We start from the raw sequence: 112,921 nt of genomic DNA on the forward strand, positions 1-112,921 counted from the left end.
TTTCGGAATCCCCCAAAACGAGCTTTATCGATTCAGCAATTTATCGACGTGTCCTTAGTTAGCCGGCACGGAAGGGCGAAGCGCGACGAACACCTGAACTTCGTCGGTCGCGCCCTACGGCGATGGGGACCCGTCCGCTACCCAACCATCTCCAGCCGCCTCGGCAGCCGGTTCATCGGCCTTGGCCCATCGGCCGTGATCAGGAACTGGTCTTCCAGGTTGAAGCTGGCGAGGCCGTCTATGTAGAGCGGGATTTCGAAGGCCAGCACCATTTCGGGCTCGATGGCGACATCGCTGTCGGCCGCGATAAACGGCCATTGCTCGGAAAACACGGACTGGCCGACGCTGTGGCCGAAATGGCCGCGACGGAAGCTGCGCAGGCCTTGCCGCGCCAGGCTCTCGGTGGTGACGCGGTGGACATGAGCGAGCGTATTTCCGGGGATCAGCGCCGCCAGCCCCTCCTCGAAGGCGCGCTCGGCGATCGCATGCAGCTCGGCCTGGTCCGGGGAAGGCGGCCCGAAGGTGAAATTGCGCGACATGTCGGAAGCGTAACCACCGACCGTGCAGACCATGTCGCATTTCAAGGGATCGCCGGTCACGGCCCTGGCGTCGGCACCCTTGGCGCGGGCGCCCAGCGTCACATATTCCGCCGTCACGACCGGATGCGACAGCCCGGCGGCCGCGTCGGCGACGCCTTTGCGGTAGAGCGCGACGAGATCGGCCTGGCGCATGCCGGTCATCGCGTCCACCTGCAGCCGCTCCAGCCCGGCTTCCGAGAGGAAAATGCCTTGCTGGAGCAGGTCGATCTCGCGCTGCGATTTGACGGTCCGCAGCCTGTCCAGCACGGGGGAGCCGTCGACCATCGGGCAATGCGGCAGCAGCGCCTGGATGGCCGCGAAATCGGCTGCCGGGACGAAGTCGAGGTCGATGCCGAGCGTCGCGTGCTCCAGTCCGAATTCCTTGAGCAAGGCCTGCAGCTGGCGCACCGAGCCGGCAAGATCGAAAGTGGCGGGACGGGAGAAATCCGGCGCCCGGCCAAGCGAGGCAAGGCCGGCCTCGATGCGTTCGGCCAGGGCAAGCCCGTGCGCTGCCTCGACCGGCGCGGATTCGATCCAGATCGGGTGCGACCGCACAGTCGCTTCGGGCGCGGCGAGCCGCAGCTGCGCGGCGTTGAAGTCGGCGACGACGACGCCGATCGGCAAATCATGCCGGGCCGGGATGACGACGAAGCCGCCGCCGCCGCGCCGGAACAGTCCCGCCGGGCCGATCCACGCGCCGGTCGCATAATGGAAGGCCTCGGGTGCGCAGAGCACCAGCGCGGCGATGCCGGCGCGTTCCATCAGTTGCGCGGCGCGCTGGCGGTCGACAAAGCCTGTCATGGGGTTCTCCGGATGACCGAAGCGACAACGGAGCATTGCGGGCGCGGACAATCAAGTCGGCTGCTTGCTATGTTGATGCACGGCATTCTCGAAGAGCAGCGGAGACGCCCCACGACTTCGTCATCCACGGGCGGAGCAAGGAGCGCAGCGACGCAGCGCAGACTCCTGGAGCTGCTTCGCCCGTGGATGACGAAGTGATAGGCCGTCGGCCAATGGTTGCCGGCGAACCCTACTTGATCGATTCCAGCTTGGCCACCGCGGCGCCGAAGCCTTTGAGGGAAACCGGGATGGTCACCGGCTTGCGCGTCACCGATTCCATGCCGATGTTCATCGACGTCCCCGACTTCATCGCCTTGGCCAGTTCCGGCGCCACCGGCACCGCGGCATAGGCGCCGTTCTGGTCGCTGGTCTGGATGGCGACGGTGACTTTCTTGCCGCTGTCGACCTGATAGCTGACGCCCGACGGCAGGAACAGGCCGTGCGGCAAAGCGAGCAGCATGGCCAGACTGCCATTGGCGTTGTCGCGGCGCACGGTGACAGTCAGCACGCGCTGCCCGGTCTTGGCCTCGGTGAGGTTCTGCGACACCTGGCACTGAAGCTCGCCGGCCGCCGAGTCGCTGGAGCAGTTCACCGCCCATGCATTGGCGTCGGACGGCTTGGGTTCGGCCTCCTTGGGTTGAGACTGTTTGGTCTGGGGCTCTTTGGCGGCGTCCTCGGCAAGCGCCGGGCCGACACAAGCCGCCAGCAGCCAAAGGGCAGCCGACACCGCTATGCCACTTAGATTAGTCTTGGCTAAAGTACTTGCCATATTCTTGACCCCCCGCAATTTTCCTTGCCCCGGCAGGTATTCTCCTGGCAAAGGCTTGATACAACAATGGGGACTGCTCCGAAAGCCGAGTCCCCCGTGAAGCAAGCCGGCAAATCTACTGTGGCAATATCGTCACAGGACAGAACTTTGAGGTCCAACAACAACACTCACAACGTTGCGGACTCGCTATACAATAGAATTCGCGTAAGAATTAACACGCGGGACGTGTAGTCCCAGAAGGACTCGCCAGGGATGGGAACTACCGAGACGTCTCGGCAGGTTGGTGGGATGGTGGCGCGTGGGGAGGCTTTCCGCGTGCGCGCCGTCTATCGCCGTTCGCGTATTGTAAGCCATCTTTGGAAGACGACGGCGCTGACGACGCTGGCGCTCGGCCTTTCGGGCGTGGTTGCCCATGCCGACCCCGACGGGCTCTGGCAGCCGCAGATCCGCGCCATCGTCGGCGCCGACAACAATGGCGGCAATGCCGCGCTCGAAGGCTTCATCCCGATCAAGCAGACGGCGGAGTCGGTGCTGTTCCTGGATGTCCGGGCCAAGCACGATTTCAAGGATGCTTCCGGCCAGGACATCGGCCTCGGCATCCGCCGCATCGTCAATCCCGACCTGATGCTCGGCGGCTACGCCTATATCAACCTCGAGAACTACAACAGCACGCAGTTCACCGCGGCCACGCTGGGTGTCGAGGCGATCACGCCGAACTTCGACGCGCATGTGAACGTCTTCGTGCCGATCAAGGGCGACTCGACCGATCATTCGACCGGCTCGACCCTGTCGATGGTCGGCAACCAGCTGATCGAACAGATATCGGTGCTCGACCATCGCGACTACGCGGCCTGGGGCATCGAAGGCGAGATCGGCGCAAAGGTTCCGGTCAACCTGCCCGACAAGCATTCGTTGCGGCTCGACATTGGCGGCTACCATTTCGAGGACCCGCACGGCGACGACGGCAGCGTCACCGGCGCCAAGGCCGGCTTCGAATACACGATCGGCGATGTCTTCGGCAGCGGCACCGAACTGGTCTTCGCCGGCGAGGTCCGCAACGACAATCGCGACGACACCCAGTTCGCCGGCAGCGTGCGGCTGAACATCCCGTTCAACCCCGGCCATAACTCGGACAAGACCGCCGCCATCGGTACGGACCCGGTCTATCCGGTCAGCGAAGGCCTGCGCAAGCGCGTCAACGAGCGCGTGCGCGGCGATATCGGCGTCAGGGTCCAGTCGCAGGAGACTGACGGCGGCTCGACGACGCGCGTCGCCATCAACGCCGCCACCAATGCGGCGTTCGGCAAGTTCTACTATGCCGATGGCGGGCTTGCGGGCGCCGGCACGCAGGCCGACCCGACGACGCTGGACGACGCGGTCACCAAGGCCGGCAGCGGTGGTTTTGTCGTTGCGCTGGGCGGCAACGGCAATCTGACGACTGCCGGCGTCACACTTGCCAATGGCCAGACCGTGATCGGCGGCGGCGAAAGCGTTACCGCGAAACTGTCCGGCGGCGGCACCGCCACCTTCAACCTCGGCGGGAGCGACGGCACGATCCAGGGCACCAATGTCGCCAACAACGTCATCGCGCTCGGCACAGGCAACACGCTGAACGGCATCACCATCACCGGCGGCGCCAACGGCATCTTCGGCAACGGTGTTGCCGGCACGACGCTGACCAATTTCACGGTGACGGGCACCGGCGCCAATGGCATCCTCGGCAACAATCTCACGAACACGACGCTGACCAATGTCACCGTGACCAGCGCCGGCGGCAACGGCGCCGAATTCACCGGCAGTTCGACCAATGTCAAGGCGTCCAATTTCACCGCGACCGGCAATGGCCTCGACGGCCTGCATATAGAAGACAACGGCACCTATAATTTCACCGGCACGACGCTGCTGCAGGGTAACCACGACGACGGTCTGGATATCACAGGCCAGGGCACCTACACCTTCGCCACCGTCAACGCGCTTGATAACACCGATCGCGGTATAACCGTGCAGGGTACGTCGAGCGGCGGCAGCTTCACCACCACCGGCGGCACCGTGTCGGGCAATGGGGGCGTGGCCGTCTTCATCGACCCGATCACCGCGCATGTGGTGCTGGATTCGATCAGCCAGACCGGCGGCACGTCGGGTGTGGTGCTCGACCACGTTTCGGGCAGCTTCATCGTCAACGGCGCGGCGACGATTTCCAACACGACGGGACCGGCGATCGCCATTTCCGCTTCGCCGGCGACGATCCGGTTCGGCGACATCAACATCACCAATCCCGGCGCCGGCGGCATGTCTTTCAGCGGCGTCAACGCCGCCGTGGTGGCCGGCAACATCGTCATTTCCGGGCTGGGCGTCGGCTCTGGTCTCGATTTCTCCGGCAGCCAGACCAATTTCGCCGCGCAGTCGCTCAACATCACCGGGCCGGGCGCCGCTGGCACCATCGGCATCGATCTCGCCGACACCACTGGCGGAACGATCGTCGTCACCAATGGTGGCTCGATCTCGGGTGTCGACACCGGCGTGCGCCTCGGCATCTCCGGGTCGCTGGCCCATTCGGCCAATGCCGAATTTACGTTCGGCGGCGGTTCGATTGCCGGCAACACCGCTTCGCTCGACGCGCGCGGCCTCAACCAGACGCTCGGCCACTACGCGTTCGGCTCGACCACCTTCAGCGGCTTGCAGCTGTTCGACCAGCAGAACGTGATCTTCGTCGGCTCGACGGCGACGGGCCTAGCGGACGGATCCTCGCTGTCGGACCTCGCCTCGTTTACCACGGCCAACGCCATCACCGACAGCGACGCGATCTTCGTGCTGGTCAACGATGGTACGCCCATCAATGCTTCGGGTGGTTTCTCGCTCAGCGACGGACAGACGCTGGCGTCCTTCGGCAATGGCCGAAGCTTCTCGCTCGGCGGTATCCCGGTCAACGTCACCGGCGACAACATCCAGCACGACCAGATCGTTTCGGATCCCGGCGGCGGCGCGGCGACGCTGACCAATTCCGGTGCCGGCGATGTCGTGACGGCCGCCAATGGCAATTCGCTGCTCGACTTCAACATTTCGGGCGGCAGCGCCGCGGGGATCAACGCCTCCGCGATCGACGGCCTGACGATCCAGGGCGTGACCGTCAGCAATGTTGCGGTGGGTCTTGTCCTCGACGGCGTGACCGGCACTATCACGGTCGCCGATCTCAATGTCCAGAACACGAGCCAAACCGGCATCGCGCTTGTTCATTCGAGCGCGACCGTCAATTTCACCGGCAACACGACGATCGGCAATGCCACCAATGTCGGGCTGTTCGCCAACAATTTCGACGGCACTGCCACTTTCGACGACCTCGATATTACCGGCGGCGGCATAGGCGTCGGTATCGTTGCCGGCTCGAGCGGAACCCTGACCTTCGGGGCCGGAAGCTCCATCGCCGGCACGAGCAGCAACGCCTTTTCGATCACCAACTCCACGCCCAACGTCACCTACAACGGCACCATCAGCCAGACGAGCGCCGCAAGTGCGGTGAAGATCTCCAACATGACCGGCGGCACCGCCACCTTCGGCGGCAAGATCACCGCCAGCACGGGCGCGGCCAATGCGATCGACCTGACCGGCAATGCGGGCGGCAAGATCAATTTCACCGGCGGTCTCGATCTGACCGCCGATGGCGGCTTCGCCTTCAGCGCCGTCGGTGGCGGCACGCTGACGGTGACCGGCTCGGGCAATACCGTGGCGACCGGTCTCGGGCCGGATGAAAAGGGCATCCAGATCGCCGGCATGACGATCGGCGCGGCCGGGGTGAACTTCTCCAGCGTCACCGTGGACGGCTCGGGCGGCGGCGTTTCGACCGGCATCGCCATTTCCAACACCAGCGGCGGCAACGTCACCTTTGGTGGCGTCGACCTGTATCGCATCAGCGGCATCGCCATCAGCCTCAACAATGTCACCAGCGGCACCTACAGTTTCAGCGGCACGACCAAGGTCGACACCGTGGTGGGCGGAGTGCCCGGCTTGCTGGTTCAGAACAGCGCAGCGACAGTCAATGTCGGCAACCTCGTCAGCACGAATATTGCCGGCGCCGATGTCAGCCTGGCCAACAACACCGGCACGATCGGCATTGGCGGCACCATCACCAATTCCGGCACCGGTGACGGCGTCGTCGTCTCGGGCGGCAGCGCGGCGATCACGGTTTCGGCCGCCATATCCAGTTCGGCAGGCGCGCCGGGCACGGCGGTCAAGGTCGACGGCATCACCGGCGGTTCGGTGGCCTTCAGCGGTCCGATCAATTCGACCGGCACCGGGACGGGCGTATCGGTTTCGAACACCGCCGCCGGCAGCAGCGTCGGCTTCGGTGCGGTGACCGTGTCGGGCGCCAGCGGCAACGGCATCGACATATCAGGCAATGCCGGCTCGGTCACGTTTACGGGCACGAGCAATATCACGCTGGGCTCGGCGGCCAACGCGGCCGGCATCAATTTCAGCGGCACCAATGCCAATGTGCTGTTCGGCACAACCAACGTGACCATGGGCGCCGGCGCCAACCAGACCGGCATCGATTTCAGCGGTTCGGCCACAACGGCCGATTTCGGCGTGACTTCCATCACCGGTACCGGCGACCTCACCTCGCGCGGCATCGACCTGTCGTCGACGACAGGCAACAAGACCATCACCTTCCTGCGCGGCTCCAGCATCACCAATCTGGGCATCGGCGTCGACCTGTCGTCGGGCGGCACCACCGCGACCTCGGCCAACGCCAACTTCACCTTCGGCGACGGCATTTCGGCCGACGGGCTGCAGTCCTCCATCAGCGCCACGGCCGTTGGCGCCTACACCGTCAACACGATCGGGCTCGATCCGACGCTCGGCAACTACAATTTCAACGACGTGTTCTTCACCGGCAGCGCGCATCTGGCCAGTGCCGTCGGGGGCGTCACCATGGTGTCGCAGAACGGCGGCGTCATCGCCGCCGGCACGGACGGGCTCAGCGCCGCGGTGACGACCATCTCGCTCGCGCAGGCCGATGCCATGCTCGGCACGCAGACCTTCGCCTTTGTCGGGACCGTCGATCTCGGCGGCACGCCGTTCACGCTCGATTCGGGCCAGTCGATCACCGGCTTCGGCAACAACACCTCCATCACCGTCTCCGGCACGATCCAGCCGGTCAATGTCCAGGGCAATCTCGGCGCCACCGGCGGCAACGTCACCGGCAATGAAGGCGTGGTCACCGGCACGGGCGACTTCCTGCATCTGCTCGGCAGCAACCAGGTGCGCAACACCGCCTTCGACTTCAGCGGCGCCAGCGGTTCGGTCTTCACCGTCGACCAGAGCGCGGGCGGCTTCAACAATGCCGGCGGCATCGTCATCGAAGGCGTTACGGTCAGCAATGTCGCCGCCGGCAGCACGGCGTTCAAGGTCGCCGGCCTCGACAGCAATCTGTCGATCACCAACAACAACATCAATGTTGCCGGCACGCTGCTCGACGTCAATGGCGGCACCGGCAACATCACGGTCACGCGCGGCACCTTGCCCAACAGCGGGCCGGCAGGCACGCTGACGGGCGGCGGCATCTCGATCGCCAACCGCACCGGCGGCCTGGTCAACTTTACCGACAAGGTGACCGTCGGCGGCAATGGCGTCTCGCTCACCGGCAATACGGGCTCTACGGTCACCTTCGCCGATCTGGACATCACCACCAACGGCGTGACGGCGTTCGCCGCCACCGGCGGCGGCACGGTCAATGTCGTGACCGGCACGATCAACGCCACGTCAGCGCAAGCGGTGGCGCTCGACGGCATCACGGCCGGTACCACGCCCGGTGTCGATGGGATCCACTTCGCCTCGACAAGCGCGACGTTCAGCTCCGGCAACGGCATCGACCTGCAGAACCTGAGCGGGACGGCGAGCTTCGGCACGGGCACGCTGACCAACACCGGTCCGGGCACGGCCTTCAATGTCGGCTCGGCGACCAACGCCAGCGGCGGCAATGCCATCATCTCCTATGGCGGCACGATCGCCAGCAATGGCACCGGCGCCGCGGTTTCGATCCAGGAGCTGACCGGCGGCTCGGTGACGCTTTCGGGCAATCTGACGGACGGCCTTGCGGACGCCGGCGGCAACATCGTCGTCACCGGCATCGACAACGGCACGGCGGCGACGGTCACCTTCTCCGGCTCGACCAAGCAGATCGACTCGGGCGCGACCGACGGCGTGAGCCTCGGCATCGCGGGCAATTACCCCCTTGGCGCGCCGGCACCCAATACGAATGGCACGGTCAACTTCAGCAATGGCGGCCTCGCCATAAAGACGACGACCGGGACAGGTTTTGTCGCGGCGTATGGCGGCACCGTCAGCGTGTCAGGCACTGGCCCGGTTACCGGAAACACGATCGATTCCGGCAGCAATGGGTTGGTCATAATCTTCGCCGATGTCGGCAGCGCCGGCGTCACCTTCGACAGCGTCAAGGCGGACTCCGCGATTCCTGCCTTTGTCGGCGATCCCGGCGGCGCCGGCGTGACGTTGTCGGGCTCCAATCTCGCGGGCGATGTCAACATCGGTGGCCTGAGGGACACCGGATACACCGGCGCCTCGCTGTCGGCCCTGAGCGGCACCGGGGTGGTTAACTTCACCGGCACGATCGATCTCGACGTCAGCTACGCCGGCTTCAACATCGGCGGCCCCCAGGTCGGCACCGTCAACATAGCCAATGTCGCCGGATCCACGCTGACCATCGATGGTGGCCAGTACGGCATCATACAGACCTCGCAGGGCGGGACCGTCAACGTCGGCGTCAACGGCAGCGCCAGCATCACAAACACCACCCTTGCGGCCTTCAGCCTCGGCGGCGGCAATGACCTGGCCTTCACCACGCTGACCTATAAAGGTTCGGTCACGATCGGCGCGGGCTCGGTGATAAGCGCCAGTGGCGACGGAACCCGCCTGAACATGAGCGGTTCGGTCAATTCCACGACGTCGTCGACTGCCTTCGACTTCTTTGGCCACGCCGACGGCATATACAATATTTCGAGCAGCATCGATCACAGCGGCGGCAAAGGTGTCGCTATCGGCGGCTCGGCCAACGGCACCGTTACCTTCTCTGGTACGTCGAAGAAATTCAACACCGGCGCCAACGATGCCATCGTCAAGGCACCCGCGTACGTGCCGGATCCGCAGACCAAGGGCACGCTCAACTTCACCAATGGCGGCCTCGTCATCACCACCACCAGTGGCGCCGGCTTCACCGCCAGCACCTTCGGTCCGGGCACGATCAGCGTCACCGGCGCCGGCAACACCATCACCACCGGCACGGGCACGGCGCTGAAGCTTGGCGACGCGACAGCGGTCCTGGCGGGGGCGACAGGCGCGACAATCGGTGTCGATGGCATCAAGTTCGATACGATTTCGACCAATGGCGCGACGACCGGCATCTCGCTCAATGATGTCAGCGGCGGCGCCCTCGATCTCGGCGCGGTCAACCTGTTGGGCATCACTGGCGCCAACGCGCGCGGCGTCGACATTTCCGGCACGCTCGGCTCGACGGTGAGCTTCGACAGCCTGAACATGGTGATCGCGGCCGGCGCCACCAATGCTGTCAGCCTTGACCTCAACGGTGCTTCGCTTGGCGCCAGCAATATTACCGCAGGCGATTTTGACGTTGACGGCGGCGGCGCTGTCGGTTCGATCGGCATCGACATGGCCGGCACGACCGGCACCGGCACGATCCAGCTCGGCGACACCGTCAACAACAACCTGACCGGCCAAACCTCGACCATCGCCAATGTCGGCTATGGCGTGCAGTTCTCCAGCGCCACCAACGCCAAGCTGGTGTTCGGCGACGGTCAGGGTCCTGCCGAATCGTCGATCAAAACCACCGGCGGCCAGGTCATCCACGCCACCGACACGCTGCCGACATCGGGCGACTACAATTTCAACGACGTCAATTTCACCGGCGACACCGCCAACCTGTCGTCGATCAGCGTCTACTATGTCACATCAGGCGGCACCGGCGACGGCAGCCTCGCCAATCCAGGCAGCTATGTCGGAGCGCAGGCGTCCACCGCCAATGTCGTGGTGCTGATCGACAAGAATATCGACGGCAGCCAGGAGACGATCGACCTAAGCGGGACTTCATACCAGCTCCATGACGGGCAAGTGCTGCTTGCCTTCAAGAGCGGCGACGCGGCCGTCGATGTTTCGCAGCTTGGCGTCGATGCCAGCGGCGGCGCATCCGCGGCTTTCCACTTCACCACGATCCAGAACAGCCCGATCGTCTCGGCACCGGCCGGTATCGACACGCTGCGGCCCGTGCTGCAGAGCAACAACGCGACCTCGGTGATCAACTTCGCGACATCAGGCACCAGCATCTTCACCGGCGGCCTCGAGAATTTGATCGTCACCAATGTCGGCAGCGGCGCCGGCGTTGCCGTCGATGCGACGGGCGCCTCCAGTTTCTTCCTCAGGAACAACACCATCACCGCCGGGGGCAATGCACTCGACTTCTCCACGACCGGTGCGCCGGCCGATACGCTTCTGCTTTCCATCGACGGCAATACGCTCAGGTCGACCGCGTCCGGGCTGGCGGCGTCCTTCTCTGGCCAGAACATCAGCACGACGGACAACTCGATCGCGATCAGGTCGTTTGCCGGCAATAAGGTGACCGGCGGCGCCGGCAGCGGCGGCATCGTGTTCAACAATGTGCGCTTCGATTCCGATGGCGCCGGCGGCACCGTCAGTGCCGGCACGCTCGGCATGGGCACTCCCGGCACGCGGGTCCAGAGCAATGGCCTGAGCTTCATCAACACCAGCGGCACCCTTGATCTGGGCACGCTCAGCCTCGCCAACAATGGCGGCACGGGCGTCCTGGTCAACACCAAGGGCGCCGGCACGATCTTCACGCTGAACAACAGCGCCGGCGTGGTCACCACCCTCAACGGCGCGGCCTTCGATCTCGATCCGCTGACCGTCAACATGACGTTCTCCAGCGTCAGCGCCGTCGGCGGCGCCAGCGGCATCATCTTCGACGGCGTTGCCGGCACCTTCACCGTCACCGGTACGACGTCCATCAGCAACACGACGGGCTTTGGCATCGATGCCATCAACACCAACACCGGCACCTTCAACTTCAACACGGTGACGGTGAACAATGTCACCGTCCCCAACACGGGCGGCGGCATCCATGTCGCGACGGGCACGCTCAACGTCACCGGCCTCGCCAATATCGACACGACGAGCGGCACGGGCCTCTCGCAGGGCGGCGGCACGACCAGCTTCACCGGCGGCCTGACCATCGACACCACCACCGGTACCGGCATCGCCGGCACCGGCGGCACGATGGGCATCACCGACACTGGCGGCGCCGAGACGGTCAATTCAGCCGGTGGTACAGCGATCAAGCTCTCCGGCGTTGCCGCCACCATCGCGCTGGACTCGACCTCGTCGGGCGGCGGCACCAACAATATCAGCCTGACCAGCGTCACCGGCACCATCGGCCTCGGCACCGGCACAATGACCGGCGCGACGGGCACATCTTTCGAAGTCGTCGGCGGAACGGCCACCGTCATTTATGCCGGCAACATCACCCAGGCGAACAACGCTGCCCTGGTCGGCGTTTCCAGCGGCAACGCCGGCACGCTGACCTTCAACACCGGCACGCTGTCGGCGACCAATGGCACCGGCCTGCAGTTCGACAATGCCGACGGCAACTACAATTTCAACGGCATCACGACGCTGAATGGCGGCGATGCCGGCATCGACATCCTCAACGGGTCGGGCGGCACGTTCAGCTTCGGCATCGGCACCTCGATCACCAGCCCGAGCGGCACGGCGTTCAATGTGGTTGGCGGTACCGCCGCTGTCACCTACAGCGGCAGCATCACGCAGGCCAACAACGCCGCGCTGGTCGCCATCACCGGCCACACAAGCGGCACGATCACCTTCCAGACCGGCACGCTGTCGGCGACGAACGGTACCGGCCTGCAGTTCAACAATGCCGACGGCACCTACAATTTCATCGGCACGACGACGCTGAATGGCGGTGACGCCGGCGTCGATATCATTAACGGGTCGGGCGGCACGTTCAGCTTCGGCACCGGCACTTCGATCACAAACCCGAGCGGGATAGGCTTCAATGTGGTTGGCGGCACCGCCAACGTCGCGTACGCCGGCACCATCAACAAGACCGTTGCCGGCAAGATCGTCGACATCTCCGGCGTCGCCGCCGGCTCGATCACGCTGTCCGGCAATCTTAGCGCCACTGGCGGCGTCGATAACGGTATCTTTGTCCACGGCAACACCGGCGGAACCTTCATTTTTGGCGGCGCAACGGAGACGCTGACCACCGGCACCTTTACGGCTGTCGACCTGGTGGCCAACACCAATGCCACGATCACCTTCGGCGCCGGCAGCCTGGCGATCAACACCAGCACCGGCATTGGCTTCAATGCCACGGGCGGCGGCACCGTCAACGTGACGGGCAGTGGCAATACAGTTCAGACGGCGGGCGGCCAGATCCTGAACTGGAACGGCATGACCGTCGGCGGCAGCGGCGCCACCTTCGCCTCGCTGCAATCGACGGGTTCGATCACGGGCCTCGACGCGATCAACCTGACCGGGGTCAGCGGCGGCACCTTCAACGGCGGCGCGGTGAGCGTTGCCGGCACCACGACCAGCGGCGACGGGATAGAGATCAACGGCTCGAGTGCGGCATTCAACTTCACCTCGGCGACCATCGCGGCGACAGCCGACAACGGCATCTTCCTCAGTGGCGCCAACGGCGCGGTCACCTTCTCGACGGTGGCGATCAACAACACAGGCCAGGCCGGCATCAGGATCGACAACAACACCAATGCGGTCGCCGTGAATGGCGGCTCGATCGGCGCGACCAACGACCCGACCGGCAACGGTGTCGACATCAATGGCGGCACGGGCAACGTAACCATCGCGGCGTCGGTGACGAAGACCAGCGCCGGCAACATCGTCAACGTCAGCGGCCGCACCGCCGGAACCGTCGCATTCAGCGGCAGCCTCAGTGCGACCGGCAGCTTCGCCAACGGCATCGACGTCAGCGGCAATTCCGGCACGGCGGTGATCAACTTCTCGAATGCCACCAAGACGCTGACCACGGGCGCCAACACGGCGGTCAACTTGACCAGCAACACCGGAGCGACCATCAACTTCACCGGCGGCGGCCTGGCCATCAACACCACCAGCGGCACCGGCTTCAACGCCACCGGCGGCGGCACGGTGACGGTGCAGGGCACCGGCAACGCGATCGTGTCCACCTCCGGCAGCACCGCGCTCAACATCTCCAACACGTTGATCGGCTCGGGCAACGCAACGTTCCAGAGCATCACATCGAATGGCGGCAGCGCCAACGGCATCATCCTGGTCAATACCGGCACTGGGGCTGGAAATGGCGGATTGCATGTCACGGGTACAGGCTCAGCCGGCACTGGTGGCACCATCGCCAACAAGACCGGCGCCGACGGGTCGACCACACAAGGCACCGGCATCTTCCTCAACGGCACCAAGGATGTGCAGCTCGCCTGGATGCAGCTGAACGATTTCAGCAATTTCGCGATCCGCGGCAACAACGTCACCGGCTTCACACTAGACCACAGCGTCATCAGCGGCGACAGCGGCACCAGCAACAGCCTGTCCGACGGACTAGCGGCCTTCGCCAATGTCGGCGAGGATGCCATCCGGCTAACCAATCTGCTGGGTAGCGGTTCGATCACCAATTCGAACATCAGCGGCGGCTACACCAACACGGTCAATGTCGAGAACAACACCGGCACGTTGAACCGGCTGACAATCGACAGCTCCACCATTGGCGGCAGGAGCGACAACGGCACCGGGATGAACGACGGCATCCACTTCCAGGCGGATGCAGGCAGCACGGCGATGAACCTGACTGTCAGCAACAGCGTTTTGACGACTGCACGCGCCAACCTCGTTGCCGCGACGGGCGGGGTCGGGACCAACATGGATGTTCAGCTCACCGGCAATACCGTGACCAACAACCATCCGCTGACCGTCAGCGGCGGCACCGCCTTCGACATCGCCAGCCTCGGCAATGTCACCTTCAATATCTCCAACAACACGTTCGACATGCATGCCGCCAATGGTGGAACCGGCATCAAGTCGCACGTCATCGAAGTGAACAAGGCCACCGGCAGCGGCAATTCGACATTCGACGGCACGATTTCGGGCAACACGATCGGCGTTGCAGCCACCGCCCATTCGGGCAGCGGCATCGGCTCCAACGACATCGATATCAACAGCCAGGACAACGGCACCTTCACCATTGCCATCCTGAACAACATTCTCACGCACTACGACACGGCCGGCATACAGATCTCGCAGATTTCCGGCAGCAGCACGATCAATGCCACGGTGCAGGGCAATACGACCAGCAATGGCGATTCCAATGCCTTCACCGGCCTCTACGTCGTCGCTGGCTCGGGGCTGGCTGGAGACAATGGCGTCATCAACCTGCTGGTCGGCGGTTCCGGGACTCAGCGCAATGACTTCTCCAATGGCGATCCGGCGAACGGCAGTGACGTCTTCCTGGCGGTATCCGGCGGAGCCAGTACCTCGACGATCAACCTTTCGCGGGGCGTTTCCGCGGCGGGAACGGCCAGCCAGGTTGTTCTGGACAACAACCTCAATCCGGGCGCGACAGCCGTTGCTACGTCTGGAACGATCAATCTTGTCAATACGGTGCCGCCGCTGCCCTGATCAAGTTCAGCATTAGTTTTAGCAGTCGCTAATACGAGAGATTCATGTCGACATTTCTATCTGATCTGTCATGTTAGCGGCATCGGATAGAAGCTGGAGGGGCCCCATATGGCAGAGCCATATCTATCGGAAATAAAACTCGTATCGTTCAACTTCCCCCCCAAAGGCTGGGCGTTCTGCAATGGTCAGTTGCTGCCGATAAACCAGAACCAGGCGTTGTTTTCTCTTTTGGGAACGACTTACGGTGGCAATGGGCAAACTAATTTTGCGCTGCCAAATCTGCAGGGCCGGGTGCCGACGCATATGGGCGGCGAGGGCTTTTTCCTTGGTCAACAAGGCGGCGAGCCGTCGCATACGCTCAGCATCCAGGAATTGCCATCCCATGTGCATGGCGCCAGCGCCTCGACGGTGGACGGTGATCAGGTGATTGCCACCAACAATTATCTGGGCCCGGCCAATCAGCTCTACGGTGCACCGGCGAATCTGACGACCATGATCCCAACCGAAGTCAGCAGTGTCGGCGGCAGCCAGCCGCACGAAAACATGCAGCCATACCTGACCTTGAATTTCTGCATCGCCCTGCAGGGCATCTTTCCCTCGCGAAATTGAAGGAGTTCCAACGATGGCAGCCTATGTGGGCGAGATTCGCATGTTCGCCGGCAATTTCAATCCGAACGGCTGGATGTTCTGCCAAGGCCAGACATTGCCTATCTCGGAGTATGAGACGCTGTTCCAACTTATAGGCACCACCTATGGCGGTGATGGGCAAGAGACGTTCAATCTGCCGAATCTGTCGGGCCGGCTGCCGCTGCATCAAGGGAGCGGGTACCTGATCGGGCAGATGGCGGGGGTCGAAGAGGTTACGCTTACAACGCAACAGATCGCCTCGCACTCGCACCCGTTCATGGCGACAACCAATATCGGCGGCGCTAGCGCCCCGGGCAACAACGTGCTTGCCCAGTCGTCCACGATCAAAGTCTATTCCGCGATCGCACCCACTGCGGCGCTGGGGCCGTCGTCGATGACGCCCACGGGCGGCAGTCAGCCGCACAGCAATTTGCAGCCCTATCTTTGCATCAATTTCATCATTTCACTGTTCGGCGTTTTCCCGAGCCAAACATAGGACAGGACCATGTCGGACCAATTCGTCGCGGAAATCCGAATTTTCCCGTTCAACTTCGCCCCCACGGGCTGGGCGACCTGCGACGGTCAGCTCATGCCGATCTCGCAAAACACGGCCTTGTTCTCGCTGTTGGGCACAACCTATGGCGGCGATGGCAAATCGACCTTTGCTTTGCCGGACATGCAGGGCAATGCGCCGATGCAGCCCGGCCAGGCCGCCGGCGGATCGGATCACTTCTTGGGTGAAACCGGGGGATCGACGACGGTAGCGCTTCTACAGACCGAGATGCCGCAACATGTGCATTCGCTGATGGCCGCCGTTCCTCCGGCGCTGCTGTTCGCGCCATCGGCCTCCACCGGACTGGCGCGGTCGGCGGGCGGACCGGTCTACCAGACCAGCAACGCCAATTTGACGCCGCTGAACAGCAATGCGGTGCAGCCAACGGGCGGCGACCTGCCGCACAACAACATGATGCCGTACCTGACACTCAACTTCTGTATAGCGTTGCAAGGCATTTTCCCGGCCCGCCCCTGATCTGTCGATGTCCGGTCTGCAGGTGTTTGAAGCGGCATCAATCGGCTGGATGCGGGCGGTTGGCGCCGGGCTGTCGTTTCGCCCAGCCACGGATGCAGATCTGCCGTTCCTGTCACGGCTCTATGCGTCGACCCGCGCCGAGGAACTTGCGGTGACGTCCTGGACCGACGAGCAGAAGGCGGCCTTCCTCGACATGCAGTTCCGGGCGCAACACGCGCATTACATCAAACACTATCCCGCGGCCGACTGGCTGGTGATCATGCGTGACGGAGACGATATCGGTCGCCTCTATATCGAGCGCTGGCCGACCCAGCATCGCATCATCGATATCGCGCTTCTGCCGACACATCGCCGCAGAGGGCTCGGCGCGGCACTGCTCGGCGACCTTGTCGACGAGGCATGGTTAGCCGGCAAATCAGCGTCAATTCATGTCGAGAAGAACAATCCGGCCAGACAGCTCTATGCCAGGCTCGGTTTCGCCGTCGCCGAGGACAAGGGCGTTTACGACCTGATGGTGTGTCCTCCTCGATAAAGCGCCCGTGCTCTCACGCGCCGCGATACCACGACACTATGGTGAAACGTTCATTGCGCGTGACCGGCGTGACTTCGTGCGTCGTTTCCGAACGGAAGGCAACGAGTGAGCCCGGCAACGCCGGCATGGTGACGCGCAGGTTCGGACCGCTGTACGGCCCGTGCAGGGTCAGCGAGCCGCCGGAATAGCCTTCGGGCGAAGGATCGTCCGATTGACGGTTGAGAAAAATCACCGCCGAGATCTTTCTGAATCGCGACTCGTCGTGAATCAGCGGCGTGTTGCCATCCTGATGCGGTACGAAGAAATCACCTTTCCGATAATGAAGAAACTGAGGCTCCTCGCAAATGCCGAGCGCCAAGGCGAAATGCCGTTGCAGAGCCGCCTTCTGCTCAGCCAACAAGGCACTTATAAGATCTTTCGTAGCTTGGGAGACCTCGGCGCGCCTAGTTCTGCGAACCTCCGGCCATGCCGCCTTCTGGTCGGCACGACCCATCAGGCCGGCCGCACGGCCGCCGGACGCCCGAATTTCTGCGCACAGCGCTCTACAGCGAGCACCGTCAAGTATGTCCGCGATCTCGATATAGTCGATCATGTCGAGCCGCCGTCCTCCCGAATCGCCCTTGCCGACAGGCGGCCAAAAGTTCAGTTGAAGACGGCCTCATAAAGCCGCCCAGACGCATCAACCGAAATCGGCACGATGAATATGTCATCGGCGATGGTATCGCCTGCAAGGTGGTAAATGGCCTGCGGCAGCGCGATGTCGCGTGGCCCTTCGAACGTCAGCGTGAAGCCGCCACCAGGGCGTAGGCTGTTGGCGATTTGCTGAACGGCGGTCAGTTTGAGGAAAACCGCCGTATCGCCGTAGGCTGCTCTAAAAGCCGACCCAACCGCCTGCCTAAAATCCGATATCGACGCCATGCCATCCGCCTCAATCCGCTAGCTTCTTTGTTTCTCGCAATTCCCAAGGGAAAGCGCTTGGCGTTTTTCCCGGGAAAACCGCCAAGCATCTTTTTCCTGGAATTGTCTTGCGGGGCGCAATTTCGCCGCTTCGCGGCGGGCTGTCCATAGGGCCGGCAGCAGCCCAAGCGCCGGCGAGACAAATTCGCCGGGGCAAACCGCAAAATACCGCGGCGGCCGTGCTTTTATGCGCGCCACGGACACTATAGTACTTTGTCCCTGCGCCGGAGTCTTGGTCCAACCAAGATCAGCGCAACAAGAGCAGATGCCAGTCTTGGGGTCTGATGCGGAAAGCGGGCCTGATCGGCCGGCGGGAGAAAGGGACGGACCATGGCTGATATCGGGGCAAAGACGGAAGCGGCGCCGGCGGATGCCATGCCGCTGTTCTATTCCAGGCCCGAAGCGCTCAACCCGGCGCGGCATGGCTCGCTCGGTTTGACCCAGCGCAGCGACTTTGCCTTCGCGCGCACCGCGCATGCCATCCCGGTCGTGGCGTCGGAAATGCCGGCGGCGATGCGTTCCTACCCGATCGTGTTCATCGGCCCGGCAAAATCCCCCGTCATCATCACCGGCGTGCGCCAGGGCGAGAACCTGTTCGTCGATGCCGACGGCCGCTGGACCGCGCCGCACTACGTCCCCGCCTATGTCCGCCGCTATCCCTTCATCCTTGCCGAGGACCCGACCACGGCAGGCCGGCTGACGCTGTGCGTCGACAGGGCAAGCGAGCGGGTGATCGACCAACTCATGGCGCCGTTTCGCGAAGACAAGATCGCGCCGTTCTTCAGCGGCGCCGAGCCGACCGAGGCGACGAAACAGGCGCTCGCCTTCTGCAACGAGTTCCAGATCGACTTCAGGGCCACGCGCGAGATGATCGACAGGATCGACGCGCATGGCCTGTTTTCGCCGCGCCAGAGCAAGGTGACGCTGGAAGGCGGCGAAGTGCTCAACCTCACCGATTTCCAGGTGATCGACGAGCCGGCCTTCAACAAATTGAGCGACGAGGCCTTCCTCGACCTCAGAAAGTCCGGCGCGCTCGGCCTGCTCTACTGCCACCTCGCCTCGACCAACAGCTGGACATCGCTGGTGCACCAGGCGTCGCTGCGCAAGGTGGATGGGGTGAAGGGCGGCTAAGAACGAAACAATCGCGGGCCAGGCTGCGGCCTTCCGTCCGTGCCGGCCTTCCCTGATTTCCTCGGTTCGCCTGCCGCAAGCCGCTGCCCTGCAGCCTTTATCCTCGAGGCGTAGCAACCAAGTCGTCAAGTTGTTAACAATTCGTGCAGCGTGGCGCGGATAGTGTTGATCCGCAGCAACTTGAGAAGTGGGCCGTTCCATTGCGCAATATTCCTACGCAGGCAATCGATTTGCAGCTTGTCATTTACAATGACGACCAGACACCGTGGGAGTTTGTCGTCGATCTCATTCGCTCGGTCTTCGACCGATCGGAAGCGGAGGCGGAAGCTTTTGTCGCAACAGTGACGCAGCAGGGAAAGGCCGTATGCGGCAGCTATCCGATCGCGATCGCCAAGGCGATGCTGGATACGGCGCAGCAGCGCATCAAGGCCGCCGGTCACCCGCTTCGCATAACCGCCGTTCCTGGCGGAACCGAAGGCGCCAGCGACCCTCCGGCACAGGCTTCGCGCAACAAGAAGTTCAAATATGCCCATGAAGCGATCGCCTGGCATTTCGCGGGACTGGCGCATGACGAGGTCATCGCAACGTCGCGCCAGTTTCCGGGCCATATGCGCGCCGACGTGCAGGTGGCGCTCAACAAACTGTTCTCAGCCTCGCCTGTTCGCTTCTTCGGTCTCTACGAGCAATATCGCTACGAGACGCTGACCTATGCCGCGTTGACAAAAGAAGGACAGCACGCCGTCACCATCTCGGCCGCGCAATACCAAGATGTCGACATCGGCGAGAGCGCGCCGATAAAGTGTCTCGGCAACGGCTTGTGGCTCGACCGGGACGGTGATCTGCACTACGCGGTCGTGCTGTCCTTTCACCGCGAATACGGTCGCGAGTCCGGAACCTGCGTCGAGATTGCCGTGCCGGCCGGCGAGGATGGCGTGGCCCTGGTGGATCGCTGTTTCTCGCAGCTGGAGGCTGCCATCAATGCCGCGCGATCCTACCGCGGCAAGGTTCTTTCGCTCGAAACGGAAGGGGATTATCAGGGCCGCTCCAAAGGCGTCATGGTTCATAGCCTGCCGCACGTACGGCGCGAGGCGATCATCCTGCCGGAACAGACGCTGAAGCTTCTCGACCGCAACGTGATCCGGTTCATCGAGAGCCGGGAAGCGCTGAGACGGCTTGGGCAATCGACGCGCAAGGGCATCTTGCTCTACGGCCCGCCGGGCACCGGCAAGACGCACACCATTCGCTACCTTGCCGCGAATCTCCCTGGCCATACGACACTCATCATAACGGCGGGCCAGATGGGCCTTCTGCCGCAATATATGACCCTCGCGCGCCTGTTGCAGCCGGCGACGGTGGTGATCGAGGACGTGGACCTCATTGCCCGCGACCGCGAGACCATGGGGGGCCCGTGCGAGGAATCCCTCCTCAACACCTTGCTCAACGAGATGGACGGCTTGAAGGACAATGCCGACATCCTGTTCATCCTGACAACCAACCGGCCCGAACAACTTGAAGCTGCGCTTACGGGGCGGCCAGGGCGTATCGACCAGGCCATCGAGGTGCCGCTGCCGGATGACGATTGCCGGGAAAAGCTGGTGCGCCTCTATGGCGGCGGGTTAAAACTTTCCGACAAGGTCGTGGGGGAGGCCGTGGCGCGCACGAGGGGCGTCAGCGCGGCGTTCATCAAGGAACTTATGCGCCGTACCGCCCAAACGAGCATCATGCGGGGTGGCGAAGAGACTGTGACCTCCCAGGATCTCGCCGAAGCCCTGGACGACATGCTGTTCACGGGCGGCCGGCTCAATATCAGGCTGCTTGGCGGGGCAATCGACGGTCATCAGGCTGCCGAGCCGAACTCATGATCCCGGATTCGCAGTCTGCCGTTACGCCTGATCTCGCCGGCACGGAGCGTCGTGGCTTGAAACGCCTCCGTCTATCGCCCATCGCGATTTAACCGCCCAGAACGCGAAAAAGCCGCGGCGGACCGCGGCTTTTCGATGCTTGATTCCCCTTGAGGAAATTGGAGCGGGTGAAGCGATTCGAACGCTCGACCCCAACCTTGGCAAGGTTGTGCTCTACCCCTGAGCTACACCCGCTCACACGGCGTCTTGGCCGCAAGCCGGGCCTATATGGCTTAAGAGCGCGGCGATTGCAACAGGGAAATCGCAGGCTTTTTTCAACACGCCAAACGATGCCGGCAAACCGCCCGCAACGCGCGGATTTCATCAGCCTGTCGTGCGATGGCCTTGTGTCGGCCACCGCATTGGCCGTAAACGGCAAGGCGGAAAAAACCACGAAGAAGACAATCGATGCCGAAGACCGAAGCCGAACTTTTTGCCTTTCTCGCCGAACTCGGCATTGCCGTTTCGACGAAACGCCACCCGCCGCTCTATACGGTCGCCGATTCGCAGGCGCTGCGCGGTGAGATCGCCGGCGGGCACACCAAAAACCTGTTCCTGAAGGACAAGAAGGACAATTTTTTCCTGGTCACCGTCGGCGAGGACGCGGTCGTCGATCTCAAGCAGATCCACCAGCTGATCGGCGCCGCCAGCCGTGTTTCCTTCGGCAAGCCGGAGATGCTGATGGAGCTTCTGGGCGTCTCGCCGGGCGCCGTCACCGTCTTCGGCGTCATCAACGACACGGCCAACCGCGTCAAGCTGGTGCTCGACGAGGATTTGATGGCGCATGCCGTCATCAACGCCCATCCGCTGACCAATGAGGCGACGACATCGATCGCCGCGGCCGATCTCGTCAGATTCGTCGAGGCAACCGGGCACGATGCTGCTATCTTGAAAGTCTCGGCTTGATCGCCACATGCATGGCGAAACCGACTTCCAATGACATGGCGCCGGCCCGCTGGCCGGCGGCGCGACCGAAAGGGTGACGAGATGAGCGACAACAAGCCGTTTGGCGGGTCATTCGGCAGCAGTGGCGGCCAGTATGCCACCACCGTTCAGTATGGCGGAACGGCAGCCGCGCCGGCGAAGGTCTCGCTTGGCGATGCCGCTGTCACTGCCGATGTCATCAAGGACACCACGACCGCCGCCTTCGCCGCCGACGTCATCCAGGAATCGCGCCGCCAGCCGGTGCTCGTCGATTTCTGGGCGCCGTGGTGCGGCCCCTGCAAGCAGCTCACGCCGCAGCTGGAAAAGGCGGTTCGGGCCGCCGGCGGCAAGGTCAAGCTGGTCAAGATGAACATCGACGATCACCCCTCGATCGCCGGCCAGCTCGGCATCCAGTCGATTCCGGCGGTCATCGCCTTCAAGGACGGCCAGCCGGTCGACGGCTTCATGGGCGCCATCCCGGAGAGCCAGATCGCCGAATTCATCACCAAGGTCGGCGGCAAGGGCAATGGCGCTCCGGCCGTGGCCGAGGCGCTGCAGGCTGCGACCGAGGCGCGCGAGGCCGGCGACATGCAGACCGCCGCCGACATTTTTGACGCCATCCTGGCGCAAGCGCCGGAAACGATCGAGGCGATCGCCGGGCTGGGCGAGCTGCTGTTCGAGGCTGGCGACACGCAAGGCGCCGAGGCGTTGCTGGCAACGGCACCCGAGGCCAAGAAGGACGCGCCTGCTCTCGCCGCCTTGCGCGCCAAGATGGCGCTGGCCGCGCAAGCGGCGGAACTGGGCAATCCGGCCGAGTTCGAGCGCCGCCTGGCCGAAAACCCCAAGGACCATCAGGCGCGTTTCGACCTGGCCATGATCCAGAACGCCAGGGGCGAGCGCACGGCGGCGGCCGACAACCTGCTGGCCATCATCAAGGCCGATCGCGGCTGGAACGAGGATGGCGCCAGGACGCAGCTGCTGCAGTTCTTCGAAGCCTGGGGCATGACGGACGAGGCGACGCTGGCCGCGCGGCGCAAATTGTCGGCGCTGCTGTTTTCCTGAGCCGGCGGCTGTTTCGTCGCACGGACTTGTGGTCGGCGGCGGCCGCGCCAGATTAGGAAGCTGACTTCGGCCAAGCCGACGATCCCGGCGGCGGACGGCGCAAGAAGTCGATCGGAGGAATGTGGTGCAAGCGGGAAACGCGCATTATCGGCTGGCCAAGGATCTGCCGTCGACGATCCCGATCTTTCCGCTCGAGGGCGCGCTTTTGCTGCCGGGCGGCCGCATGCCGCTCAACATCTTCGAGCCGCGCTATCTGCAGATGGTGGACGAAGCGGTCGGCGGCTCGCGGCTGATCGGCATCATCCAGCCCCGTCTCGACGGCGCGCTGCGCGAGGACGGCGAGCCGGAACTGTGCAATGTCGGCTGCGCCGGCCGCATCATCGCCTTCTCCGAAACCGGCGACGGCCGTTACCTGATTTCGCTGCAGGGCGTGTTCCGCTTCCGCATCGCCCATGAACTGACGGTCAAGACGCCGTTTCGCCAGGCAAAGCCGGCGCCCTTCCTCGCCGATCTCGATGACGATCCGGCGGCCAACGAGATCGACAGGCCGGCGCTGCTCAAGGCGTTTCGCGCCTATCTGCAGGCCAATGATCTCGAAGCCGACTGGGAAAGCGTCAGCCGCGCCGAAAATGCCATGCTGGTCAACGCGCTGTCGATGATGGCGCCCTACGGTCCGGCCGAGAAACAGGCGCTGCTCGAAGCCGCCGACCTGAAGACGCGGGCCGAAACGCTGATCGCCATCACCGAAATGGCGCTGGCGCGCGAGAATGAGGACTTTGGTTCGAGCCTGCAGTAAGATATGCGGATATTCAAGTGATGCCGGCCTGCAAATGGCGGCTTCCGGTGCTCACGTACGAAAGTACGCTCCGCTCCGGTTCTCGGAAGCCACCATTTTCGACTCGGCCTACCTGGATCTCAGCACATCTTCGATAGTTGGTAGGAGGCAACATAGTGGCGGCGGATGGGCGTGACGGGAAGAGGATCGATGTCGATCCCAAGCTGCTGGAGCTTTTGGCCTGCCCGCTGACCAAGGGGCCGCTGGCCTGGGATCCGGAGCGCGGTGAACTGATCTCGCGGGTCGCCAAGCTCGCTTATCCGGTGCGCGACGGCATCCCGATCATGCTGCCCTCCGAGGCGCGGACGCTGTCGGCGGAGGATGTGCTGGCGCCGCCGAGGCTGAGTGGGCCGGCGTAAGAGGCGGTGTCATTCATCGCGTCGTCATCCCAGGGCGGAGCAGCCGCGCAGCGGCGTCGTGGAGACCCTGGGATCCATGCCGCGACGTATGTGACGCGCGAAAACGGGCCAGAACCAGGTGCATTTCTTCCCACGGTAGAGACGCAATTCTGGACCGTGGCACTCTTCGGTTGATGTCGCGGCATGGATTCTCGGGTCTGCGCGACGGAGCTTCGCTCCTGCTCCACCCGTGGATGACGAAGCCGCGTGTGGCGCTGCCTACTGAAAATTACGGCCCTTGGGCATGACCTGTTCCGCTTCTTCCGACAGCATTGCAATATCCTGCCCGATCGGCGCGTTGCGTGGCGTGGGTCGGCTGTCGCGATCCGTGGCTGGATGGGAGGCACCCGGCATTCCTGCCCCGCTGACCTTCTCCAGCAGCACGGTCAGCCAGGGCGTCAGATCCTCGATCTTTTCGGCGACGATATGGATGACGCCGGATTCCGACTGCAATTTCCCGGTCACCTTGACGAAGCGCGCGCCCATGACGATGGGCCGGAAGCGGGTAAAAGTCCGCTCCCAGAAGATGACGTTGGCGACCGCCTTGTCGTCTTCCAGCGTCAGGAAGATCGCATTGCCCTTGCCGGGGCGTTGGCGCACCAGCACGAGGCCGGCGACGGAAACGCGCCTGCCGTCGCGCTGGGATGGCAGGTTGGCATTGGGCGTGACGCCGGCGCGGTCGAGCCGCTCGCGCAGGAAGGCGACGGGATGGGCCTTCAGCGACAGGCCGAGCGAGCGATAGTCGTGGATGACATGCTCGCCGAGCGGCATTTTCGGCAGCTTCGTCTCCGGCTCCAGCTCGCGCAGGCGCAGCGCCGGCTGGTCGAACAGCGGCAGCTTTTCGGCCGCACTCCTGGCGCCCAGCGCGCGCACTTCCCAAAGCGCGGCACGGCGGTCGAGGCCGATCGAACGAAAGGCATCGGCCTGCGCCAGCCTCTCGATCTCGTCGACATCGAGGCCGGAGCGCAGCCAGACGTCACGGACGGTTTCGTAGCCTGAACCGCGTCGCGAGACGAATTGCTCCATGCGTTCCTTGGAAAGTCCCTTGATCTGCCGAAAGCCGAGCCGCACGGCATGGTTTGTCTCGATGACACCACGCATATCGGCATGGCGCGGCAGGATGCGGGCCGGATCGAACGGCGTTTTTTCCAGGGTGCAGTCCCAGACGGAGAAGTTGACGTCGACCTCGCGGATGTCGACGCCATGGTCGCGCGCGTCGCGCACCAGTTGCGCCGGCTGGTAGAACCCCATCGGCTGCGAATTCAGGATCGCGGCGCAGAATACGTCGGGATAGAAGGTCTTGAACCAGCAGGAGGCATAGACGAGCAAGGCGAAGGAGGCGGCGTGGCTTTCGGGAAAGCCATATTCGCCAAAACCCTCGATCTGCTTGAAGCAGCGCTCGGCGAAGTCCTTGGTGTAGCCCTTGCCGACCATGCCATTGATCATTCGGTCGCGGTAATTGCCGATGGTGCCGGTGCGCTTGAAGGTGGCCATGGCGCGGCGCAGTTCGTCGGCCTCGCCCGGCCTGAAGCCGCCGGCGACGATGGCGATCTTCATCGCCTGTTCCTGGAACAGCGGCACGCCGAGCGTCTTGCTGAGAATCGCCTCGAGCTCCGGCTTCTGATATTCGGGTTTTTCCTTGCCTTGCCGGCGGCGCAGATAGGGATGCACCATATCGCCCTGGATCGGGCCTGGCCGCACGATCGCCACTTCGATGACAAGGTCATAGAAATCCTTTGGCTTGAGCCTTGGCAGCATCGACATCTGGGCGCGCGATTCGATCTGGAAGACGCCGAGCGTGTCGGCGCGGCCGATCATGTCGTAGACGCGCTTGTCTTCCGGCGGCAAGGTGGCGAGCACATAGGGTTGGCCATAGGGATCCCGGGCTTCTGGATAGTGGTCCGTAAGCAAGGTGAAGGCGCGCTGCAGGCAGGTCAGCATGCCGAGCGCCAGCACATCGACTTTCAGGATCTTCACCGCGTCGAGATCGTCCTTGTCCCATTCGACCATCTTGCGCTCGTCCATCGCCGTCTTGACGATGGGGACGATCTCGTCGAGCCGGTCCCTGGTGATGACGAAGCCGCCGACATGCTGGGAGAGGTGGCGGGGAAAGCCCATGATCTCATTGGCCCGTTCCATCACATGGCGCGATGTCGGGTCGCTCCGGTCGAGGCCGCCGGCGCGGGCTTCCTTCTCGCCGAGTTCGGAGGTCGACCAGCCCCAGATCGAGCCGGACAGGGATGCCCGGACATCCTCCGACAGGCCCATCGCCTTCGACACTTCGCGCAGCGCCGAGCGGCCGCGATAGCTGATGACGGCGGCGGCGAGCGCGGTGCGCTTGGAGCTGTATTTCTCGTAGATGTACTGGATGACGGTCTCGCGCTTCTCATGCTCGAAATCGACATCGATGTCGGGCGGCTCGTTCCTCTCCTCGGAAATGAAGCGCTCGAACAGCGTGTCGATCCGGTCCGGCCCGACTTCGGTGATGCCGATGCAGAAGCAGACGATCGAATTGGCGGCCGAGCCACGCCCCTGGCAGAGAATGTCCTGGCTGCGGGCGTATTTGACGATGTCGTAAACCGTCAGGAAATAGCGGGCGTAGTTGAGGCGTTCGATCAGGGCGAGCTCTTCCTCGATGCGCTTGATCACCGAGTGAGGCACGCCCGAGGGATAGCGCCTGGCCGCCCCCTCCCGCGCCAGCCTTTCCAGCTCTGCCTGCGGCCCGAGGCCGGATTCCGTCGGCTCGTCGGGGTAATTGTACTGGAGGTCGCTGAGCGAGAAACTCAGTTCCTCGGCGAAGCGCAGGGTCTCGGCCAGCGCCTGCGGATGCCTGCGGAACAGGCGGGCCATCTCCAGTGGCGGCTTCAAATGGCGCTCGGCATTGGCGCTGAGTTCCAGCCCGACCTCGGCGACGGGCGTGTTGAGGCGGATCGCGGTCAGCACGTCCTGCAGCGGGCGGCGTTCGGCGGTGTGGTAGAGGACATCGTTGGTCGCCATCAGCGGGATGCCGGTAACCTGGGCCAACGCGGCCGCCTGCTCGATGCGGAAACGGTCATTGCCCGCATAACAGGGCGAGACACCAAGCCGCAGGGCCTTGCCGAAGCGGTCCTTGAGCTGGCCAAGCAGTGCAATATCGTCTTCAGCGCCCGCCGCCAGATCGGGCAGGACCGCCAGCGACATCAGATCCCCCCATTCGAGCAGATCGCCGCGCCGGAGAAGGGTGGCGCCCTTCTCGGTCTCGTCGCGCAGATTGGCCTGCGTGAGCATGCGGCACAGATGCCCCCAGCCCGCGCGGTTCCTGGGATAGGCGAGAGTGTCCGGCGTGCCGTCGCCAAAAACCAGCCGGCAGCCGGGATGATAGGCAAGCTTTTCGACCTTCGCCTGCTGCCAGGCGCGCACCACGCCGGCCACCGTGTTGCGGTCGGCAAGGCCGATCGCCGAGAAGCCGAGCTGCTTGGCCGCGACCACCAGCTCTTCCGGCTTGGAAGCACCGCGCAGGAAGGAGAAATTCGACTGGATGCCGAACTCTGCATAGGGAATGACGGTCAGCGCGTTCATGCGAAGACCCCGTGCATGAACCAGCGCGGCGCGGCTTGCGAGCCGCCGTAAAGCCCTTGCCGGTAGAGCCAGTAGCGGCGGCCTTCGGCATCCTCGATGCGGAAATAGTCGCGTGTCGATGCCGCCGCGTCGTCGGGTGCCTCGCGCCACCATTCGGCGGCGATGCGTTCGGGACCCTCGGCGCGGGTGACACGGTAGAGCGCGCGTCGCCAACGGAAATTGAGCGGCGGTCCCTCCGGCATTTCGGTGGCCGGCACGTCGATGGGCTCGGGGGCGCGGAACAGCCGGATCGGCCGTTCCGGCGGAAAGATGGTTTTGGGCGCCTGCATCTTTTCCGGTCTTTTCGGCGGCGTGGTCCGGCGCGGCGCCTCGCTGAAGGGGACGATGGCGACGGCGCGCTCCGGCAGATGGCTTTCCACCGCGACCGGCTGCAGCACGGCGCCCTCGCCGAGCCGGGCGCGGATGCGGTCGGCGAACAGCGCGATGTCGGCGCCGTCATCGGTCACCTCGCCCGTCAGATCGGCCTGCGCCATGTCGAAGGCGGCCGCCGCCAGCACCGAAAGCCGCACCAGGTCGAAGCCGTAACCGGCATCGATGTCCTGATCGAGGGCGGCCAGCCTTTCATGGAACAGCTTCTGGATCAGCTGGGGATCGCGCATCGGCCGCGAGGTGCCGAGCGCGATGCGGCTGACGGCGCCGTCGACACGAAAGAGCAGCAGCGCCAGCGTCCGGGCGCCCTCGCCGCGGCGTTCGAGATCGCTCTTCAAGGTCGTTGCCAGCAGGCCGACCAGGCGTTCGATGTCCTCGGTCAGGGTGACGGGTTCGGCGAGATGGCGTTCGACCGAAAGCGGCGCCACGGGAAGGCGCGGCGAGACCGCCTCGTCGAGACGGCCAAGCGCCTGGTCGAGGCGCAGCAGCAAGGTTGCGCCGAAGCGGCGGGCAAGCGGCGCGCGCGGCGCCGCCATGACGGCGCCCGCCGTGCGCAGGCCGACACTTTCCAGGCTGGCGCGGGTTTCCGGCGCTATGCGCAGTGCGGCGAGCGGCAGAGGCGCGAGCAGCGCTTCCTCCTCGCCTGAAACAACGATGCGGTCGCCGCAAAAGCGGGCCGCCGCCCAGGCCGCGCCCGGCGTCGGGGCAAGGCCGGCGCGGACATCGAACCCTTGCTGCAGGAAGCGCCACAGGATGTCGTCCAGCATGGCGCGTTCGCCGCCGAACAGATGGGTGCAGCCGGTGACGTCGAGAAACAGGCCGTCCGCCCCGTCCAGCGCCACCAGCGGGGTGTAGCGGTCGCACCAGTCGGCAAGGCCTTCGAGCAGGCGCCGGTCCGCCTCCGGATCGGCCTCGACAATGTCGATCGAGGGATGCATGGCGCGCGCGTCGGCAATGCCCATGTCGCGCTTCAGGTGCAGCGCCTCAGCCCGCTCGTCGAGGGCTGAGATGCGCTGGGCGTTGCCCTGGCGGTGGCTGATCACCAGTGGCGGATGAGATGGCGTCGGATGATCTTGGGGCCGGGAACGCCAGGACCGCCCCAGACGCTGCCGCAGGATCCTTTCGGCCGCCAGATAGGGAAACCACAGGGACAGGATTCTTTGCCCGTCTCTCTTCGCCCCTTCTTTCGTCGAATACGCGTTCATCGGGGTTCCACTCCAGTGTGAATTGTCCAGGCAGGGCCGTGCGGCTCTTGCCGATGCTGATGGTGAAGGTCGGGCGGCCGATCGATCCGGCGAGCGGTCCGGCGACGGTTTCGCGCGGCACGGCCGGCGCCGGCGAGACGATGAGGCGGACAGGCGCCGCCGTCGGTTCGGGTTCGGCCGCCTGCCGCAGCAGGAATACGGGGCGGCCCGCACTTTGCGCCCGCGCATGCAGCCGTCGCGTCGCGGTCAGGTCGAGCCGTTGCGGATTGCCGCGGATTTCGAGGATGACGGCGGCGAGCGCCGTCATCCGCGCGGCTTCCTCGGCGACCCACAGCGCATCGACGAGCTTCGGCGCCTCGGAAAACAGCAATTGTCTCGGTTCGATGCCGAAGGAGACCTGCAGTCCCCTGGCATAGGGAAAGCCCGCCTCGCGGAAGATTTCCGTGGTGCCGATCCACAACACCGGCAGCCCTTGCGCCTGCTTGAGGATCAGGCTGGTGAGCGACAAGGCAAAGCCGGCGACGGCTCCGGCATCGCGGGTTTCCAGGCCATGGATTTCGCTGAGCGCCGCTTTCGGCAGCCCACCGCTCAGGGCGGCATCGAGGGGTTCGACGCCGATCGGCAGGAAGGCGTCCGGCAAGGCCGCGGCAAGACCGCGCCGCACGATCGTGAGATCGGCATCGGCGTCGGCATCAAGCGGCGCCCCAACCGGCGCCTGCAGGCGCTCGGGCAGCGTTCCCTCGATCTTCGCGATCTGGCGGCGCAGGGCAAAAACAGTCTCCCGCGCCACGGCTGATATCGCCATGACGGTCAGTGTCCACTCACAATTGTTCCTGTTATGTTCTCTAGGATTCCAGAGCCGACCCGAAGAGTCAAGGAGAGTCATAAGGAATTTATTCCTGCAAACCCTGTGCGGTGTGGGCGTATCGGCCGCATCGTTTGCCTCGACCGGTGCGAAAGCCTATATGCCGGGATCAAAGGACAAAGCATGGCCCGCATCTACAAGACCCGCACCTGGCATGGCGAACTCGCGCCCTCGATGGAGGAGATGGAGTTCCTGGCGCTGGAGGCGTATGCCCATCTGCCGGAGGATTTTCGCAAGCTGACCGGCGAGATCGTCATCCAGATCGCCGAGTTCCCGACCGACGAGATCATGGACGATCTGTCGCTGGAGACGCCGTTCGACCTGCTCGGCCTGTTCGAGGGCCGCGGCATCGCCGAACGCTGGAACCCGCAGACCGGCGAAGGTCCGAACCGCATCACGCTCTACCGCCGTGCCATGCTCGACTACTGGGCCGAAAACGAGGAAACGCTGGGCGACATCGTCACCCATGTGCTGATCCACGAGATCGGCCATCATTTCGGCCTGTCGGATGATGACATGGAGAAGATCGAGGAAGCGGCTGAGTAGGCTCAGAGACGCCGCCATTCCTCAGAGTTGATGACGAAGAGAGAAGGCAGCCGGCTCCTACCAGTCGCTGAGCTTGGTGTCCGGCCCATATTCCTGGCCGTCGACATCCTTCACCACCGCCTGGCCGCAACGCATGGTCTTGGCCTTCTTGTCGTAGGCGTAGGTCGGCGAGCCGAACAGGTGCCAGCCCTTGTTCAGCGCCGCCGTCACCTTGTGGCAAAAGCTGGCGTCGTCCGGGCCGGTCAGAAAGCGGTAGAGTTTCATGTCTCAAGTCCTGTCGTAATTGCCATAGCCCGCGAGCATGGGGCTATATCATGCGCCGATGGCGGCCGCCTTCGCCAGCAGTTTTTCGGCCTGCGCCAGATGCAGTCGTTCGACCATCTTGCCGTTCAGCGCGATCACGCCCTTGCCAGTATTCTCGGCACGGGAAAAGGCGTCCCTTATCAGGCGTGCCTCGGCAATCGCCTCCGGCGGGGGCGCGAAGGCGCGGTTCGCCGCGTCGATCTGGGCCGGATGGATCAGCGTCTTGCCGTCGAACCCCATGGCGGCGCCTTCCGCGCACTCACGGGCAAAGGCGTCGAGGTCGCGAAAATCATTGGCAACGCCATCGAGCATGTCGAGGCCGCCGGCGCGCGCGGCCAGCACCATCTGCATCAGCCATGGCACGAGGTAGCGCCGGTCCGGCGTCGCCAGCACGCCGGTGTCCTTGGCCAGGTCATTCGTTCCGGCAACGAAACAATCGAGCCGTGAGGCCGGATCGCGGCCCAGTTCGGCAATGGCGCCGATGTTGAGCAGCGCCTTGGGCGTCTCGATCATTGCCCAGAGTTTCACGCTGTCGGGAGCAAAATTGTCGTCGAGCACGTCGCCGACTTCGAGGATATCGCGCGGCGTGGCGACCTTGGACAACAGAATGCCGTCGGGCTCGACTTTCGCCACGGCCAACAGATCGTCGGCGCCCCATTCGCTGGCCAGCGCATTGACGCGCACCACCATCTCGCAGCGGTGGCCGAGATTGTTGGCAGCCGGGCGGTTGGCGAAGATCGCGGGCAGCTTTTCGCGGGCGGCAATCTTGTCGGCCGGCGCGACGGCGTCCTCGAGGTCGATGATGACTGCATCGCAGGACAGAAGCGCGATCTTGGCCAGCGCCTTGTCGTTGGAGGCCGGGACGTAGAGGACGGAGCGGCGCGGGCGGTAGGATTCCATTGGTGATCTATGCCGCCTGTGGGTGATCGAGGCAAGCCGGGGCAGGATGTACGCCCACCCTCCCCCTTGTGGGGGGGTCGCTGCGAAGCAGCGGGGTGGGGGTCGGCGCCAGCACCCCCACCCGGACCTTCGGTCCGACCTCCCCATAAGGGGGAGGTAGAAGCGCGGCGCCCAGCCTCTGCACGAAAACTGCACGGGCCTGCGGAAAAGCTCCTCGGATCCGCCCCGACGTCTCCCTGCCGGCCTGCCAAACAGGCGGCATGCACAAGCGAGCAAAACCCCGTTGGTCCGTGCCACAGCGCCTGCGCAGCGAAGGCTGGTGGCTGGTCGATCCGCCGCGCGCCAATCCCCAGGCGATCCTCATTCCCTTTGTCCGCAAGAGGCCGCCATGGCGACCGGACGCGATCAGGCCAGATGCCATCAGGAAGGTCAGCCCATGACATCGTTTTTCACAGCGGCGCCAAGCTATTGCAGCCGCTTCGGTGTTGCCGTGCTGCTGGTCGTGCTGGCGGATTTCCTGTTCTACGGCCAGCCCGCCGGCGTCACGGTGTTCCTGTTCGCCATCCTGATCGCCGCGGCGGTCGTGGCCGTGCATCCCACGGCCTTCAGCGACATCAGGGTCTGGCTCAAGCCGGCCGCCCTGCTTGTCGCGCTGCTGCCGCTCGCCGAAAATGTCAGCCCTCTGTCCGTCTCGATCGCGCTCGCGGCGCTTGTCGTCTTCGCGCTTTCACTGAGCGGCCGGCTGCGGCACGGCCTGGCGCGCATTGCCGGCCAGATCGCGTTGTTCGGGCTCGCGGCGCCATTCCGCTTCATCAGCGATTTCATCCGCTGGCGCAAGACGGCGCGCCGCTTCGGCGGGCGACGCCTGCGGCTGGCGGCGATCGCCGTCTGGGTGATGCCGCTGACGCTGGGCGCCGTCTTCCTGTCGCTGTTCGGCGCCGCCAACCCGGTCATTGAATACTGGCTGTCGCTGATCGATCTTCTAAAACTGCTCGATCTGATCCAGCTGGCGCGGATTACCTTCTGGCTGTTCGTGCTCGCCGGCGTCTGGGCCTTCCTGCGGCCGCGCCTGCCGCGCTTTTCGCGGCGCGGCCCCCCGCCAAACCATCACCTTGCCGCTGCTCAACCGGCGATCAATCGGCAAAGCCACGTCGTCGAGGACATCGTGTTCGGCAAGGCAGCCATCCTGCGCGCGCTGATCGTCTTCAACGTACTGTTCGCGCTGCAGACCGGGCTCGACGCCACCTATCTCTGGGGTGGTGTCGCCCTTCCCGACGGCTTGAGCTACGCCGCCTATGCGCATCGCGGCGCCTATCCCCTTATTGTCACCGCACTGCTTGCCGCGGGCTTCGTGCTGGCGGCGCTCAGGCCGGGGAGCGAGACCTCGGACGATCCCGTCATCCGCCGGCTGGTCTATGCCTGGGTGGCGCAGAACATCATGCTGGTCATCTCGTCGATCCTGCGGCTCGACCTCTATGTCGGCATCTATGCGCTGACCTACTGGCGCATCGCCGCTTTCGTCTGGATGGGGCTGGTGGCGGCAGGCCTTGCGCTGATCATCGCCCGCATCGCGCTGCGAAAATCCAATGAATGGCTCTCCTCCGCCAATCTTCTGACGTTATCCCTGACGCTTTATGCCTGCTGTTTCATCAATTTCGCCGCGACGATCGCCAACTACAATGTCGACCACTCCCTCGAAATGACCGGCCAGGGCATTCCCCTCGACGCCTGGTATCTGCGCTCGCTCGGCCCGGGCGCGTTCCCGGCGCTCGACCGCTTTTTCGATCATCAGGGCAAGACGGCTGACGCGGGCGCTGTCCGCGAACTTGCGAGACTGCGTGGCGTCGACGAAGGTTGGTACCGAACCGTCCAGGCAAACTGGCGGGCCTGGAGCTTTCGCGACTGGCGCCTGCTTGCCTATCTCGACAGCAAGGGGTCGCTCGTGCTTCCTCAGCCTTCGCAACCTTCCTTGCCGGGCCGCTGACCGATGCCGCATCACATCCTCGTCGCCGACGATGACCCGCACATCCGCGAGGTGATCTGCTTCGCGCTGGAAAAGGCCGGCATGAAGACGCTTGGCGTGGCCGACGGCGCGGCCGCCTTGCAGGAGATCGGGCGCCGGGCGCCGGATCTGGTCGTGCTCGACATCGGCATGCCGGAGATGGACGGGCTGGAGGTCTGCCGGCGTCTGCGCCACACATCCGATGTGCCGGTGCTGTTCCTGTCCGCGCGCGATGAAGAAATCGATCGTATCCTCGGGCTCGAAATGGGCGGCGACGACTATGTGACGAAGCCGTTCAGCCCGCGCGAGCTGGTCGCGCGCGTCAACGTCATCCTGCGCCGTGCCCGCCCGGCGGCGCCCGAAGCGGCCGACGACCGGCAGTTTTCGCATGGCAAGCTCACTCTGGCGCCGGCCAGCCACGCCGCCGTCTTCGATGGCAAGCCGTTTGCCCTGACGGGGATAGAGTTCTCGATCCTGAAAGGGTTCCTGGCGCGGCCCATGCATGTGCTCGACCGTGACGCGGTGATGGCAAACGCCTATGCCGGCAAGGTCCATGTCGCCGACCGCACCGTCGACAGCCATATCCGCAACATCCGCGCGAAGCTGTCGGCGGTGGGCTGCCTGGATGCCATCGAGACCGTGCATGGCGTCGGCTTCCGGCTCGGCCGATGCGGCTGACGACTTCAAGCAAGTGGATCGGCCGCAAATGGCGGCCAAGGCTTGCCACGGTCGTTGTCGCCATCCTGATCATGGTGATGGCGCTGCCGCTGGTCGGCCTGTTCTTCTTCCGCCTCTACGAAAACCAGCTGATCCGCCAGACCGAGGCGGAACTGATCGCGCAAGGGGCGGCCATCGCCGCCATCTATGCGCAGGATGTGCGCGATGCCGGCATTCCCCCGGACAAACTCGGCGCGCCGATGCCGCAGGCCATTGGCAGCGCCAGCCGAGCCGCCAACCCCGACGGGCCGTACCGGCCGATCGAGCCGCGCCTCGATCTCGCTTCGGACTATGTGCTGCCAATCCGGCCGGCCGCCACGCCCGCAACCGCCGATCCGGCCTTCGCCACGCTCGGCGCGCGCCTGTCCGGCATTCTCGACGCCACGCAGAAAACCACGCTGGCCGGCTTCCGGCTGCTCGATCCCCGGGGCGTCGTCATTGCCGGCCGCAACGAGGTCGGGAAGTCGCTTGGCGAGGTCGATGAGGTGCGCACGGCGCTTGGCGGCCACTATGCCAGCGCGCTCAGGCTGCGCATCCCCGACCAGCCGACGCCACCGCTCTATTCGGTCAGCCGCGGCACCAAGGTGCGCGTCTTCGTCGCCCTGCCGGTGGCCGTCGACGGCCAGGTCGCCGGCGTGGTCTACGTCTCGCGGACACCCAACAACATCATCAAGCATCTCTACGGCGAACGCGGCAAGGTAACCCTGGCGGCGATCGCCATCCTTGGCGGGACGCTGCTCATCGGCCTGGTTTTCCTGCGCACCGTCAGCCGGCCGATCTATGCGCTGATCGACCGCACCCAGCGCATCGCCGCCGGTGAGCGTGACGCGATGCGGCCGCTCGATCACCATGGCACCTATGAAATGGCGGAGCTGTCCGCCGCCTTCCTCGACATGGCTGAAAAACTGCAGGCGCGCTCGGATAGCATCCAGACCTTCGCCACCCATGTCTCGCACGAGCTCAAATCGCCGCTGACGGCGATCCAGGGCGCGGCCGAATTGCTGCGCGATTCCGGCAGCACGATGGATGATGAGGAGCGGCGGCGCTTCTCCAACAATATCGTCACCGATGCCGGGCGGCTCAATCTGCTGGTGCGGCGGCTGCTCGATCTGGCGAAAGCCGAAAACCTTGCACCCAGCGGCGAAAGCACCTCGATCGGTGCCGCGCTGGCGCTGCTGCCCGCCGACACCAGGCTGGCGGTCCGCGTCGAGGCGGGCGGAGATCTTGCCTTGCGCATCTCGGCCGAGAACGCGGCGATCGTGTTTGCCAATCTCATCGACAATTCCGCCAGGCACGGCGCGACGCTGGTTTCGATCGCGGCGGCAAGCGCCGGCGGCAAGGCGACGGTGCTGGTCGGCGATGACGGCGCCGGCATTTCGCCGAGCAACCGGGCACGCATCTTCGAGCCGTTCTTCACCACGCGGCGCTCGACCGGCGGCACCGGCATGGGCCTCGGCATCGTGCTGGCCCTCCTGAAAGCGCACGATGGCATGATCCGGCTGGTTGACAGCGAGCGCGGCACGCGCTTCGAGATCACTTTGCCTTTATCAAGCTGAGCATGATCTTATCCGAAAACCGGTACCCACTTTTCGGGATCATGTTCTGGAAGCCGGAGCCGGAAAAATGCGCTACGACATCGTCATCATCGGCGGGGCCATCGTCGGGTCCTCCATTGCCTACTATCTGCGCGAGGAAGGGTTTTCGGGCTCCATCGCGCTGATCGAGCGCGATCCGCAATTCGCCCATGCGGCGACGACGCTGTCCATGGCCTCGATCCGCCAGCAATTCTCCATCCCGGAAAACATCCGTCTGTCGCAATTCACGCTGAAACTGTTCCGGCGGCTGAAGGAAGAATTTGGCACCGATGCCGATATCGGGTTCCGCGAGGGCGGCTATCTCATCCTGGCCGGTGAGAACGGCCTGCCGGTGCTCAAGGCAAACCATGATGCGCAGGTCGCCGAAGGCGCCGACATCGTGCTCGAGGATGCCGAGCAGCTGACGCGGCGCTTTGCCTGGCTGTCGACCGAGGGCATTTCGGCCGGCGCCTACGGCCGGACCGGTGAAGGCTGGTTCGACGCGCATGCGATGCTGACGCTGTTCCGCAAGGCGCTGCGCGACAAGAAGATCGATTTCATCGCCGCCTCTGTCACCGGCATTGCGCGCGACGGCAACCGCGTCACCGGCGTCTCCCTCGACAATGGCGAGATCTTGGAGGCCGGCATCGTCGTCAACGCCGCCGGGCCGAATGCCGGCAAGGTCGCGGCCCTTGCCGGGCTGGCGCTGCCGGTCGAGCCGCGCAAGCGCAACGTCTTCGTCTTCGAAGCGCGCGAGAAATATGCCGACATGCCGCTGCTGGTCGATCCCTCCGGCATCTATGTGCGCCCGGAAGGCTCGGTCTACCTCACCGGCGGCGCCGAGCCGGAAGAGGGCGACGGCCCGGCCGACCCCACCGATTTCGAGGTCGACTGGCCGCTGTTCGAAGAGGTGATCTGGCCTGTGCTGGCGACCCGTATTCCCGCCTTCGAGGCAATCAAGGCGACGCGCGCCTGGGCCGGGCACTATGACTACAACACGCTCGACCAGAACGCGGTGATCGGGCCGCATCCGGAGGTCGGCAATTTCATCTTCGCCAACGGTTTTTCCGGCCACGGCCTGCAGCAGGCGCCGGCAGTCGGCAAGGCGCTGGCCGAGTTCCTGGTGCATGGCCGGTACCGGACGATCGACTGCTCGGCGTTTGGCTATGAGCGTGTGGCGGAAGGAAGGGCTTTCCGGGAATTGAACGTGATTTGAGCAAGGCGGGCTACGACCCTCGGTATTTGCCAAGGCGTCCCAATTTCTCGTCATTCCAGGGTCTGCGCCGCGTCGCTTCGCTCCTTGCTCCGCCCTAGAATGACGAAGTTCCGGGTATCACCGCATCAACGCTGAGAGCATTGCCAAGCGCATGGCCTGACGCCGTGTTGTCGAAAATCCCCCAGGCCTCCGAACCGGAAGCAACCGCTGCTTGCACTTGCCGGGCGATCCGGCCGAGCGCTTCGGCGTCGTAGTCCGAATAATAGACGCGCGGCATGCCGTGCCAGCGGAAATAGGCGAGGCCGGCCCAACCGCCCGGCACCGCCGCGGCAGGCACCGGAGCGGGGTCGGCGGCAACACGCGCGATCCTGCGGCTTGCCAGAAGCGCTTCCGCCTCCACTTCAAACCAGCTCGGATGGCGCGGCTCGCATGCCAGTCTGACGTTTGTTCGCATGCTCAGCATATCGAAGAACCCGTCCGCGACATCGGGTTCGAACGGCAGGCTCGGCGGCAGCTGCACCAGAAGCACGCTCAGCTTTTTGCCCAGGCCTGCGACCTGTTGGAGAAATGCATCGGCAAAAGCCTCGCAGCCCACGAGGCGATTTTCATGGGTCATTGCCCTGGGGGCCTTGGCGGCGAAGCGGAAGTGCTCCGGCACGGAACGTGCCCAGCGTTCATAGGTCTCGCGACGATGCGGCTTGTAGAAGGACGTGTCGATCTCGACGATCGGAAAGCGCCTGGAGTAGCGCTCGAGGTGCGAGCCGGGGTGCGGGAAGTCTTGCTTGTATCGGGTTGGAATGCCCCAGCCGGCCGTGCCTATGAAACATCCCTGCTTCTCCATGCATGGGATGTGGACCAGACAAGGGTTAGGTCAAGGCGGGAGGTGCGACCGTCGCTCAGGCCGCCGCCAGTCTCTCGGCTTCGAGATAAGCCTGCAGCCAGGCCAACACCCGTCCCCAACCCTCGGCATGTTCGGTCGCCGCATCGCCCAGGCCGGCAAAGCCGCCATGGCAGATGGTGAGGCGCGTGCCCCTGGCGGTCGGCGCAAGCAGCCACGCGACCGTGGTTTGCCGCCGGCCAAGCGTCGGATGGTCCCAGCCATAGGCCCGCGTCTGCACGATCCGGCGCGGCGATTCGATCTCGAGGAATTCGCCGCCGGCCGGCAGGTCCCTGCCGTCGGCCATGCGGACGACGACCGTCCAGCGACCGCCGATGCGAAGGTCGGCCGACCAGTCGGCCATGCGGTAGGTGTCGGCGGACCCCCACCATTGCTCGATTTCTCTCTTAACCAGCGCACTGAAGATGCGCTCCACAGGCGCTTCGATCTCGGCCGACGCCATGATCGTCTCGCCATTGGTCATGCTCTGTACCCCGAGGAGGTGCATCATCGGTGCCTCCGCATTCGTTTTGTTTCGGTATCGAAACGAGCCTTTCACCCTTTTGTTGGCGGGCGCTCGAAACCCTTGCCGGTCTCGAGCAGGCTCTTGAGGCTCGCCAGAACCAGCGGCCAGCCCTTGCTGACATTCGGGATCAGCCGGTGCGGGCCGTCCGCCTCGTGGGTGACGGCAAGCTTCATCAGCTCGCCATCCTGTTCGATGGCGAAGGTGCAGCGCGTGTAGCCGTCCTCCTTGATCTCCGGCATCCATTCATTGCGCCATTTGATGACCAGGCGTCGCGGCGGGTCGATCTCGAGGATCTCGCCCGAGTCGGCGACGCGGCCGTCGGGGAAGATCAGTTTCCAGCTGGAGCCGACCTTCCACTCGCTCTCCTGATAGGAGCAGAGGAAGAACTGCCGGTTGAACTCCGGGTCGGTCAGCGCCTCCCAGAGTTTTTCCGGCGTGGTGCGGATGTAGGTCACGTAAACGAAGCTGTTGCTCATCAGTCCTCCCTTTCGAGGCGTTTCTTCAGATCACTCAATGCATCCAGCCGATGGCGCTCGAACTTGCCGATCCAGCGCTCGGCGATCTCGTTGATCGGAACCGGGTTGAGGTAGTGCTGCTTCTCGCGCCCCTTGCGGAGCGTGGTGACGAGGTTGGCTTCCTCCAGGATCGCCAAATGCTTGGTCACCGCCTGGCGTGTCATGTCCATCTCCGCGCACAGCGCGTTCAGCGTCTGCCCGTTCCGGGCATGGAGGTTGTCCAGCAATTGCCGGCGTGTCGGGTCGGCCAGGGCGCGAAAGACTGCATCCATGCTCATGGCCTTAATATGCAACCATTTGGTTGCATGTCAAGCGGCAAGATCGCACGTCCTCGGCGACGGGCGCGGCCACGGTAGAAAAAGTCAGCTCTTGCGGGAGAACCAGAAGGCGTCGGCCATGCGTTTCATGCCGATGCGTTCGTAGAAGCCGACGGCGTCGGGCATGGAAATCAGGCTGATGGCGACCGACGGCCCGAGCTGCCGTCGCGCCTCGTCCATCAGGCCCTTGCCGATGCCGAGCCCCTGCGCCGATCGGGAGACGGCGAGCTCGGAGATGTAACAGACCCAGGAGAAGTCGGTCATGGCCCTGATGACGCCGATCAGCGGTTTGCCCTCGATGTCGAGGCGCGCGGTCAGCAGAAGATCGGCGCAGGTCAGCATCGCCCGCAGCCTGGCGGGATCATCGACGGGCCGTGTCTCGCCGAGGCCGGATTCCACCAGCACGCGGCGGAATTCGCCAATGTCGAGAGCGGGCTCGCTTGCGTAGAGGACATGGGAGTTTTGAGCCATGCCGGCAAGACTGCACCATCGCCTCGCGAATTCGAAGCCGTTTGTGGCACCCCTTGTGCCAGCGCGCACGAACAGTTGCCTTTTATTTGCCCTCGGCTTTGTGTAAACGGGGCTTCAGCAAATCCCCCGCAACGAAAACACGGGCCAAAGCCATGGAAAAATTCACCAAGCTCACAGGCGTCGCCGCTCCGATGCCGATCGTCAATGTCGACACCGACATGATCATCCCGAAGGATTATCTCAAGACGATCAAGCGCACCGGGCTCGGCACCGGCCTGTTCGCCGAGATGCGCTACAATGACGACGGTTCGGAAAATCCGGATTTCGTGCTCAACAAGCCGGCCTACCGCAAGGCGCAGATCCTCGTCGCCGGCGACAATTTCGGCTGTGGCTCGTCGCGCGAGCACGCGCCGTGGGCACTGCTCGATTTCGGCATACGCTGCGTCATCTCGACCTCGTTCGCCGACATCTTCTACAACAACTGCTTCAAGAACGGCGTGCTGCCGATCACCGTCAGCCCCGAGGATCTCGAGAAGCTGATGGACGACGCCTCGCGTGGCTCCAACGCCACTTTGTCGATCGACCTCGAAGCCAAGGAAATCCGCGGCCCCGATGGCGGCGTGGTCAAGTTCGATCTCGACGACTTCAAGCGGCACTGCATGCTCAACGGGCTCGACGATATCGGCCTGACCATGGAGAAGGCCGGCGCCATCGCCTCGTTCGAGAAGCGCAACGCCGAACAGCGCCCCTGGGCCTGAGGGGCACCATCCGACGATAGGCCCGGCCGCTTTCCGGCCGGGTTCGGTGGCGACTGAAGGGAGGGACAGTCATGGCACGTTCGCTTCTTGCCGGCGTTTGCGGCCTGGCCTTGTTGCTTGTGCCCGGCGTGGGTGCTTTTGCGCAGACACAGACGCCAGCCGCGCAGCAGACGCCAGCGGCAGCCCAGAAGCCGGCCGACCAGCCGGCCACCGACCAGGGATCGTCGAGCACCAGCGATGCGGCGCCCACCGACGACGACAAGCAGGCGCCGATAGCGTTCGAGGGCGGCCAGCTGACCATCACGCAGCCGGAGCAGGACGGCGAGAAGGTGCTCGCCTATGACGGCAAGCAGCTGGCCAGCAACTACGATGTCTTCTTCGACAGGATCGTGAAGATCGGCGACGTCAACGTGGCGCTGGTCGATGTCGGCGACGGCGGCAATCAATGCGGCCCGGCCAAGGTCATCGTCTGGAAGCCGAAGGACGGCGAGATCAAGACCACGACGGTCGAGCAGGACGAATGCGGCGCGCCGCCGGCGGCTGTCTCCGACAGCGCCATCTATTTCGTGCCCTATCTGCTGCCGGGCGACGAGAAGCCGGCCCTGCAGTGGTCGCCTACATCAGGGCTGACCACCTCCGGCAAGCTGACCTACATGCCGGAACCAGGGACCGACTGGAAAGACATCGACCCGTCGACATACGACAACATCATCGACGCCTTCCACAATGAGGCGGTCTACAAGGAAGCCGAAAGGCTGCTCGGCAAGGACATGCCCGACATGGCGACCAGCCTGCTGGTCGGCGGCGGTACGGAAAAGACCGCATCGGGCGCCTTCTACGCCAGCGGCTGCGTGCCGCATGATTGCGGCGGCAATGACGGCTTCATGGCGGTCGACCCGGCCAAGCACAAGCTCTACTTCGCCCGCCGCGGCGACAATGGCGAGCCAGCGGCCTGGCCACCGACGGCGACATGGCCGGCCGACGTCAAGGAAGCGCTGGACAAGGCGCTGTCATCGGGAAATTAGGGCGGCCCCCCGCAGCCCCATGGGCGCCGCGTAGCGACGCGGCGCAGACCCTGGGGATAGACGACCGGAGGGAGCCTCCGGTCAATCTCCGCGGCCGCGTCGTGGCAATGGTCCGCCCTGCTTGGCCCACGACCCGCGCCGCGTCGCCTGCTAGATGCGGGTCCACAAACCCAACGAGGCCCCAATGCGCAAACTGATCTCCACAGGTTCGCCCTTCGAGAAGACCGCCGGCTATTCGCGCGCGGTGGTGCAGGGCGACTGGTGTTTCGTGTCAGGGACGACCGGCTATGATTACGCGACGATGACGATGCCGGAGACGGTCGAGGCGCAGACGCGCAACTGCCTGGCGACGATCGGCAAGGCGCTTGCCGACGGCGGCTTCGAGATATCAGATGTGGTGCGGGCGCATTACTACATCACCGACCAGGCCTTCGCCGACGTGGTCTTCCCGATCCTCGGCGAGACGTTCGGCGACATCAGGCCGGCGGCGACGATGATCGTCTGCCAGCTCAACAAGCCGGAAATGAAGATCGAGATCGAAGTCACGGCGCTGCGGCGCTCGGCTTCGGAACGCTGAGGCCAAGCCCATGAAGGTCCGGCGCATCGTGGCCAATATCGAGACGCAGGATGCGGCGGCGGCGAAACGCTTCTACCATGACGCGCTTGGCCTCGACGTGCTGATGGATCAGGGCTGGATCGCCACCTACGGCTCCGAGGAGCAGATGCAGGTGCAGGTCTCCTTCATGGCGCAAGGCGGCTCCGGCACGCCGGTGCCGGACCTGTCGATCGAGGTCGACGATGTCGAGGCAGCACTTCAAGGCATGAAGGCCGCCGGCTTCGCCATCGAATACGGCCCGGCCGACGAACCGTGGGGCGTGCGGCGCTTCTATGTACGCGATCCCCTGGGCCGGCTGGTCAACATTCTCTCACATCGGTGATCGTGGTTCCGAACCGCAGGCTTGCGCCGCAAGCGCTTGGCGTTTAGCAAGGCCGCGGTTCAAATCTTTCTGGGACGGTTTCTCCATGGCAACGAAGCATCTTTTCCTGCTCCCCGGCGACGGCATCGGCCCCGAGGCCATGGCCGAGGTCAAGAAGCTGATATCGGCCATGAACGAAAAGCTCGGCAGCGGCTTCGCCACGGATGAGGGCCTGGTCGGCGGCTGCGCCTACGACGCCCATGGCGCGGCGATTTCCGACGCCGACATGGCCAAGGCGATGGCGGCGGACGCGGTGCTGTTCGGTGCGGTCGGCGGGCCGAAATGGGATGCCGTGCCTTACGAGGTGCGCCCCGAGGCCGGCCTGCTGCGGCTGCGCAAGGACATGGAGCTGTTCGCCAATCTGCGCCCCGCCATCTGCTATCCGGCACTCGCCGCATCCTCCTCGCTCAAGCAGGAGGTGGTCGAAGGCCTCGACATACTCATCGTGCGCGAGCTGACAGGCGGCGTCTATTTCGGCGAGCCCAAGCAGATCATCGATCTCGGCAACGGCCAGAAGCGCGGCATCGACACGCAGGTCTATGACACGTTCGAGATCGAGCGCATTTCGGGCGTCGCCTTCGAGCTCGCGCGGACGCGTCGCAATCATGTGACCTCGATGGAAAAGCGCAACGTCATGAAATCGGGCGTGCTGTGGAACGAAGTCGTCACCCAGACGCACAAGGCGCGCTACTCCGACGTCAAGCTCGACCACATGCTGGCGGACGCCGGCGGCATGCAGTTGGTGCGCTGGCCGAAACAGTTCGACGTCATCGTCACCGACAATCTGTTCGGCGACATGCTGTCCGACATCGCCGCCATGCTGACTGGTTCGATCGGCATGCTGCCGTCGGCCTCGCTCGGCGCGCCCGACGTCAAGACCAAGAAGCGCAAGGCGCTCTACGAGCCGGTGCATGGCTCGGCGCCCGATATTGCCGGCAAGGGCATCGCCAACCCGATCGCCATGATCGCGTCCTTCGCCATGTGCCTGCGCTATTCCTTCGGCATGGTCGATGAAGCCGACAGGCTGGAAGGCGCCATCGCCGCCGTGCTCGATCAGGGCCTGCGCACGAAGGACATTTTCTCGCCGGGCATGACCGAGGTCGGAACGGTCGAGATGGGCGACGCAATCATCGCCAGGTTCCTGGGTTAACCCGGGACACTCAGCGTATCTCGCCGGCCAGCCGCTGCAGCAGGCCGACGAGCTGTGCTTCGTCCACCGGTTCGAAAAAGGCCGCGTCGGCGGTCTCCACGGCAACGATGGCGCGCTGTGCCGCGGCGGCCCCGGCCGGGGTGACGCGGATCACCTTGGCGCGGGAATCCCTGGGGTCGGCCTCCCGCACGATCAACCCTTTCGCCTCCAGCCGGGCGACGACATCCGAGGTCATCTTCACCTCGGTGCCGGCCTGGGCGGCGAGCTGCACCTGGTTGGGCGGCTCGCCATCGCGGCCGAGCCACATGGCCGAGGCCAGCAGCACGAACTGGACATGTGTCAGGTCGAGCGGCGCCAATGCCGCCGTCATGACGCGCTGCCAGCGCATGGTGGTTCGCCACAACAACAAGCCGGGGCTCTCCGAAGGTCCGCTGAAGCGCGTCTTCAAGTCCTGTCCATCAGCCACGGTTCGCCAACGCCTTTGCCTGCTCGAACAATTTAGCCATCGACACGTCGAAATCGCCGCTGATCTGCGGGCCGAGCTCGGGTCCGACCTCGGCTGCCGAAGGGCCGGAAATTTCCAGCCGGTGCGTCACCTGCGTGCCGCCCTCGACCGGGACCAGCGTGTGCCGGAACAGCAATTTCGTGTCACCGAACGTGGTCTCGTCGGCATAGGTGAAATTATCGACGAGATCGACGATGGTCGATTCGAACGTGTCCTGCCCGACCGGCGTCACCGAAACGCGGGTGCCCTTGGCGAACGGGCCGTGCAGCACGAACGTGTCGGACCCTTCATAGGTCAGGCGGCCCTCGTGCAACGCCTGCAGCGCGTTCCAGATGGCTGCCGCGGGAAGGGAGGAAATGGCGGTGTATTCATTGCTCCACATTGTCTCGGCTCCATTCGTCCTGCCCGATCGACCATTCGATCTGTGCACAGACTATCTGTGCACAGACTAAATTGCAAGAGGAATCTTGCTGATCCGTCTGCATGGTGCCAACTCCTTGTTTTTATGCAGTTTCGAACGGCATGCCGCCGACGTTGCTAGATCCTGACTCCGGCCGGCACCGGCCCCCACTGGTTTTCGCGCCCCTGTGTCGGAATGAGCGCAAAGACCAGGATGATCAGGCTGCCGAAGGTCGGGATGAGGATGAGCAGGCAGAGCCAGCCCGTCAGGCCGAGGTCGTGCAGGCGGCGCACGATCATGCCGAGGCTGGGCAGGAAGGTGGCCAGCAGGAAAAGGCCGAAAAGCCCCACCGTCATCGCCGGCATCTCGGCGCTATCGAAATTGCCCATCTCGAAATCGGCGAAAACGCCGATGCCGACGATCACCAGCAACGCGATCGTCCAGAACAGGCAATAGCCCCAATACTCCTTGCGCCGGGCGCGGCCGGCGAAATTGAAGTAGTTTTGGGTCACCCCGCGCCAGAAATAGCTCCAGAGGTCGGTGGGCTCGGCCGGCTCGGCCGTCCGGCCGAAATGCTGTGCCGGCGATGCGATGGCCGCGGACGCGGAGCTGGCTTGAGCCGGTGCGGCGCTCGTGCCGGCGTCGGCGGCCGGGCTAGCCGGCTGGGCGGCTATCGCGAAAACGTCGCGCGCCTGGCCGCCGCCCGGCTGGAACTCGACCGCCGTGCCCTTGGGCATCGCGGTTTGCCGGCGAAGGTTCTCGCGGGTAAATGTGTAGCGGCTGCCATCGGCCCCGGTGATGAAGCCGAAACCCTGATCCTCGTCATAGTGAAGCACTTCGCCACGCATCGCCCACCCCCCTTTACCGCCACGTCGATCGCCGCGTCCCCGCCAAGGTGTGGCACAGGGCCGATCCCGCGGGCAAGACCGTGCGGCATGGCTACCATATCAGCGGCAAATCAAGCATAAGGCTTCACGTGCAGTCGTCTTCGCCAAAGCAGACCATGACAGTCGAGCATTCCGATGCCAGCGCCGGGACCGGGGATGGGCAGGTCGCAAGGCCGCCGGGGCTTGCCCCTGCACTGGCCATCGATGCCACCGGCCTGATGTTCTGGCCGCCCGGCAAGGGCCTGGCGGGCATTCCGCGGGTGGAGAGCTTTCTCGTCAACGCGGCGTTGGCCGATCCCGACCCCGACGTGGAAGTGGTGGCGTTCAGGCCCGGGGAAGGCCGGTTCCGGCCGCTTGCGCCTTTCGAACAGGACCATGTCGCGGCGGGCGAGATCTCACCGCATCGTGTCAAGCGGTGGCCGGGGAGGCGCATGGCGCTGTCGCGGGCTTTCGAGGCGGTGCGGCAACAGCCCTGGGACAAGCGTGACGCGGACCGCCATCTGGCCAGGACGGTGACCAATGGCGGCATGGGGATCGCCTGGCAGGCGACGCGGCTGTTGATCCGCGCCTATCGCCTCTACCAGCGGGCGCGGGTCCGCCTTGGCTTGCGGGAAGATGCCCCGGCCCGGCCGGTCGAGACGGATCCCGGCCTTGTGCTGATCAGCCATCACATCCTGACCCAGGAGGACCGGTCCGCCGTTTCGGGCGACGCCGGCAAGCTTGCCTTCCTGTGCCACGATATCATCCCGGCATTGCGCCCTGACCTGATCGGCTCGAACACAGGCGAGCGCCGTTTCGGCTCCGATCTCGAGCAGCTCGTGCGCGCCGGTGCGCCGGCTTTCTGCGCCTCAGACGAGGTCGGCGCGACGCTGACCGAATATATGCGCAAGGCCGGCATCGGCGCGCCGGTGGTGTACCGCTTTCCGATGCCCTCGATCCTGCACGAGACGGCATCGGGCATGGGCGCGACCTCGCGCATCGAGGCCGGCGAGCCGTTCGTGTTCTACTGTTCGACCATCGAAGTGCGCAAGAACCACATCTTGCTGGCGCGGATCTGGCAGCAGGCGCGCGAAGAGGGCGTCAAGCTGCCGAGGCTCGTCTGCGCCGGGCGCTGGGGCTGGATGATCGAGCCCCTGCGCGCCTATCTCAAGGCGCATCCCGAACTGCTCCAGTCGGTCACCTTCACCGGGCTGGTCAGCGACGAGCAGCTCATCGGCTATTATCGCAGCGCCACGTTCGGCGTCTTTCCCTCGCATATAGAGGGCTGGGGCTACGGCGCCTCGGAATGCCTCGATTTCGGCGTTCCGGTCATCGTGTCGACGGCGCCGTCATTGATCGAGGCGAGCGGCGGGCTGATGCCGGCGATCGATTCCGAAGACCAGGCCGGCTGGTACGCCGCCATCCGCAGGATGGCCGAGGATCACGCCTGGCGCTCCTCATTGGCGGAGCGCATCGCCCAAAACCATCGGCCGACGCCGGCGGCCGCAAGCTGGGCGGCCATCAAGGCCGGGCTGCGGGACAGCGCCTCCCGGCGTTCATAAGGGTTAGGAAGGCCGCTTCTTCGGCTTCTTGTGCTTCGGCGGGCCGGCATTGTCGAATTTCGGCTTGCCCGGCTTCTTCGCCCACGGCTTTGCCTCATGCGCGGCCGCGGGGCGCTGGTCGACCGAGGCCGGTGCACGCTTTTCGAACTTCCGCTTCGGCGCGCTCGGGTCGAATGGCGCCTTGCCGCGATGCGGCTTCTTGTCCGGGCTCGGCGGCTGATAGCCGGCCCGCGACAGGTCCGGCGTACCGTCGAGCCGCTTCACCACGATATTGCCCTGCAGTTTGCGGTCGGGCCCGATGGCGGCGAGAAAACGGTCGGCCCAGTCCTCGGCGATCTGCACGAAGGTTTCTTCCGGCTGCATCTTGATGGCGCCGATCTCTCGCTTCGAGATGCTGCCGGTGCGGCACAGCATCGGGATCAGCCAGCGCGGCTCGGCATTCTGCCTCCGTCCGACCGACAGCGAGAACCAGACGCTGGCGCCGAAATCGTCGCGGCGGCTCGGCGCCTCGTCGCGCTGCGCGAACTTTTCGCCCGCCGGTCTTTCACGCGCCAATCCTTCACGCGAAGGCGTGAACGGCGCGACGTCCATGAGATCCTCGGGCGCCGAGCGGCTGGCGCGGCACTGGCGCACGAAGGCGGCCGCCACCTGTTCGGGGCCGTGCCTGGCAAGAAGTGCGTCGATGAAGCCGCGCTCGTCATCCTTCACCGGCTCGTCGAAGGCCGGATCGGCCAGGATGCGCTCGTCGTCGCGGCGGATCACGTCGTCGGCGGAGGGCGGGCTCGCCCAGGTCGCCTTGAGGCCGGCGTTCTGCAACAGCCGCTCGGTGCGCCTGCGCGCGCTGCCCGGCACGATCAGCGCGCTGACGCCCTTGCGCCCGGCGCGGCCGGTGCGGCCGCTGCGGTGCAGCAGCGTCTCGGGATTGGTCGGCAGGTCGGCATGGATGACCAGTTCGAGATTGGGCAGGTCGATCCCGCGCGCCGCGACGTCGGTGGCGATACAGACTTTCGCGCGGCCGTCGCGCATCGCCTGCAGTGCATGGCTGCGCTCGTTCTGGCTGAGCTCGCCCGAAAGCGCCACGACCGAAAAATTGCGGTTGTTGAAGCGCGCGGTCAAGTGGTTGACGGCGGCACGCGTGTTGCAGAACACCAGTGCGTTCTTCGCCTCATAGAAACGCAGCACGTTGATGATGGCGTTCTCGCGGTCGGCCTGGGCGACGTTGAGCGCCCGGTATTCGATGTCGAGATGCTGCTTTTCCTCGCCGGCGGCGGAGATGCGGACGGCATCGCGCTGGTAGCCCTGGGCGAGCGTGGCGATCGAACGCGGCACCGTGGCCGAGAACATCAGCGTGCGGCGCTCGGCCGGCGCGGCGTCGAGGATGAATTCGAGGTCTTCGCGAAAACCGAGATCGAGCATCTCGTCGGCCTCGTCGAGCACCACCGCCTTCAGCGCCGACATGTCGAGCGATTGCCGTGTGATGTGGTCGCGCAGGCGTCCGGGCGTGCCGACGACGATATGGGCGCCGCGCTCCAGCGCGCGCCGCTCGGTGCGCATGTCCATGCCGCCGACGCAGGACGCCACGGTGGCGCCGGTCGGCTCGTAAAGCCATTCCAGTTCGCGCGTCACCTGCAGCGCCAGTTCGCGCGTCGGCGCCACCGCCAGCGCCAGTGGCGCCGTCGCATGGCCAAAGCGCTCGGCGCCGTCGAGGAGCGTCGGCGCCATGGCAAGGCCGAAGGCCACGGTCTTGCCGGAGCCGGTCTGCGCCGACACCAGCGCATCGGCGGACCCAAGTTCCAGCACCGCCTTCTGCACCGGTGTCAGTTCGGAATAGCCGCGTTTTTCCAGCGCCTGTGCCAGCGCCGGGACGATACCTTCAAAGTTGGACATCTCGCTCTTTCGGAATTCAGGGTTCTGCGCTCATCATGGAGCACATCGGGGCCGGCGACGCGCCAGCCCAACAATCTTGGCCGTTCGTACTTCCTGCGGCCGCTCTTGTACAGGGCGCGCCATGAAGGCCATGCGACGCGCCGCGCATTGACTCCTGCCGCAAACCGCGTAAAAGCCCGCTTCGAACGGGATCGTTTTTCGATGCGCGGCCTTTTGATGGCTCTTCTTGCATTCGATGCCCCCAGCCTCAATGCGAACCATTGGGCGGGGCGTGTCGGCGCGTCCCCTCGTTCCAGCAAAACCATGGCCAAAACCACCACCAAAACGGTGTGATTCCCTTGGCCTAACCACCCTCTCCCGGGTTCGGCCCGGGGGACGGAACCCGCATTGGCCGGCGGGTTTTCTCCAAAAACCAAGCGGAGAGGGACAGGAGATCTTTATGAGTTTCAAGGTTGCAGTCGTCGGCGCCACGGGCAATGTGGGCCGGGAAATGCTCAACATACTGGAAGAGCGCGGCTTTCCGGTAAGCGAGGTCGTGGCGCTCGCCTCGCGGCGCAGCCAGGGCACGGAAGTGTCGTTCGGCGACCGCACGCTGAAGGTCAAGGCGCTGGACAGCTATGACTTTTCCGACACCGACATCTGCGTCATGTCGGCCGGCGGCAATGTCTCCAAGGAATGGTCGCCGAAGATCGGCAAGCAGGGCTGCGTCGTCATCGATAATTCGTCGGCCTTCCGCTATGACCAGGACGTGCCGCTGATCGTGCCGGAAGTGAATCCGGACGCGATCTCGCTGTTCACGCGCAAGAACATAATCGCCAATCCGAACTGCTCGACCGCGCAGCTGGTCGTGGCGCTGAAGCCGCTGCACGATTTCGCCACCATCAAGCGCGTCGTCGTCGCCACCTACCAGTCGGTGTCCGGCGCCGGCAAGGAAGGCATGGACGAGCTGTTCACGCAGACCCGTGCGGTGTTCGTCGCCGACCAGGTCGACGTCAAGAAGTTCACCAAGCGCATCGCCTTCAACGTCATTCCGCATATCGACGTCTTCCTCGACGACGGCTTCACCAAGGAAGAGTGGAAGATGGTCGCCGAGACCAAGAAGATGCTCGACCCCAAGATCAAGCTGACGGCGACCTGCGTGCGCGTGCCGGTGTTCATCGGCCATTCGGAAGCGGTCAACATCGAGTTCGAGAAGCCGATCACCGCCGACGAGGCGCGCGACATCCTGCGCGATGCGCCGGGCTGCCAGGTCTTGGACAAGCGCGAGGACGGCGGCTACATCACGCCGCTGGAATCGGCCGGCGAGGACGCCACCTTCATCTCGCGCATCCGCGAGGATTCGACCGTCGACAACGGCCTGTCGATGTGGGTCGTCTCCGACAACCTGCGCAAGGGCGCGGCGCTCAACGCGGTGCAGATCGCCGAGCTTCTGGTCGAGCGCGGCCTGATCCAGCCGAAGAAGAAGGCGGCTTAATCTCGCTCGCGGGCCGCACCGCCGCTGCCGCGGCTGGCCCTGCGCGGGCGCGCCGGACGACCGGCGGCCCGCGGTCGCGGGCTCGGCCTTCGGCCGGGGCGCTTCTTCCTTCTCCCCCTGTGGGAGAAGGTGGATCGGCGCGAAGCGCCGAGACGGTTGAGGGGTGTTCCAGCGGAGTGAGACGTTGGCGTTCCCTTCATGACTAGCACTCAGCCCGTAGGTACCGTACTGCGCCCTGCCACCGGCTCAGACGCCGCCGCCATCGCCCGGCTCATGCGGGCGGCGCTCGACGCCTTCGACTGGATGCCGGTCATCCACACGCCGGCCGAGGATCTCGCCTTCATCCGCGACATGGTGCTGCCACGGCAGCAGGTGACGGTCGCCGAAGCCGGCAGCGAGATTGTCGGCTTCATTGCCGTCAGCGGCGATTGGGTGGAACAGCTCTACCTTCACCCGGCATGGACCGGGCTAGGCATCGGCAGCCGGTTGCTGACGGACGCCACCGCTGCTTTGTCGGTCACGAAACTCCATTGCTTCCAGGCCAACACCGGCGCCCGGCGTTTCTATGAGCGCCACGGCTTTCGTGCCGAGTCGTTCGGCGACGGCACCACCAACGAGGAAGGCCTGCCGGATATTCTATACGTCCGCAGGCGCTGACAGCTTACTCAACCCGACCGCTCTCGGCCGCCAGTCCTCGCAACAAGACCAGCGCCTCCTCCGCCCGCTCCGCCGGCACGAACAGATGATCATGATAGAATGCCGAGACCGGATTGACGCCCATGCCGGCGGCGGCGAGCCGCGTGGTGATGGCGGCGAGGAAGCCGACCGCTTCCAGCGAGGAATGGATGTTCAACGTGATCATCCGGCAACGGAACGAGGCGGCCAGTCCGGCCGCCTTTGCGGCGTCCTCTGTCACGATCAGCGTCGTGCCCTCGCGCTCGCGAAACAGCATGACCGGGTCGAGGCCCTCGGGTCGGGAAACCCCGGGCGCCAGCGTGGCGAAGACATGGATGCCGTCGAGCAATTCCGGCGTCATCGACGCCAACAATGTCTTCAGATCGGTTTCGCCGGTCATTTCTCTCGCCTGAACTGGGACGGGCAACAGGCTCCTATTATCCGCAACCGGCACATGCCGATAGTCCGCGCACCGCGCACGACATGGCGATGTCGCTGGCGGCCGGGCTTGCGGATCCCTCCCGTCGCACAATAGGGGGAGGTGAGGGCCGATGCCGGTCCGTGAAAGGCCTGTCCATGATCGTTCGCCCGCGCCCCAACTTCCTGCAGCTGTTCTTCATCATGCGCGGCTCCGTGGTGCCGCGCATCCTGCCGCAGATTTTCGGCTTCGCCGTCTATTCGGCGGTCATCCTGGCCCTGGCGCGGTGGTTCAAACTCGATCTCGGCGTCTTCAACATCACGCCGTTTGGCCTGGTCGGCGTGACCCTGTCGATCTATCTGTCCTTCCGCAACAACGCCGCCTATGACCGCTGGTGGGAAGCGCGCAAGCTGTGGGGCGCGCTGGTCTTCGAAATCCGCAACCTGTCGCGCGCGACGACCACCCTCATTCCCGACAAGGCCGAGCAGCGCGCCTTGCTGATGGAGGCGCTGGCCTTCTGCCATTTCCTGCGCGGCCAGTTGCGCAAGATCGACAGCATCAAGGACGCCCGTGCCTTCATCGAAACCGAAGCGGAGGCGGTCGCGGCTTTCGCCAATCCGGCCGACGAGATGGTCCGGCGCATGGGGCGGCGCGCCAATGCGCAGCGCCAGGCGGGCGACGTCGATCCGATCGGCTTCCGCATCCTCGATGAAAGGCTGGCCTCGATCACCGCCATCCAGGCCGGCTGCGAGCGGATCGCCGGCACGCCCTTGCCTTTCGCCTATACGCTGCTGGTGCACCGCACGGCCTATATCGTCTGCCTGCTTTTGCCCATCGGGCTGATCTCGACCACCGGCTGGGCGACGCCCCTGTTCACGGCGCTGATCGCCTACACCTTCTTCGGCCTCGACGCGCTTTCGGAAGAGCTCGAGGACCCGTTCGGCACCGAAGCCAACGACCTCGCGCTCGACGGCCTGTGCCGCGTCTGCGAGATCTCGGTGTTCGAGGCGCTGGGCGAGGCGCCGCCAAAAATGCTGCCGGCCGAGAAGTTCTATTTCTCCTAGAATCCGGCCCGGCTTGCCTGCCGGCCAGAGGACGGATCGAAAAAAGCCCAGCCCCCTGTAGGATTGCGGCCTCATGCCGCGTCCTTGGTTCGACCCCGGAGAAAAGGGCTCGAACCATCAGGAGGAACACCGATGAGCATTTCCGAAACCGCGCCCGTCTCGTCCGGCGCCTTGTGGACCGGCCGTGTGCTCAGCGGCCTCATCGTCCTGTTCATGATCTTCGACGGCGCCATCAAGCTGCCGCCGCTCGACGTGGTGACCCAGACGATGGTGCCGCTCGGCTGGCCGGCCGACGCCAATGTCGCGCGCCTGCTCGGCGTCATCGGCCTGATCGCGACCGCGCTCTACGCGCTGCCGCGCACTTCGGTGCTCGGCGCCATCCTGCTCACCGCCTATATGGGCGGGGCCATCGCCACCAATGCGCGGATCGGCAATCCGCTGTTTTCGCACACGCTGTTCGGCGTCTATCTCGGCATCATCCTGTGGGGTGGCCTTTATCTGCGCGACCCCAGGGTGCGCGCATTGATCCCGTTCAACCGCTAGTTCTCAGGGAGAGAAAAATGTTCAGCACCATCCTCATTGTCCTGCTCATCATCATTGCCGCGGTGCTTGTCTATGCCGCGACGCGGCCCAATGATTTCGTCGTCACCCGCACGGCCACCATCAAGGCGGCGCCCGAGGCGATCTTCCCGTTGATCAACGATTTCAGCCGCTGGCCGGCATGGTCGCCCTACGAGAAGCTCGATCCCGACATGAAGCGCACGCTCTCCGGCGCGCAGAGCGGCAAGGGCGCCGCCTATGCCTGGGAAGGCAATGGCAAGGCGGGCAAGGGGCGCATGGAGATCGTCAGTTCGGTGCCGTCCTCGCAGGTCGCGCTCAAGCTCGATTTCGAGAAGCCGTTCCGCGCCAACAACAGCGTCGACTTCACCTTGACGCCATCGGGCGACACCACCGCCGTCTCCTGGGCGATGCGCGGCAGCCGGCCCTTCATCGCCAAGCTGTTGGGCCTGTTCATGAATTTCGACACGCTGATCGGCCGGGATTTCGAGACCGGCCTCGCCAATCTGAAGCGCAACACCGAGGCATGACTCGACTGGGCACGGCCGCTCTCCAGAAGTCGCCTGAGCGAGCGGCGCCAAGATCTTCATCCTGTGCGGGATCAAATTAGCCGTCCGCGAGTTAAGCCCTTGGCGGAGCGATGGCGATCCCCCTGTGAGAGGAACAAAAATGAAGAAAATCATGACCATTCTGGTGCTGACGATGGCGTTGGGCGCGTGCTCGCAGACGGAAAAAGGCGCTGCCGTAGGCGGCCTTGGTGGTGCCGCGATCGGTGCGGCCGTGGCCGGAGATCCGGTCCAAGGCGCCGTCGTCGGAGGCGCGGTTGGCGCGGTGGCGGGCGCCCTGATCGGGCACGCCAGCGAAAGTGGCCAGTGCCGCTACCGCGACCGTCATGGCCGTGTCTATGTCGACCGCTGCCCAAGCGGCTATTGAGCGGCGACCAGCACGGAAAACAGCAAAGCGGCGGGCACATGCCCGCCGTTTCGTCTGAAAACGCCTACAACAGGCCCCGGATCAATTCCCAGGCGTCGCGGCCGAGGCGCGCATCGGCATGATCATTGCCGCCATGGGCGTGCAATGCGGACCGTGGCGTGGTTTCACCCGGCAAGAGAATGCGGTGGCCGGCGTCGGGGCTCGAAACGAGGCGCGTGGTCTTTCCGGCATCTTCTCGACGCCGAACGATCGACCGGGCACAATCGAGGGATGGCCACAGCGCGTCGTCGCCGCCCGCGACGAGCACAAGTTTCGCCGAGATGGCCTCGACCGGAATGGCGGCCCTGTCCGCCTCCTGTTCGAAGCTTGCCAGGCAGTGCTCGAAAAGCCCCCTGTAGGACACAAGACCATCGACATGGCTCGCGCGCCAGTTCGGCTCGGTCGGAACGAACGGGAGCGGGACCCCCTTCAGCGTCCATGACGACCGCTCGGGCCAGCTGATGCCGTCGCGGCCCGGCCCGATATTGCCCCAGACCACCGATGTCGGGCTGATCGCGGCCACGGCGTCGATGCGCGGGTCGTGAACGGCCGCGAGCAAGGCCGCCTCGGCGCCTTTGGACGTGCCGACATAGACGATGCGCCGGCAGCCCAGTCCGGCAAGATGGTCGGTCGCCGCGAAAAATGTCTCGAGTGGGATTTCGCAGATGCCGGGAACCTGGCCTTCGCCGCCGAACCATCGGAGCGCCAGCGCGGACGCTCCTTCCCTGGCAAACAGGCGTGCGCGGGCGACGTCGACCCGGCCGCTGGATCCGCCCAGCACCACCACGCCCGTCATGGCGTCAGCGCGTCGCAGCAGCGTTCCGGCAACACCGCCGGACAGGATTTCCTCGATGATTGCCGGTTCGTCCATCCGACCCTTCCGCGCTTCAGCGAGGCGTGGTGGGCCGGGACCTATCCGCACAGAACCGCGCTATGGCCAGCCAAATCATCGAACGCTGAAGGGCGCCGAGTCCGCAACCGTTCCGTCGATAGACAGATCAACGCGATAGGTGCCAGCCGGCCACCCCGCCGTGGGCTTGCTGAGTTGCGAATCAGCCTCGGTGTTCTCTCCGACATGGAGGTCAACCTTGTCGATCGTATAGTTGGCTGGCGCAACGCCATGAGAATCGATCGAAATCCAGGAGAATGTGATCGTCGACGTGGCCGGGATGTCCACCAGGTCAGCCGATAGATAGATGACCGGTGTGTCCGCGGGAAACTCGCTCTGGGGCTCGCCTCCCTTCGTCGCTGAGACCACGATGTTGTCAAAACCGGCCGCTTGGGCTGGCATGGCCAGGGTTAGCGCCGCCAGGGCCGCGATGGCCAGAACCAGAACTGATTTCAAGACTCACACCCCTCTGAAGCCGGAAGGAAATCAACGTCGAGGTCCTTCGTCAAGTGGGATGCAGGCGATGCAGGGGCGAGATAGGGCTGAACAGCAAAACGGCGGGCACTGGCCCGCCGTTCTGTCGATGCGATGAAGCGATATTTATTCGGCGGTGGCGGCTTCCGCCTCGGCCGGCGCGGCGGCAGCGGCCGCAACGGCGGCGGCAGCGTCTTCCTGCGCCTTCTTCAAAAGGGCAGCGCGTTCCTGCGCCTTCTTGCCCGGCTCGGCCTTCTTCGGGTTGGAACGGGCGTCACGCTTGGCAAGGCCGGCCTCGTCGAGGAAGCGCAGCACGCGGTCGGTCGGCTGGGCGCCGTGCGACAGCCAGTGCTTGACGCGGTCGGCGTCGACCTTGACGCGCTCGCCATCCTTCGGCAGCAGCGGGTTCCACGAGCCGAGCGACTCGATGAACCGGCCGTCACGCGGCGAACGGGCGTCGGCGACGACGACGTGGTAGTAAGGACGCTTCTTCGAGCCCGCACGGGCCAGTCTGATCTTCAGTGCCATTTCTTTTCTCCTAAAAGCTCTGATTTCGTTGATTGGGTTGTGGCTGGGTTATTCAGCCGGTTTTCGTCACGCCGTTGGCAGCGGCGATCTGTTCGTGGTGACGGATCACTTCGCGGACGACGAAGTTGAGGAATTTTTCCGCGAAATCGGGGTCGAGATGCGCGTCCTTGGCCAGCTGACGCAGACGGGCGATCTGCTGCTGCTCGCGCGCCGGGTCGGCCGGCGGCAAGCCATGCTCGGCCTTCAGCACGCCGACCGCCTTGGTGCAGCGGAAGCGCTCGGCCAGCATGTGGATGAGGGCGGCATCGATGTTGTCGATCGAAGCGCGGTAGCCAGCCAGGATGGTGCGGGCGTCGGCCATGTCCTTTTCTTCGTTCATGCGTATTCTCACTTCTTCTTGCCAAGGCCCGGCAGTCCGCCTCCGCCGAGGCCGGGAAGCCCCGGAAGTTTCATGCCGCCGGGCAGGCCAGGCAGGCCGCCGCCGGGGAGCCCGCCGGGCAGGCCCTTCATGCCGCCGAGGCCGGCGGCCTGCGCCTGCTTCTGCAAGGCTTCGAGCTGCTTGGGATCCATCTTGGAGAGATCGGGCATACCGCCCATGCCGCCCATGCCGCCGGGCATCATGCCGCCGAGGCCCATCTTGGAGGCAAGGCCACCCATCATGCCGCGCATCAGGCCGCCGCCTTTGCCCTTGCCGCCCATCGCCTTCATCATGTCGGCCATGCCGCGATGCATCTTCAAGAGCTTGTTGATCTCGGCGGCATCGGTGCCGGAGCCGGCGGCGATGCGCTTCTTGCGCGAATGTTTGAGAATATCGGGATTGGCGCGCTCGGCCTTGGTCATCGAGGAGATGATGGCGAGCTGGCGGCCGAACATCTTGTCGTCGAGGCCGGCGGCGGCCATCTGGTCCTTCATCTTGCCCATGCCGGGCATCATGCCCATGATGCCGCCCATGCCGCCCATTTTCGACATCTGCTGAAGCTGCTGGGCGAGATCGTTCAGGTCGAACTTGCCCGACTGCATCTTCTTGGCCATCGCCGCCGCCTGCTCGGCGTCGATGTTCTCGGCGGCCTTCTCGACCAGGCTGACGATGTCGCCCATGCCGAGGATGCGGTCGGCGATGCGCTTGGGGTGGAATTCCTCCAGCCCGTCCATCTTTTCGCCGGTGCCGATCAGCTTGATCGGCTTGCCGGTGACGGCGCGCATGGAAAGGGCGGCACCGCCACGGCCGTCGCCGTCCATGCGGGTCAGCACAAGGCCGGTGATGCCGACGCGCTCGTCGAAGCTCTTGGCCAGGTTGACGGCGTCCTGGCCGGTCAGCGAATCGGCGACCAGCAGGATCTCGTGCGGGCTCGACACCTTCTTGATGTCGGCCATCTCGACCATCAGCGGCTCGTCGATATGGGTACGGCCCGCGGTGTCGAGGATGACGACGTCGTGGCCGCCAAGCTTGGCCGCCTGCACGGCGCGCTTGGCGATATCGACCGGGTTCTGGCCTGCAATGATCGGCAGCGTCGCGACCTTGGTCTGCTCGCCGAGCTGGCGCAGCTGCTCCTGCGCGGCGGGCCGCCGCGTGTCGAGCGAGGCCATCAGAACCTTCTTGTTCTGGCGCTCGGTCAGCCGCTTGGCGATCTTGGCCGAAGTGGTCGTCTTGCCGGAACCCTGAAGGCCGACCATCATGATGACGACGGGGGCCGGCGCATTGAGGTCGATGGCGACGCCCTCGGCGCCCAACATGTCGACCAGCTCGTCATGGACGATCTTGACGACCATCTGGCCGGGCTTGATCGACTTCAGCACCGCGGCGCCGACGGCCTTCTCGCGCACCTTGTCGGTGAAGGAGCGCACCACTTCGAGCGCCACGTCGGCCTCGAGCAGCGCACGGCGCACCTCGCGCAGCGCCGCCGAGACGTCAGCCTCGGAAAGCGCGCCGCGGCCGGTGAGGCCGTTCAGGATGGAGCCAAGACGCTCCTGCAGCGATTCAAACATCTATCGTCCTTCGATCTCGGTTCGGGGTTCGATCCGAGAAGTAATGCGTTCGCGCCAAGTGTCCAAGCAAAAGCCCGTGCAAGAGCAAAGCCAAAAAGCACCCGGGGGCGCATTGCGCTGCCGGGTGTTGGCCTCCAGGATCTGTTTACAGCACTTGGCCTCAAAGAGGCTTCGGCGTCCTGGTCGGCTTGCTCGGAGGGATACTCGTCGCGGAATTCGAGGCGTGTAGACAGGAAATCGGCCGCGGAGTCAAGACAAAGGGCCGGGGGCGCCCCTATCAGGCCGCGCTCGTGGCGTCTGCTGACCGTCCAATTTGTCGCCAGCGGCCGCCGAAGCGGCCGCTCGTTTCCATCAACGCACCACGTACATGATGCGCCGCGTCTGCGGGTCGATCAGTGCTGGCTGACCATTCACATAGACATAGCGATAGTTGTAGTCGGGAATTTCGCGCAGCTCGACCGTGTCGGGCAGGGTCGCGCCGGTCACCACCTCGCCGTCGAGATAGACGGGGTCGAGGCGATGCGTATCGACATAGGTGCGGACTTTGGCCGGAGGCGGCGGAAAGACATCCTCGGCCGGCTGGCCGGCGACGATGGCACCGGTATAGTCGGTTGAATAATTGCCGATGTCTTCCGGCGGCGAGACGATCGCCACGCTGGAGCCGTGCGGGCGCTGCGTCAGCACCACCCGGCTGCCGCTGAAATCGGCGGTCACATAGTCGGAATAGACCCAGCCCTGGCCGCCGGCTTCGGCGATGGTGCACCATTTGCTGTTCTCGATGCAGCCATTGAGCGTCGCCGACTGGCCGGCGGCGAGCACGCCGATGACAGGGTATTGCGGGCCGGGGCCGGCGCGGACGTTGAGATCGGTGACGGCCGAGACGGCGGTGTCGGCGAAGGCGGCACCCGACATCACGGTCATCATCCCGGCAATTGCGGGAAACAATAGGGGTTTCATGTTTCTCTCCGTTTTCGTGGACCCTCGGCGGTGAAAACGGGGCAGCGGCACATGCGTTCCGGCTAAAACGCCCGCGCCAACTCACGATTTGTTCCCGCGTCTTTCGGCAGGCCGGTCAAAAGCTCGTGAACGAAGGCCAGTTTTCGCGCCGTCACGTCCGAAATGACGAAGGGATAGAGGTCGGGCAGGCCCATGCAGCGGTTGATCGAATTGGAGGCTTCCGACAGCACCAGCCATCGGGCCAGGACCTTTTCGAAGGGCTCGGGCGCGTTGGCAGGTTCCGAAGGGGCCGCCTGCGGTTCGCCGCCGGTGTCGCCTCGCGGCAAATCATTGGCCTCCACCGTCTCCAGCCGGCCGAGCGGGAAGTTCAGCGCATGGACCATCTCCAGCGTGTCGGTGATGTGCAGATGGTGGGCCCAGGTCTCGGCCCAATCCTCCCACGGATGCGAGGTGGCATAGGCCGAGATGTGGTTTTGCTGCCAGTCGGGTGGCGCGCCGGTGGCGTAGTAGGTCTTCAGCGCCTGTTCGTAGTCGGCGCGATCGTCGCCGAAGAGAGCGCGGAAAGCGTCGAGCCTCTGGGCATCGTCGCGGATCAGGCGGTCCCAGTAATAGTGGCCGAGTTCGTGGCGGAAATGGCCGAGCAACGTCCGGTAATTCTCACCCATCTCGACGCGGCGCTTCTCGCGCTCGGCTGAATCGGCCTCGGCGACGTTGAGCGTGATCAGGCCATTGTCATGGCCGGTCAGGATGCGTTCGCCGCCCGGCCCGCCGCCGATCGGATCGGCGAGGAAGTCGAAGGCGAGGCCCACCTCGTCCGCGGGCGCCTGCTTGGGCGCCACCGGCAGGCCGAAGGCGAGCAGCGAATAGATGGCGCGCTTCTTGGCCGCCTCGACCCGGATCCAGCGGCGGCGGTTGCCGTCGACGGAGAGATCGGGGATCAGCTGGTTCAGCGCGCAGGCGCGGCAAAACCCCTGTCCCGGTTCGGCCATCCAGTTGCAGGCGCATTCATCGGCATTGGTGCACTGGAAGATGCCGTCGTCGCCCGACAGGGCGAAGCGGGCGTGTTCGGGATCGTAGAGCACGAGGCTGGAGCAATTCAGGCATTGCGCGTTCTCGAAGTAGAGGCGGTGGCCGCAATGCGGGCAGTCGAACAGTTTCATGTCGGTCTCAAAACCTCAGAGCCAGCTTGTGGTGTCGGGCGGCAGGTGCCCAACGCCAATCACCGACCGGCGTTCCACGTGTTTCGATGCTATTTCGCCGCAAGCGGCCCATCGCCCAGGGGGGTGCTGGCGTGGCAAGCCCCGCCGCGCGCCGCCGATGATCACGCCGCCGCTGTCGAAAGGCACGCCGAAATGCCGGGCGTTGGCCCAGGCGCGGCCGCCGATGCGACATCAACGTCTTCCATGGCTATTTCGACCCCGCCACAATAATCACTTGATCGTAGGCAAATTCCCCGGCATTCGCCAGCGTTGTGCCGCGGACGGTGACAAATGCTCGTTTCGCTGGCAAATTCGCAGATGGGACGTGAATCAGGCAACCAGGAGAACAATATGGCATTTCTTGCCAAGGGTAGGATTTTAGCGGCCGCGGTGGTGGCCGTACTCGGGCTGGCGACGGGCGCACAGGCGGCGGCCAGCTGTGGCAGCACCGGTGCGGGCTTCGATGCCTGGAAGCCGGGCTTTGCCGCACAGGCCAAGTCCGAAGGTGTCGGCGCCAAGGGCCTGGCCGCTTTGGCCGGCGCCACTTACGCGACAAAGACAATCTCGGTCGACCGCGGCATTCACAAGGCGTTCAGCGGCTCGGTGGATGCCTTCATGAAGCGCCGTGGCGGCGCGGCGATCATTTCCAAGGGCCGTTCGCTGAAAAAGGCGAACGCGGCGCTTTTCAGCCAGATCGAAAGCAACTACGGCGTGTCGCCCGGCGTGTTGCTGGCCATCTGGGGCATGGAGACCGGCTTCGGTTCGTCCATGGGCAATCAGAATACGGTTTCGGCCATTTTGACGCTCGCCTATGATTGCCGTCGCCCGGAATTCTTTCACCCGCATGCCATCGCGGCGCTGAAGCTGGTCGATCGCGGCGCCCTGAGCGCCTCGTCGGTCGGCGCCGCGCATGGCGAGATCGGCCATACGCAGTTCCTGCCCGGAAATGTCCTGAAGTACGGTGTGGGCAGCGGCAACCTGCGCGACAAGGCCACGGCACTCGCTTCCACCGCCAACTTCCTCAAGGCCCATGGCTGGCGGCGGGGCGCGAGCGCGGCGGACAATATCGGCGCTATCGCCGGCTGGAATGACGCCAACGTCTACCAGCAGGCCATCGTGCGCATCGCCACGGCGATCGACAGCGACTGATTGAAGTCTTCATTCGAAAAAGCCCGGCCATGCGCCGGGCTTTTTTGTTGGTGAGCAAAGGATCCGGCCGCGTCCTATTTCAGGTCGAACGCGTAGGAGCAGCCGGCCAGCGTCGAGAGAGGCGGGTCATAACCGTTGGCTTTGGCGACAGCCAATGCGGGTAGCAGGCCGATTCCGGGAATTGCCGATCGCCTGGGCACATCACTCTCAATAATGCGCGTAGCCGCTCGCTGGGCATTTCTGGGAAGCGGGAACCTGAAAAGTGCCGTCAATGCCGCTGCAGTTGCGGAATCTGGGGTTCTGCGGCGCCGGGGTAACCGCCCTTCGCTTGCCCTCGATGGCCGTGGGGACTCCGGAATTTTGCGCGTAGCCGCTCGCCGGGCATTTCTGGGAAGCGGGTACCTGGAAGGCGCCGTCAATACCGCTGCAGTTGCGGAAGTCGGGTGATCGCGGAGCCGGGGCTTGCGTGACCTTGGCGGGCCTTGGCTTGCCCTTGAGGACCATCCAGATTTCGGTTGGCTGGTCGAGCTGCAGATTGTTTATGTCGGAATAGCTGATGCGGCCGCTGCGTATCCCATCGGCAATGCGCTGGCAGAACAGGGCCGGCATGCGCTCCTGCGAGACCCCCATGAACAAAGCCATGTCATGCTTGAACGCAAGGTCCGCGCGAGCTGAGGCGATACATTCGTTCATATCCGCCTTCGGGTCACGCTTGGCGCCTGCCTGCGAGGACTGGCACACCGCCAAGACGACGACCGCGCCAAGCAGAAGAGAAATGCTATTCTTCACGGTCAAACCCCCAAAGCCCGCAAATGAACCTAAATCAAGCCGCCAAAAAGTCAAACAGGAACTGGCTGCGGGTGGTTTCATTTCATCTATATTAGAAGTTACAAATAAAAACCCGGCGTCTCCGCCGGGTTTCTTAGGCATGATTGATGGCGCCAGGCCGTTGTCTGGATATCAGCCCTTGCGGTTGCGTGCCGCCAGCGTGCGCAGCCTGAGCGCATTGAGGCGGATAAAGCCGGCGGCGTCCTTCTGGTCGTAGGCGCCTCGGTCGTCCTCGAAAGTGACCAGCGCGTCGGAATAGAGCGTCTTCTTCGACTTGCGGCCGGTGACCATGACATTGCCCTTGTAGAGCTTCAGCCGCACCGTGCCTTCGACGTCTTCCTGGCTCTTGTCGATCATCGCCTGCAGCATCAGCCGCTCGGGCGAGAACCAGAAGCCGTTGTAGATGAGTTCGGCATAGCGCGGCATGAACTCGTCCTTGAGGTGCGCGGCGCCACGGTCGAGCGTGATCGATTCGATGGCGCGATGGGCGACGATCAGGATGGCGCCGCCGGGGGTTTCGTAGACGCCGCGCGATTTCATGCCGACGAAGCGGTTCTCGACCAGGTCGAGCCGGCCGATGCCATTGTCGCGGCCAAGATCGTTGAGGGCGGCCAGCATGGTCGCCGGCGAAAGCTTCTTGCCGTTGAGCGCTACGGGATCGCCCTTCAGGAATTCGATCTCGATCTCGGTGACCTTGTCCGGCGCGTCCATCGGCGAAACGGTGCGCTGGTGCACGAATTCCGGCGGCTCGCTCCACGGATCTTCCAGCACCTTGCCCTCGGAAGAGGAGTGCAGCAGGTTGGCGTCGACCGAGAATGGCGCCTCGCCCCTTTTGTCCTTAGCCACCGGGATCTGGTGCTGCTCGGCGAAGTTGATCAGGTCGGTGCGCGACTTGAACGACCAGTCGCGCCATGGCGCGATGACCTTGATGTCGGGGTTCAGCGCATAGGCCGACAGCTCGAAACGAACCTGGTCGTTGCCCTTGCCGGTGGCGCCATGCGCGATCGCATCGGCGCCGGTCTCCCTGGCGATGTCGACGAGGTGCTTGGAGATCAGCGGCCGCGCGATCGAGGTGCCGAGCAGATAGGTGCCTTCATAGACGGTGTTGGCGCGGAACATCGGGAAGACGAAGTCGGCGACGAATTCCTCGCGCACATCGACGATGCGGATGTCCTTGATGCCCATCATCTCGGCCTTCTGGCGTGCCGGCTCCAGCTCGCCGCCCTGGCCGAGATCGGCGGTGAAGGTGACGACTTCGGCGCCGAGTTCGGTCTGCAGCCATTTCAGGATGATGGATGTGTCGAGGCCGCCGGAATAGGCGAGCACGACTTTCTTGACGTCTTTGGTCTTGGACATTTCTGCTCCGTCGGTAGCGGACGCCTGGGCACGGACGTCACGCATTGTCGGAGCGCCTTTTAGCAGGAACGGCAAAGCGAGCAAGCGCGCGCGGCGCCAGACCGCTGATCCAGTGCGCCGGCGGCGATGCGTCAGATCAGGAAGACATCCCGGAGGATCGCCATCCTGACGCTCTTTTTCGAAAACCGGTTCCCACTTTCCGCGATCATGCTCGCGGAAAACAACCTGCTACAATCATGGGCTGCATTTTTGCCGAGGATTTAAGCAAGTTTTCATGTCCTGCCGCTAAACCAGCGACATTGAGCTGCCTGGCCACGCAACCGTGGCAAAGCGGCCTTTGCCCGTTTGTCACGGGCGTCCTCGGGCTTGGACCATTCCTGATGCGCGTCATATCATGCATCGTCACGGAGCATAATCTGTGGCTCGTCCTGCTGGCGGCGCTGATGTGCGTCACCGGCTGCTGGGTGACGATCGGCCTCCTGGACCGCGCCCGGAAAACCGTCGGCGTGCAGATGCGGGGATGGTTGTTCCTGACCGCGGTCGCGGCCGGTTCCTCGATCTGGTGCACGCATTTCATCGCCATGCTGGCCTATCGGCCCGGCGCGCCGATCACCTTCGATCCGGCGCTTACCATGATCTCCCTGGTCATCGCCATGGTCGGCACCGGGGCGGGCTTCGGCCTTGCGCTCGACAAAGGCCGCGGCCTGGCGCCGGAATGGGGCGGATGCCTTGTCGGGCTGGCGATCTCGGCCATGCATTACACCGGCATGATCGCCTATCACGTGGCCGGCATCGTCGAATGGGACGCCTTCTACGTCGTCGCCTCGGTGTTGATCGCGATGGCATTCGCCGCCGTGGCGATCGGACAGGCGGTGCGCCGGCCGTATCGCTGGTCGCACTATCTCGGCATCGGCCTTCTGGTGCCGGCGATCGTCGGCCTGCATTTCACGGCGATGGCGGCTGTGGCGGTGACGCCGCTTTCCTTCATCACCACGGGCACCAATCCCGATATCCTCGAGGCGATGGCCGTCGCGGTCGCCGTGGTCGGCCTGATCGTCGCCGCCACCGGCTTTGCCAGCTATCTGATCGACGAACGCGGCCGGCTCGAAAGCTTCGAGCGGCTGCAGCATCTTGCCCTCAACGATTCGCTCACCGGTCTTGCCAACCGGGTCGCCTTCAACGATCGCCTCGACCATGAGATCGAGCGGGTGCGCGAGGATCAGGACATGATGACCGCCGTCATCGTCATCGACCTCGACCGTTTCAAGGAAATCAACGATCTCAGGGGACACGCCGCCGGCGACCAGGCGCTCAAGATCATCGCCCGCAGGCTGGCGAAGCTGACCGGCGACGGCGAGTTCGTCGCCCGGCTCGGCGGCGACGAATTTGCCGCCATCAAGCGCTTCAAGGACCAGAACGACCTGCTCGGCCTGGTGTCGCGGCTGGAGAAATCATTGTTCGAGCCGTTGCGGATCGACGATTTCGAGAGCGTCACCGGCGCCAGCATCGGCGTTGCCGTCTATCCGCGCGACGGGGCCGACCGGGAGAGGCTGGTCAGCAATGCGGATCTGGCCATGTACCGGGCCAAGAACGACGTGACGCGGGCCGTCTGCTTCTACGAATCGGCGATGGACGAGACGGCGCGGGCGCGCCGCGCGCTCGCAACCGACCTCCGCCAGGCGATCGAACGCGGCGAGCTCTCGCTGCATTATCAGGTGCAGACTTCGGTGCAGACCGGCGCCACGTGCGGCTACGAGGCGTTGCTGCGCTGGACGCACCCCGTGCACGGCATGGTCCCGCCGGCCGAATTCATTCCGATCGCCGAGGAGAACGGCTCCATCCTGGCGATCGGCGAATGGGTGCTGCGCACCGCATGCCGCCAGGCGGCCTCCTGGGACAATGGCCACAAGATCGCGGTCAACCTGTCGCCGGTGCAGTTCGCCCATGCCGATCTCGCCACGCTCGTCCACCAGATCCTGGTCGAGACCGGCCTGTCGCCGAAGCGTCTCGAGCTCGAGCTGACCGAATCGACGATCGTCGCCGACAAGGTGCGCACGCTGCATGTGCTGCGCCAGATAAAGGCGCTCGGCGTGACGATCGCGATCGATGATTTCGGCACCGGCTATTCCTCGCTCGACACGCTGCGCTCGTTTCCGTTCGACAAGATCAAGCTCGACCGTTCCTTCATGGCCGATGTCGAGCGCAGCCCGCAGGCCAAGGCGATCATCCGCGCCGTGCTGACGCTGGGGCGCAGCCTCGACATTCCCGTGCTTGCCGAAGGCGTCGAGACCCATGTCCAGCTCACCATCCTGCAGGTCGAAGGCTGCAACGAGGCGCAAGGCTATTTCCTTGGCCGGCCCAAGCCGATCGATCAGATCGTGCTCATCGGGGAACCCGATGCGCAGGATGGCCGACCCACCTTCAAGCAACCTGCCAGGATGCGGACTACCGCCGGCTGATGCTCCCCGCCACAGGCTGGGAACTGTTCGTTGCCGAAGCGATTGCCATGCTGGATCAACGCTTTATCTGGCGCCGGCACAGCGCATCCTGTATAAGCCTGCGCGTTCCCTGGGGCCTGCCATGTCCTTCATTCCCGACACCGCCACGCTGATCCAGTTCGCCATCGCCACCGTGATCCTGGCGATCACGCCTGGTCCCGACATGACCTTGTTCGTCTCGCGCACACTGAGCCAGGGGCGCGCCACAGGCTTTGCCTCGATGGCGGGCGCGCTGTGCGGCACGCTGATCCACACCACGCTGGTGGTGGTCGGCGTCTCGGCGCTGATCGTCGCCTCGCCGATGGCCTTCTTCGTGCTGAAGATCTTTGGCGCGGGCTATCTCGTCTTCCTGGCCTGGCAGGCGATCGCCAAGGGCTCGGCCTTCTCGCCGGAGAAGAAGACGGGTCCGCAAATCTCGCTGCTGCGGAGCTGGGCGGCCGGGCTTGGCGTCAATTTGCTCAATCCGAAAATCATCCTGTTCTTCATGACCTTCCTGCCGCAGTTCGTCTCCGCGCATGATCCGAACGCGCCGGGAAAGCTGTTCTTTCTCGGTGCCATGTTCATCGTGCTGTCGATCCCGGTCACCGTGCCGATGGTGCTGGCGGCGGAGAAGTTCTCGGCAGCGATGAAAGCCAGCCCGCGCGTCACGCGGGTGGTCGACTATCTCTTCGCCGGTGTGTTCTCGGCCTTCGCGCTCAAGATCCTGACGGCCCAGGCGAAATAGAAGCGTTGTCGTCCCTCCACCAGCTTCCGGCCCAGCGCCCGGCGCTCAGCCAATAGAAGATGCCGCCGACCATGCCGCCGCCGATCACCGCCATGATGGCGCTGGTGTCGGTCACCGCGAAGGTGGAATCGGGCGAGTGGTCGACCAGGCCGAGGAAGACGGCGGCCACCACCGCGCCCGCCAGCGCATAGTACAGCCAGTCGCGCCGGCCGAGGATTTCGGCGAGCAGGATGACGAGCACCGCCGGCAGGAAGGCGAAATAGGCAACGAACAGGGCGACGAAGGGGATCGAGAAATACAGCGAAGCCGTTGCCGTCGGATGCGTGTGGTCAGGCGTGTAGCCGAGCGAGGCCAGGAACAGGACGTTGAGGAAGGCGCTCGCCGCCAGCGAGGCGACGGCATAGCCGAACAGGATCATGGCAAAGCGCACGAGATAAGCGACGAGACGGGTCATCCGGGATCTCGCGGCATCAGACGGCCGGACCTGCGCCCGGCCAACAGCCAGTAGACCGAACCGGCGATGGTCCCGGCCGTGGCCAGGAAGCCGAGAAAGCCCGGATTGAACACAAAGCCTCCGGCCGAGCCCGGGACAAGAACGCCAAAGGCTATTGAAGTGATCGCGCCCGTGACCGCGAAATAGAACCATCCCCGCAGCGCCAGCCATTCGGCGACCAGGATCGCGGGGCCGACGATCAGCAGCGCGCAGACCGCCACGGTCAGCACGGCGAGCGGAAACGACCCCAGCCAGTCGAAGGTGAAAACCAGGGACCAGTTGCCATATTCGATGCCTTCCAGCAGCGTGATCAGCAGGACGGGCACCAGGATCGAGGTCAGCACGCCGGCTATATAACCGACGGCTATGATGGCGATGCGTTTGAGCCCGGCGACGAGACGGCTCACGCCTCCCCGTGCCCCGCGATCATCATGGCTTCCAGCGCCAGCCGGTCCACTTTTCGCATGCGCTCGGATTCCGATTTCAGCTGGCCGCAGGCGGCGAGGATGTCGCGGCCGCGCGGCGTGCGGATCGGCGAGGCATAGCCGGCATTGTTGATGTAGTCGGCGAATTTCTCGATCGTCTCCCAGTCCGAGCACTGGTAGTTGGTGCCCGGCCACGGGTTGAACGGGATCAGATTGATCTTGGCCGGAATGCCCTTGAGCAGCCTGATCAGGCCCTTGGCATCCTCGATGGAATCGTTGACGTCCTTCAGCATCACATATTCGAAGGTGATGCGCTTGGCGTTCGACAGGCCGGGATAGGCGCGGCAGGCGGCGATCAGTTCCTTCAGCGGATACTTCTTGTTGATCGGCACCAGGAGGTCGCGCAGATCGTCATTGGTGGCATGCAGCGAGATCGCCAGCATGACGCCGATCTCCTCGCCGGTGCGGAAAATCTCGGGCACGACGCCGGAGGTCGACAGAGTGATGCGGCGCTTGGACAGGGAAAGCCCGTCGCCGTCGGAAGCGATCAGCAGCGCCTTCTTCACCGCCTCGAAATTGTAGAGCGGCTCGCCCATGCCCATCATGACGATGTTGGAGACTTTGCGGCCCTCGGCCGGCACGATGGCGCCGTCGGGCGTGTCGCGGTCGGGGAAGTCGCCGAGCCGGTCGCGGGCGGTGAGCAGCTGGGCGAGAATCTCTTCCGCCGTCAAATTGCGGACCAGCTTCTGCGTGCCGGTGTGGCAGAACGAACAGGTCAGCGTGCAGCCGACCTGCGAGGAGATGCAGAGCGTGCCGCGGCCTTCCTCGGGAATATAGACGGTCTCGATCTCCACCGGCCGGCCGGCGCCGCGCGGCGGAAAGCGGAACAGCCATTTGCGGGTGCCGTCGGAAGAGATCTGCTCCTCGACGATCTCGGGACGCGCGACGGTGAAATGCTTGTCGAGTTCGGCGCGCAGGTCCTTGGAGATGTTGAACATGCCGGCGAAATCGGAAACGCCGCGCACATACATCCAGTGCCAGAGCTGCTGGGCGCGCATCTTTGCCTGGCGCTCCGGCACGATGCCGGACGCGACGAGCGCTTCCGCGAGCTCGGCGCGTGTCAGGCCGATCAGCGACGGCTTCTCGGGCGCGGCGCGGGCGCGCAACGCGTCACGGGCACCTTCAGTGGTGAGGTCGAAGGAAAGGGTCATGGTCGCACTGATATAAGCGGTTTGCGGCCGATTTCATCCATCGTGCCGGGAACTGAAGCGCGGCGCATAGCACAGGTTGAGGGCAGAGTCATGCCGGGGTAGGGGAATAGGAGAGTAGGGAATAGGGAATAGGCAGTGGGCAGTAGGCAGTAGGGTAAGTCCAACTTCCTTATTCTCCTGCTGCCTATTCCCTACTGAAGAGGACAGACATGGCCCCTCAATCGCGAAAATATCCCATGCTGCGGCGCTCGCGGGCTATGTGGGGCTCGCGGCGCGTGTGGCAGCCGCGGCTGGTGTTCTGGGCCGGCGCGGTCTCTATCGGCGTCATCAGCGTGCTGTTCGCGGTGCTGGCCGACAAGGCGCAGGCGCTGTTCCATATGATGATCGGCGATAGCGGTGACCGCCGTTTCTATCTGCCGCTCGCGGTCACGCCGCTGGGGTTCGTGCTGTGCACCTGGCTCGCCCACGCCTTCTTCCCGGGCGCGCAAGGCAGCGGCATTCCACAGGCGATCGCCGCGCGCCATCTGCGTGATGACGACGATCGCAGCCACCTTCTGTCGCTGCGGCTGGCGGCGGGCAAGATCGCGCTCACCGTCATCGGCCTGTTCTGCGGCGCTTCCATCGGCCGCGAGGGGCCGACCGTGCAGGTCGGCGCCTCGCTGATGCTGCAGGCGGCGCGCTGGGGCGGCATGGCCCAGGCGCGCGGCCTGATCCTGGCCGGCTCGGCCGCCGGCATTGCCGCCGCCTTCAACACGCCGCTGGCCGGCATCGTCTTCGCCATCGAGGAGATGGGCCGCACCTATGAGGCGCGCACCAACGGGCTGGTGCTGACGGCGGTGATCCTGGCCGGCCTCGCCTCGCTCGGCCTGCTCGGCAACTACACCTATTTCGGCGTCTCGAAGGAGACGATCGCGTTTGCCGCCGACTGGCCGCTGGTGCTCGGCTGCGGTGTCATCGGCGGCGGCTTCGGCGCGCTGTTCTCGCTGCTGGCGCTGAAGATCACGCGGCGGATCCGGCGCTGGCACACGCAGCAGCCTTTGGCGCGCGCACTGCTGGTGGCCGCCGTCTGCGGGCTCGGCGTGGCGGTGATCGGCATCGCCTCGGGCGGGCTGACCTTCGGCACCGGCTACGCGCAGGCGCGCGGCGCCGTCGAAGGCACGCCGCTGCCATGGTTCTTCTTCCTGGAAAAATTCCTGGCCGGGCTGCTGTCGATGGTCTCGGGCATTCCCGGCGGCATCTTCGCGCCGTCGCTGGCGGTGGGCGCCGGCATCGGCAGTTCGCTCGGGCTGCTGTTCGGGGCCAGCGCGGGGGCCGCGGCGCTGCTCGGCATGGCCGGCTATTTCGCCGGCGTCGTGCAGGCGCCGATGACGGCCTTCGTCATCATCCTGGAAATGACCGGCAATCACGACAATGTCATCGCGCTGATGCTGGCCTCGATGCTGGGCTACGGCACGGCGCGCATGATCTCGCATGAGCCGCTCTACCACGCCCTGTCGCGCGTCTTCATCGCCGAGGCGATACGGCGGCGCAGGGCGGAGACCGTGCCGGAACCAGGTCAGGGCTGAAAAAGCAAAGGGCCGGGCTTTGCCGCCCGGCCCTTTCGCTTCAAAGCGAAGTTTTGCCTATTTGCACTTGGCGATCGACGACAGCGCCGCCGAGATGCCCTTCAGCGAGAAGACATAGGAGGTGGGATTGCCGCGGCCGGACTTTGCCGTCACCTTCATGTCGGTGCCGGTCTTCATGGCGGCGATCAGTACCGGTTCCTCGGCGGCATTCTCGACCCAGGCCGACTTGCCGCGCGTGAACATCGAGAAGGACTTCTTGTCGATGGTGACGGTTGCCTTCGAGCCTTCCTGGAAATTGTAGCCGGCGATGAATTGCGGCTCGTAGGACACCTGCTGGCCGGGACGCTGGCTGACGAAGAAGAACATGTCGCCATGGTCGAGCGTCGGCGGCTGCTTGTCGGTCGGCACGGTGAGCACGTAGCAGACCTTGCCGCCCGATGCCTGGTAGCTGTAGGTGCCCCAGGCATTGTGCTGGCCGATCTTGGTCGCCTGCTGCGCCAGAACAGGCGCTGCCGAGGCCACCAGGACCAGACTTGAAACCAGTGCTATCAATCCGCGCATCGTCTTTCCCGTATTCCAAATGGTGCGGAGGCGGGCCGCGTGGCGTCCTGCCGTCGCTTCATTTTGATTTAATCTGGGTTACCAAACGGTGAATTTCCCTCAAGAAAAGGACGCTCACCCCAGGAAACCACCGCCATTCCCGCGCCGCCGCCTTGTTAGCGGCCGGCGCGACGTCCCTTGGGCGACTTGGAGGCCACGAAAGCGGCAAGAGTTTGACTTTTCAGCAGGGCCTGCGAACGCCTCTGTCCACAGGCCAAGCGCCGCGTGACGGCACTCAGCCCTTGTCGGCAATGGCGTCCCTGGCGGCCTGGCGATGTGCCGGCGTGATGTGGGCGCTGACGGCGGTGATCGCGGCGGTCAGCACGGCGATGTCGTCGGTGAAACCGAGGCCGAAGATGAAGTCGGGGATAAGGTCCACCGGCAGGACGAAATAGCCGAGCGCGGCCACCAATATGCCCTTGGCCCGCAGCGGCGTGTTCTTGTCCATGGCGCAGTAATAGGCAGCGACGACGTCTTCCATGAACGGAATCTGTCGCGCGGCCTTCTTGGCCGTGCGCCAGAATTTCTCGCGCACTTCGCCCTCGCCGCCCAGCCTGTCGCCAAAGCCGAAGAAATCAAAACCGGGTTGTTGCGCCATCAATCACTCCTTGCGGGTTTCATGCGCGTCCAGGCGCATGCCTCGCGAGGCAAAATGTGGTGAAAGCCGGACCCGGCTGCAAGATGCCGGTGCCGATTTGGGGCGCCGCTCACGACCAAGCGCACACTCAGCCGCCGAAATAGTGATTCATCTTCTTGGCCAGCGCTATGTCGAGCGCCGTGACACCGCCGGCGTCATGGGTGTTCAGAGTCACGTCGACGGTCTTGTAGACATTCGACCAGTCGGGGTGATGGTCCATCTTCTCCGCCGCCATGGCGACGCGGGTCATGAAGGCGAAGGCTTCGGAGAAATTCCTGAAGACGAAGCTGCGCTTGATCGAGGCGCCGTCCGCGGCCAGCGACCAGCCGCCGAGTTCGGCAAGGGCGGCGGTGATGGCGTCCTTGCTGAGTTTTTCTCTCGTCATGATGATTTCCCGTGCTATTTCGGATTTGACCCTCACCATAGAGCAAGTCGCCCCGAAGTGCTTTGCGTTTTGGGGTTCCAAATGCACAAACGGCGCATATCGAATGAGCATAAGGCCGATAAATTCCATTCTGTTCGTTTGCCTTGGCAACATCTGCCGCTCGCCACTGGCCGAAGGCGTCTTTCGCGCCGTCTTGGCCGAGCGTGGCCAGGGCCGCGACATGCTCCTCGATTCGGCCGCCACAAGCGGCTGGGAGGTCGGCTCGGCGCCTGATCCACGCTCGATCGCGGTCGCGATGCGTCATGGGATCGACATTTCCGGACAGAGGGCACGCAAGGTCACGCCGCAGGATTTCTCCCGTTTCGACCTGGTCCTCGGTATGGACCGCTCGAACGTCGCCGATCTCAAGGCGCTGGCGCCCGCGCGGGATCGGGTGCACCTTTTCTTAGAGTTCGCGCATGGGCAGGCGCGCGACGTGCCCGATCCTTATTATGACGGGCCGGAGGCCTTTGCCGAGGTCTACCGCATGATCCGCGAAGCGTCGGAGGCGCTGGCGACACGGCTGGCGGCGCGGGCATCGTTGCCGGACAGCGGCCAGGCTTCCTCGACGATATAGGGGCCGCCGCCGACCGAATCGCGCGACGACATCAGGACGAAGCGGCCGATGCGGAAGGGCAATGTCGAGAAATTGCCGCGCGCCGACAGATATTGCGCGACATCGAGCGGGCTCGAATTGCGAAGCCGCGCCAGTGTGACATGCGGCATGAACTTGCGCGGATCAGCTGGGATGCCGAGCCGCTGGCAGATGCGCTCGATCTCGCCCTGAAGCGCTGCCAGATCGGGCGAGGCGGACGCCCCTGCCCACACCGCATGCGGCTTTTTCTGGCCGAAAGCGCCGACACCGGACAAGGTCAGCGAGAAGGACGGTCGGTGGACGCGGTCGAGCGCGTTGGCGATCTCGTCGGCGACGTGGCCTTCGACATCGCCGATGAAGCGCAGCGTCAGATGGTAGTTTTCGACATCGATCCAGCGAGCCCCGGGCAGGCCGCCCCGGAGCAGGGACAGCGAAAGGGCGGCATCACGCGGAATTTCGAGGGCGGTGAAAAGACGCGGCATGAAGAGCCTCCCTTCCTCGAATCGAACTGTCACCTATAGCGAATCATCGATAGCCTGATGGAGCAAGAGGTTTATTGGTCACAGGCTTCGCTAAAAATTTCCCTAACGGAAAGCGGTTCCGGCCGGCCTCACGCGCCTCCGGGCACCGCCGCGATGGCCTTCTCGACCGTCGGCAGGATGCGCTCGACCATCACGTCGACCCCCCTGGCGCTCGGATGCAGGCCATCCTCGAGCTGCAGGCCGGGCTGGCCGGCGACGCCGTCGAGGAAGAACGGGTAGAGCGCGACATCGTATTTTTTCGCCAGCTCTGGAAAGATGGCGTCGAAGGCGGTCTGGTAGTCGGCGCCGAGATTGGGCGCGGCGCGCATGCCGGCCAGAAGCACGGCGATCTTGCGCTGCTTGAGCCTGGCCAGCATCTCGTCGAGGTTGTTCCTGGGAATAGCGGGCGAGACGCCGCGCAGCATGTCGTTGGCGCCCAGTTCGAGGATGACCAGACGGGTTCCGTCCGGCACCGACCAGTCGAGCCGCGCCAGGCCGCCGCTGGTGGTGTCGCCGGAGACACCGGCATTGGCGACGGCCACGTCACGGCCCTTGGCGCGCAGGGCGGCCTGGAGCTTGTCGGTAAAGCCCTCGCCAGGCCCGAGACCATAGCCCGCCATCAGGCTGTCACCGAAGCCGACGATCTTGAAGGGCTCGGCCCGCGCCGACGAAATGGCTCCGCAAAGAGCGAGGAAAAGGATCAGGCCTGCGGCTATCTGGCGTTTGAAAGACATGCGGCAGGCCCCATATGACCAGAGGATTCTTCCGGGCGACGGCTTCCGGCAAACAGAGCCTTCACGTTCCATATAGGACACTTTCATTTTGACAGAAGCCGTCATCGCGCTGAAAGACGTATCCCTGACGCTCGGCGAGGGCGCTTCGTCGGTCCATGTGCTGAAGGGCGTCAGCCTCGACGTGCCGCTTGGCGAGGCGACCGGCATCGTCGGCCCCTCGGGGTCCGGCAAGTCGACACTGCTGATGGTGCTGGCCGGTCTGGAACGGGTCGATTCGGGTACGGTACGAATCGCCGGCGAACTGCTCAATGGCAAAAGCGAGGACCAGATTGCTTCGTTTCGTGGCCGAAACATTGGCATCGTCTTCCAATCCTTCCACCTCATCCCCAACATGACAGCGCTCGAGAATGTCGCGGTGCCGCTGGAACTCGCCGGCCATGCCGATCCGTTCGCGGTGGCGGCGCGGGAGCTGGCAGCGGTGGGGCTGAGCGACCGCGTCACCCATTATCCCGGCGAACTCTCCGGCGGCGAACAGCAGCGCGTGGCGATCGCTCGCGCGCTGGCGCCGTCGCCGCGCATCCTCATCGCCGACGAGCCGACCGGCAATCTCGACCAGGCGACCGGGCGGCAGGTCGCCGACCTTCTGTTCGCAAAGGCGGCCGAACGCGGCATGACGCTGGTGCTGGTCACGCACGATCCGGCGCTCGCGGCGCGCTGCTCGCGCCAGGTCTCGATGCGTTCGGGCCGGATCGAAACACCGGCGCCCCTGAAGGTCACCGCCTGATGCCGCTGGCGCAGACGCTGAAGCTCGCTGTCCGCTTCTCGCTCAGGGAGATGCGTGGCGGCCTGTCGGGCTTCCTGATCTTCCTTGCCTGCATCGCGCTTGGCGTCGCGGCGATCGGCGGCGTCAATTCGGTTGCCCGCTCGATCAGCGCCGGCGTCGCCGACCAGGGCCAGACGCTGCTCGGCGGCGATCTCCGCTTCCAGATCAACCAGCGCGATGCCAGCCAGGCCGAGCGCGGCTTCCTCGACGGGCTCGGCACCGTTTCGCGCACCGCCAGCATGCGCTCGATGGCGCGCCTGGCCGACGGCTCCGACCAGGCGCTGGTCGAGGCCAAGGCGGTCGACGACGCCTATCCGCTCTATGGCGCGCTGGAGACCGAGCCCAAGCTGTCGAAGCAGGAACTGTTCGGCGAAGAGTTCGGCGTCTTTGGCGCGGCCGCCCCCGATCTGTTGTTTGAACGGCTGCATCTCAAGCCCGGCGACCGGCTGAAGCTCGGCACCGCCACCTTCGAATTGCGCGCCAGGCTGATCACCGAGCCGGATGCCGTGTCCGACGGTTTCGGCTTCGCGCCGAGGCTGATGATCTCGACAGAAGGTCTGGCCGCCACCGGGCTGGTGCAGCCGGGCAGCCTGGTCGAAAATGCCTACAAGATCCGGCTACCCGCCGACGCCGACGCGGCGCGGCTCAAGGCCATCCAGGATCAGGCGGCGAAGGATTTTCCGGAGGCCGGCTGGTCGATCCGCACGCGCGACAATGCGGCGCCGGCGCTATCGTCCAACATCGAACGCTTCTCGCAATTCCTGACGCTGGTCGGGCTGACGGCGCTGGTTGTCGGCGGCGTCGGCGTCGCCAATGCGGTGCGCGCCTATCTCGACGGCAAGCGCGGCGTCATCGCCACCTTCAAGAGCCTCGGCGCTTCCGGCGGCTTCGTCTTTGCCGTCTATCTCGTGCAGATCCTGATCATCGCCGCCCTCGGCATCGTGCTCGGCCTCGTGCTCGGCGCGCTGATGCCGTTCGTGGCGAGTGCCGCCCTCCAATCCGTCATCCCGGTGCCGGCGCAGGGCGGCTTCTATCCCGGCGCGCTCGCCATGGCGGCGCTGTTCGGCCTGCTGGTGACGCTGGCCTTCGCGCTTTTGCCGCTCGGCCGCGCCCGCGACGTGCCGGCGACAGCATTGTTCCGCGAGATGGGGCTTGAAGGCCGCGGTCAGCCGCGCCTCGTCTATGTCGCATCGGCGCTCGGCATCGCGCTGCTCCTGGCGGCACTCGCCATCCTGTTCTCCGGCGATCAGCGCATCGCCTCGATCTTCGTCGGCGCCACCATCTTCGCCTTCCTGGTGCTGCGTCTCGTCGGCGCGCTGGTGCAGTGGGCGGCAAGAAAAAGCCCGCGCGTGCGTTTCGTGGCACTCCGGCTCGCCATCGGCAACATCCACCGGCCGGGCGCCCTGACGCCATCGGTGGTGCTGTCGCTGGGGCTCGGGCTGACACTCCTGGTGACGCTGGCGCTTATCGATGGCAATCTGCGGCAACAGATCTCCGGCAGCCTGCCGGAACGGGCGCCGAACTTCTTCTTCGTCGACATCCAGGGCAGCGATGTCGATGCGTTCTCCGCGCTGATCGGCAAGGAGGCGCCAAAGGGGACGCTGGCCAAGGTGCCGATGCTGCGCGGCCGGGTGATGGCGCTCAACGGCGTCGATGCCGACAAGGTCAAGGTGCCGGCCCAAGGCGCCTGGGTGCTGAAGGGCGATCGCGGCCTGACCTACGATGCCAGGCAACCGGAAAACGCGACGCTGACCGAGGGCAAATGGTGGCCGGACAATTATGCCGGCGAGCCGCTGGTTTCCTTCTCGGCTGTGGAAGGCAAGGAGATCGGACTGAAGCTCGGCGACACCGTCACCGTCAATGTGCTCGGCCGCAATGTGTCGGCGAGGATCGCCAATTTCCGCCAGGTCCAATGGGAAACGATGGGCATCAACTTCGTCATGGTGTTCTCGCCCAACGCATTCGCTGGCGCCCCGCATGGCTGGATGGCGACGCTGACCGAAAAGAGCGCCTCGACGGCCGACGACGCGCGCATCCTCAATGCCGTCACCCGCGCCTTTCCCGCGGTGACGACCGTGCGGGTCAAGGATGCGCTCGATGTCGTCAACCGGCTGGTCGGGCAGCTCGGCACGGCGATCCGCGCGGCGGCCGGCGTGGCGCTGATCGCTTCGGTGCTGGTGCTGGCCGGTGCGCTCGCCGCGGGAAATCGGGCGCGCATCCACGACGCGGTGGTGCTGAAGACACTCGGCGCCACAAGGCGAACGCTGATCACCGCGTTTTCCCTCGAATACATGCTGATCGGATTGGCCACCGCCATTTTCGCGCTTGCCGCCGGCGGCATCGCGGCCTGGTACATTGTCGCCCGCATCATGACCCTGCCGTCGCATTTCATGCCGGAGGTGGCGGTGGCGACCATCGTCTTTGCGCTGGTGATCACCGTCGGCATCGGCCTCGCCGGCACCTGGCGGGTGCTCGGCCACAAGGCGGCGCCGGTGCTGCGCGACCTCTAGAGCGTTTCACCGTTTCATGGAAACGGTGAACCGCTCTAACTCTTTGTTTTGACGCAATTCCTGACGGAAAACCGCTCACACTTTTCCTGGAATTGCCTAGTGTCAAAAACCATTGTGACTGGTACGAATCCCTGGGCGACGGACGATCAATCCCTGGGAGTCGGATAAATCGACACGCCAGTCAGCGACTCGGTAATGTTCGGTGGGTAAGGATCGAAATTGCCGCTCGATATAGGACTGGGCTCCATGCAAGAAGATGAGCTTCCGTCCGATTTGCTCTCGAACTGTGCCGACCACTGGCAAAAAGTGGCAATGGTCATTGTCCGAACCACCAAAAAACGGGGCGAGACAATTCGATCGAGCCTGCTTTTTGGACCGCTTGGTACGGGCGACGAAGATGTCAGGCTAGAGTCCTACGTTGCTGCCATTCAATCGCTTATCGACAATCAGCGGCTGGACGTTCAAGGCGACCCCGCCAATCCTCGGTTCGGCGAAATACGACTAAGGAGCTGAGCGAATCTGACCCTGGTGGACCCGGTTTCGGATTAAATCTTGGTAAGGATGAGGGGCGGAGAGCCCGGGAATCGGCATTTCGGCCTCTCACGAACCGTTACATCCGGTTACGGTCTTGTTCTTGACGCGAATAACCATCATATTTCGCCACAGGCATGCTGGAGCCCCGCCAGCGGCGCCTGGGTCCGCAAGAGGCCCGACACCGGACGGGGCAGAAGCAATAGAGGATTCCAATGGCTGATCCCATTCGCAACTATCAGACGTCGGCGGTGCCCGGCGTCCGCGCCGACATCGATCAGGGTCTGCGCGCCTATATGATCAAGGTCTACAATCTGATGGGGCTTGGCCTCCTCATCACCGGCCTTGCCGCCATCGGCACGATCATGCTGGCCACCACCACCGATCCGGCCTCGGCCGTCGCAACGCTGCCGAGCGGCGAGATGCTGACGTCGTTCGGCTACGCGATCTTCGGGTCGCCGCTGCGCTGGGTGGTGATGCTGGCGCCGCTGGCCGCCGTGCTGTTCCTGTCGTTCCGCGTCCAGTCGATGAGCGTTTCGGCGGCGCAGACGACCTTCTGGGTCTATGCCGGCCTGGTCGGCCTGTCGCTGTCGTCGATCTTCCTGGTCTACACCACGGCCAGCATTTCGCAGACCTTCTTCGCCACCGCCGCCGCCTTCGGCGCGCTGTCGCTGTTCGGCTACACGACCAAGCGCGACCTGACGGCGATGGGCTCGTTCCTGATCATGGGCGTGTTCGGCATCATCATCGCGATGGTGATCAACATCTTCCTGCAGTCGTCGGCGCTGTCCTTCGCCGTTTCGGCGATCGGCGTGCTGGTCTTCGCCGGCCTCACCGCCTATGACACGCAGAAGATCAAGGAGATGTATTTCGAGGGCGACGCTTCCGATGTCGCCGGCCGCAAGGCCATCATGGGCGCGCTGACGCTCTATCTCGACTTCATCAACCTGTTCATGTTCCTGCTGCAGTTCATGGGCGATCGCCGCTAGAGCAGCTCGCCGTTTCACGGAGACGGCGAACCGCTCTAGATTATTTGACTGAACTGGACCATCGCTTTGGAAAGGGCGGCCCAACGGCCGCCCTTTTCTTTTGCGCCGACGTTTGCTGTTATCAGAGGCAAACAGAAGGCTTGCATAAAGAATGAGCAATATCGTGATTCGGGCGGCCGGCGCCGCCGATCTCGACGCCATCACCGAAATCTACGCCGACGCGGTGACACACGGCACGGCGAGCTACGAGCTGGAGCCGCCGAGCCGCGCCGAGATGGGCACGCGATTCGCCACGCTCACGGCCGGCGGCTTTCCCTATCTGGTGGCGGAGAAGGACGGCGCCGTGCTCGGCTATGCCTATGCCGGCGCCTTCCGGCCGCGCCCGGCCTATCGCTTCATCGTCGAGGATTCGGTCTATGTCGCGCCTGACGCCAAGGGCCAGGGCATCGGTGTCAAGCTGATGCAAGCCTTGATCACGGCGGCCGAAGCGGCGGGTTTCCGCCAGATCATCGCGGTGATCGGCGACGGCCATGCCGACAGCGCCTCGGTCAGGCTGCACGAAAAGCTCGGCTTTCGCCATTCAGGCCGCCTCGAAGGCTCCGGCTACAAGCACGGGCGCTGGCTGGACACGGTGTTCATGCAGCTGTCGCTGAATGGCGGCGCGTCGTTGCCGCCCGATCCGGCCTCGCTGCCGGAGCGGAAGTTTCGCGAGAGTCTCAGGGGGAATTGAAGAATTGATGAATTGAAGAAGACGGCTGCTGCATCACGCGCCGAGTGCCTTCTCCTCAATTCCTCAATTCAAATTTCTCGCTCAAGCCTCGACCACTCTCAGCTTGCTGTCGAAGACGCCGAGCACGCGGCCAAGCTCCTGGCCGCGTTTGAGGATGCGGCCGCCGGCGGCGATGACGGCGAAGGCGCCCTGTTTGCGGGCCAGTTTCGGATCCTTGACGATCTGGAACAGCGGCACTTCGCTGGCGCGGCGGAAGACGGAAAACACCGCCCTGTCGGTCAGATGATCGATGGCGTAGTCTCGCCATTCATTGGCGGCGACCATGCGTCCATAGAGCTTGAGTATCTGGTCCAGTTCACGCCGGTCGAAGCGAACCGGCTGGTCGAGGCGTGCGCTGCGTGCCTCGTGCAGCGGGATCAATATTGCGGATGCGTCACCATCCCCCGTCCCGCCGCTGTCGTCAGTCATGCCTCGATCCTTCAAAATGAATCTTTGCCAGCCAAAATTGGCCCCTCCGCGCCGCAATTGCAAGAGCCGGCGACGCAGCGCCAGCGGTGCGCCGTTTCGGTCACGTCCAGTCACGTTTGCAAACCGCATGTTGGAATTGGTGATGCTTCGCCACATTTCTGCCTTTTTTTATCCGCGCTCATGCCCCAATGTCCGACGAATTTACCGGCGTTGCCTGAGACGGTTCGGTCCGGCACCGGCTCGTAAACCCCAAGCCCCCCGCCCACGGGTCTGCGTCGGATCGAACCAACCTCGGTTTTTCCTTGGAAAAATCGGGTGCGACGATCCCAAAACCTAAATGACCGGCGTCAGAAGCAAGCTGACGTCGGTTTTTTCATGCCTGAAGGCCCGGATCGGGACAGACCTTACCGGCGCTTGCGCCCCAGGATCCCATTTCGCATAAGTCGTTGTCCCAAACGACTGTATACGGATGACTGCATCGAGCCGTGCCTCCCGGAGCCATCGTCGTGTGGATCGGGGCCATCACATGGCATCGGCCTGTTCTACGCCCTCACGGCCGCATTGTGGTCGCTGGTAGGCCGGTTATCAGGCATGATTGACTTGAGCACCCGGAGCTGAGTTTCAGGCTTTTCCTGTCGAACATTTTTGCCGGCGTGCGGCCGGCATGCACGGCACTCGCCGGAACATGGTGAGGCTATCCGGCTCGCCGGAGATGGTTATAGGTCCTGGGCCCCGTTCGAGGGCTTGTGGATGAAGGCAGCGCCGAGAATGGGGCCTGGCATGCCGTCCTTGCCGACAGACTGCAAAAGCACGGCGCAGCCGCCCTTCTTGGTGATCTCGCTCATCGGCAATTCATAGCGCTGCGCCTTGCCGTGCCACATGCCGGCGGTCTGGATGCCGGTGACGGCGTTCCAATAGGTCATTTTGCGGCCGGAGTTCTCGCCCTGGGCGATCTTGACCGTCTGCGGCGGCTCGAAATAGACGATGACGACATGGGCGTCGTTCGGGCCGGCGCCGGCATCGCCGGCATCGATGATCACGCGGTCGCTGGTGCGGCTGACCTTGACCGACACACGCATGCCTTCGCCGGATTTCGCCATGCGGGCGAGCGCGCCGTCGACCTCGCCGCGATTGGCGCCGTTGACATGCGCGCGGCCATTGAGGACCGCTTGCGGCGTATAGACGGAACGACTGCCGAAGGCGCGCATGTAATCATATTGCCGCTCGGTGTTTTCCTTGCGGCTCAGCGTGTCCTTCCAGCCGAGATAGTCCCAATAGTCGACGTGATAGGAGAGCGCGACAATGTCTTCCCTGGTCGCAAGTTCGGCGAAGAAGGCATCGGCCGGCGGGCAGGAACTACAGCCCTGGCTGGTGAACAGCTCGACCACGCCGAGCGGCCTGTCGGGCGAGGGTTTTTCGGCCTGGACTCTTTCGGTCTCGCCGGCATGGCCGGCACCGGCAACCGCCGAGAAGGCCAGCGCGAAGGCTGCCAGCCAAAGTGATCTTCGCCAGGCCATGACCATTCCAATTCCCGCCGGTGGCGCCGGCTTTGTTCTGATTGTCTGAAATATGTGGCAGAAGCGGAAGTCAACGGGAAGTCACGTTGCGGTGAAATTTTGCCGTTGCAGCCGCAGGTAAGGCCGCAATAGGAGAGACACTGCATTTCGCGACCTGGTTCGATTCGGGAGTGGCATCAACACCATGTGGCAGATTCTCCTGACCCCGGTCGATCTCTATTGCGAGCGGACCGGGCCTGGACTTTGGGCCGAGCCGACGAATGCTTTGACCAATCTCGCTTTCATTGCCGCGGGATTATGGGGCGTGCGGGAAGTGCGCCGATGCAAGGCCGGCACCTTCGCCGAGGTGCTGGCCTGGTGGGTGGTGGCGATCGGCATCGGCTCGACGATCTTCCATACCTTTGCCACCAGGGGCACGATCTGGGCCGATATCCTGCCGATCGCCGGCTTCACGCTGGCCTACACGTTGTTCAATCTGCGCCGCTTCCTCGGCATGGAATGGGGCAAGGCGATCGCGGTCTTCGTCGTCTTCTACGCGGTGGCCGGGGCGATTGCCTTCGCCGTGCCGGACTGGCTGCGCCAGGCATCGAACGGCACGACGAGCTACCTGCCGCCGTTCCTGGCGCTCGTCTTCTTCGGCATCTGCGTGGCGGCAAGCGGCAACCGGGCCGGCTGGTACAATCTGGCGGGGTCGGCAATCTTCGTGGTGTCCGCCATCTGCCGGATGATCGACCCGATGGTCTGCGCCGGCTTTCCGCTCGGCACGCACTTCCTGTGGCACGTCTTCAACGCGCTGATGCTGGGCGTGCTGCTGGCGGCGACGGCGCGATTTGGGGCGCCGAAGGGGAAGGCAGTAGGCAGTAGGCAGTAGGCAGTAGGCAGTAGGCAGTAGGCAGTAGGCAGTAGGGATCCTGTTCCCTACTGCCTAAGCCCCATTCCCTGGCTGCCTTAGGCAGCCAGGTCGCGCAGCACGTACTGCAAGATGCCGCCGTTCTTGAAGTAGTCGAGCTCGTCCAGCGTATCGATGCGGCAGGTAATCGGCACGTTCTTCACCGTGCCGTCGCCATAGGTGATCTTGGCGGTCATCGTCTGGCGCGGCTTGATGGTGCTCAATCCGTCGATCTCGACCAGTTCGTCGCCCTTGAGGTTGAGCGAGGCCCAGGACGTGCCTTCCTCGAAGACGAAGGGGATGACGCCCATGCCGACCAGGTTCGAGCGATGGATGCGCTCGAAGGACTGGGCGATGACGGCGCGGACGCCGAGCAGATTGGTGCCCTTGGCCGCCCAGTCGCGTGACGAGCCGTTGCCGTATTCGACGCCGGCGAAGATGACTAGCGGCACGCCTTCCTTCTTGTACTCCATCGCGGCGTCGTAGATCGATTCCTCTTCCTTCGACGGGTAGTGGATGGTGTAGCCGCCCTCGCGGCCGTTCTCGCCCAGCATGTGGTTGCGGATGCGGATGTTGGCGAAGGTGCCGCGCATCATCACCTCATGGTTGCCGCGCCGCGTGCCGTACTGGTTGAAGTCGGCGACGCCGACGCCATGGTCGGTAAGATACTTGCCGGCCGGCGAGGCAGCCTTGATCGAACCCGCCGGCGAGATGTGGTCGGTGGTGATCTTGTCGCCGAACAGGCCGAGCACGCGCGCGCCCTTGATGTCGCCGATCTTGCCGAATCCTGATGTCATGCCGGCGAAATAGGGCGGGTTCTGCACATAGGTCGAGTTGTCGTCCCAGGCATAGGTCTGGCCTTCCGGTGCCTGCACCTTCTGCCAGTGCTCGTCGCCCTTGAAGACGTCGGCATATTTGCGGGCGAACAGCTCGCGGGTGACGTTCTTCTCGATGAACTCCTGGATCTCGGCCGAACTCGGCCAGATGTCCTTGAGGTAGACCGGATTGCCGTTCTTGTCCTCGCCGAGCGGTTCGGTCGTGAGGTCCTTGGTGACGGTGCCGGCCAGCGCGTGGGCCACGACCAGCGGCGGTGACGCCAGGTAGTTGGCCTGCACGTCGGGCGAGACGCGGCCTTCGAAGTTGCGGTTGCCGGACAAGACCGCGGCGGCAATCAAACCTTTGTCGTTGATGGTCTTGGAGATCGGCGCCGGCAGCGGGCCGGAATTGCCGATGCAGGTGGTGCAGCCGAAGCCGACCAGGTTGAAGCCGATCTGGTCGAGCTCCTTCTGCAGGCCCGACTTCTCCAGATATTCGGCGACCACCTGGCTGCCGGGGGCGAGCGAGGTCTTCACCCACGGCTTCTGCTTGAGGCCGAGGCGGTTGGCGTTGCGGGCCAGAAGGCCGGCGCCGATCAGCACGCTCGGGTTCGAGGTGTTGGTGCAAGAGGTGATGGCGGCGATGACGACGTCGCCATGGCCGAGATCATGGTCGGTGCCTTCGACGGCGTAGCGCTTGGAAATCTCCGCCGCCTTCTTGTATTCGGTCTCCATCGCCTTGGCGAAGCCGGCCGGAATGCCTTCCAGCGCGACGCGGCCCTCGGGGCGCTTGGGGCCTGCCATGGACGGAACGACGCTGCTCAGTTCGAGCTCAAGCAGGTCGGTGAAGACCGGATCGGCGGAGCCGGCCTCGCGCCACATGCCTTGCGCCTTGGAATAGGCTTCGACCAGCGCGATGCGGCTTTCCTCGCGGCCGGACATCGTCAGGTAGCGGATGGTTTCCGAATCGACCGGGAAGAAGCCGCAGGTGGCGCCATATTCCGGCGCCATGTTGCCGATGGTGGCGCGGTCGGCGAGCGTCATGTTGGAGAGGCCCGGGCCGAAGAACTCGACGAACTTGCCGACGACGCCCTTCTTGCGCAGCATCTGGGTGACGGTGAGCACCAGGTCGGTGGCGGTGACGCCCTCTTTCAGCTTGCCGGTCAGGCGGAAGCCGATCACTTCGGGCAGAAGCATGGAGACAGGCTGGCCGAGCATGGCGGCCTCGGCCTCGATGCCGCCGACGCCCCAGCCGAGGACGCCAAGGCCGTTGATCATGGTGGTGTGCGAATCGGTGCCGACGCAGGTGTCGGGATAGGCGGTGGTTTCGCCGTCCTCGGTGTTGGTCCACACCACCTGGCCGAGATATTCGAGGTTGACCTGGTGGCAGATGCCGGTGCCGGGTGGCACGACGCGGAAGTTGCGGAACGCCTGCTGGCCCCATTTCAGGAACTTGTAGCGTTCCTCGTTGCGCTCATATTCGAGCTCGACATTGCGGGCAAAGGCCATCGGCGTGCCGAATTCGTCGACGATGACGGAATGGTCGATGACGAGGTCGACGGGCACCAGCGGGTTGATCTTCTGCGGATCGCCGCCGAGCGAAGCCATGGCGTCGCGCATGGCGGCAAGGTCGACCACGGCCGGAACGCCGGTGAAATCCTGCATCAGCACGCGGGCCGGGCGATAGGCGATCTCGACGCCGGCGGTGCCCTTGTCGGTCAGCCAGCCGGCCACCGCCTGGATCGATTCCTTGGTGACGGAGCGGCCGTCCTCATTGCGCAGCAGGTTCTCCAGCAGCACCTTCATCGAATAGGGCAGCTGGGCGATGCCGGTGAGGCCGTTCTTCTCGGCCTCGACGAGGTCGAAATAGGCATATTCGGTGCCGCCCGCGGTCAGCGTGCGATGGCAATTGAAACTATCGAGGGATTTTGACACGTGCGATCCGTCCTTGTCTGTTCAGCCTGAAAGGGAACGGACGCCGATGGCATGCAATCACGCGCAAAGGTGCGGGTACGGCCATTTCCGCTGTCCGTTCCCAAGCAACCCGAGCCGTTCAAGGCGGCGCGTGCGCTGGTTCGGCGCTAATTCTGTTCCCGCGCCGACCGCTGGCACGGATGCACCGCATATAGAGAATTTTCTGGAATAGTTCTAGACAGTCAAAAAGCAAATTTGTGCGATGCGGCAGCGGCCGCTGAACATTGTTTTCGGGGCAGGCGAGGGATGCGGCTTATCGCCGAAGATCTGGGCGGCGAACGCGGCGGCGAGGCGGTTTTTTCCGGCATCGGCTTTGCGCTCGATCCTGGCCAGGCGCTGGTCGTCACCGGACCGAACGGATCGGGCAAATCGACCCTGCTCCGGATCATCGCCGGGCTGCTGCCGAAGGCCGAAGGCCGGCTGCTGCTCGAGAACGGCGGCGATGACTTTCCGTCTGTTGCCTCGGCCTGCCATTATCTCGGACACCAGAATGCGATGAAGACGGCGCTCAGTGTCGCCGAGAACCTGCGCTTCTGGCGCGATTTCAATGGCAGAGGCGATTCGGGCGTCGAAGAGGCGCTGGAGACCGTTGGGCTCGGTGGAATCGGCCATCTGCCGTTCGGCTATCTCTCGACCGGACAGCGGCGGCGCGCGGCGATCGCCAAGCTTTTGGTCAGCCATCGGCCGTTGTGGCTGCTCGACGAGCCGACGGCGGGTTTGGACAAGGCGTCGGAGGCGCGGTTTGCCGGGCTGATGACGAAGCATTGCGTGGCAGGCGGGATGATCGTAGCGGCGACGCATTTGCCGCTGGGGATCGAGGCGGCAGAGTTGAGGATGGGGGAAGCCACAGAGCGCCTTCTTCAACAAGGGACCCCATCGTAATGTGGTCCCTCTTCGCCCGTGACATCCGCCTCAACATCCGCGCCGGCGGCGGCGCGTTGACCGGCGTGATCTTCTTCCTCGCCGTCATCGCCACCATCCCCTTCGGTGTCGGGCCGGACCTGAAGCTGCTTTCCCGCATCGGCCCGGCGATCCTGTGGATCGGGGCGCTGCTTTCCTGCCTGCTCGGGCTCGACCGGCTGTTCCAGGCCGACCGCGAGGACGGCTCGCTCGATCTGCTGGTGCTGGGCAACGACCGGCACATGCTGGCGCTGACGGTGCTGGTGAAATGTCTGGCGCATTGGGCAGGCAGCGTTTTGCCGCTGGTCGTCGCCGCCCCCTTGCTCGGCCTGTTCATGAACATGGAGCCGCTCGGCATCGGCGCGACGGCGCTGACGCTGCTGGTCGGCACACCCGCCATCACCTTCATCGGCGCCGCGGGTGCCGCGGTGGCGGTGGCGCTGCCGCGCGGCGGCCTGTTGATCTCGGTGCTGGTGCTGCCTTTGACCATTCCGGTGCTGATCTTCGGCGTTTCGGCGAGCTATGGCGCGACGGCCGATCCCGATCCTTTCCTGCAGCCCTTCCTCATTCTTGCCGCGCTGACGCTGTTTCTTGGCGTGCTGGGGCCGGCCTCGGCAGCGCTGGCGCTGCGCCACGGAACCGATTGAGCGAGGTTTGGCATGGTTTGCGCGACATCAAGGGCGGCGGCGCGGCGGCCGCGTATGTTTGAAACCACGGTGCGTTGCGCAGCCATGGGCATGTCGCTAAGGGAAAGCATGATCGAACGAGGCAGACGGCTGGAAGGAGGCGCGCCGATGGAGCGGCAGGCATGAGTGCGCATGCGCTCTATGTCACGGCCGCCTATGGCATCACGGCGGTTGTTCTGGCCGGGCTGATCGGCTGGATCCTGCTCGACCAAAAGGGCCGCAAGCGCGATCTTGCCGAACTGGAAGCAGCGGGCGTGCGGCGGCGTTCCGACAAGGCGGAGGCGGAGAAGCCGTGAGCAGCGAGACCGAAACACCGACGCGCGGTCGCCGCCTGTTCGTGCTGTTGCCGCTGCTGGTCTTCCTCGGCCTGGCGGGCCTGTTCCTATGGCAGCTTCTGTCGGGGCGCGATGTCTCGGAAGTGCCTTCGGCGTTGATCGGCCTGCCGGCGCCGCAGACCAATCTGCCGGCGCTGGAGGGATCAAACCTGCCGGGGCTTGATTCCAAGGCGTTTGCCGGCAAGGTCACGCTGGTTAACGTGTTCGCATCATGGTGCGCGCCGTGCCGGGAAGAGCATCCGGTGCTCCTGGCGCTGTCGCAGGACAAGCGGTTCACGATGGCGGCGCTGAATTACAAGGACCGGCCGGAAAACGCCCGCCGGTTCCTCGGCGATCTCGGCAATCCGTTCCAGGCCATCGGCGTCGACGAAGCCGGCCGCACGGCGATCGACTGGGGCGTCTACGGCGTGCCGGAAACCTTCGTCATCGGCAAGGACGGCAGAATTGCCTACAAGCATGTCGGCCCGCTGACGGCAGAGTCAGCGCGGGATCTGTTGCTGCCGCAGATCGACAAGGCGCTTGCGGCGCACTGATATTCAGGTGATGCCGGCCTGCAAACGGCGGCTTCCTACGCTTCCCAGTTCTACTGCGTCGCAGTAGAACTGAACTCACGTACGAAAGTACGCTCCGCTCCGGTTCTCGGTATCAACCGTTTTCGACTCGGCCTGACCTGAATCTCAACGCGCCTAGCGGCGCCAGCTCAAGCTCAGCCGTAGATCTGCTTGTGGATCTGATAGAGCATTTCCGAGCGGTCGGCGCGCATGTCGGCCAGATCGCGGCTGGAGAAGCTGTCGATTTCGGCGACGAGGCGGTTGTAGTGCTTGCGCTTGGCGATGTTGTTGCGAGCGCGGGTCATGAGATCGTTGAAGATCATAGCAAGGGTCCTTCTGTGCCGCATTCTCGCGGCGGTTTCTTCCTCCCTTGGTCAATACGAAACATGACATAGGATTGGTGCGTTGCAAAAAGAAGATGTTGCAATGCACCATTGCGCGCAGCGCATAGCCGGTTAATCGAGTCCTAAAGGCGCTTCCTGCGTTACCGGTCGTAGGCCGGCCTGGTCGTACGTCCGTTCCTCTCCGTTTTGTCATACAAATTGCGAAGGGCGTGTCTTGCCAGATCGATCGCGGGCTGGCTTGATCCGGCATCACGTGATGCCGGGAGGAAATGCATGGCGGCCGCAGACTATTACGAAATTCTCGATCCGCGCTTCGCGCGGCTGTTCAACGGCAACGCGCAGGTGGAAAAGCTGTTCACCGGATGTCGCTGGGCGGAGGGGCCGGCCTGGTTCGCCGCCGGCCGTTATGTCGTCTGGTCCGATATCCCGAACAACCGCATGTTGCGCTATGACGAGACGGACGGCAGCGTCAGCGTCTTCCGCCAGCCCTCGGGCAATTCCAACGGCAACACTGTCGACCGGCAGGGCCGGCTGGTGACCTGCGAGCATTCGGGCCGCCGCGTCAGCCGCACCGAGCATGACGGCTCGGTCACCACGATTGCCGCCAAATGGAAGGGCAAGCGGCTGAACTCGCCCAACGACGTGGTGGTGAAGTCCGACGGCTCGATCTGGTTCACCGACCCGACCTATGGCATCGACACCGACTATGAGGGCGACAAGGCCGAGAGCGAGATCGGCGCCTGCTACGTCTACCGGGTCGATCCCGACAGCGGCGACGTCGAAGCCGTCATCACCGACATGGTGCGACCCAACGGGCTCGCCTTCTCGCTCGACGAGAGCCTGCTCTATGTCGTCGACACCGGCCGCACGCATGGCGCTGAGAACCCGGCGCATATGCGGGTGTTCAACGTCGGCAAGCACGGCAAGAAGGTTTCGGGCGGCAAGGTCTTCGCCGACTGCACCGCCGGACTGTTCGACGGCTTCCGGCTCGACGCCGACGGACGCATCTGGACCAGTGCCGCCGACGGCATCCATTGCTACGATCCCGACGGCACGCTGATCGGCAAGGTCAAGGTGCCGGAGGTGACCGCCAATTGCGTGTTCGGCGGCGCCAAGCTGAACTGCCTCTACATCGCCGGCACCACCTCGCTCTATTCGGTGCGGCTGATGGTGAACGGGGCCAAGACTTTTTGAGACTGCTCGACACGCTCCTCTGGCGGCCGTTGATGGCGTTTCTGCGTATTACCGAAGCGCCTGCCGCGCTACGGTTGCCGGCACCGCCGCCATGCGATTCGCCAGAGCGAATGTCTAGGCAGCCGGCTGGCGGGACCAGACACAATTCAAGGGGAGGGCGTCATGCCATTCGTCAACATCCGCATCGTCAAGGAAGTGATCGCCGCCGATCCGGCAGGCAAGAAGGCTGACATCGCCAAGAAGGTCACGGCGGCCATCATGGACGCCACCGGGCTCGGCAATGACGATGTCTGGGTGGTCTTCGAAGAGGTCAATGCCCGCGACTGGTATGTCGGCAAGACCGATGTGGAGACGCTGCGGAAGGGGTAGCTCTTTCCCTTCTCCTCTTGTGGGAGAATGGAAAGACTGTGCCGCTCAATGCGAGCCGATGAAATCCGCGAAGGCCGTGAGGGCATCGCGCAGCGCCAGCACATTTCCCGGCTCGGCCAAAATAACCTCAACCTCCGGCGGCTTCTTGCCCAGCAGGGCAATCTCCAGGCCGCCCTGATAAAGCGCGAACGACATCGTCCGCATGATCTCGGCCAAAGCGGCGCGCGCAAACAGCGAGCGCGGCGAGGCGTGGGCCAGCATGGCCGGCTTGGCGACGGCCGCGTCGCGCGAGACCAGCCAGTCGAGCGCGTTCTTCAGCCCGCCCGGCACGCCATGGGCGTATTCGGGGCAGGAGACGATGATGCCGTCGGCGCTGGTGACGGCGTCGATCAGCTCGGTCGCTTCGCGCGGCGTGCGCTCGTCCTCGTCGTCGGGATTGAAGATCGGCAGGCGGCCGAGCCCGTCATAGACGGTGACATGGCAGTCGGAAGGCGCGTTGCGCGCCAATGCCGCGACCAGGGCCGAGTTGGTGGAGGCGGCGCGCAGGCTGCCGGAGATGGCGAGGAGGTTCAGCACAGTGTGGGGACCGGTCCAGCGAGAATCGAGCCGGGGAAACCTACCACATCGTCTTCTTGTATTCCTCGTCGAGCCAGCTGTCGGTCACCTCGGCTGAATCGGCAACCGCCAACTGGTCGCGCAGGATCTGGCCGAGCGTCGGCAGCGTCGCGCGGTCGTACCAGCTCTCCGGCTTCCACAGATCGGAGCGCATGAAGGCTTTGGCGCAATGCATGTAGGCCGCCTTGACCGTGACCACGACGACGCTTTGCGGCTCCTTGCCGTCGACGGCGAGGCGCTCGCGCAAACCGGCGTCGACGGTGATGCGGGCATCGCCATTGACGCGCAGCGTCTCGTTCATGCCGGGGATGAGGAAGAGCAGGCCGACCGAGGGATTGCGCAGGATGTTCTCCAGCGTGTCCAGCCGGTTGTTGCCGGGCCGGTCCGGGATGGCGATGGTCCTGTCGTCGAGAATGGCGGCGAAGCCGGGCTTGTCGCCCTTGGGCGTCACGTCGGCATTGCCTTCGCCGTCCGAGGAGCCGATCAACACGAAGGGGCTCTTGCCGATGAAGGAGCGGCAATGGCCGTCGAGTGCCTTCAGCTCCTTGCGGATCGAGCCGTCGGTCGGCCGTGGCGTCTTGTAGATCGTCCGCAATTCCTCGTGCGTGGTGACGAATTCCATGGCTCCCCCCGTTTGCCTACTTGCCGGCCTTCTCTTCCCCGCTTGCCTTGTCGTCCAGCGAATGGCGCAGGATCAGCGGCATCTGGCTGAAGGTGAACAGAAGCGTGATCGGCATGATGCCCCAGACCTTGAAGGTAACCCAGGCGTCGGTGGAAAAATTGCGCCACACCACTTCATTGACGATGGCCAGGAACAGGAAGAACAGGCCCCAGCGGAAGGTGAGCTTGCGCCAGCCTTCGGCGTCGAGCTTGAAGGCCGAATCGAAGACATAGCCGAGCAGCGACCTGCCGAAGAACAGGCCGCCGAGCAGCACGCCGCCGAACAGCGTGTTGACGATGGTCGGCTTCATCTTGATGAAGATGTCGTCCTGCAGATAGAGCGTCAGCGCGCCGAAGATGAAGACGACGACGCCCGAGACCATCGGCATGATCGGCAGAGTGCGCGTCAGCAGCCACGAGGCGATCAGCGCGATGGCCGTGGCGGCCATGAACAGGCCGGTGGCGACGAAGATCGGGCCGCCGAATTCGCCCAGAACAGGGAATTTCCGCACCAGCCATTCGCCGCGCGCATTGGCGAAGAAGAACACCAGCAGCGGCCCAAGCTCCAGCACCAGCTTGAGCACGGGATTGACGCCTTCCTTCTTCTCTTTCTGCGGGTCGGACGGATCGCGTTCGAGAATGGGTGGGTTCATGATCTTCCTTCTTACGCACGATCCCGTTGAAACGGGATCATGCCGTTACGCCACTCCAGCGATCGCCCTGGCGAATTCGCTTGCGGAGAAAGGTTCGAGGTCGTCGACCTGTTCGCCGACGCCGATGAAATAGACCGGCAATTTGTGCTTTGCGGCGATCGCCACCAGAATACCGCCGCGCGCCGTGCCGTCCAGCTTGGTCATCACCAGGCCGTTGACGCCGGCGATGTTGCGGAAGATCTCGACCTGGTTGAGCGCGTTCTGGCCGGTGGTGGCGTCGACGGTCTGCAACACGGTATGTGGCGCTTCCGGATCGAGCTTGCCCAGCACGCGCACGATCTTTTCCAGCTCCGCCATCAGTTCGGTCTTGTTCTGCAGGCGGCCGGCGGTGTCGATGATCAACACGTCGGAACCGGCTTCCTTGGCCTTTTCGAAGGCGTCGTAGGCGAGGCCGGCGGCATCGGCGCCGAGCTTGGAGGCGATGACGGGCGATTTCGTCCGTTCGCCCCAGATCTTCAGCTGTTCGATCGCGGCGGCGCGGAAGGTGTCGCCGGCGGCGAGCATCACCGACAGGCCGCCATCGGTCAGTTTTGCCGCCAGCTTGCCGATGGTCGTGGTCTTGCCGGTGCCATTGACGCCGACCACCAGGATGACATGCGGCTTGTGCGAGAGGTCGAGTTCCAGCGGCATGGCGACAGGAGTCAGCACCTTCTCCACCTCGGCCGCCATGATGGCTCGCACTTCGGTGTCGGAGACATCCTTGCCGTAGCGGCTGGAAGCCAGCGCATCGGTGACGCGAAGTGCTGTCTCCATGCCGAGATCGGCGCGGATCAGCACGTCCTCCAGGTCCTGCAGCGTGTCCTCGTCCAGCTTGCGCCGGGTGAAGACGCCGGCGATGTTGCCGGTCAGTTCGCGTGACGAACGGGCAAGCCCGTCCCGCATGCGCTGGAACCAGGAGCGCCGTGGCGCCGGCTCCGGCGCCTTGACCGGCTCGGCCTTCTGCTCGACCTTTTTGGCGACGGTCACCTTGCCGGGAGCGGGCTTCGGTTCCGGCTTCGGCTGTGGGACGGGCTGCGGCTCGGGCGCGATCTCGGCAATGACGGGCTGCGTCTCGACCGGCGCCGGCTGACGAATCGGCGGGGCGATTTCCGCCGCCGGGGCCTGAGGCGCGGCAGTCGCTGGCGCGGGTTCGGCAGCGGGTGCCAAATCTTGCGTGCGCTCGCGCTGCCCCTCGCACTTACCGTCTCCCCGTGAAGTACGGGGAGACTGGGGTGTCGGCGTCGAGGCTTCTTCTTCAATGTTTGCGAGAGAAGGCGCGGCGTCACTGGCAGCTTCCTTCTCCCCGTCTTTGTACGGGGAGAAGGTGCCGGCAGGCGGATGAGGGGCGGCGCTAACCTTCGAAGTTGGCTGTACTGCAGGAGCCGCCGGCGGCGGCACTTCGACCGGTGCTGGTGTCTCGACCGGAACCTCGGCAGGCGGGGCCGGTACTTCGATCGGCGCCGGTTCGGGCTGCCTTTCCGGGCGCGGCGGCGCAATCTCCGGCTCGGCAGGCGCCGGAGCAGGGACTTCCTGCGGCCGCGGTTCGGGGGCAGGCTCCGGGGCGGGGGGAAGCGGAATTTCCTCGGGCGCCGGCGGCTCCGGCGGTTCTGGCGCGGGTGCCGGTTCCTCTTGCGGCGCGGGCTGCGGCAGAGGTTCCGGCTCGGCGGGAATCGTCGGCTCAGGCGCCGGCGGGATGGCCGGAGCGGGTTCGGGTGCCGGTTCTTCGACAGGCGATGGTTCGGGAGCAGTTGCTTCCGGTTCGGCGGGTGAAAGCGCGACCTCCGCCTCGGGCAGGGGTTCATCGCGCTTCAGAAATTCCGGAACGACCTGTTCGGCAGCCGGCTTCAGCGCATCGAGCTGGTCCCATTTGATCGGCGGCAGCGGAGCGGTCTCGTCAACGCGCTCCTCGACAACCTCTTTCTTGCCGAACGAAAATATCTTCTTGAAAAAACCAGCCATGCTTTGCGTTTCTCAGGCGGCGCGTGCGGCAAGCGGCACTGCGTTGAGCCGGGCGCCATTGTGGCCAGTAATTTTCGCTTCGACGATCTCGCCCGGCGCGCCGGTGCCGAGTGCGGCGAGGGTAAATCCTTCGGTGCGGCCAAGCCCGTCGCGCTCGATCAGGATCGACTGGCGCGTTCCAGGCAGTGAAGACAGATGGCGCTGATACGCGGCTTCGCCGGCGGCGCGCAGCCGGGCGGCGCGCTGCTTGACCGCCTCGCGGCGGACCTGCGGCATGCGCGCGGCGGGCGTGCCTTCGCGCGGTGAAAACGGGAAGACATGGAGATGGGTCAGGCCACAGTCCTCGACGATTTTGATCGAGTTCTCGAACATGGCGTCGGTCTCGGTCGGGAAGCCGGCGATGATGTCGGCGCCGAAGACGATCGCTGGGCGCAATTTGCGCACATCCTCACAGAAACGGATCGACTGGTCGCGCAGATGCCTGCGCTTCATGCGCTTCAGGATCATGTCGTCACCGGACTGCAGCGACAGATGCAGATGCGGCATCAGCCTGGCTTCGGTGGCGATGGCATCAAGGAGATCGTCGTCGGCTTCGATGGAATCAATCGAGGATAGCCGCAGGCGCTTCACGTCGGGCACCTGCTTCAAAATGGTCTTCACCAGTTTGCCGAGTTTCGGCGCGCCCGGCAGGTCGGCGCCGAAGCTGGTCATGTCGACGCCGGTCAGCACGATCTCGGCATAACCATTGCCGGCCAGCCGCTTGACCTGCTCGACCACGGCGCCCATCGGCACCGAGCGCGAATTGCCGCGGCCATAGGGAATAATGCAGAAGGTGCAGCGGTGGTCGCAGCCATTCTGCACCTGGACGAAGGCGCGCGCCCGGCCCTCTATGGCGTCGACCATGTGGCCGGCGGTCTCACGCACCGAGAAGATGTCGTTGACGCGGGCCTTCTCGGTGTCGTTGACGCCGAAATCCGGCAGCGCGCGGTAGGAATGCGCCTTCAGCTTCTCCTCATTGCCAAGCACGAGATCGACCTCGTCCATGGCGGCGAATTTTTCCGGCTCGGTTTGCGCGGCGCAGCCGGTGACGATGATGCGCGCCCGCGGATTGTCGCGGCGCGCCTTGCGGATCGCCTGTCTGGCCTGGCGCACCGCCTCGCCGGTGACGGCGCAGGTGTTGAAGATCACGGCGCCGCCTTCCAGCGCACCGAGCCCGGCGCTTTCGGCCTCGCGACGCATCACTTCGGATTCATAGGTGTTCAGACGGCAGCCGAAGGTTACCACATCAATGCGGCTGGGGGTCTCGGAAAGGGAGCCGTCGACATCCGGGCTCCTGGACAGAGCAACCGACATCAGGCCGCGCTTTCGGTGTCGCGGGCCCAGGTGCCGGTCGAAGGATCGAAGCTGCCGGAAAATTCCCACTCGGCCGCACCGGTCAGGATGACGTGGTCGTCGTCGCGCCATTCGACATGCAGCGTGCCGCCGCCGGGGGTCAAAAGGCTGACGCTGCGGCCGGTGCGCCTGGTGCGGGCCGCGGCCACCACCGATGCGCAGGCGGCCGAACCACAGGCCTTGGTCATGCCGGCGCCGCGTTCCCAGGTGCGGATGATCATGCTTTCGGGCGACGTCACCTGGGCAATGGTGATGTTGGCGCGCTCGGGGAAGATCGGGTGGTTTTCGAGCAGCGGGCCGAAACGCTCGAGCTCGTAGGACCAGACGTCGCGGTCGACCCAGAAGATGGCGTGCGGGTTGCCCATCGACACGGCGGAGGGCGAATGCAGCACCGGCGCGTCGATCGGGCCGATCTGCAATTCGATCATGCGGGTGTCGCGGAACTCCTCGGCCAGCGGAATCTCCTGCCAGCCGAAACGCGGCACGCCCATGTCGACCGAGATCGTGCCGTCGGCATGTTCCCTAGCGTTGAGAATGCCGGCGCGGGTCTCGAAGGTGAACGTCTTCTGGCCGGTCTCGGCGGCGAGCGCCTGGACGACGCAGCGCATACCGTTGCCGCAGGCCTGCGCACTGGTGCCGTCGGAATTCAGGATGTCGACATAGTAGGCGGTGCCCGGCGTCTTCGCATCATGGATCGCCATGATCTGGTCGAAGCGGGTCGCGGCATCAGCGTTCAGCGCAAGGGCGGCGGCCGCCGTCACCTGATCGGCACGGCCGCGCATATCGGCGACGATGATCTCGTTGCCGATGCCGTTCATCTTGGCGAAAGGGGCAGTGCTTGCCATAGCTCCGCGAAATTCCGTGTCCGTTTGGCGCTATATGGCGGAAACGGGCGGGAATTACCAGTGCGCAGGCGTCTTCAGCACGGCGAAGGCGTCGGACTTGGTCACGGCGAAGATGCCGGACTGGTCACGGCGAAGGCGCCGGACTTAGGTCACGGCGAAGATGCCCAGCACCACCAGCAGGAAGATGACGAGAACGATGCCGATGAGGATGCGCGCGCCTGTGGCGGCGGCTCCGGCCAGTGCCGGCATGCCGAGCAGGCTCGCCGCGGCGGCGACGATGAGCAGGATGATGATCCATTTGATCATGGGAATGCCTCGCAAACCGACAGATTTGAAACCGCATGAAGAACGCTTCTGTCGCCCCTGGGTTCCCGCGGTTTGCGAGGCGAAAAATCTAGCCGGCGATCTCGATATCGGTGCTGAACGGCGCCGTCTTGGTCGAGTTCTGGTCATGCATGAGGAAGTTGCACTTGTATTTGCCGGGCGGCAGTCCATCGAGGGACAGGTCGAGCTTGAAGAAGAGTTCGCGGTTGTGCGAGCGCGAAGCGACCTGCACGCTCCCGATCTTCTCGAAAGTGCCCAGAGCTTCGCCCGTGTCGGAAAGCACGGTGAGGTCGACGGAAAGCGCGATCTGGCTGTTGCCGAGGCCGTCCGAGCCATAGCCATAGCCGACCGGTTCCATATAGAGCACGACCTTCTCGCCTGGCTTGTAGATGTGGTTGGCACGCTCGCTGTAGATGCCGAAGCCGCCGGCCGAATCGACCTGTTTGACATTCTGCACGGCGAGCGGCATCGCTTGCCATAAGGCCTCCTCGGCGCCGCGGAATTTCTCCAGAGCGCCGGCTCCGTCACCTGCCTGCAGCGCCTTTTCGGCATCGGCGGCGCGATCAGTGATTTCACCCGCGAAAGCCGCCGGCACCGAGATTGCCAGCACCATCAGCGCTGCAAGGATAGATTTCATCTGCATTCCCCTTTGTCTTGAGGGCGGACCATCGGCGAAAATGATGGTGCCGTAAATGGCCAATGCGGACTTCAGCCGTGCTCGATCTCCGGCACATGCCAGACCTCGCCGGGTTGCAAGGCGCGAAAGCGCTCCCGCGGCAGGCCCTCGGCGTCCAGCGCCTCGGCCAGTTTCCGGACCGGCTCGTCCATCGGTTCGTCGGTGAGCTGAAAAGTGCCCCAGTGGCACCCGGCGGCGAAGGCGGCCTTGCACAGCTTCATGCCTTGCACGGCTTCCTCGGGGTTCTGGTGCTGCGGTGCCATGAACCAGCGCGGCTCATAGGCGCCGATCGGCAGGATGGCGAAGCGGAAGCCGCCATGCTTGTCCGCCATCAGCCGGTAATTGATGCCATCGTGGAAGCCGGTATCGCCGGCGAAATAGAGTTTGCCTCCCGGCGTCTCGATGACGAAGCCGGCCCACAGCGCCATGCGCCGGTCGCGGGCGCCGCGCGCCGACCAGTGATGCGCGGGCTCGATGTGGATGGCGGCGCGGTCAGCGATATCGATCCGGTCGCCCCAGTCATGCGCCGAAAGCCGCATGCCGCGAACCGCCTCGCCGATCAGCACGTCGTTGCCGAGCGGCGTCGCCACCAGCGGATCGTGTCTTTCCTTCAACCGCTTCAGCGTGGCGAGGTCGAGATGGTCATAATGGTTGTGGCTGACCAGCACGAGGTCGATCGGCGGCAGATCGTCGAAGGCGATGCCCGGCGCATTGACGCGTTTTGGCCCGGCGAAGGAAAACGGCGAGGTGCGTTGCGACCAGACCGGGTCGGTGAGGATGTTCAGCCCGGCCGTCTGGATCAGCAAGGTCGAATGGCCGACCATGGTTACGGTGAGATCGGTGCCTTCGACCTTTGCGGCGGGCCTTGCCGGCGGAAAGGGGCTCGGACTGGTCGCCGGCCATTTCGCCCGCTGGCCGTTGAACTGCCATTTCAGCAGATCCGTGAAGCGGCCGGGCATCCGGCCGCCGGGATTGAAGAACAAGGTGCCATCGAAATGATCGCTGGGCGGACCGCTGTAATAGCGGTTGGCGGCTTTCTTTCTCGCGGCCAAGGTATGCTCCAGCGGGTTTCGGCTCCTAGACATAGGCGTTGCGCCGGTTGGCGCAAGCATTTGCAGGGCGAATGCGCGATCGCGGCCGAGATCCACGGATTTGAGCGACGGGCAGGCACGGCACGTTGAGATTGCGATAAATTTGCAACAATCTTGCCGCAAACCCTATTTTAACCATATCGGGTTGAAATTTCGCCACCTTCTCCATCTTGGTGGAGGGTGATATTGCGCGGACGGCTTCCCCCCAGCCGGATCCGACGGAGGTTGTAATGAATTTTTCGAAAAGCGGTCTGGTGGCCGTATCGCTGGCGGCGCTCGTTGCGAGTGGCTGCTCAACCTCGCGCTTCTCGTCCATGGACGACCAGCAGCCGGCGCCACTGCAGCCGGCGCCGGCCGGCCAGGTGACCTCCAACCAGCTGCCGCCGCCGGCCTCGCCCGGCACCACCGACCCGTCGCAGTTCCCGACCGCGCCGGCGAACACGCAGGTTGCGTCCTTGCCGCCCGACGGCCAGGCGCCCGCCGGAGCTTCGGATCTCAGCGCGGCAAGCGTCGCCGGCGTGTGGAACGCCAGCGTTTCCGGCCAGACCTGCAAGATCGCGACCCCGCAGACCAAGTTCGGCGCCGGCTTCCGCGCCGGACCGCTGCATTGCCCGGCCCCGATCGACGGCATCAAGTCGTGGAACGTCGCCGGCAAGCAGCTGACGCTTTACGATGAGAATGGCGGCTCGCTGGCGCGGCTCTATTCGTCGGGCGGCACGAAATTCGACGGCCAGACTTCCAACGGTCAGCCGATTTCGCTTACAAGGTAGCCCGACCTCCCCGGGGTATGTCGCCCAAACTGGGGCCCCGGTTTGGGGCAACGACATGCATGAGAAGAACGACGTGACCGATGCATCTGCGTGACGGCCTCCAGACCCATGCGACCGTCAGGCAGCGCTACGACCATCTGGTGGATACCGGCGCGATCGAACGCGACCCCGCGCAGGAACACGTCGCGGCGGCACTCGACCGGCTGACATCGGAAATCTCGGCAAAGCGGCTGGCGCACAAATCCAGTGCGCTGGGCTGGCTGTTCGCCCGCAAGCGCGAGACACGGGACGTCGTCAAGGGCCTCTACATCCATGGCGGCGTCGGCCGCGGCAAGACCATGCTGATGGACATGTTCTTCGAGCTGCTGCCGGTCCGGCGCAAGCGCCGCGTCCATTTCAACGACTTCATGGCCGATGTGCAGGACCGCATCCAGAAGCACCGGCAGGCGCGCAAGAATGGCGACGTCAAGGAAGATGATCCGATCCCGCCGGTTGCCAAGGCGCTGGCCGAGCAGGCCTGGGTGCTGTGCTTCGACGAATTCTCGGTCACCGACATCGCCGACGCAATGATCCTGTCCAGGCTGTTTTCGGCGCTGTTCGCCAATGGCGTGGTGCTGATCGCCACCTCGAACGTTGCGCCGCAAAATCTCTACCGCGATGGGCTGAACCGCCAGCTGTTCTTGCCGTTCATCGGCATATTGGAACGGCACGCGCAGGTGCTGTCGCTCGATAGCGACAAGGACTACCGGCTGGAAAAGCTCACCCGCACGCCGGTCTATGTCACGCCAGCCGACGACACGGCCGACCGGGCACTCGACGAGGCGTGGCGGACGATGACGCGCGGCGCGCCGACCGCCGCGACATCGCTGACGCTGAAGGGCCGGCAGGTTCTGGTGCCGGCTGCCGCGGGCGACGCGGCGCGGTTCTCCTTCGCCGATCTGTGCGAAAAACCGCTCGGGGCGCGTGATTTCCTGGCTATCGCAGGACGCTTCTCGACCGTCTTCATCGACCACGTCCCAGTGCTGGGCGAAGGCAAGCGCAACGAAGCCAAGCGCTTCATCCTGTTGATCGACACGCTTTACGACCATCATGTGCGGCTGGTGGTGAGCGCCGAGGCCGCGCCGCAGGAGCTCTATGTGGCCAAGCGCGGCGTCGAAGTGTTCGAGTTCGAGCGCACGGCCTCACGCCTGATCGAGATGCAGAGCCGCGACTGGCTGGAGGACTGGGCGGAGCGGCGGAAGGCGAAGGCGGCGCCGGCGGAGGCGCCGCGGGCTCAAGCCCTACCTTCGTCGTTCTAAGCAGATGGACCCAAAGCAGAGCGAAGACCCCGGTCACTACAGCTCGTATGCATACATGACGAAACTCTCCGCTTCCCCATGCGGCTCCGCGCGCGACTCATAGAGCGCGCGGGCCGGGAGGTTGTCGGGTTCGGTGCCGACCCAGGCCTCCTCGCAGCCATTCTCCCTGCCGATCGAGAACATCGCGTCGAGCATTTTGCGCGCGATACCCTTGCGCTGGAAGGCGGGCGATACGCCGACCTCGTCGATATAGAGTTCGCTGACCTTGTCGGGATGGCGATGGATGACGGCGGCACATTGGCCGACGACCACGCCATCGACGAGCGCCACGACCATGAAATGGCCGGGTTGTCCGAGATAGGCTGCCAATCGCTCCGGCCTGACCGGTTCGTCGAACACTTCCTCGGCGATCCGCATCACAAGGGCGTCATCGCCGGCCTCAAGCCTTACGATCTCCATCTTCATTGTGTAAATTCTCCCAAGTCGACTTACAAAATTTGACGTTTACGTAAATCCCAATCCATCTAACCGATTGAAAATGCTCACTCCAAAATAATCGTTTGAATTTATCTCGCACCGAGGCTATTGGGTGCGGCGAAATCTCGCGGGTTTCCTCAGCATTCCGGCCTCTTCCTCGACGCCGTCATCAAGTCGTCAAAGATTTGGGCGCAGTCACAGACAAAGGGAAAACATCCTCACATGGCACGCAACAAGATAGCGCTTATCGGCTCGGGCATGATCGGCGGCACGCTGGCCCACATGATCGGCCTCAAGGACCTCGGCGACGTGGTGCTGTTCGATATTGCCGAGGGTATTCCGCAAGGCAAGGGGCTCGATATCGCGCAGTCGTCGCCGGTCGATGGTTTTGACTCCCGGCTGACCGGCGTCAACGACTATGCCGGCATCGAGGGCGCCGATGTCTGCATCGTCACCGCCGGCGTGCCGCGCAAGCCTGGCATGAGCCGCGACGACCTGCTGGGCATCAATCTCAAGGTCATGGAGCAGGTCGGCGCCGGTCTGAAGAAGTACGCGCCCAAGGCCTTCGTCATCTGCATCACCAACCCGCTCGACGCCATGGTGTGGGCGCTGCAGAAGTTTTCCGGCCTGCCCAAGACCCATGTCGTCGGCATGGCCGGCGTGCTCGACAGCGCGCGCTTCCGCTATTTCCTGGCCGAGGAATTCAAGGTCTCGGTCGAGGACGTCACGGCCTTCGTGCTTGGCGGCCACGGCGATTCCATGGTGCCGATGATCCGCTATTCGACGGTGTCGGGCATTCCGCTGCCCGACCTCGTCAAGATGGGCTGGACCTCGAAGGAGAAGCTCGACCAGATCGTGCAGCGCACCCGTGACGGCGGCGCCGAGATCGTCGGCCTGCTCAAGACCGGCTCAGCCTACTACGCGCCGGCGGCCTCGGCGATTGCGATGGCCGAAGCCTATCTCAAGGACAAGAAGCGCGTGCTGCCTTGTGCTGCCCACCTCTCCGGCCAGTACGGCGTCAAGGGCACCTATGTCGGCGTTCCAGTGGTAATCGGCGCCGGCGGCGTCGAGCGCATCATCGAGATCGACCTCAACAAGAGCGAACAGAAGATGTTCGAGAGTTCGGTGGCGACCGTGCAGGGCCTGACCGAGGCCTGCGTCAAGATCGCGCCGCAGCTCGCCTCGAAGTAAATCCCGCCAAAAACGTCCACCCCGGCAAAACGACCTGGAGATAGTTCCCGATGAACATCCATGAATATCAAGGCAAGGCGCTGCTGAAGAGCTTTGGCGCGCCGGTGGCCGAAGGCGTGCCGGTGTTCAAGGCGAGCGAGGCGGAAGCCGCGGCACGCGCGCTGCCCGGCCCGCTCTATGTGGTGAAGAGCCAGATCCATGCCGGCGGCCGCGGCAAGGGCAAGTTCAAGGAACTGTCGCCCGACGCCAAGGGCGGCGTGCGGCTGGCGAAGTCGGTCGCCGAGGTCGTCGCCAACGCCAACGAGATGCTCGGCCACACGCTGGTGACCAAGCAGACCGGCCCGGCCGGCAAGCAGGTCAACCGCCTCTATATCGAGGACGGCGCCGACATCGAGCGCGAGCTTTATCTGTCGATCCTGGTCGATCGTTCGGTCGGCCGCATCGCCTTCGTCGTCTCGACCGAAGGCGGCATGGATATCGAGGCGGTCGCGCACGACACGCCGGAAAAGATCATCACCGTCGCCATCGACCCGGAAAAGGGCGTGACAGTGGATGATGTGAAGGCGCTCAACACGGCCCTCAAGCTCGACGGCGACGCTGCCAAGGATGGCGGCACGCTGTTCCCGATCCTCTACAAGGCCTTTGTCGAGAAGGACATGAGCCTGCTCGAGGTCAATCCGCTGATTGTCATGAAGAACGGACGGCTGCGCGTGCTCGACGCGAAAGTGTCGTTCGACAACAACGCGCTGTTCCGCCACCCCGACGTGCTCGAACTGCGCGACACCACCGAAGAAGACGAGAAGGAAATCGAGGCGTCGAAATACGACCTCGCCTATGTCGCGCTCGACGGCAATATCGGCTGCATGGTCAATGGCGCCGGCCTCGCCATGGCGACGATGGACATCATCAAGCTCTATGGCGCCGAGCCCGCCAACTTCCTCGATGTCGGCGGTGGCGCGTCCAAGGAGAAGGTGACGGCGGCGTTCAAGATCATCACCAGGGACCCGGCGGTCAAAGGCATACTGATCAACATCTTCGGCGGCATCATGAAGTGCGACATCATCGCCGAGGGCGTCATCGCCGCGGTCAAGGAAGTCGGCCTGAAAGTTCCGCTGGTGGTGCGCCTGGAAGGCACCAACGCCGAGCTCGGCAAGAAGATCATCAATGACAGCGGCCTCAACGTCGTGTCGGCCGACGATCTCGACGACGCGGCCAAGAAGATCGTGGCGGCGGTGAAGGGCTGAGCCTGTGCCCCCGCGCAAGATAAACCTCGTCGAGGCGGCGGATCAGAAGATCAGCAAGGTCTTCGATCCGCATATCGCCGGCGACGTCAATGACAGCCAGGCCAAGGTCGCCAAGTTTGGCGAGATCTTCGACTGGCACGCTCATGAGCATGAGGACGAGGCCTTCCTCGTGCTGCGGGGCAGGATCGCCATCGATTTCCGCGACGGGCCGATCGAACTCGGCGAAGGTGATTTCATCGTCGTGCCGCGCGGTGTCGAGCACCGGCCGCGCTCGCTCACCGCCGAGCCCGTGGTGCTGATGTTCGAGCCGGCGACGACGCTCAACACCGGCAACGCCAAGAGCGACCTTACCGTAACCGACCTGAAGCGGCTCTGATCGATGAACGCTGCCTCCTTCTCCTCGCTTTCCGCCGATCACCAGCGCCTGCAGGTGCTGGTCGGCGCGTGGCGCGGCGAGGAAGAGGTCGCTGCCACGCAATGGACCGATGCCGGCACGGCGACGTCCGAAGTGCTGGCAGAGGCCCAGTTCGGCGGCCTGTTCGTGGTGCAGCGCTATCGCCAGCGCCGCGACGGCACGATTTCCTTCGGTTCGCACAATGTGTTCGGCTTCGACCAGCCAAACCGCCTCGTCACCATGCACCAGTTCGATTCGATGGGCTTCGTGCCGGCCTCGCCGGCCACGGGCACGTGGAACGGCAGCGAGCTCAATCTGGAGCGGTCGTCGCCGCGCGGCACGGCACGCGTGACGTATGTTTTTGACGATGCCGACACCTACCGCATGCGACTTCATTTCAAACCCGCCGGCAGCGATGGCTGGCAAGACATGGTGAGCGGCGTCTACCGGCGCGTCTCGCCTTCCTCGATCAACAGTCTTTAGAAAAGGGCTCCGATGTCCATTCTCGTCGACAAGAACACCAAGGTGCTGGTGCAGGGCCTGACCGGCAAGACCGGTACGTTCCACACCGAACAGGCGCTGGCCTATCACGGCACCAAGATGGTGGGTGGCATCCATCCCAAGAAGGGCGGCGAGACCTGGACCGGCTCGAAGGGCGAGAGCCTGCCGATCTTCGCCACCGTCGCCGAGGGCAAGGCAAGGACTGGCGCCAACGCTTCCGTCGTCTACGTGCCGCCGGCGGGTGCTGCCGAAGCGATCCTGGAGGCGATCGAGGCGGAAATCCCGCTGATCATCTGCATCACCGAAGGCATTCCGGTCATGGACATGGTCAAGGTCAAGGCGCGGCTCGACCGCTCGACCTCGCGGCTGATCGGCCCGAATTGCCCGGGCGTGCTCACTCCCGACGAATGCAAGATCGGCATCATGCCCGGAAACATCTTCCGCAAGGGCTCGGTCGGCGTTGTTTCGCGCTCGGGAACACTTACCTATGAGGCCGTGTTCCAGACCACCAATGTCGGCCTCGGCCAGACCACCGCCGTCGGCATTGGCGGCGACCCGGTCAAGGGCACCGAGTTCATCGACGTGCTCGAGATGTTCCTGGCCGACGACGAAACCAAGTCGATCATCATGATCGGCGAGATCGGCGGTTCGGCCGAGGAAGATGCCGCGCAGTTCCTCAAGGACGAAGCCAAGCGTGGCCGCAAGAAGCCGATGGCCGGCTTCATCGCCGGGCGCACGGCGCCGGCCGGCCGCACCATGGGCCATGCGGGCGCGGTCATCTCCGGCGGCAAAGGCGGCGCCGAGGACAAGATCGCGGCGATGGAATCGGCCGGGATAAAGGTATCGCCGTCGCCGGCACGGCTGGGCACGACGCTGGTCGAAGCCATCAAGGGCTGAGCGTCAGCGCCGGTGGTGGAATGAGAGCCAACGGCGGTTCGTTGGCTTTGAGGGGACAAGAAGGGCGGGTGAACCGCCCACTATCGCGGCCCTGCCGCAAACGTAAGGAGACGGAGCCAGGCTCCGCTGAAACGACATGGCAAGACAAGATCAGGCCAACGACCAATTCTCGCTCACCTCGTTCCTTTATGGCGGCAACGCCGACTACATCGACGCGCTCTATGCCGCCTATGAGGACGATCCCGCCTCGGTCAATCCCGAATGGCAGGAGTTCTTCGCCGGGCTGAAGGACGATGCCGGCGATGTGCGCAGGAACGCCAAGGGCGCTTCCTGGGCCAAGCCGTCCTGGCCGCTGCAGGCCAATGGCGAATTGGTGTCGGCGCTCGACGGCAATTGGGGCATCGTCGAGAAGCACCTGGAGAAGAAGGTCAAGGACAAGGCGGTCACCAACGGCGTCGTGCTCTCCGACGCCGACGTGCACCAGGCGACGCGCGATTCGGTGCGCGCCATCATGATGATCCGCGCCTACCGCATGCGCGGCCACCTGCACGCCAATCTCGACCCGCTCGGCATCGCCAAGCCGCTCGAGGACTACAACGAATTGTCGCCGGAGAATTACGGCTTCACCGAAGCCGATTACGACCGGCCGATCTTCCTCGACAATGTGCTTGGGCTCGAATTCGGCACCATCCGGCAGATGCTGGAGATACTCACCCGCACCTATTGCTCGACGCTCGGCGTCGAATTCATGCATATCTCCGATCCCGAGGAGAAGGCCTGGATCCAGGCGCGCATCGAGGGCGCCGACAAGGAGATCTCCTTCACCACCACCGGCAAGAAGGCGATCCTGCAAAAGCTGGTCGAGGCCGAAGGCTTCGAGCAGTTCATCGACGTCAAGTACAAGGGCACCAAGCGCTTCGGCCTTGACGGCGGCGAGGCGCTGATCCCGGCGCTGGAGCAGATCGTCAAGCGCGGCGGCCAGCTCGGCATGAAGGAGATCGTGCTTGGCATGGCGCATCGCGGCCGCCTGAACGTGCTCAGCCAGGTGATGGCCAAGCCCCACCGTGCCATCTTCCACGAATTCAAGGGCGGCTCTGCCGCCCCCGACGAGGTCGAGGGCTCGGGCGACGTCAAGTACCATCTCGGCGCCTCGTCGGACCGCGAGTTCGACGGCAACAAGGTGCATCTGTCGCTGACCGCCAACCCCTCGCACCTGGAAATCGTCGATCCGGTGGTGATGGGCAAGGCGCGCGCCAAGCAGGACTACCTGTTCGGCCGTGGCCGCGAGGAGATCGTGCCGCTGGAGGAGCGCGCCAAGGTGCTGCCGCTGCTGCTGCACGGCGACGCCGCCTTCGCCGGCCAGGGCGTGATCGCCGAAATCCTCGGCCTGTCGGGGCTGCGCGGCCACCGCGTTGCCGGCACGCTGCATTTCATCATCAACAACCAGATCGGCTTCACCACCAATCCGCGCTTCTCGCGCTCGTCGCCCTATCCGTCGGATGTCGCCAAGATGATCGAGGCGCCGATCTTCCACGTCAATGGCGACGACCCGGAAGCCGTGGTGCACGCCACCAAGGTGGCGATCGAGTTCCGCATGAAGTTCCACAAGCCTGTTGTGGTCGACATGTTCTGCTACCGCCGCTTCGGCCACAATGAGGGCGACGAACCGGCCTTCACCCAGCCGATCATGTACCGCAACATCCGCACCCATAAGACGACGGTGCAGATCTATGGCGACCGGCTGATCGCCGAGGGCCATATCACCCAGGCCGAACTCGACCAGATGAAGGCCGACTGGCGCGCGCATCTGGAATCCGAATGGGAAGTCGGCCAGCACTACAAGCCCAACAAGGCCGACTGGCTGGACGGCGCCTGGTCTGGCCTGCGCACGGCCGACAACCAGGACGAACAAAGGCGCGGCAAGACCGCCGTGCCGGTCAAGACGCTGAAGGAAATCGGCAAGAAGCTGACCGAGGTGCCGAAAGGTTTCGAGGCGCACAAGACCATCATCCGCTTCCTCGAAAACCGCCGCGAGGCGATCGAGTCCGGCGAAGGCATCGACTGGTCGACGGCCGAGGCGCTGGCTTTCGGCGCCATCCTGCTGGACGGCAACCCGATCCGCCTGTCGGGGCAGGATTCCGAGCGCGGCACCTTCTCGCAGCGCCATTCCGTGCTCTACGACCAGCGCGACGAGACCCGCTACATCCCGCTCAACAATCTGTCGGCGGCACAGGCCGGCTACGAAGTCATCAATTCGATGCTGTCGGAAGAGGCGGTGCTGGGCTTCGAATATGGCTACAGCCTGGCCGAGCCGAAGGCTCTGACCTTGTGGGAAGCGCAGTTCGGCGACTTCGCCAACGGCGCCCAGGTGGTGTTCGACCAGTTCATCTCGTCGGGCGAGCGCAAGTGGCTCAGAATGTCGGGCTTGGTCTGCCTGCTGCCGCATGGCTATGAAGGCCAGGGCCCGGAACACTCCTCGGCCAGGCTGGAGCGCTTCCTGCAGCTTTGCGCCGAAGACAATATGCAAGTCGCCAACTGCACCACGCCGGCCAACTACTTCCACATCCTGCGCCGGCAGCTGAAGCGCGACTTCCGCAAGCCGCTGATCCTGATGACGCCGAAGTCGCTGCTGCGCCACAAGCGGGCGGTGTCGACGCTGCCGGAAATCTCGGGCGAAAGCTCGTTCCACCGGCTGTTGTGGGACGACGCGCAGCTGTTGCCCAACCAGCCGATCAAGCTCACCAAGGATTCCAAGATCCGCCGCGTCGTGCTGTGCTCCGGCAAGGTCTATTACGACCTCTACGAGGAGCGCGAGAAGCGCGGCATCAACGACATCTACCTCTTGCGCGTCGAACAGCTCTATCCATTCCCGGCCAAGGCGCTGATCACAGAGCTGTCGCGTTTCCGCAACGCCGAGATGGTGTGGTGTCAGGAGGAGCCCAAGAACATGGGCGCCTGGTCGTTCATCGACCCGTATCTGGAATGGGTGCTGGCGCATATCGACGCCAAGCACCAGCGGGTGCGCTACACCGGCCGGCCGGCGGCCGCGTCGCCGGCGACCGGATTGATGTCCAAGCACCTTGCCCAACTCGCCGCCTTGCTCGAAGACGCGCTCGGCGAATAAAGCAGGCGAATAGAACAGAACCGACAAGAACGGACAGGCACAATGGCTACCGAAATCCGCGTTCCCACTCTCGGCGAATCCGTCACCGAGGCGACCATCGGCAAATGGTTCAAGAAGGTCGGCGATGCCATTGCCGTCGACGAGCCGCTGGTCGAGCTCGAAACCGACAAGGTGACGGTGGAAGTTCCGGCCGCCGCCGCCGGCACGCTGGGCGAAATCGTCGCCAAGGAAGGCGAGACGGTCGGTGTCGGCGCTTTGCTGGGCTCTATCTCGGCAGGTGGCGCCGCCGCGCCGGCGACCAAGCCGCAGGCGGTGTCGCAGGCCTCGTCGCCGGATGCGGCGTCGACCAGCAAGCAGGCCGCGGCCGAGACCGCCAAGATCGCCGGCGATGCCGGCGCGGTCGAGCCGCGCTCGATGCCGCCGGCGCCGGCTGCCGCAAAACTGATCGCCGAGAACAATCTGTCGGTCGACCAGCTGTCCGGTTCGGGCAAGCGCGGCCAGGTGCTGAAGGGCGACGTGCTCGACGCCATCGCCAAGGGTGCGCCGTCCCAGCCGGCCGAGACGCCAAGGGCGGCGCCGATTGCCGTGCGTGCGCCATCGTCCGGTGACGACGCCTCGCGCGAAGAGCGCGTGCGCATGACGAAGCTGCGCCAGACCATCGCGCGCCGGCTGAAGGAAGCGCAGTCGACCGCTGCCATGCTCACCACCTTCAACGAGGTCGACATGTCGGCGGTGATGGCGCTGCGGACCAAGTACAAGGACGTGTTCGAGAAGAAGCACGGGGTGAAGCTCGGCTTCATGGGCTTCTTCACCAAGGCCGTCACGCACGCGCTGAAGGAAATCCCGGCGGTCAATGCCGAGATCGACGGCACCGACATCATCTACAAGAATTTTGCCCATGTCGGCGTCGCCGTCGGCACCGAAAAGGGCCTCGTCGTGCCGGTCGTGCGCGATGCTGACCAGATGTCGATCGCCGAGATCGAGAAAGAGATCGGCCGGCTGGGCATCGCCGCGCGCGACGGCAAGCTGTCGGTCGCCGACATGCAGGGCGGCACCTTCACCATCTCCAATGGCGGCGTCTATGGCTCGCTGATGTCGACGCCGATCCTCAACGCGCCGCAGTCGGGCATTCTGGGCATGCACAAGATCCAGGACCGGCCTGTCGTGGTCGGCGGCCAGATCGTGATCCGGCCGATGATGTATCTGGCGCTCAGCTACGATCACCGCATCGTCGACGGCAAGGAAGCCGTGACCTTCCTGGTGCGTGTCAAGGAAAGCCTGGAGGATCCGGAACGGCTGGTGCTCGATCTTTGAGCGGAGCTGATCCGCAATGAGCGGCTGGCCGGAATGGTTCGGGTTCAGGCTGGGCCGCCTACTACGAGTGTTTCGGCCGGCTACCCCGACTGCTATTTCCTCGCCGACAACATCGACTGAATGGGATTCGGAGCCGACGAGCAGCAATTTCGGCGTATTCGCCCTCAGCGAAGCCGAGATGGCAGAACGGAAAATCATCGTCTCCACGATCGGTGAACTTGAGCTCCCGACTGGCGAAATCGTTGCTTGCGATCCACTGATTACAGGGTTGGAACGGCCCGTGTTTAGCCGCAAGGTCAAGCCGGGCCGCTACCCGGTCACGTTGCTTGAGGCGCGGAGTTACGTTGCTGCGGCAGTCTTGCGGTTTGGTCCCGGCCTGCCGGTAAGCTGGGAATTGGCCACCTTCACCAGGAATGGTGGATCGACTTGGAAATCCGGATTTATGGTCGACGATGCTGTCGCTTCGTTCATGGACAAGTCGGTTCTGACGCTAATGTCCGACCTGGAGGAACTCGACGGCTACCTTGCTGACGTTGCATGCTCGTTCGACCGGTTCCGCATGGATAATCCGGTTGAAGGAAATCCGCTTAATATAGCCATGTTCAGTACGGGCTGGGGTGATGGAATCTACTATTCCTTCTGGGGACTGGACGCCGCCGGCGAGCCGCTGGTCTTGATGACCGATTTCGAAGTGCTCGAAGACGCCGATGGTCGAGGGAGCGACCAAGCCAACTGATGACAAACGTTGCTTCGCCAATGATCGGATTTATGGCAGGCTCGCTGTTTTTTCTGGCAGCGGGTTCCGATGCCCATGCCGCTTGTCCGATCGAGCTCGCCGTCTACGGCGATAGCCAGAGCGGCAGCGAGATTGATTTTACCCCGACCGGCACCTCGGCAACCGTCACCAACACGTTCCGCATGATCCTCGACAACAATGTGGTGCTGAACGGCATCGTCATGTGGAACGAGGGCGTGGCACGGCCGAACGGCGCGCTGATGTACAAATGCCCGGAGGGCGACACCACCGGCGCCGAGCTCGCCGCCTGCACGCCCTGGCACGGCGTCATCTACACGTCCGACGACAAGGGCAGCATCGGGCTCTTGCCGGCGGAAGGCGTCGAGGCGCCGAAGACGCTGATCCTGCCGGATCTCGGTCCGGTGTTGCATCAGTCCTCGGCCTATGGCGGCAGCGGCTTCTCGAAAGTGCCGTCGGATGTGTTCACGCTGAAGGGATGCCAGGAATGAGCGAGGCGCAGAAGGTCCTGCTGGTCACCGGCGGCAGCCGTGGCATCGGCGCCGCCGTCTGCCGGCTCGGGGCGAAAGCCGGCTATCGCGTGGCGGTCAACTATGCCTCGAACCAGGCCGCCGCCGCCGCGCTGGTCGGCGAGATCAAGGCGGCCGGCGGCGATGCTTTCGCGGTCAAGGGCGATGTCGGCAGCGAGACCGATATCCTCTCCATCTTCGAGGCTGTCGATCGCACCTATGGCCGGCTCGACGCCTTCGTCAACAATGCCGGCATCGTCGACGCCAAGGCGCGGGTCGACGAGATGAGCGCGGCACGGCTCGAGCGCATGATGCGCATCAATGTCGTCGGTTCCATCCTGTGCGGCCGCGAGGCGGTCAAGCGCATGTCGACGCGCCATGGCGGCAAAGGTGGGGCGATCGTCAACATCTCCTCGGCGGCAGCGGTGCTGGGCGCGCCGGACAATTATGTCGACTATGCCGCCTCCAAGGGCGCCATCGACACGTTCACCATCGGGCTCGCCCGCGAGGTGGCGCTGGAAGGCATCCGCGTCAACGCGGTGCGGCCGGGTATCATCGACACCGACATCCATGCTTCCGGCGGACAGCCGGATAGGGTGGCACTGATCCAGGATACGCTGCCGATGAAAAGAGCGGGCACCGCGGATGAAGTCGCAGGTGCGGTTCTCTATCTTCTATCCGACGCCGCCTCCTATACGACAGGCGCGATCCTGAATGTCAGCGGCGGCCGCTGAGCGCCAAGCAAAGGGAAACAAACATGGCTTATGACGTCGTTATCATCGGATCGGGACCGGGCGGCTATGTCTGCGCCATCAAGGCGGCGCAGCTCGGGCTGAAGGTCGCGGTGGTCGAGAAGAACGCCACCTTCGGCGGCACCTGCCTCAACATCGGCTGCATCCCGTCCAAGGCGCTGCTCCATGCCTCCGAAATGTTCGCCGAGGCCGGCCATTCCTTCGACACGCTGGGCGTCGAGATCCCGGCGCCGAAGCTCAATTTGAAGAAGATGATGGCGCACAAGGACGCGACGGTTTCGTCCAACGTCAACGGCGTCGCCTTCCTGTTCAAGAAGAACAAGATCGACAGCTTCCGCGGAACCGGCAAGGTGGTGGCGCCCGGCAAGGTGTCGGTGACCTCCGAGGACGGCAAGGTCGAGGAGATAGAGACCAGGAACATCGTCATCGCCACCGGCTCCGATGTCGCCGGCATTCCCGGGGTCAAGGTCGATTTCGACGAGAAGATCATCGTGTCGTCGACCGGCGCGCTATCGCTGGACAAGGTTCCGGGCCACCTCGTGGTCGTCGGCGGCGGCGTCATCGGGCTCGAGCTCGGCTCGGTCTGGGCGCGGCTCGGCGCCAAGGTCACCGTGGTCGAGTTCCTCGACACGATCCTCGGCGGCATGGACGGCGAGGTCTCGAAGCAGTTCCAGCGGCTGCTCTCCAAGCAAGGCTTCGAGTTCAAGCTCGGTGCCAAGGTCACCGGCGTCGCCAAGGCCAAGAAGGGTGCGACCGTCACCTTCGAGCCGGTGAAGGGTGGCGCCGCCGAGACCATTGCTGCCGATGTCGTGCTGATCGCCACCGGACGCCGCGCCTATTCGGACAGTCTCGGGCTTAAGGACGCCGGCGTCGAGGTCGACGAGCGCGGCCGGGTCAAGACCGACGGACATCTCAAGACCAACATCCCGGGCATCTATGCCATCGGCGATGTCATCGCCGGGCCGATGCTGGCGCACAAGGCCGAGGACGAGGGTGTGGCGGTGGCCGAAACCATTGCCGGCCAGGCCGGCCACGTGAATTACGAGGTCATTCCGAGCGTCGTCTACACCAGCCCGGAAATCGCCTCGGTCGGCAAGACCGAGGAAGAGCTGAAGAAGGCCGGCATCGACTACAAGGTCGGAAAATTCCCGTTCAGCGCCAATGGCCGTGCGCGCGCCATGCTGCACACGGACGGCTTCGTGAAGATCCTCGCCGACAAGCAAAGCGACCGCGTGCTCGGCGTGCACATTGTCGGCTTTGGCGCCGGCGAGATGATCCACGAAGCGGCGGTCCTGATGGAGTTTGGCGGCTCGTCGGAAGACCTCGCCCGCACCTGCCACGCGCATCCGACGATGTCGGAGGCGGTGAAGGAAGCGGCGCTGGCCACCTTCTTCAAGCCGAT

General features: G+C 64.4%; 108 protein-coding genes and 1 tRNA gene (1 of these 109 cut by a window edge). 58 read left to right on the plus strand and 51 right to left on the minus strand.

Features of this window, described 5'->3' with window-relative positions; translation table 11 throughout:
- Nucleotides 1-137: 137 nt before the first annotated feature.
- Together QQK95_RS18775 and QQK95_RS18780 are read right to left on the minus strand one after the other, a co-directional pair.
- The gene (locus QQK95_RS18775) at nt 138-1,379 is read right to left on the minus strand and encodes a M24 family metallopeptidase (protein WP_284275406.1); all 1,242 of its coding nucleotides are present in this window, start codon (nt 1,377-1,379) and stop codon (nt 138-140) included.
- 229 nt (nt 1,380-1,608) lie between these two features.
- Entirely contained in the window at nt 1,609-2,187 is a 579-nt protein-coding gene (locus QQK95_RS18780; protein ID WP_284275407.1) for an invasion associated locus B family protein, read from the minus strand.
- 315 nt (nt 2,188-2,502) lie between these two features.
- On the opposite strand from QQK95_RS18780, the gene QQK95_RS18785 reads away from it, so the two are divergent.
- The 5 genes from QQK95_RS18785 to QQK95_RS18805 all read left to right on the plus strand — a co-directional run bounded on the left by QQK95_RS18785 (nt 2,503) and on the right by QQK95_RS18805 (nt 17,102).
- Complete coding sequence (locus QQK95_RS18785; RefSeq protein ID WP_284275409.1) at nt 2,503-14,913, plus strand: right-handed parallel beta-helix repeat-containing protein; 12,411 nt, start codon at nt 2,503-2,505, stop codon at nt 14,911-14,913.
- A 108-nt stretch (nt 14,914-15,021) separates the two neighbouring features.
- Nucleotides 15,022-15,522, plus strand: a complete 501-nt coding sequence (locus QQK95_RS18790) for a phage tail protein (RefSeq protein ID WP_284275411.1) — start codon at nt 15,022-15,024, stop codon at nt 15,520-15,522.
- A gap of 13 nt (nt 15,523-15,535) precedes the next feature.
- On the plus strand, nt 15,536-16,036 hold the full coding sequence (locus QQK95_RS18795) for a phage tail protein (RefSeq protein WP_284275413.1): 501 nt from the start codon (nt 15,536-15,538) through the stop codon (nt 16,034-16,036).
- A 9-nt stretch (nt 16,037-16,045) separates the two neighbouring features.
- Entirely contained in the window at nt 16,046-16,570 is a 525-nt protein-coding gene (locus QQK95_RS18800; RefSeq protein WP_284275414.1) for a phage tail protein, read from the plus strand.
- A 7-nt stretch (nt 16,571-16,577) separates the two neighbouring features.
- Nucleotides 16,578-17,102 (plus strand): GNAT family N-acetyltransferase, encoded by a 525-nt coding sequence (locus QQK95_RS18805; RefSeq protein WP_284275416.1) that lies wholly within the window; start codon nt 16,578-16,580, stop codon nt 17,100-17,102.
- A 13-nt stretch (nt 17,103-17,115) separates the two neighbouring features.
- Here QQK95_RS18805 and QQK95_RS18810 read toward each other — a convergent pair whose 3' ends face one another.
- A complete protein-coding gene (locus QQK95_RS18810) occupies nt 17,116-17,694 on the minus strand; it encodes a 2OG-Fe(II) oxygenase (RefSeq protein WP_284275418.1) in 579 nt (192 codons plus the stop codon).
- A gap of 50 nt (nt 17,695-17,744) precedes the next feature.
- The gene (locus QQK95_RS18815; RefSeq protein WP_284275420.1) at nt 17,745-18,020 is read right to left on the minus strand and encodes a DUF6916 family protein; all 276 of its coding nucleotides are present in this window, start codon (nt 18,018-18,020) and stop codon (nt 17,745-17,747) included.
- Between the two features lie 369 nt (nt 18,021-18,389).
- Here QQK95_RS18815 and QQK95_RS18820 point away from each other — a divergent pair, with 369 nt between their 5' ends.
- Both QQK95_RS18820 and QQK95_RS18825 read left to right on the plus strand, forming a co-directional pair.
- Nucleotides 18,390-19,190: a SapC family protein gene (locus QQK95_RS18820; protein WP_284275421.1), complete on the plus strand. Its 801-nt coding sequence runs from the start codon at nt 18,390-18,392 to the stop codon at nt 19,188-19,190.
- A gap of 143 nt (nt 19,191-19,333) precedes the next feature.
- A complete protein-coding gene (locus QQK95_RS18825; protein ID WP_284275423.1) occupies nt 19,334-21,052 on the plus strand; it encodes an ATP-dependent Clp protease adaptor ClpS in 1,719 nt (572 codons plus the stop codon).
- Nucleotides 21,053-21,211: 159 nt separating this feature from the next.
- Here the strand turns inward: QQK95_RS18825 and QQK95_RS18830 are convergent.
- Nucleotides 21,212-21,286 (minus strand) — tRNA-Gly (locus tag QQK95_RS18830).
- A gap of 213 nt (nt 21,287-21,499) precedes the next feature.
- Between QQK95_RS18830 and QQK95_RS18835 the strand changes: the two genes are divergently transcribed.
- The 4 genes from QQK95_RS18835 to QQK95_RS18850 all read left to right on the plus strand — a co-directional run bounded on the left by QQK95_RS18835 (nt 21,500) and on the right by QQK95_RS18850 (nt 24,271).
- Entirely contained in the window at nt 21,500-21,997 is a 498-nt protein-coding gene (locus QQK95_RS18835; protein WP_284275425.1) for a prolyl-tRNA synthetase associated domain-containing protein, read from the plus strand.
- Between the two features lie 81 nt (nt 21,998-22,078).
- On the plus strand, nt 22,079-23,077 hold the full coding sequence (gene trxA / locus QQK95_RS18840) for a thioredoxin (RefSeq protein ID WP_284275426.1): 999 nt from the start codon (nt 22,079-22,081) through the stop codon (nt 23,075-23,077).
- Nucleotides 23,078-23,201: 124 nt separating this feature from the next.
- Entirely contained in the window at nt 23,202-23,873 is a 672-nt protein-coding gene (locus tag QQK95_RS18845) for an LON peptidase substrate-binding domain-containing protein (protein ID WP_284275429.1), read from the plus strand.
- 155 nt (nt 23,874-24,028) lie between these two features.
- The gene (locus QQK95_RS18850) at nt 24,029-24,271 is read left to right on the plus strand and encodes a Trm112 family protein (RefSeq protein ID WP_284275431.1); all 243 of its coding nucleotides are present in this window, start codon (nt 24,029-24,031) and stop codon (nt 24,269-24,271) included.
- Between the two features lie 258 nt (nt 24,272-24,529).
- On the opposite strand, the gene QQK95_RS18855 is transcribed toward QQK95_RS18850, so the two are convergent.
- From QQK95_RS18855 to QQK95_RS18865, 3 genes are read right to left on the minus strand one after another with little or no spacing between them, the layout of a single operon-like run.
- Nucleotides 24,530-27,868: an error-prone DNA polymerase gene (locus QQK95_RS18855; RefSeq protein WP_284275434.1), complete on the minus strand. Its 3,339-nt coding sequence runs from the start codon at nt 27,866-27,868 to the stop codon at nt 24,530-24,532.
- Complete coding sequence (locus QQK95_RS18860) at nt 27,865-29,340, minus strand: DUF6504 family protein (protein WP_284275437.1); 1,476 nt, start codon at nt 29,338-29,340, stop codon at nt 27,865-27,867. Before QQK95_RS18860 ends, QQK95_RS18855 begins: the two co-directional genes overlap by 4 nt.
- Complete coding sequence (locus QQK95_RS18865) at nt 29,282-30,307, minus strand: ImuA family protein (protein ID WP_284275438.1); 1,026 nt, start codon at nt 30,305-30,307, stop codon at nt 29,282-29,284. Before QQK95_RS18865 ends, QQK95_RS18860 begins: the two co-directional genes overlap by 59 nt.
- A 183-nt stretch (nt 30,308-30,490) precedes the next feature.
- On the opposite strand from QQK95_RS18865, the gene QQK95_RS18870 reads away from it, so the two are divergent.
- Nucleotides 30,491-30,913, plus strand: a complete 423-nt coding sequence (locus tag QQK95_RS18870; protein ID WP_032932314.1) for a metallopeptidase family protein — start codon at nt 30,491-30,493, stop codon at nt 30,911-30,913.
- Between the two features lie 57 nt (nt 30,914-30,970).
- On the opposite strand, the gene QQK95_RS18875 is transcribed toward QQK95_RS18870, so the two are convergent.
- Together QQK95_RS18875 and QQK95_RS18880 are read right to left on the minus strand one after the other, a co-directional pair.
- A complete protein-coding gene (locus QQK95_RS18875) occupies nt 30,971-31,177 on the minus strand; it encodes a DUF1737 domain-containing protein (protein ID WP_027047555.1) in 207 nt (68 codons plus the stop codon).
- 48 nt (nt 31,178-31,225) lie between these two features.
- Nucleotides 31,226-32,116 (minus strand): HpcH/HpaI aldolase/citrate lyase family protein, encoded by an 891-nt coding sequence (locus QQK95_RS18880; protein WP_284275443.1) that lies wholly within the window; start codon nt 32,114-32,116, stop codon nt 31,226-31,228.
- Nucleotides 32,117-32,552: 436 nt separating this feature from the next.
- Here QQK95_RS18880 and QQK95_RS18885 point away from each other — a divergent pair, with 436 nt between their 5' ends.
- The 4 genes from QQK95_RS18885 (at nt 32,553) to QQK95_RS18900 (ending at nt 37,625) form a co-directional block, all read left to right on the plus strand.
- Nucleotides 32,553-34,100 (plus strand): DUF4153 domain-containing protein, encoded by a 1,548-nt coding sequence (locus QQK95_RS18885; protein WP_284275444.1) that lies wholly within the window; start codon nt 32,553-32,555, stop codon nt 34,098-34,100.
- 3 nt (nt 34,101-34,103) lie between these two features.
- A complete protein-coding gene (locus QQK95_RS18890; RefSeq protein ID WP_284275445.1) occupies nt 34,104-34,796 on the plus strand; it encodes a response regulator transcription factor in 693 nt (230 codons plus the stop codon).
- Nucleotides 34,787-36,391, plus strand: a complete 1,605-nt coding sequence (locus QQK95_RS18895) for a HAMP domain-containing sensor histidine kinase (RefSeq protein WP_284275446.1) — start codon at nt 34,787-34,789, stop codon at nt 36,389-36,391. Before QQK95_RS18890 ends, QQK95_RS18895 begins: the two co-directional genes overlap by 10 nt.
- A gap of 67 nt (nt 36,392-36,458) precedes the next feature.
- Nucleotides 36,459-37,625, plus strand: a complete 1,167-nt coding sequence (locus tag QQK95_RS18900) for an NAD(P)/FAD-dependent oxidoreductase (RefSeq protein ID WP_284275449.1) — start codon at nt 36,459-36,461, stop codon at nt 37,623-37,625.
- A 94-nt stretch (nt 37,626-37,719) separates the two neighbouring features.
- Here the strand turns inward: QQK95_RS18900 and QQK95_RS18905 are convergent, their stop codons facing one another.
- The 5 genes from QQK95_RS18905 to QQK95_RS18925 all read right to left on the minus strand — a co-directional run bounded on the left by QQK95_RS18905 (nt 37,720) and on the right by QQK95_RS18925 (nt 40,331).
- Nucleotides 37,720-38,466, minus strand: coding sequence for a DUF72 domain-containing protein (locus QQK95_RS18905; protein ID WP_284275452.1), 747 nt, complete (start codon nt 38,464-38,466; stop codon nt 37,720-37,722).
- 55 nt (nt 38,467-38,521) lie between these two features.
- Nucleotides 38,522-39,013 (minus strand): SRPBCC family protein, encoded by a 492-nt coding sequence (locus tag QQK95_RS18910; RefSeq protein ID WP_284275454.1) that lies wholly within the window; start codon nt 39,011-39,013, stop codon nt 38,522-38,524.
- Between the two features lie 44 nt (nt 39,014-39,057).
- The gene (locus QQK95_RS18915; protein ID WP_284275455.1) at nt 39,058-39,504 is read right to left on the minus strand and encodes an SRPBCC family protein; all 447 of its coding nucleotides are present in this window, start codon (nt 39,502-39,504) and stop codon (nt 39,058-39,060) included.
- Nucleotides 39,504-39,815, minus strand: a complete 312-nt coding sequence (locus QQK95_RS18920; RefSeq protein WP_064987727.1) for an ArsR/SmtB family transcription factor — start codon at nt 39,813-39,815, stop codon at nt 39,504-39,506. Before QQK95_RS18920 ends, QQK95_RS18915 begins: the two co-directional genes overlap by 1 nt.
- A 90-nt stretch (nt 39,816-39,905) precedes the next feature.
- Nucleotides 39,906-40,331 carry a GNAT family N-acetyltransferase gene (locus tag QQK95_RS18925; protein ID WP_284275457.1) on the minus strand — a complete coding sequence of 142 codons (426 nt, stop codon included), beginning with the start codon at nt 40,329-40,331 and terminating at the stop codon, nt 39,906-39,908.
- A 152-nt stretch (nt 40,332-40,483) separates the two neighbouring features.
- Between QQK95_RS18925 and leuD the strand changes: the two genes are divergently transcribed.
- The 5 genes from leuD to leuB all read left to right on the plus strand — a co-directional run bounded on the left by leuD (nt 40,484) and on the right by leuB (nt 44,241).
- A complete protein-coding gene (gene leuD / locus QQK95_RS18930) occupies nt 40,484-41,089 on the plus strand; it encodes a 3-isopropylmalate dehydratase small subunit (protein ID WP_096451815.1) in 606 nt (201 codons plus the stop codon).
- A gap of 71 nt (nt 41,090-41,160) precedes the next feature.
- Entirely contained in the window at nt 41,161-42,114 is a 954-nt protein-coding gene (locus QQK95_RS18935; RefSeq protein ID WP_284275460.1) for a hypothetical protein, read from the plus strand.
- Between the two features lie 184 nt (nt 42,115-42,298).
- On the plus strand, nt 42,299-42,691 hold the full coding sequence (locus tag QQK95_RS18940; RefSeq protein ID WP_284275461.1) for a RidA family protein: 393 nt from the start codon (nt 42,299-42,301) through the stop codon (nt 42,689-42,691).
- Between the two features lie 10 nt (nt 42,692-42,701).
- Nucleotides 42,702-43,052: a VOC family protein gene (locus tag QQK95_RS18945; RefSeq protein WP_284275462.1), complete on the plus strand. Its 351-nt coding sequence runs from the start codon at nt 42,702-42,704 to the stop codon at nt 43,050-43,052.
- Nucleotides 43,053-43,137: 85 nt separating this feature from the next.
- Nucleotides 43,138-44,241 carry a 3-isopropylmalate dehydrogenase gene (gene leuB, locus QQK95_RS18950; protein ID WP_284275463.1) on the plus strand — a complete coding sequence of 368 codons (1,104 nt, stop codon included), beginning with the start codon at nt 43,138-43,140 and terminating at the stop codon, nt 44,239-44,241.
- Nucleotides 44,242-44,251: 10 nt separating this feature from the next.
- Here leuB and QQK95_RS18955 read toward each other — a convergent pair whose 3' ends face one another.
- The 3 genes from QQK95_RS18955 to QQK95_RS18965 form a co-directional block, all read right to left on the minus strand.
- Nucleotides 44,252-44,650, minus strand: a complete 399-nt coding sequence (locus tag QQK95_RS18955; RefSeq protein WP_284275464.1) for a MarR family winged helix-turn-helix transcriptional regulator — start codon at nt 44,648-44,650, stop codon at nt 44,252-44,254.
- A 49-nt stretch (nt 44,651-44,699) separates the two neighbouring features.
- Nucleotides 44,700-45,128 (minus strand): SRPBCC family protein, encoded by a 429-nt coding sequence (locus QQK95_RS18960; RefSeq protein ID WP_284275465.1) that lies wholly within the window; start codon nt 45,126-45,128, stop codon nt 44,700-44,702.
- 155 nt (nt 45,129-45,283) lie between these two features.
- Nucleotides 45,284-45,994 (minus strand): DUF805 domain-containing protein, encoded by a 711-nt coding sequence (locus QQK95_RS18965; protein ID WP_284275467.1) that lies wholly within the window; start codon nt 45,992-45,994, stop codon nt 45,284-45,286.
- A 155-nt stretch (nt 45,995-46,149) separates the two neighbouring features.
- Here QQK95_RS18965 and QQK95_RS18970 point away from each other — a divergent pair, with 155 nt between their 5' ends.
- Nucleotides 46,150-47,574 (plus strand): glycosyltransferase, encoded by a 1,425-nt coding sequence (locus QQK95_RS18970; RefSeq protein WP_284275468.1) that lies wholly within the window; start codon nt 46,150-46,152, stop codon nt 47,572-47,574.
- A gap of 3 nt (nt 47,575-47,577) precedes the next feature.
- Here the strand turns inward: QQK95_RS18970 and QQK95_RS18975 are convergent, their stop codons facing one another.
- Nucleotides 47,578-49,461, minus strand: a complete 1,884-nt coding sequence (locus QQK95_RS18975; RefSeq protein ID WP_284275470.1) for a DEAD/DEAH box helicase — start codon at nt 49,459-49,461, stop codon at nt 47,578-47,580.
- Between the two features lie 439 nt (nt 49,462-49,900).
- Between QQK95_RS18975 and QQK95_RS18980 the strand changes: the two genes are divergently transcribed.
- Both QQK95_RS18980 and QQK95_RS18985 read left to right on the plus strand, forming a co-directional pair.
- Complete coding sequence (locus QQK95_RS18980; protein WP_032932296.1) at nt 49,901-50,935, plus strand: aspartate-semialdehyde dehydrogenase; 1,035 nt, start codon at nt 49,901-49,903, stop codon at nt 50,933-50,935.
- Nucleotides 50,936-51,133: 198 nt separating this feature from the next.
- A complete protein-coding gene (locus tag QQK95_RS18985) occupies nt 51,134-51,592 on the plus strand; it encodes a GNAT family N-acetyltransferase (protein ID WP_284275472.1) in 459 nt (152 codons plus the stop codon).
- A gap of 4 nt (nt 51,593-51,596) precedes the next feature.
- Here the strand turns inward: QQK95_RS18985 and QQK95_RS18990 are convergent, their stop codons facing one another.
- Nucleotides 51,597-52,010 carry an ACT domain-containing protein gene (locus QQK95_RS18990; RefSeq protein ID WP_284275473.1) on the minus strand — a complete coding sequence of 138 codons (414 nt, stop codon included), beginning with the start codon at nt 52,008-52,010 and terminating at the stop codon, nt 51,597-51,599.
- Nucleotides 52,011-52,186: 176 nt separating this feature from the next.
- Between QQK95_RS18990 and QQK95_RS18995 the strand changes: the two genes are divergently transcribed.
- From QQK95_RS18995 to QQK95_RS19010, 4 genes are all read left to right on the plus strand, one after another.
- Complete coding sequence (locus QQK95_RS18995) at nt 52,187-53,092, plus strand: bestrophin family protein (protein ID WP_284275475.1); 906 nt, start codon at nt 52,187-52,189, stop codon at nt 53,090-53,092.
- A 132-nt stretch (nt 53,093-53,224) separates the two neighbouring features.
- Nucleotides 53,225-53,635: a DoxX family protein gene (locus QQK95_RS19000; RefSeq protein WP_284275477.1), complete on the plus strand. Its 411-nt coding sequence runs from the start codon at nt 53,225-53,227 to the stop codon at nt 53,633-53,635.
- A 17-nt stretch (nt 53,636-53,652) separates the two neighbouring features.
- The gene (locus QQK95_RS19005) at nt 53,653-54,180 is read left to right on the plus strand and encodes an SRPBCC family protein (protein ID WP_284275479.1); all 528 of its coding nucleotides are present in this window, start codon (nt 53,653-53,655) and stop codon (nt 54,178-54,180) included.
- Between the two features lie 139 nt (nt 54,181-54,319).
- A complete protein-coding gene (locus tag QQK95_RS19010) occupies nt 54,320-54,583 on the plus strand; it encodes a YMGG-like glycine zipper-containing protein (protein ID WP_143972793.1) in 264 nt (87 codons plus the stop codon).
- A 64-nt stretch (nt 54,584-54,647) separates the two neighbouring features.
- Here the strand turns inward: QQK95_RS19010 and QQK95_RS19015 are convergent, their stop codons facing one another.
- The 7 genes from QQK95_RS19015 to QQK95_RS19045 form a co-directional block, all read right to left on the minus strand.
- Nucleotides 54,648-55,493, minus strand: coding sequence for an acyl-CoA thioester hydrolase/BAAT C-terminal domain-containing protein (locus QQK95_RS19015; protein ID WP_284275485.1), 846 nt, complete (start codon nt 55,491-55,493; stop codon nt 54,648-54,650).
- Between the two features lie 75 nt (nt 55,494-55,568).
- The gene (locus QQK95_RS19020; protein ID WP_284275487.1) at nt 55,569-55,967 is read right to left on the minus strand and encodes a hypothetical protein; all 399 of its coding nucleotides are present in this window, start codon (nt 55,965-55,967) and stop codon (nt 55,569-55,571) included.
- Nucleotides 55,968-56,111: 144 nt separating this feature from the next.
- Nucleotides 56,112-56,513, minus strand: a complete 402-nt coding sequence (gene rpsP / locus QQK95_RS19025; protein ID WP_010912392.1) for a 30S ribosomal protein S16 — start codon at nt 56,511-56,513, stop codon at nt 56,112-56,114.
- A 52-nt stretch (nt 56,514-56,565) separates the two neighbouring features.
- Nucleotides 56,566-56,892 (minus strand): chorismate mutase, encoded by a 327-nt coding sequence (locus QQK95_RS19030; protein WP_019862096.1) that lies wholly within the window; start codon nt 56,890-56,892, stop codon nt 56,566-56,568.
- 8 nt (nt 56,893-56,900) lie between these two features.
- Complete coding sequence (gene ffh / locus QQK95_RS19035) at nt 56,901-58,499, minus strand: signal recognition particle protein (protein WP_284275497.1); 1,599 nt, start codon at nt 58,497-58,499, stop codon at nt 56,901-56,903.
- Nucleotides 58,500-58,850: 351 nt separating this feature from the next.
- Nucleotides 58,851-59,456: a DUF1236 domain-containing protein gene (locus QQK95_RS19040; RefSeq protein WP_284275499.1), complete on the minus strand. Its 606-nt coding sequence runs from the start codon at nt 59,454-59,456 to the stop codon at nt 58,851-58,853.
- Between the two features lie 62 nt (nt 59,457-59,518).
- Nucleotides 59,519-60,616 carry a zinc-binding metallopeptidase family protein gene (locus QQK95_RS19045; RefSeq protein WP_284275502.1) on the minus strand — a complete coding sequence of 366 codons (1,098 nt, stop codon included), beginning with the start codon at nt 60,614-60,616 and terminating at the stop codon, nt 59,519-59,521.
- A 390-nt stretch (nt 60,617-61,006) separates the two neighbouring features.
- Here QQK95_RS19045 and QQK95_RS19050 point away from each other — a divergent pair, with 390 nt between their 5' ends.
- The gene (locus QQK95_RS19050) at nt 61,007-61,804 is read left to right on the plus strand and encodes a lytic murein transglycosylase (RefSeq protein WP_284275505.1); all 798 of its coding nucleotides are present in this window, start codon (nt 61,007-61,009) and stop codon (nt 61,802-61,804) included.
- A 207-nt stretch (nt 61,805-62,011) separates the two neighbouring features.
- Here the strand turns inward: QQK95_RS19050 and QQK95_RS19055 are convergent, their stop codons facing one another.
- Nucleotides 62,012-62,734 carry a hypothetical protein gene (locus tag QQK95_RS19055; RefSeq protein WP_284275507.1) on the minus strand — a complete coding sequence of 241 codons (723 nt, stop codon included), beginning with the start codon at nt 62,732-62,734 and terminating at the stop codon, nt 62,012-62,014.
- A 30-nt stretch (nt 62,735-62,764) separates the two neighbouring features.
- Nucleotides 62,765-63,988, minus strand: a complete 1,224-nt coding sequence (locus QQK95_RS19060) for an argininosuccinate synthase (RefSeq protein ID WP_284275509.1) — start codon at nt 63,986-63,988, stop codon at nt 62,765-62,767.
- A 380-nt stretch (nt 63,989-64,368) separates the two neighbouring features.
- Between QQK95_RS19060 and QQK95_RS19065 the strand changes: the two genes are divergently transcribed.
- A complete protein-coding gene (locus QQK95_RS19065) occupies nt 64,369-66,447 on the plus strand; it encodes a putative bifunctional diguanylate cyclase/phosphodiesterase (RefSeq protein ID WP_284275511.1) in 2,079 nt (692 codons plus the stop codon).
- Nucleotides 66,448-66,568: 121 nt separating this feature from the next.
- Complete coding sequence (locus QQK95_RS19070; RefSeq protein WP_284275513.1) at nt 66,569-67,210, plus strand: LysE family translocator; 642 nt, start codon at nt 66,569-66,571, stop codon at nt 67,208-67,210.
- On the opposite strand, the gene QQK95_RS19075 is transcribed toward QQK95_RS19070, so the two are convergent.
- The 3 genes from QQK95_RS19075 to rlmN are packed head-to-tail and all read right to left on the minus strand — an operon-like array spanning nt 67,182 to nt 69,339.
- On the minus strand, nt 67,182-67,664 hold the full coding sequence (locus QQK95_RS19075) for a hypothetical protein (protein ID WP_284275515.1): 483 nt from the start codon (nt 67,662-67,664) through the stop codon (nt 67,182-67,184). The two genes, QQK95_RS19070 and QQK95_RS19075, sit on opposite strands and share 29 nt — an antisense overlap.
- Nucleotides 67,661-68,110 (minus strand): hypothetical protein, encoded by a 450-nt coding sequence (locus QQK95_RS19080; RefSeq protein ID WP_284275517.1) that lies wholly within the window; start codon nt 68,108-68,110, stop codon nt 67,661-67,663. The genes QQK95_RS19075 and QQK95_RS19080 overlap by 4 nt, the downstream gene beginning before the upstream one ends.
- Nucleotides 68,107-69,339 carry a 23S rRNA (adenine(2503)-C(2))-methyltransferase RlmN gene (gene rlmN / locus QQK95_RS19085; protein WP_284275520.1) on the minus strand — a complete coding sequence of 411 codons (1,233 nt, stop codon included), beginning with the start codon at nt 69,337-69,339 and terminating at the stop codon, nt 68,107-68,109. Before rlmN ends, QQK95_RS19080 begins: the two co-directional genes overlap by 4 nt.
- Nucleotides 69,340-69,548: 209 nt before the next feature.
- Between rlmN and QQK95_RS19090 the strand changes: the two genes are divergently transcribed.
- Entirely contained in the window at nt 69,549-70,904 is a 1,356-nt protein-coding gene (locus QQK95_RS19090) for a chloride channel protein (RefSeq protein ID WP_284275521.1), read from the plus strand.
- Nucleotides 70,905-70,961: 57 nt separating this feature from the next.
- Here the strand turns inward: QQK95_RS19090 and QQK95_RS19095 are convergent, their stop codons facing one another.
- From QQK95_RS19095 to QQK95_RS19105, 3 genes are all read right to left on the minus strand, one after another.
- Nucleotides 70,962-71,465: an invasion associated locus B family protein gene (locus QQK95_RS19095; RefSeq protein ID WP_010912373.1), complete on the minus strand. Its 504-nt coding sequence runs from the start codon at nt 71,463-71,465 to the stop codon at nt 70,962-70,964.
- Nucleotides 71,466-71,739: 274 nt separating this feature from the next.
- Nucleotides 71,740-72,102, minus strand: a complete 363-nt coding sequence (locus QQK95_RS19100; protein ID WP_284275525.1) for a YkvA family protein — start codon at nt 72,100-72,102, stop codon at nt 71,740-71,742.
- Nucleotides 72,103-72,229: 127 nt separating this feature from the next.
- Entirely contained in the window at nt 72,230-72,526 is a 297-nt protein-coding gene (locus QQK95_RS19105; protein WP_284275527.1) for a 4a-hydroxytetrahydrobiopterin dehydratase, read from the minus strand.
- Nucleotides 72,527-72,629: 103 nt separating this feature from the next.
- Between QQK95_RS19105 and QQK95_RS19110 the strand changes: the two genes are divergently transcribed.
- A complete protein-coding gene (locus QQK95_RS19110) occupies nt 72,630-73,142 on the plus strand; it encodes a low molecular weight protein-tyrosine-phosphatase (protein WP_284275529.1) in 513 nt (170 codons plus the stop codon).
- Here the strand turns inward: QQK95_RS19110 and thpR are convergent.
- Together thpR and QQK95_RS19120 are read right to left on the minus strand one after the other, a co-directional pair.
- A complete protein-coding gene (gene thpR, locus QQK95_RS19115) occupies nt 73,046-73,642 on the minus strand; it encodes an RNA 2',3'-cyclic phosphodiesterase (RefSeq protein ID WP_019862074.1) in 597 nt (198 codons plus the stop codon). The two genes, QQK95_RS19110 and thpR, sit on opposite strands and share 97 nt — an antisense overlap.
- Nucleotides 73,643-73,770: 128 nt before the next feature.
- Entirely contained in the window at nt 73,771-74,415 is a 645-nt protein-coding gene (locus tag QQK95_RS19120; protein ID WP_284275536.1) for an arylesterase, read from the minus strand.
- A gap of 88 nt (nt 74,416-74,503) precedes the next feature.
- Between QQK95_RS19120 and QQK95_RS19125 the strand changes: the two genes are divergently transcribed.
- The 5 genes from QQK95_RS19125 (at nt 74,504) to QQK95_RS19145 (ending at nt 79,998) form a co-directional block, all read left to right on the plus strand.
- Nucleotides 74,504-75,199: an ABC transporter ATP-binding protein gene (locus QQK95_RS19125; RefSeq protein WP_284275538.1), complete on the plus strand. Its 696-nt coding sequence runs from the start codon at nt 74,504-74,506 to the stop codon at nt 75,197-75,199.
- Nucleotides 75,199-77,748 carry an ABC transporter permease gene (locus QQK95_RS19130; protein WP_284275540.1) on the plus strand — a complete coding sequence of 850 codons (2,550 nt, stop codon included), beginning with the start codon at nt 75,199-75,201 and terminating at the stop codon, nt 77,746-77,748. Before QQK95_RS19125 ends, QQK95_RS19130 begins: the two co-directional genes overlap by 1 nt.
- 246 nt (nt 77,749-77,994) lie before the next feature.
- Entirely contained in the window at nt 77,995-78,261 is a 267-nt protein-coding gene (locus tag QQK95_RS19135) for a hypothetical protein (protein ID WP_284275542.1), read from the plus strand.
- A gap of 233 nt (nt 78,262-78,494) precedes the next feature.
- Entirely contained in the window at nt 78,495-79,268 is a 774-nt protein-coding gene (locus QQK95_RS19140) for a Bax inhibitor-1/YccA family protein (protein ID WP_284275544.1), read from the plus strand.
- A 151-nt stretch (nt 79,269-79,419) separates the two neighbouring features.
- A complete protein-coding gene (locus QQK95_RS19145) occupies nt 79,420-79,998 on the plus strand; it encodes a GNAT family N-acetyltransferase (RefSeq protein WP_284275545.1) in 579 nt (192 codons plus the stop codon).
- An 81-nt stretch (nt 79,999-80,079) separates the two neighbouring features.
- Here QQK95_RS19145 and QQK95_RS19150 read toward each other — a convergent pair whose 3' ends face one another.
- Both QQK95_RS19150 and QQK95_RS19155 read right to left on the minus strand, forming a co-directional pair.
- Nucleotides 80,080-80,466 carry a DUF2794 domain-containing protein gene (locus QQK95_RS19150; protein ID WP_284275547.1) on the minus strand — a complete coding sequence of 129 codons (387 nt, stop codon included), beginning with the start codon at nt 80,464-80,466 and terminating at the stop codon, nt 80,080-80,082.
- Between the two features lie 716 nt (nt 80,467-81,182).
- Nucleotides 81,183-81,989: a DUF1223 domain-containing protein gene (locus QQK95_RS19155; RefSeq protein ID WP_284275549.1), complete on the minus strand. Its 807-nt coding sequence runs from the start codon at nt 81,987-81,989 to the stop codon at nt 81,183-81,185.
- A 178-nt stretch (nt 81,990-82,167) separates the two neighbouring features.
- Between QQK95_RS19155 and QQK95_RS19160 the strand changes: the two genes are divergently transcribed.
- Entirely contained in the window at nt 82,168-82,854 is a 687-nt protein-coding gene (locus QQK95_RS19160) for a ceramidase domain-containing protein (RefSeq protein WP_284275551.1), read from the plus strand.
- Nucleotides 82,855-82,931: 77 nt separating this feature from the next.
- On the opposite strand, the gene acnA is transcribed toward QQK95_RS19160, so the two are convergent.
- Nucleotides 82,932-85,622 (minus strand): aconitate hydratase AcnA, encoded by a 2,691-nt coding sequence (gene acnA, locus QQK95_RS19165; protein WP_284275553.1) that lies wholly within the window; start codon nt 85,620-85,622, stop codon nt 82,932-82,934.
- Nucleotides 85,623-85,907: 285 nt separating this feature from the next.
- On the opposite strand from acnA, the gene ccmA reads away from it, so the two are divergent.
- The 4 genes from ccmA (at nt 85,908) to QQK95_RS19185 (ending at nt 88,115) form a co-directional block, all read left to right on the plus strand.
- Nucleotides 85,908-86,543, plus strand: a complete 636-nt coding sequence (gene ccmA, locus QQK95_RS19170) for a heme ABC exporter ATP-binding protein CcmA (protein WP_284275571.1) — start codon at nt 85,908-85,910, stop codon at nt 86,541-86,543.
- Complete coding sequence (gene ccmB, locus QQK95_RS19175; protein ID WP_284275573.1) at nt 86,543-87,208, plus strand: heme exporter protein CcmB; 666 nt, start codon at nt 86,543-86,545, stop codon at nt 87,206-87,208. Before ccmA ends, ccmB begins: the two co-directional genes overlap by 1 nt.
- Before the next feature lie 161 nt (nt 87,209-87,369).
- Nucleotides 87,370-87,543, plus strand: coding sequence for a heme exporter protein CcmD (ccmD, locus tag QQK95_RS19180; RefSeq protein ID WP_284275575.1), 174 nt, complete (start codon nt 87,370-87,372; stop codon nt 87,541-87,543).
- A complete protein-coding gene (locus QQK95_RS19185; protein WP_284275577.1) occupies nt 87,540-88,115 on the plus strand; it encodes a DsbE family thiol:disulfide interchange protein in 576 nt (191 codons plus the stop codon). Before ccmD ends, QQK95_RS19185 begins: the two co-directional genes overlap by 4 nt.
- A 173-nt stretch (nt 88,116-88,288) precedes the next feature.
- On the opposite strand, the gene QQK95_RS19190 is transcribed toward QQK95_RS19185, so the two are convergent.
- Nucleotides 88,289-88,456 carry a hypothetical protein gene (locus QQK95_RS19190; protein WP_019862058.1) on the minus strand — a complete coding sequence of 56 codons (168 nt, stop codon included), beginning with the start codon at nt 88,454-88,456 and terminating at the stop codon, nt 88,289-88,291.
- Nucleotides 88,457-88,750: 294 nt separating this feature from the next.
- Between QQK95_RS19190 and QQK95_RS19195 the strand changes: the two genes are divergently transcribed.
- Entirely contained in the window at nt 88,751-89,671 is a 921-nt protein-coding gene (locus tag QQK95_RS19195; RefSeq protein WP_284275581.1) for an SMP-30/gluconolactonase/LRE family protein, read from the plus strand.
- 162 nt (nt 89,672-89,833) lie between these two features.
- Nucleotides 89,834-90,040 carry a tautomerase family protein gene (locus tag QQK95_RS19200; protein ID WP_013892236.1) on the plus strand — a complete coding sequence of 69 codons (207 nt, stop codon included), beginning with the start codon at nt 89,834-89,836 and terminating at the stop codon, nt 90,038-90,040.
- Between the two features lie 45 nt (nt 90,041-90,085).
- Here QQK95_RS19200 and QQK95_RS19205 read toward each other — a convergent pair whose 3' ends face one another.
- The 9 genes from QQK95_RS19205 to QQK95_RS19245 form a co-directional block, all read right to left on the minus strand.
- Nucleotides 90,086-90,616 (minus strand): NADPH-dependent FMN reductase, encoded by a 531-nt coding sequence (locus QQK95_RS19205; RefSeq protein WP_284275604.1) that lies wholly within the window; start codon nt 90,614-90,616, stop codon nt 90,086-90,088.
- Nucleotides 90,617-90,656: 40 nt separating this feature from the next.
- Nucleotides 90,657-91,277 carry a pyridoxamine 5'-phosphate oxidase family protein gene (locus tag QQK95_RS19210; RefSeq protein WP_284275606.1) on the minus strand — a complete coding sequence of 207 codons (621 nt, stop codon included), beginning with the start codon at nt 91,275-91,277 and terminating at the stop codon, nt 90,657-90,659.
- A 16-nt stretch (nt 91,278-91,293) separates the two neighbouring features.
- Nucleotides 91,294-91,968 (minus strand): septation protein A, encoded by a 675-nt coding sequence (locus tag QQK95_RS19215; protein ID WP_284275609.1) that lies wholly within the window; start codon nt 91,966-91,968, stop codon nt 91,294-91,296.
- Between the two features lie 45 nt (nt 91,969-92,013).
- Nucleotides 92,014-93,966, minus strand: coding sequence for a signal recognition particle-docking protein FtsY (gene ftsY, locus QQK95_RS19220; protein WP_284275611.1), 1,953 nt, complete (start codon nt 93,964-93,966; stop codon nt 92,014-92,016).
- A 12-nt stretch (nt 93,967-93,978) separates the two neighbouring features.
- Entirely contained in the window at nt 93,979-95,319 is a 1,341-nt protein-coding gene (mtaB, locus tag QQK95_RS19225) for a tRNA (N(6)-L-threonylcarbamoyladenosine(37)-C(2))-methylthiotransferase MtaB (RefSeq protein WP_284275613.1), read from the minus strand.
- The gene (dapF, locus tag QQK95_RS19230) at nt 95,319-96,203 is read right to left on the minus strand and encodes a diaminopimelate epimerase (RefSeq protein ID WP_284275614.1); all 885 of its coding nucleotides are present in this window, start codon (nt 96,201-96,203) and stop codon (nt 95,319-95,321) included. The genes mtaB and dapF overlap by 1 nt, the downstream gene beginning before the upstream one ends.
- 144 nt (nt 96,204-96,347) lie before the next feature.
- Nucleotides 96,348-96,509: a DUF1328 family protein gene (locus QQK95_RS19235; protein WP_010912345.1), complete on the minus strand. Its 162-nt coding sequence runs from the start codon at nt 96,507-96,509 to the stop codon at nt 96,348-96,350.
- A gap of 88 nt (nt 96,510-96,597) precedes the next feature.
- Nucleotides 96,598-97,164, minus strand: a complete 567-nt coding sequence (locus QQK95_RS19240; RefSeq protein WP_284275620.1) for a hypothetical protein — start codon at nt 97,162-97,164, stop codon at nt 96,598-96,600.
- Nucleotides 97,165-97,235: 71 nt separating this feature from the next.
- The gene (locus tag QQK95_RS19245; protein WP_284275623.1) at nt 97,236-98,288 is read right to left on the minus strand and encodes an MBL fold metallo-hydrolase; all 1,053 of its coding nucleotides are present in this window, start codon (nt 98,286-98,288) and stop codon (nt 97,236-97,238) included.
- Between the two features lie 236 nt (nt 98,289-98,524).
- Between QQK95_RS19245 and QQK95_RS19250 the strand changes: the two genes are divergently transcribed.
- Both QQK95_RS19250 and zapE read left to right on the plus strand, forming a co-directional pair.
- Nucleotides 98,525-99,064: a protease inhibitor Inh/omp19 family protein gene (locus QQK95_RS19250; protein ID WP_284275624.1), complete on the plus strand. Its 540-nt coding sequence runs from the start codon at nt 98,525-98,527 to the stop codon at nt 99,062-99,064.
- An 80-nt stretch (nt 99,065-99,144) separates the two neighbouring features.
- Entirely contained in the window at nt 99,145-100,362 is a 1,218-nt protein-coding gene (zapE, locus tag QQK95_RS19255; protein WP_284275626.1) for a cell division protein ZapE, read from the plus strand.
- 36 nt (nt 100,363-100,398) lie between these two features.
- Here zapE and QQK95_RS19260 read toward each other — a convergent pair whose 3' ends face one another.
- The gene (locus tag QQK95_RS19260; protein ID WP_284275627.1) at nt 100,399-100,827 is read right to left on the minus strand and encodes a GNAT family N-acetyltransferase; all 429 of its coding nucleotides are present in this window, start codon (nt 100,825-100,827) and stop codon (nt 100,399-100,401) included.
- Between the two features lie 234 nt (nt 100,828-101,061).
- On the opposite strand from QQK95_RS19260, the gene mdh reads away from it, so the two are divergent.
- From mdh to lpdA, 11 genes are all read left to right on the plus strand, one after another.
- Nucleotides 101,062-102,030 carry a malate dehydrogenase gene (mdh, locus tag QQK95_RS19265; protein ID WP_032932253.1) on the plus strand — a complete coding sequence of 323 codons (969 nt, stop codon included), beginning with the start codon at nt 101,062-101,064 and terminating at the stop codon, nt 102,028-102,030.
- A gap of 50 nt (nt 102,031-102,080) precedes the next feature.
- Nucleotides 102,081-103,274, plus strand: a complete 1,194-nt coding sequence (sucC, locus tag QQK95_RS19270; protein ID WP_284275628.1) for an ADP-forming succinate--CoA ligase subunit beta — start codon at nt 102,081-102,083, stop codon at nt 103,272-103,274.
- 4 nt (nt 103,275-103,278) lie between these two features.
- Nucleotides 103,279-103,650 (plus strand): cupin domain-containing protein, encoded by a 372-nt coding sequence (locus QQK95_RS19275; RefSeq protein ID WP_284275629.1) that lies wholly within the window; start codon nt 103,279-103,281, stop codon nt 103,648-103,650.
- Nucleotides 103,651-103,653: 3 nt separating this feature from the next.
- Complete coding sequence (locus QQK95_RS19280; RefSeq protein ID WP_284275630.1) at nt 103,654-104,151, plus strand: DUF1579 family protein; 498 nt, start codon at nt 103,654-103,656, stop codon at nt 104,149-104,151.
- Between the two features lie 12 nt (nt 104,152-104,163).
- Nucleotides 104,164-105,066 carry a succinate--CoA ligase subunit alpha gene (gene sucD, locus QQK95_RS19285; RefSeq protein ID WP_284275632.1) on the plus strand — a complete coding sequence of 301 codons (903 nt, stop codon included), beginning with the start codon at nt 104,164-104,166 and terminating at the stop codon, nt 105,064-105,066.
- Nucleotides 105,067-105,202: 136 nt separating this feature from the next.
- Nucleotides 105,203-108,190, plus strand: coding sequence for a 2-oxoglutarate dehydrogenase E1 component (locus tag QQK95_RS19290; RefSeq protein WP_284275633.1), 2,988 nt, complete (start codon nt 105,203-105,205; stop codon nt 108,188-108,190).
- Between the two features lie 42 nt (nt 108,191-108,232).
- The gene (gene odhB / locus QQK95_RS19295; protein ID WP_284275635.1) at nt 108,233-109,504 is read left to right on the plus strand and encodes a 2-oxoglutarate dehydrogenase complex dihydrolipoyllysine-residue succinyltransferase; all 1,272 of its coding nucleotides are present in this window, start codon (nt 108,233-108,235) and stop codon (nt 109,502-109,504) included.
- Between the two features lie 16 nt (nt 109,505-109,520).
- On the plus strand, nt 109,521-110,240 hold the full coding sequence (locus QQK95_RS19300; protein ID WP_284275636.1) for a DUF4241 domain-containing protein: 720 nt from the start codon (nt 109,521-109,523) through the stop codon (nt 110,238-110,240).
- Between the two features lie 32 nt (nt 110,241-110,272).
- Nucleotides 110,273-110,749 carry a hypothetical protein gene (locus tag QQK95_RS19305; protein WP_284275637.1) on the plus strand — a complete coding sequence of 159 codons (477 nt, stop codon included), beginning with the start codon at nt 110,273-110,275 and terminating at the stop codon, nt 110,747-110,749.
- The gene (locus QQK95_RS19310) at nt 110,746-111,501 is read left to right on the plus strand and encodes an SDR family oxidoreductase (protein WP_284275639.1); all 756 of its coding nucleotides are present in this window, start codon (nt 110,746-110,748) and stop codon (nt 111,499-111,501) included. Before QQK95_RS19305 ends, QQK95_RS19310 begins: the two co-directional genes overlap by 4 nt.
- A 23-nt stretch (nt 111,502-111,524) precedes the next feature.
- A protein-coding gene (lpdA, locus tag QQK95_RS19315; protein ID WP_284275640.1) for a dihydrolipoyl dehydrogenase crosses the window boundary here: on the plus strand, nt 111,525-112,921 show its 5' portion. The gene runs 10 nt beyond the window's last position; only the first 1,397 of its 1,407 coding nucleotides appear in the window; it begins with the start codon at nt 111,525-111,527; its stop codon lies beyond the right edge, outside the window.

This window comes from Mesorhizobium huakuii (assembly GCF_030160235.1).
Lineage (GTDB): Bacteria > Pseudomonadota > Alphaproteobacteria > Rhizobiales > Rhizobiaceae > Mesorhizobium > Mesorhizobium huakuii.

Coding starts and splice junctions, on each gene's coding strand:
- rpsP (WP_010912392.1), bottom strand. CDS start 56,513: ATGGCACTGAAGATCAGACTGGCCCGTGCGGGCTCGAAGAAGCGTCCT.
- QQK95_RS19070 (WP_284275513.1), top strand. CDS start 66,569: ATGTCCTTCATTCCCGACACCGCCACGCTGATCCAGTTCGCCATCGCC.
- ccmA (WP_284275571.1), top strand. CDS start 85,908: ATGCGGCTTATCGCCGAAGATCTGGGCGGCGAACGCGGCGGCGAGGCG.
- QQK95_RS19245 (WP_284275623.1), bottom strand. CDS start 98,288: ATGTCTAGGAGCCGAAACCCGCTGGAGCATACCTTGGCCGCGAGAAAG.
- QQK95_RS18900 (WP_284275449.1), top strand. CDS start 36,459: ATGCGCTACGACATCGTCATCATCGGCGGGGCCATCGTCGGGTCCTCC.
- QQK95_RS18985 (WP_284275472.1), top strand. CDS start 51,134: ATGACTAGCACTCAGCCCGTAGGTACCGTACTGCGCCCTGCCACCGGC.
- QQK95_RS18865 (WP_284275438.1), bottom strand. CDS start 30,307: ATGGCGATATCAGCCGTGGCGCGGGAGACTGTTTTTGCCCTGCGCCGC.
- QQK95_RS19310 (WP_284275639.1), top strand. CDS start 110,746: ATGAGCGAGGCGCAGAAGGTCCTGCTGGTCACCGGCGGCAGCCGTGGC.
- QQK95_RS19110 (WP_284275529.1), top strand. CDS start 72,630: ATGAGCATAAGGCCGATAAATTCCATTCTGTTCGTTTGCCTTGGCAAC.
- ffh (WP_284275497.1), bottom strand. CDS start 58,499: ATGTTTGAATCGCTGCAGGAGCGTCTTGGCTCCATCCTGAACGGCCTC.
- QQK95_RS18945 (WP_284275462.1), top strand. CDS start 42,702: ATGAAGGTCCGGCGCATCGTGGCCAATATCGAGACGCAGGATGCGGCG.
- QQK95_RS19120 (WP_284275536.1), bottom strand. CDS start 74,415: ATGTCTTTCAAACGCCAGATAGCCGCAGGCCTGATCCTTTTCCTCGCT.
- mtaB (WP_284275613.1), bottom strand. CDS start 95,319: ATGTCGGTTGCTCTGTCCAGGAGCCCGGATGTCGACGGCTCCCTTTCC.
- QQK95_RS18870 (WP_032932314.1), top strand. CDS start 30,491: ATGGCCCGCATCTACAAGACCCGCACCTGGCATGGCGAACTCGCGCCC.
- QQK95_RS19235 (WP_010912345.1), bottom strand. CDS start 96,509: ATGATCAAATGGATCATCATCCTGCTCATCGTCGCCGCCGCGGCGAGC.
- mdh (WP_032932253.1), top strand. CDS start 101,062: ATGGCACGCAACAAGATAGCGCTTATCGGCTCGGGCATGATCGGCGGC.
- QQK95_RS19075 (WP_284275515.1), bottom strand. CDS start 67,664: ATGACCCGTCTCGTCGCTTATCTCGTGCGCTTTGCCATGATCCTGTTC.
- QQK95_RS19260 (WP_284275627.1), bottom strand. CDS start 100,827: ATGAAGATGGAGATCGTAAGGCTTGAGGCCGGCGATGACGCCCTTGTG.
- QQK95_RS19105 (WP_284275527.1), bottom strand. CDS start 72,526: ATGACGAGAGAAAAACTCAGCAAGGACGCCATCACCGCCGCCCTTGCC.
- QQK95_RS19155 (WP_284275549.1), bottom strand. CDS start 81,989: ATGGTCATGGCCTGGCGAAGATCACTTTGGCTGGCAGCCTTCGCGCTG.
- QQK95_RS18915 (WP_284275455.1), bottom strand. CDS start 39,504: ATGAGCAACAGCTTCGTTTACGTGACCTACATCCGCACCACGCCGGAA.
- QQK95_RS18815 (WP_284275420.1), bottom strand. CDS start 18,020: ATGGCGTCGATATCGGATTTTAGGCAGGCGGTTGGGTCGGCTTTTAGA.
- sucC (WP_284275628.1), top strand. CDS start 102,081: ATGAACATCCATGAATATCAAGGCAAGGCGCTGCTGAAGAGCTTTGGC.
- QQK95_RS19210 (WP_284275606.1), bottom strand. CDS start 91,277: ATGGAATTCGTCACCACGCACGAGGAATTGCGGACGATCTACAAGACG.
- QQK95_RS18855 (WP_284275434.1), bottom strand. CDS start 27,868: ATGAACGCGCTGACCGTCATTCCCTATGCAGAGTTCGGCATCCAGTCG.
- QQK95_RS18935 (WP_284275460.1), top strand. CDS start 41,161: ATGGCACGTTCGCTTCTTGCCGGCGTTTGCGGCCTGGCCTTGTTGCTT.
- rlmN (WP_284275520.1), bottom strand. CDS start 69,339: ATGACCCTTTCCTTCGACCTCACCACTGAAGGTGCCCGTGACGCGTTG.
- QQK95_RS18795 (WP_284275413.1), top strand. CDS start 15,536: ATGGCAGCCTATGTGGGCGAGATTCGCATGTTCGCCGGCAATTTCAAT.
- QQK95_RS18895 (WP_284275446.1), top strand. CDS start 34,787: ATGCGGCTGACGACTTCAAGCAAGTGGATCGGCCGCAAATGGCGGCCA.
- QQK95_RS18995 (WP_284275475.1), top strand. CDS start 52,187: ATGATCGTTCGCCCGCGCCCCAACTTCCTGCAGCTGTTCTTCATCATG.
- QQK95_RS18965 (WP_284275467.1), bottom strand. CDS start 45,994: ATGCGTGGCGAAGTGCTTCACTATGACGAGGATCAGGGTTTCGGCTTC.
- QQK95_RS19300 (WP_284275636.1), top strand. CDS start 109,521: ATGAGCGGCTGGCCGGAATGGTTCGGGTTCAGGCTGGGCCGCCTACTA.
- QQK95_RS19030 (WP_019862096.1), bottom strand. CDS start 56,892: ATGAACGAAGAAAAGGACATGGCCGACGCCCGCACCATCCTGGCTGGC.
- ftsY (WP_284275611.1), bottom strand. CDS start 93,966: ATGGCTGGTTTTTTCAAGAAGATATTTTCGTTCGGCAAGAAAGAGGTT.
- QQK95_RS18805 (WP_284275416.1), top strand. CDS start 16,578: ATGTCCGGTCTGCAGGTGTTTGAAGCGGCATCAATCGGCTGGATGCGG.
- QQK95_RS19150 (WP_284275547.1), bottom strand. CDS start 80,466: ATGACTGACGACAGCGGCGGGACGGGGGATGGTGACGCATCCGCAATA.
- QQK95_RS18780 (WP_284275407.1), bottom strand. CDS start 2,187: ATGGCAAGTACTTTAGCCAAGACTAATCTAAGTGGCATAGCGGTGTCG.
- QQK95_RS19000 (WP_284275477.1), top strand. CDS start 53,225: ATGAGCATTTCCGAAACCGCGCCCGTCTCGTCCGGCGCCTTGTGGACC.
- QQK95_RS19060 (WP_284275509.1), bottom strand. CDS start 63,988: ATGTCCAAGACCAAAGACGTCAAGAAAGTCGTGCTCGCCTATTCCGGC.
- QQK95_RS19145 (WP_284275545.1), top strand. CDS start 79,420: ATGAGCAATATCGTGATTCGGGCGGCCGGCGCCGCCGATCTCGACGCC.
- leuB (WP_284275463.1), top strand. CDS start 43,138: ATGGCAACGAAGCATCTTTTCCTGCTCCCCGGCGACGGCATCGGCCCC.
- QQK95_RS19280 (WP_284275630.1), top strand. CDS start 103,654: ATGAACGCTGCCTCCTTCTCCTCGCTTTCCGCCGATCACCAGCGCCTG.
- ccmD (WP_284275575.1), top strand. CDS start 87,370: ATGAGTGCGCATGCGCTCTATGTCACGGCCGCCTATGGCATCACGGCG.
- QQK95_RS18980 (WP_032932296.1), top strand. CDS start 49,901: ATGAGTTTCAAGGTTGCAGTCGTCGGCGCCACGGGCAATGTGGGCCGG.
- QQK95_RS19050 (WP_284275505.1), top strand. CDS start 61,007: ATGGCATTTCTTGCCAAGGGTAGGATTTTAGCGGCCGCGGTGGTGGCC.
- QQK95_RS19045 (WP_284275502.1), bottom strand. CDS start 60,616: ATGAAACTGTTCGACTGCCCGCATTGCGGCCACCGCCTCTACTTCGAG.
- QQK95_RS18800 (WP_284275414.1), top strand. CDS start 16,046: ATGTCGGACCAATTCGTCGCGGAAATCCGAATTTTCCCGTTCAACTTC.
- QQK95_RS19140 (WP_284275544.1), top strand. CDS start 78,495: ATGGCTGATCCCATTCGCAACTATCAGACGTCGGCGGTGCCCGGCGTC.
- QQK95_RS19065 (WP_284275511.1), top strand. CDS start 64,369: ATGCGCGTCATATCATGCATCGTCACGGAGCATAATCTGTGGCTCGTC.
- QQK95_RS19250 (WP_284275624.1), top strand. CDS start 98,525: ATGAATTTTTCGAAAAGCGGTCTGGTGGCCGTATCGCTGGCGGCGCTC.
- dapF (WP_284275614.1), bottom strand. CDS start 96,203: ATGGCAAGCACTGCCCCTTTCGCCAAGATGAACGGCATCGGCAACGAG.
- QQK95_RS19135 (WP_284275542.1), top strand. CDS start 77,995: ATGCAAGAAGATGAGCTTCCGTCCGATTTGCTCTCGAACTGTGCCGAC.
- QQK95_RS18820 (WP_284275421.1), top strand. CDS start 18,390: ATGGCTGATATCGGGGCAAAGACGGAAGCGGCGCCGGCGGATGCCATG.
- QQK95_RS18880 (WP_284275443.1), bottom strand. CDS start 32,116: ATGGAATCCTACCGCCCGCGCCGCTCCGTCCTCTACGTCCCGGCCTCC.
- QQK95_RS19055 (WP_284275507.1), bottom strand. CDS start 62,734: ATGCCTAAGAAACCCGGCGGAGACGCCGGGTTTTTATTTGTAACTTCT.
- QQK95_RS19095 (WP_010912373.1), bottom strand. CDS start 71,465: ATGCGCGGATTGATAGCACTGGTTTCAAGTCTGGTCCTGGTGGCCTCG.
- QQK95_RS19090 (WP_284275521.1), top strand. CDS start 69,549: ATGGCCCCTCAATCGCGAAAATATCCCATGCTGCGGCGCTCGCGGGCT.
- QQK95_RS19215 (WP_284275609.1), bottom strand. CDS start 91,968: ATGAACCCACCCATTCTCGAACGCGATCCGTCCGACCCGCAGAAAGAG.
- QQK95_RS18790 (WP_284275411.1), top strand. CDS start 15,022: ATGGCAGAGCCATATCTATCGGAAATAAAACTCGTATCGTTCAACTTC.
- ccmB (WP_284275573.1), top strand. CDS start 86,543: ATGTGGTCCCTCTTCGCCCGTGACATCCGCCTCAACATCCGCGCCGGC.
- QQK95_RS19200 (WP_013892236.1), top strand. CDS start 89,834: ATGCCATTCGTCAACATCCGCATCGTCAAGGAAGTGATCGCCGCCGAT.
- QQK95_RS18940 (WP_284275461.1), top strand. CDS start 42,299: ATGCGCAAACTGATCTCCACAGGTTCGCCCTTCGAGAAGACCGCCGGC.
- QQK95_RS19160 (WP_284275551.1), top strand. CDS start 82,168: ATGTGGCAGATTCTCCTGACCCCGGTCGATCTCTATTGCGAGCGGACC.
- QQK95_RS19240 (WP_284275620.1), bottom strand. CDS start 97,164: ATGAAATCTATCCTTGCAGCGCTGATGGTGCTGGCAATCTCGGTGCCG.
- QQK95_RS18810 (WP_284275418.1), bottom strand. CDS start 17,694: ATGATCGACTATATCGAGATCGCGGACATACTTGACGGTGCTCGCTGT.
- QQK95_RS18960 (WP_284275465.1), bottom strand. CDS start 45,128: ATGTGGAGCAATGAATACACCGCCATTTCCTCCCTTCCCGCGGCAGCC.
- QQK95_RS18885 (WP_284275444.1), top strand. CDS start 32,553: ATGACATCGTTTTTCACAGCGGCGCCAAGCTATTGCAGCCGCTTCGGT.
- QQK95_RS18910 (WP_284275454.1), bottom strand. CDS start 39,013: ATGATGCACCTCCTCGGGGTACAGAGCATGACCAATGGCGAGACGATC.
- QQK95_RS19015 (WP_284275485.1), bottom strand. CDS start 55,493: ATGGACGAACCGGCAATCATCGAGGAAATCCTGTCCGGCGGTGTTGCC.
- QQK95_RS18890 (WP_284275445.1), top strand. CDS start 34,104: ATGCCGCATCACATCCTCGTCGCCGACGATGACCCGCACATCCGCGAG.
- thpR (WP_019862074.1), bottom strand. CDS start 73,642: ATGCCGCGTCTTTTCACCGCCCTCGAAATTCCGCGTGATGCCGCCCTT.
- QQK95_RS18925 (WP_284275457.1), bottom strand. CDS start 40,331: ATGGCTCAAAACTCCCATGTCCTCTACGCAAGCGAGCCCGCTCTCGAC.
- QQK95_RS19190 (WP_019862058.1), bottom strand. CDS start 88,456: ATGATCTTCAACGATCTCATGACCCGCGCTCGCAACAACATCGCCAAG.
- QQK95_RS18905 (WP_284275452.1), bottom strand. CDS start 38,466: ATGGAGAAGCAGGGATGTTTCATAGGCACGGCCGGCTGGGGCATTCCA.
- QQK95_RS18975 (WP_284275470.1), bottom strand. CDS start 49,461: ATGTCCAACTTTGAAGGTATCGTCCCGGCGCTGGCACAGGCGCTGGAA.
- odhB (WP_284275635.1), top strand. CDS start 108,233: ATGGCTACCGAAATCCGCGTTCCCACTCTCGGCGAATCCGTCACCGAG.
- QQK95_RS19305 (WP_284275637.1), top strand. CDS start 110,273: ATGGCAGGCTCGCTGTTTTTTCTGGCAGCGGGTTCCGATGCCCATGCC.
- QQK95_RS18875 (WP_027047555.1), bottom strand. CDS start 31,177: ATGAAACTCTACCGCTTTCTGACCGGCCCGGACGACGCCAGCTTTTGC.
- QQK95_RS19100 (WP_284275525.1), bottom strand. CDS start 72,102: ATGGCGCAACAACCCGGTTTTGATTTCTTCGGCTTTGGCGACAGGCTG.
- QQK95_RS18990 (WP_284275473.1), bottom strand. CDS start 52,010: ATGACCGGCGAAACCGATCTGAAGACATTGTTGGCGTCGATGACGCCG.
- zapE (WP_284275626.1), top strand. CDS start 99,145: ATGCATCTGCGTGACGGCCTCCAGACCCATGCGACCGTCAGGCAGCGC.
- QQK95_RS18970 (WP_284275468.1), top strand. CDS start 46,150: ATGACAGTCGAGCATTCCGATGCCAGCGCCGGGACCGGGGATGGGCAG.
- sucD (WP_284275632.1), top strand. CDS start 104,164: ATGTCCATTCTCGTCGACAAGAACACCAAGGTGCTGGTGCAGGGCCTG.
- QQK95_RS19290 (WP_284275633.1), top strand. CDS start 105,203: ATGGCAAGACAAGATCAGGCCAACGACCAATTCTCGCTCACCTCGTTC.
- QQK95_RS18835 (WP_284275425.1), top strand. CDS start 21,500: ATGCCGAAGACCGAAGCCGAACTTTTTGCCTTTCTCGCCGAACTCGGC.
- QQK95_RS18775 (WP_284275406.1), bottom strand. CDS start 1,379: ATGACAGGCTTTGTCGACCGCCAGCGCGCCGCGCAACTGATGGAACGC.
- QQK95_RS19010 (WP_143972793.1), top strand. CDS start 54,320: ATGAAGAAAATCATGACCATTCTGGTGCTGACGATGGCGTTGGGCGCG.
- QQK95_RS19040 (WP_284275499.1), bottom strand. CDS start 59,456: ATGAAACCCCTATTGTTTCCCGCAATTGCCGGGATGATGACCGTGATG.
- QQK95_RS19195 (WP_284275581.1), top strand. CDS start 88,751: ATGGCGGCCGCAGACTATTACGAAATTCTCGATCCGCGCTTCGCGCGG.
- trxA (WP_284275426.1), top strand. CDS start 22,079: ATGAGCGACAACAAGCCGTTTGGCGGGTCATTCGGCAGCAGTGGCGGC.
- QQK95_RS19005 (WP_284275479.1), top strand. CDS start 53,653: ATGTTCAGCACCATCCTCATTGTCCTGCTCATCATCATTGCCGCGGTG.
- leuD (WP_096451815.1), top strand. CDS start 40,484: ATGGAAAAATTCACCAAGCTCACAGGCGTCGCCGCTCCGATGCCGATC.
- QQK95_RS18920 (WP_064987727.1), bottom strand. CDS start 39,815: ATGGATGCAGTCTTTCGCGCCCTGGCCGACCCGACACGCCGGCAATTG.
- QQK95_RS19130 (WP_284275540.1), top strand. CDS start 75,199: ATGCCGCTGGCGCAGACGCTGAAGCTCGCTGTCCGCTTCTCGCTCAGG.